The following is a 115,343-nucleotide window of genomic DNA, read 5'->3' on the forward strand; positions in this document are numbered from 1 at the left end:
CGATTATTCGTCGGACTGTTTTCGCACCGTCATCGTTGAGCCGTAAAAGCGCGGCCCAACGGGTGCGCCCGCGGGGGTAGGATGTCTGTTCAGGATCTGAGTGCGGGGCGATTGCTGGCGAAGAACGCCGTGCGTCTGCGCGCCTTTGTCCGCAGCCGGGTCCACAACGACGCCGACGCCGACGACATCAGCCAGGAGGCCTACGCCCGCGTCCTGGCCCGATCCCGGGCCACGCCGCTGAAGGATCCGGTGGCCTACGCCTTTCGGGTCGCGCTCAATCTGCTCAGCGATCAGAGGCGCCCCGGCGCCCCGGATGTGAACGAACCGATCGACGACGCGGCGGCCTCGGACGCGCCCTCCCCGTTCGAAGTTCTCGACATGAAGCAGAGAGCGGACCTTTTCACCCGCGCGCTTCAGCGCATGCCCCGGCTCAGGCGAGAAGTCTTTGTTTTGCGCCAGTCCGCCGATCTCAGCTATCCGGAGATCGCCGCACGGCTGAACATCTCGGTCGAGGCCGCCCAAAAACACTTCAGTCGCGCCGCCCGCGAAGTGCGCAAGGCGGTGGACATGGAGCGTGCGCGATGAAGAATTTTGCGCGCGTCTCCGAAGAACAGGCCGCCCTTTGGGCCGACCGTCGGCGTCACGGCGAAATGGACGACGCGGCGGACGAGGCGCTGCGCGCCTGGCTGGCCGCAGCGCCGGAGCGCGCCCGACTGCTGGAGGCTCAGGAGCGGTTGCTCGCCGATCCCGCCCTGGCGGCCGCCAGCGCAACACTGGCGGCTGAAGCGGGCCGGCGTCGGCGCGCCTGGCGGGTTCGGCCCCTTCCACTCTCGCCATCCCTCTGGGCCGGCGGCATGCTGGCCGCGGCCTCCGTGACGCTCGCCGTGCTGATATGGCCGTCCCAGCCCGCCCTGGTCGAACAGAGGCTGGAGGGAACGGCGGGACGCAGCCTTCAAGCGGCGCTGGACGACGGCTCTTCGGTCCAGCTGAACGGCGACAGCCGGGTCCGCACGGCCTTCGGCCCGGAACGGCGGGACGTCTGGCTGAGCGGGGAAGGCTTCTTCTCGGTGGCCAAGGACGCCAGACGCCCCTTCTCGGTCATCACGGCCACACATCGAATCACGGCCCTGGGAACGCGCTTCAACGTCGATGAACGCAGCGGCGGCGCGGTGGAGGTGACGGTCCTGGAAGGCCGGGTCGAGGTGGTCCCTTTGAACCACCCCGAGCGCGGCCAGGTGCTTAACGCAGGCGGTCGACTGCTGAGCGACGGCGCGACCGCCCGAGCCGGGGCGATCGAACGCCTGGACCCGGAGGTCAGGGCGCCGGACTGGACCGAGGGATGGATCGACGCGGACAATATGAGCCTGGCCGATCTGCTGATCGAGTTGAAACGCCGATCGCCCGGCCTTCAGGCCGAACTCGCCGATCCCGCCCTGAGCCGACGCCGGATCAGCGGGCGGTTCGCCGCTTCTCGACCGCAGGACGTCCTGACCGTGGTCGCGGACATGCAGGATCTGACGCTTCGCAGGGACGCCTCCGGCCGTCTGCTGATCGATCGGTGAACCCAGGATGGGAACGGGCCGCGCAAGGTTTTGGAGCGCAGCAGCGGTGACGAGCCTGTGGCTTGCGGCGGGCGGCGCCGCGGCTCAAGCCCATGCCCCGGCCCCGGCCCCGTTCGCCGCCGCCGCCGACCAGACCCCGCACAGGTTTCGGATTTCCAGCGGCCCTCTTGCCCAGGCCCTGCGTGATCTTTCCCGGCAATCGGGCATGGCCGTTCTGGCCGACGCCGATCTGATGAACGGACGTCGCACAGCGCAGTGGCAAGGCCGAACCACCGCCTGGAACGCCCTGACCCGGCTGCTGGCCCCCCATCCGGACCTGCAGGGCCGCATCGTCGGCGAGACCCTGATCATCGAGCGGGCGCAGGCTGCGCCGGCGCCGACGACCGTGACCCAGCTCGAGGAGGTGGTGGTCCTGGGCCGCAAAGGGGCCCTCCAGGAGGCTCTGGAGATTAAACGGGCCTATGACGGCGTCAGCGATGTGGTCAGCGTCGACGACCAGGGCCTGCTGCCCACCAACAATCTGGCGGAAAGCCTTGCGCGTCTGCCCGGCGTCAACGCCGTCAGAAACCACCAGACCGGCGAAGGCGATCGCCTGACGATCCGCGGCATGTCGACCGAATGGAACGCCTATCGGATCAATGGCGTGCGCCTGGGCGGCGCCGGGTCGCGGGCGGACAAATTCTATCGTGGCGTCCGCCTCAGCTATCTGCCGCCCGAAGGAATCCAGAACCTGATCGTGCGAAAGACCCTGACGCCCGATCTGGACGGAGACGCCCTGGGCGGCCTGATCGACATTCAAACCCCGACGGCCTTCGACGCCGACCACGACTATGTGCGGCTGTCGGCGGAAAACGGCTGGCTGACCCGGTTCGATCGACCGAAGTCGGGCAAGTTGGCCTTGGCCGTCTCGCGCCGTCTCTCGGATCAGCTGGGCCTCTTCGTCGCCGCCAACTGGAGCGACGCCCGCTCGCAATTCGAGATGGTCGGCGGCGAGAGCGACGACCTGCCGCCCGTCTGGTTCGACACCTTCTATTCGACCGGCTGGGATTTCGACCGTTTCATCATGAGGGGCATGGAACTGGCCGTCGGCGAGACCCAGGTGCGCCGCCTTGGGGTGAACGGGAGCCTGGATTGGCGAGGCGGGCAGCAGGAGCTTCACCTGCGGCTTCAGTACAACCGCTACGAGGGCGAGGAGTACCGGAACCGTCTGAATTTCCGGAACGACGGCCTGGCGGGAACCGAGCGGCTGGTCCAGGTGGACAGCGGTCGAACCGGTCTGGCGCAGCCGGACGCGATGGTGGTCGGTTCGGATCCGGATTTGGGGCGCATCTACGGCTACTCGACTGCGGACATGAAGGATGTGGACGGGGATGGGCGGATCACCGACGCCGACCGCGACGTCCGCTCCATCTACAGCCTGGCCGGCGCATCGGGCGTGTGGGACCCAATGGGCTTCCGACTGAGACGGTTCTGGGAAGCGACGCGGGAATCCGGCCTCTTGTCGTCCATCACCGTGGGCGGACGGCGGTGGGACGGGCCGTGGCGGATCGACTATGATGTCTCGCTGTCGCGCTCTCAGGATGATCTGGACGAGGGCGCGCTCCTGGAATTCAGGACCGACGCCGTCGAATGGCTGGGCAATCGCGGCGTCCGGGTGGTCGAGACCGACGATCCGCGCTTTCGCCTGTGGGGGCTCAATCCCGCCGGCATGGCGGCGGTTCAGGATCCGGCCGCCTATGATTTCAGACATCTGGGCGATGAGTGGGAACAGACGTCCGAGACCCTGGCCCAGGCCCAGTTCGGTCTGACCTATACGCCGACCGGCGGCTGGCTGGAGTCGGTCCAGGCCGGAGGGCGCTATATGCACTCCAACCGCCGCAGCGCGGGAGGCGCTCGCCCCGATCTGATCGGTCCGGAGACCCTGGCCGATCTGGAAGGGCTGTTCGGCGCGCCGGTCACGGACTTGTTCGACGGCCGCTATGTCGGGGACCACCGGCTGGGCGTGGTCTTGGACAGCCGACGGATGTCGGCCGAGATCGAACGGGCCTATCGCGGCGACAGCGCCTATTTCACCGTAGACCCCGCGTTCGAGCCCCAGGCCGACGCCGAGAGGTTCCGGCTGAAGGAACAGGCGGCGGCCGGCTATGTCATGGCCGCAGCCCGATGGGCCGGAACCGAGATCACGGGCGGCGTGCGGGTCGAGCACACCCGATCAAAGGTGAGTTTTCCCATTCTGGATGCGCTCCGTGGCGACGGACGGGATCAACGTCGAAACAGTTTCACCAATGTCCTGCCCTCGCTGCATCTGCGGCGCGCCCTGGAGGGCGACAAGGTCTTGCGGGCGGCGATCTGGACCAGTTTCGCCCGACCGGACATCGCCCGAATGACGTCGGCGCGGCAGTATGTCTACGATCAGGATCCCGACCGCGACGGCGAGGTCAATCCCGAGGCGGACTGGATCCTTCAGGAAATCCGCCAAGGCAATCCGGACCTGAAGCCTATGGAAGCCATCGGCTATGATCTGTCGCTCGAACACTATGGCCGATCGACAGCCTGGTCGGCGGCCCTGTTCCACAAGGACATTCATAATTTTCTCTATAGGGCCTCAACCAGTTCGATCCGCGACGGCGGACTGATTGACCGCGGGGATGAGAACGGGACGCCCGTGCGGGCCTACGCCAACGGTCGGCGGGCGCGGATCAGCGGGGTCGAACTGGCGATACGCCACGGCCTGGACTGGGCGCCCGCCCCGCTGGATGGGCTGGGCGTCACGGCCAATCTGACCTGGCAGGTCAGCCGCGCCGACGCCAACATCGTCTGGCGCGTCGGCGATCGGCTTCCCTTTACGGAGACGCCCGAGACCCTGGCGTCCGTCGAACTGTTCTGGCAGGGCGGCGGATGGGAGGCGGCGGCCGGCTGGAGCCGCCAGGGCGGCTTCCTCGAAGGTATGGATAGTTTCGCCAACGACCCCTACGAACAGGCCTACAGTTTTGTGGACATCAGCCTTCGACGACGGTTGGGCGGCGACGGCTTGGCGTCGATTCAGATCCGCAACCTGCTGAACAGCCATACCTATTGGTACACCTTCGGCTCGGGGCCGGAGGATTTGCGGGAGTACATCCGCACCGGGCCGACGGTGACCCTGGCGATCAGCCGCAGCTTCTGAGCGGATCCTGCGACGCCAGGCGGCCCGCGAACCTTCGGCTGAAGGCGCCGCCGAGGCGCGAGACGGTCAGGTCGTAGGCGCCGTCCGGCAGGACCGGAAGTCGCAGGCGCAAGGGCGCTCCAGCGCTCAGCCTGTAGCGGCGCGTGGGACACAGGCCCGTCTCGTCATTGACGCAGAACCAGGCGTCCTCGGCCGGGACGATCTCCAGGATCAGGCCCCGACCTCGGCGCGGCTCTTTCAGGCGCGCCGAGACAGGGCCGTCTTCGGCCAGACAGCCGGAGAAGCGCCTGCAGAAGCCGTCGGGTCCGAGCAGGCGCAGATCATAGGGGTCGGCCGTCCGGATCAGTTCGACCTGCTCGCCGGGCGGCAGGTTGAAGGCGTCCATGGACGCCGACGGCTGATGCGCATCGAGGATCTGAAGATGCGCCACATCGCCGCCGGCCGCGTTGCACACCGTCAGCAAAAGCTCATCCTGGGCGAAGTCAAAGCGATCCGTCACGGAGAGGCTGCACGACCCGGAAAGATCGCGCGTCTTCGTGGTCAGGCGGGGATTGAAGGCGCCGCCCGCTCGGCCCCCGCGCCTTTGCATGGCTTCGATCATGGCAGCGCCGCGAGCCCGCAGTCGCTCACGGCGCGCCGAAGGCCCCGCGGCCGATCCGTCTGAATCACATTGGCGTCCAGGACCAGCAGTCCCTCCAGCCGGGAACACAGGTCGGGCGCCCGGACCGCCAAGGCCTCATCGACATCGCCCAGACTGTTGACCCAGATCCGCGCCGGCAGGGCCCGCGCCCCGTTGCGGAGCTGCGGGGTCAGAGACTCGGGGTCGCCGTGAATGATCGTCACCGCCGGCAGCCCCTCGACGGCGGCGGCCAAGCCGTCGGGACGGCTGACGCGCGGCATGAGCAGGGCGCGCGGCGCGAGCTCACGCACCGCCCGCAACACCGCCCCGTCGGAGTCGAAGAAGACGACCTGGTCCGTCATTCCCAGCCCCTGCACCGCCGCGACCACGGGGCCGATGCGATCCGTCTTGAGGTCCAGATCAACCAGCACCCGTCCGCACGTCTTGCGAAGCGCCTCGACCAGGGTCGGGGGCGGCTCGGAACTGTCTTCCAGCCGCAGGCGACGCAGTTGGGCGTAGGTCAGGCTCTCGGCCTCGCCGGCGCCGCCGGTGGTCCGAGCCACCGTATGATCGTGCATCAGAAAGGGCACGCCGTCGGCGGAGACCTTGACGTCGATCTCCACGATGTCGGCGCCCTCGCGCACCGCTTCGTCGATGGCGGCCAGCGAGTTCTCGGGCGCGTCGAGGTGGCCGGCCCGGTGTGCGGCGATCAGCAGGGCGCCGCGCGGCTTCGCCAGTTCGGCCTGAAGGCGCGACATGACGGCGGTCTGCCCGCAGACCGGATCGGCCAGGGCCGGCGTCGCCGCCAGCCCCGCCGCCCATGCCGCGAGCAGCCCGACGATCGCGGTACGCACCGTCACTACTGGTCCTCGCGCCGCAGGATCAGCTCCGGCGTCGCCGGCTTCAGATCGGTCAGGCGCGCCGGACCCGCGCCGGGCTTGTCCAGTTGGAAGGCGTCGTACAGGGCGCCGTCCATGGTGAAGGCCCGCACCGTCAGCCGGTCGCCGGCCGCCTCGACCTGCTGGAACACCTGCACGCCGCTGGCCTTGCGCTCCGTCCAGTTCAAGTCGCCCAGCGGATACTGTTTCGGCCCGACGTTGGAGACCATATAGACTGGGCCCTGTTCGTGGGGGCGGCCGCGCCCATAGGTGTGGTCATGGCCGGCCAGCACCAGGTCGACGTGATAACGGTCGAACACCGGCTGCAGCGCGGTTTGCAACTCTTCCCCGCTGCGTCCCCGAGCGGTGGAGTAAAGGGGGTAGTGCAGGAAGACGACCGTCCAGCGCGACGGGTTGTCCGCGAGTTGGCGCTCCAGCCAGGCGAACTGATCCTGCGCAGCCTGCGGGTCTTCGTCGATCATGTCGGCGTCGAGCGAGATGATGCGCACGCCCTGATAATCGACCCGATACACGGTCTCGGTCAGCATGTCGGACGGGCCGTTCTCGGGCAGGGTGAATTGCAGCCGCCACTGGGGCGCCAGCATTTGCGGGGTCGAGCCCTGGGGCTTCATGTATTCGTGATTGCCCGGCGTCATCAGCGACGGAGTCTCGGCCAGACGGTGGGCGTCCATGTCGAACCACTCGCCCCATTCCGCGTCGTTGTCGGCCCGGTTGATCAGGTCGCCGGCGAACAGCATGAAGGCCGCGTCCGGGGTCTGGCGCAGGGCGCGGCGCACGGCCAGGCCGCCCATGGAGCGGATGTCGTTCTGGACGTCGCCCATATAGAGGAAGGTGAAGGGACGAACCTCGGCGGCGGCGGTCTTGACCTGGCGCCAGGGCGACCAGGCGCCTTCCTTGCCCACGCGATAGACGTACTGGGTGTCGGGGGTCAGGCCGGTCAGCCGCACGCTGTAATAGTCTGCGGCGACGTTCTGTTCGTCCCGCGTCGTGAAGGCGGCGGAGGTGCGTTGTGCGGGCAGGCGAACGGCCTGGGCCGGATAGGCCGGCCCCGGCGTCAGGATCGCATATTCGATGAAACTATCGCCCGCGCCCGCTTCGGCGCGCCAGTTGAAGGCCAGGCTGGTCGAGGGCGTCTCGGTCAGATTGACGATGACGCGTTCGGGCAGGGAAGCCGTCTGGGCTTGCGCCGGGACGGCCTGGAGGGCGGCGAAGGCCAGGACGCTGCAGGACAGGGTCGCGGCGAGGCGCAGGGACAGGCGCATGAGGTATCCTCGATGTCTGGAAAAGGCGCCGCTCGCGGGAGATCTCCCGCGAGCGGCAGGAACGGTCAGAGCCGCCAGTTCAGGTTCAGGCTCAGGTAACGACCGTTCTCGATGTAGTCGCGGACGCCGCCCTTTCCTTCACCGAAGGTGTAGAAGTAGGTGTAGTTGTCCAGCAGGTTCTGCACCTTGAAGGTGGCCGTCAGGTTCGGCGTGATCTGACGCCGCGCCATCAGGTCCACGAAGTGGTAGTCCTGCTCATAGGGATCGTTGCCGAAGTCCTCGATGTCTTCCAGAGACACGTCCTGATAGTTGTAGGCCACATAGGCCTCCCAGCCGTTGCGCTCCCAGAACAGTTCCAGGTTCACGATGTGGTCGGGGGTTTCCATGAAGGGCAGGGTGTAGCCTTCAGGGTGCCAGGACAGGCCGGTTTCGGCTTCCGAGCGCTGGATGGTGGCGTTCGCCGCCACGCCCAGCCCGTCGAACGGCGCCGGCAGCCAGTGGAGCTGCTGGCGGGCGTTGATCTCGACGCCGCGGATCTCGGCCTTGCGACCGTTCATCGGCATGGAGACGGGCACGCCCGACGGATCGTCGAACTCGCCCTCCGTGCCGTCCCGAATGACCGACGACGAGGAGCGGAACAGGAACTTGTCCAGATCCTTGTAGAACAGCGCGACGGAGTAGGCGCCCGTGCGTCCGTTGTAATATTCCGCCGACAGGTCGTAGTTGACCGAGGTCATCGGCTCGAGATCGGGATTGCCCTGGACGATGCCGGTCAGCACCCATTCGCTGGTCGGGTTGGTCACGCCGTCGCCGTCGGGATCGCCGTCGTAGCTGTATTCCTTGACCGAGGTCATCCGTTTGATGTCCGGACGCGAAACGCTGGTCCAGATCGCCGCCCGCAGCTTGGCGTTCCGGCTCACGTCATAGTTGACGTGGATCGAGGGCAGCCAGTTGGTGAAGCCCGAGGTGTCGGTGGTGTAGTCCTCGCCCCGCACCGGGTTTTCGGTCCAGGCGCGGATGTCGTTGCTGGTGTCCTCGACCCGCACGCCGGCGATCACTTCGGCCGCGCCGAAACGAGCCGTGCCCATCACATAGGCAGACACTACCTGTTCGTCGTAGAACCAGGTGGAGGCGTAGTCGATCGAGTCCGCCTCGTTCAGCGTCAGCAGGGTCGAATTCCCCGCCTTGGCGCGTTCGATCTCGGCCATCATCTTGTCGGTGTCGATGACGGGGCCGAGTTGGTACTGGCCGGTGTAACGGCCGTCGAACATGTCGGTGATCGCTTCGCCGAACAGGGCGGAATAGTCGGCCATGGTGCCCCGGGGCTCCAGGTCGATCAGCGAACCTTCCAGGCGTTCACGCTCGGACTTGTAGTATTTGGCGCCGGCGCGGACCTCTTGCAGCCAGGAGCCTGTCGGCTGGTAGCGCAGGTTGAACTGGGCCTGGTTCAGGGTTTCCTTGGCGCCGCCGTAGCTGCCGCTCAGGCTGGAGGCGGTGTACTGGGTCAGGTCCTGGACGCCCGCCATGCCGGCGGGGTTCAGCACCCATTTCAGGTACTGCGGATCCCCCTGGCTGACGATCTCGACGCCTTCATTGCCCTTCCACAGATAGGCGTTGCGGCCGAAATACATCTCGTAGCTGTCGACGATATTGTCCTCGGATTCCGAGTGCGACAGGTCGTAGTCGAGGGTGAACTCGCGGAAGCGGCTTTCGCCGCCGAAGTTGACCATCTGCAGCACGCCTTCGGTCGTGCCGCCTTCCCAGTAGCGACGCAGGCGGAAGCCCTTGGGATCCCATGAACCCGACGAGCCGTTCAGGCTGTAGTATCCGTTGGAGCCCTTGTCGGCGTCGGTGATCACCCCATCCTTGTCGCGGTCGACGATCTGGGCGGTGGTGTAGTTGTAGATGGCGCCCTTGGGGCCATAGCCGATGACGGCGTTCGCGGGCTGGGTCAGGTCGCCGCGCGACTTGTCGACCTGCTCCAGGCGCGCCGAGGCGCTGGTGCCGGCCTCGTTGCGGAAGTTGAGGCGGTTCCTGAACTGGGTCTCTTCATACTCATTGTACTGGCCACGCAGGTGGAAGTCGTGATTGTCGCCGCGCCAGTCCAGCGAGCCGTTGAAGCCCCAGCGCGTCACGTCCGTGTCGCCGGTGGACATTTCCAGACCGCGGGTCACGAAGGTCTGGGGATCGAAGTCCAGGCTCTGGGCCTTGCTGTACCAGTTACGGGGCATATTATCCCCAGAGTTGCCGATCTGCTCGAACTGCGAGGCGCGTTCCGAGTAGTTGCCGGTCACGAACAGGCCCAGCCGATCGGAGAACTGCTTGCCGAAGGCGACGTCGGCCGCCCACGAGGTCCGGTCGTCGCGCTGTTGCAGCAGGGTGCCCTCGATCGAACCGGCGACGTGGGTCGGATCATAGTCGAAGGCCGTCGGCGTCTTGATGTCGATGGTGCCGCCGATGGCGTCGCCGTCCATATAGGGCAGCAGGCTCTTGTAGACGGTGATCGCATCCACGCCCGACGTCGGCAGGAAGCTGAGGCGCACCCCGCGGAAGAAGTTGTCGCCCGGCGATCCGGTGCCGCCCATGCGCACGCCGTTGACGGCGTAGGCGTTGTATTCGGTCGCCATGCCCCGGATCACCACCCGGTCGCCTTCGCCGGTGAAGTGGTTGCGGACCGCCGACACGCCCGGAATGCGCGATGCGGCCTCGGTCAGGTTGGACGACGGCAGCTTGCCCATGTCGTCGGCGCTGACGCTGTCCGAGATCATGTCGCTGTTGCGCTTCTCGTCGATCGAGCGGCGCAGGCCCTGCAGATAGCCGGTGACGACGACTTCATCGAGGACGGCGGGGTTGGGTTGCGCCGCCGTTTCCGCCTCGGACGAGGTCGATTGCGACTGCGATTGGGCCGCCGCCCATTGCGGAAAGGCCGCGATCAACGCCAGGCCTCCGGCCGCCGCCAGATAGCGAGATTTGGTTTTCATGATGTAGTCCCCCGTGGTCTGCCTAGGCGCAGACGACAGAGAGACTGGACGACCCGAACAAGCTGACAGGCGTCGTCAATATTTCATACGCACGTCGTCAATCTGTACTGGACAATCAACCTCAGATATACAGATCCGCCCCGTCATTGACGAAACCGGCAGGCAGTCGAAGTTCCGACAATGCGAATTTCAAATCCCTGTTGGTCTACTCAACGACAACACCGGCTGGGCCAACGGGCCAGCAAGGCTGCCGCGCTCGGCGAAATCTGCAAAACGTGGTCAAGCCTCCGCGGCGCGAGCCAAACCCTTCAAGTTTACATCCCACGCCGAATAGCGCTCTGGGCCCGACGTCAGGCGCCAACAGGCGCTTGGGCGTCACCGGGAAACCCTCAGGGTTCGAGCTCGATGTCCCAGTACAGGATATTCGATGCCGCGAACTCTCGTTCTATCCTATTGATAAAGCTGATTTTTCTAAGACCTTAGGAAATCTCAGCGACGATTGGTCACCATATGGTCACCAGAAGAGGGGAAGAGCCAGCAATCTGGATCAATACCCACTTCCTGAAATCCCATAGCAGAAACCCGGTCGGAAATCTCCCGACCAGCGGCCGCTGAGCCGCCGAAAGCCCTAGCCCAACTTAGTGAGCCAGCAGTGGGGTGCGTGCGGGCTATCCTCGCTGTGCGACCAGCAGCCGTTTGCATCAGCAGACGCTGGAGGTGAGAACATCTAATGTCCGCCTCCGATCCGCGATCGGCCCCGAGCTCACCCTTTCGGCGTGCCGAGATCGTTGTTAGTCGGTCAGCGTGCTAGGCTTATGCATCGACCCCGAAGCCTCAATAGCAACTATCACCTCGACACGGAGACCGCCTCCTGGTGAGCGCAAGAACTGCACCTGTCCCCCATGGGCCTTCACTGTGGCGAGGACGATAGAGAGGCCCAGACCGCTCCCTCCGGAAGGTGCATTGGCCGCACGGAAGAAGCGCCTACCCAGCCGATGCAGATCCGAGAAGGCCACGCCCGGGCCGTCGTCCTCGACGATTAAACGCCCGGAAGTCGGGTCGTAACTGATCACGACTGAGGATGCCGCATGCGCCTGCGCGTTGGCGAGGAGATTGGCAGCCGCTGCCTCGAAGCGATCTGGATCCACGTTAAGCAGCGCGTCACCTTCAACGATCGACACCCGATCATCGCCTTCCGCTCCTGCAAACAGCGACCGAAGCGTCACCCAGCGGCGATCTTCGTCGCTAACCGGCATCTCGTCCTCGCGCGCCAAGACGAGAAGACCTGTGACGAGGCGGGCAGTGCGATCGACAGAGGTCTGGATCTGCTCCAGCGCGCGTCTTCGAACGGCCGTATCCGAAGACGACGCCGCAATCTGCGCCTGGACGCGCAGGCCTGCCAGAGGCGTACGCAATTCGTGCGCGGCAGCGGCCGTGAACTCGGCCTCGCGACGTCGCGCTGCGCCAAGGCGTGACATCAAGTCGTTCAGCGCCAGGGCGAAGGGACGGAGTTCGCGGGCGTCCGGCGATACGTCCAACGCCGTCAGATCTTCCGCATCCCGTACCGCAAGGCTGCGGGTCATTTGTCGAATAGGGGTCAGCCCCCGCCCTACCGACCACCAGATCAATACGCCAAGCACCAGCAGACCAAGGACCGCCGGACCGATCAAAGCGGTGACGACATTGCCGACCAGGTGCTCGCGAACGGCCAGATTGTCCCCGACCATGACCCTGAAACCGGCATCACGATCATGCACCGTGTAGACGCGCCAGCGCTCGCCCCGGATCGTGCGTTCTGAAAAACCGTCGCCCCCTTCCGACAACCGCTCCGCAGGCGCGCTTTGGGACCGACCAATCAGATCGCCTTCCAGCGACCAGATCTGGCAGGAGAGCTGACGGTCGTAGACATCGGCGGCCCCGCTTTCCGGAGCCTGCATCGCCGGGCGCACGCTGCCGGCCTGCATCAGGGACGAGACCATGCGGGCCGACTCCATCAGGCGCCGGTCCAGCACCCGTTGCACCTCGGCCCGGGTCTGGATCTCGACCCAGACGACCGCGCCGCCCCAGACGAGGGCGGTCACGAGCGCGAGGGTGGCGAACAGACGCAGGCGGATCGAGCTCATTGCAGGGTGTATCCTACGCCGCGGACGGTGCGGATGAAGCCGGCTCCCAACTTGGCCCGGAGATAGTGGATGTGCACTTCCACCGCGTTAGAGCCGATCTCCTCCTGCCAACCGTACAGGCGTTCTTCTAGCTGACTGCGCGAGAGGACCTGTGCAGGCCGTTCCATCAGGGCCTCCAGGATGGCGAACTCACGTCTCGAAAGGGGCAGGTCCCCCTCTTCACGCCAAGCCAGACGCGACTGGGGATCAAGGGTCACCCCGCCGTGGCGCAAGGCGGGCGCCGAGCGCCCAAGCAGGCGACGCCGCACCGCGCGCAGTCGCGCCGCCAGTTCGTCGAGATCGAAAGGCTTGCCGACATAGTCGTCCGCGCCGGCGTCCAGACCCACAATGCGGTCCCGACTGTCATCGCGCGCCGACAAGACCACCACGCCGACATCCATGTCGCGCTCGCGAACGAAACGCAGCACCGAAAGGCCGTCGCCATCAGGAAGACCCAAATCCAGCACGACCGCATCGAACGCCGAGCTTTCCAGCGCCGCGAGGGCGTCCTCGACCCGCCCGACGACTTCGACCGTCCAGCCGCAGGCGCTGAGCCCGACCTGGAGGCCGTCGGCGAGAACGGGATCATCTTCTATGGCGAGCAGTCTCATGCGGCGTGAGGTGGAAGTTGCGGCTTAAGCCTGACTTAAGCTCGTTTGCCGACGAGATGGCCATGAGGTTTTTCCGCCGACTGTTGCCCGCCGCTCTCGCGATCCTGTCCTTCACCCTTCCGGGTTCGGCATTGGGTCAGGCTCCGCTATCGCCTGACAAGGCCTTCTCCCTGACGGTGACGCGTGAGGCTGACGGCGACCTGGCCTTCGCCTGGGACATTGCGCCCGGCCATTATCTCTATCGTGACCACACCGTCGCCAGCACGCCGGGCGGGAAAGCATCGCTGCCTCTGGAGCTTGCGACCGGCGAAACCAAGGACGATCCGGGCTTTGGCGTCGTCGACGTCTGGCATGACGAGGGTCGCGCGACCCTATCGGCGCAGACCCTGACGCAGGTTGGCGGCCCGACGTCGGTCAACATCACCTACCAGGGGTGCCTCGAGGACTCGATCTGCTACCCGCCGATGACGCGGACAGTGGACGTGCCGACCCGGCCGCAGTCCGAGGTTGCCGCTCGGGAGGCCGATGCGCAGACCGCTCAGGCCGCCGCTCTGCTGGCGATCCAGGCGCCGGGCGCTGCACCCACACCCGCACTCGCGAGTGATGAGGGCGCGTTGGCGCCTCCGCCGGTCGCGCCATCGCCGGCGGTCATCCCGGACCCCAGCCCGGGCTTCGTCGATCGCTTGGCGCTGCAGGGCGGGGCCACCTGGGTCCTGCTCGCCTTCTTCGGTTTCGGCGTGCTTCTGGCCTTCACGCCCTGCGTCTTTCCCATGTACCCGATCCTGGCCGGCGTCATCGGACGCGGCGTGGACGGGCGCGGTACGCGCCGAGGCCTGATGCTCTCGGTCGCCTATGTGCTGGGCCTTTCCGTCGCCTTCGCCCTGCTGGGCGTCGCGGCCGCCTGGTCCGGACAGAACCTGCAGATGGCGCTCCAGTCGGTTTGGGCGATCGGCGCTCTGGTTGTCGTCTTCGTCGTTCTCGCCGCGTCCATGTTCGGCGGCTTCGAGTTGCAACTGCCCTCGGCCTGGACCAGCCGCCTGTCCCGCGACAGCGGTGACGGACGGCGGTCCCTGCCCTCAGCCGCAGGTCTGGGCTTCGTCTCCGCCCTCATCGTGGGCCCTTGCGTCACCGCGCCCTTGGCGGGTGCCCTGCTCTATATCGCACAGACCGGCGACGTTGGGCTGGGCGCGGCGGCCCTGTTCTTCCTGGGCCTGGGCAAGGGGGTGCCCTTGATCGTGTTCGGCACGGTCGGCGCGCGCTTCCTGCCCAAGGCTGGGCCGTGGATGGACCGGGTGAAGATGCTGTTCGGCTTCATCTTCCTGGGCATGGCCTGGTGGCTGGCCGGCCGCATCCTGCCGCCGAGCGCGACGCTGGCTTTCGGCGCGGCGCTGGCGCTCGGTCTGGCGGCGGCTCTCGGCCTGTTCCAGCCGCTGAGCCCGAATCTGAGAAACGGCGTCGCACGTGTCGCTGGCCTGGCGGCCGCGACCTGGGGCCTGTTGCTGCTGGTCGGCCTCAGTCTCGGGGCGGACGACCCGTGGCGTCCGCTTGAGCCCCTGGCGCGGCCCGCTGGAATCTCAGCCGCCGCGCCGGTCGAAACCGCAGCGGTCGTGCTGGATCAGACGGCGCTCGACCGCGCCGTCGCCGATGCCGCCGCGCGCGAACGTCCCGCCCTGGTCTATTTCACCGCCGACTGGTGCGTCAGCTGCAAGGTGATCGAGCGGACGGTGTTCGAGGACCCCGCGGTCATCGCCGGCCTTTCGAACACCGACCTCATCAAGGTCGACGTCACGCGCAGCACGCCCGAGGCGCGCGCGCTTCTTGAGCGGCACGGAGTGATCGGACCGCCGACGATGATCTTCCTGTCGCCCTCGGCGACCGAAGCGCCGGGCAGCCGACTGATCGGAGAGATGTCGGCCCAAGACGTCGCCTCCGCCCTGCAGAGCGCCGGAGCCGCCGCATGAACGCCATCACCCTGGGCCCGCTCGTCCTGTCGGGCGAGCGGTTCGCCATCATCGCCGGCGTGTTCGTCTTCATGATCGGCGTCGGGCTGTTGGCCAGCCGGGTCAGCCCGCGCTTCAACCTGTGGAGCACGGTCCTAGTCTTCGGCGGTCTGGCGGTCGCCCGCCTCGGTCACGTGGCGACGCACTGGGAGTATTTCGGGGCTGACCCGTGGCGGGCGCTCGCGGTCTGGCAGGGCGGATTCAGTTGGATCTGGGTCGCGCCGGTCGTGATCCTGGCCACCATTCTGCTGCTGCGCACGACGCGCGAACGCGCCTGGGCCATTGCGCCTGTGCTGGCCAGCGCCTTGGTTTGGACCACCGCCCATCAGTTGGCCTCGGCGACGCAGCCCATGGCGCCGCCCGCCCTGACGCTGGCCGCGATGGACGCACCGGCGATCGACCTTTCGGCGCCGATCGATCGGCCTACGGTGATCAATCTCTGGGCCACCTGGTGCCCGCCCTGCCGGCGCGAGATGCCGGCTTTGGCCCAGGCCGAAAAAGCCCATCCGAATGTGCGCTTCCTCTTCGTCAACCAGGGCGAGGGCGAAGCCGGCGTTCGGGCCTTTCTGCAGAGCCAGGGGCTGGCCCTCGACCATGTGCTGTTCGACGAGGCCATGGCGCTGCCCCGCCACTACGGTACGGCCGGCATTCCGGTGACCCTGTTCCTCCACGCCGACGGCCGTCTGGCCAAGGCCCACATGGGGGAAATCGCCCCCGAACAGATCGCGACCGAAATCGCGCGTCTGCACTGACCCCCTCGCCTCACGGAGCTTCCATGAACCGCACCTTCGCCCCTGCCTTCGCCGCCGTCCTGGCGCTCGCCGCCTGCGGCCCGGCCGACGCCGACAACGGCGCGGCGCCCGCCAGCCCTTCCGCCGCCTCCGGACAAGACATGCCGCCCATCGCCCAGGTCGGCTTCAATGACCTGCTGCGCGATCCCGCAGCGCCCTTCATCGGCGCCGAGAACGCCGATGTGACCATCATCGGCTTCGTCGATTACAACTGCCCCTACTGCAAGAAGATGCAGCCTGAGATCGACGGCCTGCTGAAGGCGGACACCAAGGTGCGCGTCCTGTACAAGGATTGGCCGATCTTCGGCGACGTCTCGGAGACCGCCGCCCGGACCGCCCTCGCCGCCGCCTATCAGGGCAAGTACGAGGCCGTCCATAACGCCTTCATGCTGTCGCCGTCGCGCATCGGCGACCAGGCGGACATCACCCGTCTGGTCCAGTCGGCCGGCGTGGACATGGCGCGCCTGAATCAGGACCTGGCCGAACACCGCGCAGACATCGACGCGGTGCTGGACCGAAATGGTCGAGAAGCGGCGGCCCTGGCCCTGCAGGGCACGCCCGCCTTTATCATCAACGGCAATCTGATCCCCGGCGGCATGCCCCAGGCGCAACTCGAAGCGGTGATCGGTCGTATCCGCTCCGGACAACCGCTGCGCTGAAGCCGACCATGACCACCCTGACCCTGCTCCAGCTGAACGACCTCCACGGCTATCTCGAGCCGCATCCCGAACTGGTGCGCACCGAAGGCGGCTGGCGGTTCGAACGGCTGGGCGGGGTCGCCCGCATCGCGCGCCTCTTCGAAGAGGCGCGCGCCGAAGGTGCATGCCTGACCCTGGACAACGGCGACACCTTCCATGGCACGCGGGTCGCCGTCGCCAGCCGGGGCGAGGCGCTGGTTCCGATCATGAACGCCCTGAAGATCGACGCCATGACGGCGCACTGGGAGTTCGCCTATGGCCCGGCGGGGTTCAAGGCGTTGGCGGCGGGACTGGATTATCCCGTCCTGGCCGCCAATGTCTTCCGCAAGGATGACGGCGCGCCGGAGTTCGACGGGCGGTGGGTGTTCGAGCGCGGCGGTCTGAGGATCGGCGTGATCGGCCTGGCCTGCCCCATCATCGACAAGACGATGCCCCCCGCCTTCTCTGAAGGCGTGCGGTTTGAAATGGGTGTGGCCGAAGCCCGCGAGCAGCTGCACCAGCTCCGCGAGGAAAAGGTCGATCTGGTCGTCCTGCTGTCGCACCTGGGCTTTCCGCAGGATCTGAAGCTGGCCGCCGAAACGCCGGGCATCGACGTGATCCTGAGCGGTCATACCCATAACCGCCTGCACGAACCGGCCCGCGTCGGCGACACCCTGATCATCCAGTCCGGCTGCCACGGCGCCTATATCGGCCGGCTGGATCTGGAGATTGCAGAGGGCCGCGTGTGCCTGCGGCGCCATCGGCTCATAGCCGTGGACGCTGGCCCCGAAGACGATCAAGTCGCCGGCTTGGTGGAGATGGCCCTGGCGCCCGAGCGCGAGCGTCTGGCGCGCATCGTCGGCCGCACCGCCATCCCCCTTCACCGCTACGCCATGGCCAGCGCGCCGATGGACGACGTCCTGCTGGCGGCGGCGGCGCAGGCGGCGGGCGTGGACATCGCCTTCTCCAACGGCTGGCGCTACGGCGCGCCCGTCGCGCCGGGTCCGGTCACTCTGGGCGACCTCTACAATATGGCGCCGATGAATCCGCCGATCTCACGCACGACGCTGACCGGGGCCGAGTTGCAAGCGATGCTGGAAGAAAATCTGGAGCGCACCTTCGCCGCCGACCCGTATGAGCAGATGGGCGGCTACATCAAACGTTGCCGGGGTCTCACGGCCTTCGTGAAGCTTGAGAATCCCAAGGGGCAGCGCCTCGACCGCCTGCTGGTCGGAGACCGCCCTGTCGAGCCGGAGGCGGACTATCTGGTGGCCTTCGTCACCGCCCAAGGGGTGCCCGAACATTACGGGCGAGACCGCCGGACGCTCGACATCGACACTGTGGGCGCGCTTGAATCCTGGTTCGCCGACCATACGCCTGGCGAGACCGATCTGCCCGTCAGCGTCCTCATCATCTGAAGGAACACCTTATGGACTCCGTCGCCGCCCGCGACTTCTGGAACAGCCGCTATGACCGCCAGGACTATCTGTTCGGCGAGACGCCCAACGCCTTCCTGGCCGCTCAGATCGCGCGGCTCCAGCCCGGCATGACCGCTCTGGCGGTCGCCGACGGCGAGGGCCGAAACGGCGTGTGGCTCGCCGAACAGGGCCTGGCCGTCACCACCACGGATATCGCCCCGCGCGCGGTCGAGAAGGCCCTCGCCCTGGCCGAGCGACGTGGCGTCACACTGGACGCCCAGGTGGCGGACTTCGAGACCTGGGGCTGGCCGCAGGGTGCGTTCGACGTCGTGGTCGCCGTCTTCATTCAGTTCGCCCCGCCTCCCCAGCGCGACCGACTTTTCGAGCGTATGAAGGCGGCCGTGAAGCCTGGCGGCCTGGTCCTGTTGCAGGGCTATCGGCCGGAACAGATCGCCTATGGCACCGGCGGTCCGGGGCAGGTCGAGAACCTCTACACCGAGGCGCTGCTCCGCGACGCCTTCGCCGACTTCGACATCCTGCATCTGAAAAGCCACGACAGCGACGTCTCCGAAGGCGCCGGCCACAGCGGCCGGTCCGCCCTGATCGATCTCGTCGCCCGCCGTCCCTGACCCCCAGCGCCCGCACACCGGAACCGGCCATGAAAACCCTCCTCCTCGCCCTGTCCCTGGCCGCCTCCCTGGCGGCCTCCCCGAGCTTCGCTCAAGCTGTTTCAGGCTTCGGCGGCTTCAAGCCCCTGCCCGAGGCCGGCGAACAGCCGGATCCGTCGCGCGTCTATCGGGTCATCTTCGACGTGTCCCAGGGCGGTCCGGACGACAGGCCGCTGAAGGGACTGGATCGCGTTGCGCGGCTGGCGAATATGCTGGCGGCGGGCGGCGTGGACGCCGACCATCGTCAGATCGTCGTTGTGCTACACGGCGCCGCCACCCCTGCGGTCCTCTCCGACGCCGCCTGGGCCGCGCGCGGCAAGGGCGACGCCAACCCCAACAGCGCCCTGATCCGCAGCCTCATCGCCGCCGGCGTCCAGGTTCGGCTGTGCGGCCAGGCCATGGCCGGGAACGGCATCGCGCAAGCCGACCTCGAACCGGGCGTGAGCGTTGATCTCGCCGCCCTGATGACGGTCATCCACCTTCAACAGGCCGGATATGCCCTGGTTGTGAACTGACGTCTCGGCATAGGCGGAACCTTCACTGGCCATAAGAACTATTAGTTTGGGTAAGTGTGTATGTAAGTGTTCAATGGGGCGTCTGAAGGAGACATCGACATGACCGGACTGCCCCGCCTCAACGAACCCGCCCCCGACTTTCACGCCCGCACCACGCACGGGGATCGCAGCCTGGCCGATTACCGCGGCAGATGGCTGATCCTCTTCTCCCATCCGTCGGACTTCACCCCGGTCTGCACGACCGAGTTCATCGGCTTCGCCAAGCACGCGGATGAGTTCGCCGCCATGAACTGCGAGCTCCTGGGGCTCTCCATCGACAGCATCTTCTCGCACCTGGCCTGGACCCGGAACATCAAGGAGAAGTTCGGCGTCCAAATCCCTTTCCCCATCATCGAGGATCTGAAGATGGAGGTGGCCCAGGCCTACGGGATGATCCACCCCGGGGCGGCCGACACCTCGGCTGTTCGCGCCACCTTCCTGATCGATCCGGAAGGCAAGCTGCGCGCCATGGTCTACTATCCCATGAGCAATGGCCGCAGCATCGAAGAGTTCGTTCGGCTGCTCACCGCGCTCCAGGCGTCCGACGCCAACGGGGTCGCGACGCCTGAGAACTGGCGCCCTGGCCAACCGGCTATCGTCCCTCCGCCCAAGACCGCCGAGGCGGCCGAGGCTCGCGCTTCCGAGGGTTACGTCTACACCGACTGGTATTTCTCGACGCGCGACCTCCCCGACGCCCCGAAAGCCGCCTGATCGGACGCTGGCCGGACCGCGCAAGCGGTCCGGCCCTTTTCTTCGCAAACCAAACGGAGCCATCATGCAGATCATCGACCACGGCGGAGCGCGCATCGCGGCGCTCCACGACAAGAAGACCGGCAGTTGGCAATATGTCGTCTCCGACCCGGTCAGCCGCAAATGCGCGATCATCGATCCGGTCTGGGATTTCGACGAGAAGGCGGCGGCGACCTCGACCCGCAACGCCGACGCCATCCTGGACTACGTCAAGGCGGAAGGCCTGACGGTCGAATGGCTGCTGGACACCCATCCACACGCCGATCACTTTTCGGCCGCGCCCTATCTCAACGAGAAGCTGGAGGCTCCAACCGCCATCGGCGAGAAGGTCATCGGCGTCCAGAGGTTGTGGAAGGACATTTACGGCCTGGACGACGAATTCCCGACCGACGGTCGCCAGTGGGACCGTCTCTTCCAGGCCGGTGATACGTTTGCTGTCGGCGACCTGACGGGGCGGGTCATCTTCTCCCCAGGCCACACCCTGGCGTCCATTACCTATGTGATCGGCGGCAACGCCTTCGTCCACGACACCCTGATGATGCCCTATGCCGGCACCTCGCGCGCCGACTTTCCGGGCGGCGACTCCAAGGTCCTCTACCGAAGCATCCAGGACATCCTGGCCCTGCCCGAGGAGACCGGCGTCTTCGTCGGCCACGACTACGGTCCCGATGGCCGCGAGCCCGCCTGCTTCAGCACCGTGAGAGAGCAGAAGGCGGACAACATCCATGTCGGCGGCGGACGCGGAGAGGCGGATTTCGTGCGGCTTCGCGACGGCCGGGATGCCACCCTTCCCCTGCCGAACCTGATGCTCTACGCGCTTCAGGTGAACATCCGCGGCGGGGTGCTGCCGCCACCCGCCGAGGACGGCCGCATCTATTTCAAGATCCCCGCCAATCACTTCGCCCCGCCCCAGGAGAACTCTTGATGCGTCCTTCCACCCTGGCCCTGGCCGCCCTTTTGAGCACGACGGCCCTGGCCGCCCACGCCCAGACGCCCGCCGATCCTCTTCATGTCTACGGTCCGGGCGGCCCCGCCCCCGCCATGCGCGAAGCGGCGAAGGCCTATGAAGCGCGCACCGGTCGCGCCGTGGCCGTCGTCGCCGGACCCACGCCCCAATGGCTGGACCAGGCCAAGGCGGACGGCGACCTGATCTTCTCCGGCTCCGAGACGATGATGACCGACTTCGTCAGCGCTCTGGAGGGCCGCATCCGCGCCGAGGCGGTCGAGCCGCTCTATCTGCGCACCGCCTCCATTCTCGTTCGCCCGGGAAATCCGAACGGCATCGGCGGCCTGGAAGATCTCTTCCAGCCGGGTCGCCGAGTCCTGGTCGTCAACGGCGCGGGCCAGAACGGCCTGTGGGAGGACATGGCCGGTCGCACCGGCGACATCGCCAAGGTGCGCGCGCTGCGTCGCAACATCGTCGTCTACGCCCGCAACAGCGCCGAGGCCCGACAAGCCTGGATCGACGACCCGACGCTGGACGCCTGGATCATCTGGGGCATCTGGCAGGTCGCCAATCCGGACCTCGCTGATGTGGTCGAGGTCGAAGAGCCCTACCGCATCTACCGCGACGCCGGCGCCGTTGTGACAGAGACCGGCCGCCAGGACGCCGACGCCCAGCCGTTCCTCGACTTTCTGAAGTCCGACGAGGGGGCCGCCATCTTCGCGCGGTGGGGCTGGCGGACCGGCCAACCTTAAGCCTGCCTTAAGGTGAACCCTGCGGTGTCGGCGGCATGGTTGATCGTCGCTCCTCAATCCTGAACCGCCGACACCTGCTGGCGGCCGCAGCGGCGCCGCTCTGGGTCTCTACGGCGGCGCGAGCAGCACCCGCGCCCGCCGCCTTTGACATCACTGTTCTGACTACAGCCTTCTACGCCGCCCGCGGCGGACGCCCCGCCTGGGCGGGGTCCGCGCGCCGGCAAGCCATGGACGCCCTAGCTCTGGCGGACCGCCACGGGCTGTCGGCGCCCGACGGTCTCGCCCTTAGCGAAGCAGAACTGACCCAGGCCGTCCTGATCCTGGCTGAGGCGCTCGCCCATGGCCGGGTCGATCCAGCATCCGTCGAGACGCTCTGGGAGATGGATCGCAACCAAGTCGACACGCCGCCTCTCCTCGCAAAGGCGGTCGACGACGGAACACTTGCGGCGACGATGGCCGGCCTCGCACCCCAGGACCGCGGCTATCAGGGCCTGTGCGACGGCTTCCTCCGCTATCGCGCCATCGCCGACCGCGGCGGTTGGCCGCCCTTTGCCCTGGGCGCGACGATCGAACCATTTGCGTCCGACCCGCGCCTTCCCGCCCTCCTGCCGCGCCTTCGGGTGGAAGGCGATTTAAGCGAAGCCGCCGCCGCGATGGTCGGCCCGTCTGGCGGTGAATACGGCTCCATTGTGCAAGAGGCCGTTCGGGCGTTCCAGGTGCGCCACGGTCTTGAAGCGGACGCCCGCATCGGCCCGGCGACACAGCGGGCGCTCTCGATTTCGGCCGAGGCCCGCGCTCGCCAGATCGCGCTGAATTTGGAACGCCGCCGTTGGCTGAAGAGAGACGTCGCCCCGGAACGGATCGAGGTGAACACCGCCGCCTCCATCATGGTCTACTGGAAGGACGGTCGGCCCGTGCATTCGATGCGGGTCGTGACGGGTGACGCCGACAATGCGACGCCCAGCCTCGAACGGCCCTTCGCCTCGGTCGTCGCTAATCCGCCCTGGACGGTGCCGACCTCCATCGCCCAGCGCGAGATCCTGCCGCGTGGCGCCGGCTATATGCGGGCGAACAACATGACGATCCAGAACGGCATGGTGGTTCAGCGCGCGGGTCCGAATGCCGCCCTGGGCCAGGTCAAGTTCGAGCTTCAGGACAGCTACGCCATCTTCCTGCACGACACCCCGTCTCGGGGCGCGTTCGACCACAGCTTCCGCCATCTCAGTCACGGCTGCGTGCGGGTGCAGGACGCCGTCGGCTTCGCCCGCCTTCTCCTGGCGCCCGACCCCGAGAGGCTCGCCCGCTTCGACGCCGCGCTGGACAGCGGCCAGACCGTCCGTGTGGCGACCGGTCGGCCGATCGACGTGCGCCTACTGTACTGGACCGCGTTCCTGGACGGCCAGGGCCGCGTCGCCTTTCGCGATGACATCTATCGTCGCGACACCCGTCTGGCGGAGGCGTTGGGCATCGCCCTGCACCTGCCGCGGCCCGACGACCGGCGCGCCGATGCGGACGACGTCGGCCCCTGACGGCTATTCGGTCGTGCGGCCGTCGAAGTGCTCGTGGTCGGCGGAGGCCTCTTCCACCGTCGCGTGAACCGTCCCGTCGAGATGCTCCGGCGGGCCATAGAGGGTGTAGAGCCGAAGCGGCTCGGACCCCGTGCTGACCACATTGTGCCGGGCGCCCTGAGGGACGATGACCCCGTCGTCCGCCTTCACGGCGTGACGAACGCCGTCGATCCAGATTTCGCCCTCGCCCGCCTCGATGCGGAAGAACTGGTCGCGGTCGTCGTGGACCTCTTCGCCGATCTCCTGACCGGGCGGAATGGCCATGAGGACGAGCTGCAGATTGTGGCCGGTGTAGAGAACGCGGCGAAAGTCTGTGTTCTCTTCCGTCAGACGTTCGATATTGTCGATGAAGCCCTTCACGAGAGTCTCCTGTGCGGGTTGGCCGTCAGCGACGTGCGACGGCGGTGATGCGCGCGAACTGAGCCGTGTCGCCGCGCGCCGGCGTCGATGGGCGGGGCGCCGGGGCGGCGACGCGGGCGCCGACCGCCTTCGCATCGCCGCAGAAGATTTCGTACAGCATGCCCATCACCGCCTGGGCCCGCTCGTCGGCGATCGAATAGAAGATCGAGCGCGACTGACGACGCGTCTTGACCAGACCGTACTGGCGCAGCTCAGCCAGCTGCTGGGACAGAGCCGGCTGTTTGATGCCCAGGTCCGCCTCGAGCTGCCCCACCGAACGTTCCTCCTCGGCGATATGGCACAGGATCAGCAGCCGGTTGGCGTTGGCCAGCTGGCGCAACAGCTCTGCGGCCTCCGGCGCCTTTTCCTTCAACCGCTCCATGGCGGCCGCTTGATCGTCGGTCATGCGCGGCGCTCGCGATAGTACCAGGGCGCATCGCCTTCACCGTCGGCGATGGCGGCGTCCAGGGTGGTGGCGGCCGGCTCCAGCAGAGCGTCGCCGGGCATCCAGCCCGCCGGCGTGGAGGCCGCCTCGCGGTCCGAGGTCTGCAGGGCGGTGACGAGACGTAGCAGTTCATCAACCGAGCGGCCGATGTTCATCGGGTACCAGCTGATGGCGCGCACCACGCCTTCGGGATCGATCACGAAGGTGGCGCGCACCGTCGCGCTGTCGCTCGAGCCGGCGTCCACCATGCCGAAGGCGTGGCCGATGGCCATGGAGGGATCCTCGATGATTGGGAACGGCACCTTCACGCCGAAGCGGCGGTAAATGTCCTTCAGCCAGGCCAGGTGCGAATACAGACTGTCCACCGACAGGGCCATCAGATCGCAGTCGATCGCCGCGAAGGCGTCGGCCTGCCGGGCCAGGGCCACGAACTCGCTGGTGCAGACCGGCGTGAAGTCCGCCGGATGCGAGAACAGCACCAGCCAGCGTCCACGGTAGTCGCTGAGGCGCCTTTCGCCCTGAGTCGTGCGCGCCGTGAAGTCCGGCGCCGTATCGTTGATGCGCAGGGCGCGCATTGCGGGGGGATAGACGGCTGGCCCGGTGTCGATCGTGTCCATAGCCGCAAGCTAAGCGCATCCCACCGTTTCCGCTACATTAAAATACATACTTGCACGAACTATGAATGAGTATATGTGTTGAGTCACCGAAACGGAGACACGTCATGTCCTCGCCCACACCCGACCCCGCCCGCGACGACGCCGCCGACATCGTGCGCGCCGCGCTGGGCGATCCTCGCCAACGCCCTGTCGTGAAATCGTTCTTCGACGAAGCCACCTTCACCGTCAGCCACGTCGTGCGCGATCCCGGCTCCGACGTCTGCGCCATCATTGACAGCGTGCTGGACTACGATCCGGCGTCGGGCCGCACCACGCACGCTTCGGCCGATGCGCTCATTGATTACGTGAAATCCGAAGGTCTCACGGTTCAGTGGCTGCTCGAGACGCACGCCCATGCCGATCACCTGTCGGCGGCGCCCTATCTCCAGGAAAAGCTCGGCGGTCAGCTGGCGATTGGCCATGAAATCCTCACCGTCCAGGCGGTCTTCGGCAAGATCTTCAACGAAGGGACCGACTTCCGCCGCGACGGCAGCCAGTTCGACCATCTGTTCAACGACGGCGACCGGTTTGAGATCGGTGGTCTGAAGGCCACGGTCCTGCACGTGCCCGGCCACACCCCGGCCTGTCTGGCCTATGTCATCGGCGACGCCGTCTTCCCCGGCGATACCATGTTCATGCCCGACTATGGTACGGCGCGCTGCGACTTCCCCGGCGGCGACGCCCGGACCCTGTACCGCTCGATCCATCGCCTGACCTCCCTGCCGGACGAGGCGCGGGTCTTCCTGTGTCACGACTACAAGGCGCCGCCGGGCCGGACCGAGTTCGCCTGGGAGACCACCATCGGTGCCCAGCGGACAGGCAACATCCATATTCGCGACGACGTCAGCGAGGACGAGTTCGTGGCCATGCGCACCCAGCGCGACGCCACCCTGCCCATGCCCAAGCTGATCCTGCCGTCGGTTCAGGTGAACATGAACGGCGGCCGCCCGCCCGAGCCCGAGGACAATGGGGTGCGCTACCTCAAGGTCCCGCTGAACGCGCTGTGAGGCGAGGCTCCGATGCTTGAGCCTCTTCCCTTCATCTGGCCGCTGGCCGGCGGTCTGCTGGTCGGCCTGTCGGCCGGTCTCTATCTGTTGCTGAATGGGCGCGTGGCCGGGATTTCCGGCCTGACCGCCGCAGCGACCGGCCTGTCAAAAGGCGCGCCGCGCATTCTGGGCCTGCTTTTCATCGCCGGCCTGCTGGGCGGCGCGGCCCTGGCCTCGGCCCTGATCCGCAGGCCCGAGGTGCAGATCACTTCGGAGGTCTGGCTGCTGGTGCTCGGCGGCCTGATCGTCGGCTTCGGCACCCGCTGGGGCTCGGGCTGCACCAGCGGCCACGGCGTCTGCGGCCTGGCCCGCCTGTCGCCCCGCTCCATCGTCGCCACCGGCGTCTTCATGGCCGTCGCGGCCCTGACCGTCTTCGTCACCCGCCACCTGTTGGGAGGCCTGGCGTGAGCCGGCTGATCGTCGCCGTCCTGTGCGGCTTGTTGTTCGGCGCCGGCATGGTGGTGTCCGACATGATCAACCCGGCCCGCGTCCTGGCCTTCCTGGATGTGACGGGCGCCTGGGACCCCTCTCTGGCCTTCGTCATGGGCGGGGCGCTGATCCCCTCCGCCATAGCCTGGCTGATCCGCCGGCGCATGGAGGCTCCGGTCGCGGCCGACACCTTCCATGTGCCCGAGGGCCGGACCATCGACACCCCTCTGGTCGGCGGGGCCGCCCTGTTCGGCCTTGGCTGGGGCTTGGTCGGCCTGTGCCCCGGCCCGGCGCTTGCGGCGCTGACGACCGGCGCCTGGCAGGCCTTCGTCTTCGTCGGCGCCCTCGCGGCCGGCATGGCGCTGTTCCGCCTGACCCTCGACCGAAACGCCTGAACCAGAAAAGACCCTAGGGAGACAAAGCCATGCATATTCGCCCTTTGGACGAGGCCCTGTCCGCCTCGCCCCAGATCGCCCCGGAAGACCTGCCCGACATCGCGGCCCAAGGGTTCCGGTCGGTGATCTCCAACCGACCCGACGGCGAAGAGCCCGGCCAGCCCAGCTCCGAAGATCTGCGCCAGGCCGCCGAGGCTGCGGGACTGGCTTTCGCCCATGTTCCCGTGGTCGGCGGCGCAATCTCCGACCAGGACGTGGCGGACTTCCGCGAGGCTCTGGCCAACCTGCCCCAGCCTGTGTTCGGCTTCTGCCGCACCGGCACGCGCACGACCACCCTGTGGGCGCTGGCGAACGTCGCCTCGATAAGCGCTGACGATCTGATCGCACGCGCCAAGAGCGCCGGCTACGACCTCGGCGCCCTGCGTCCCCGTCTCGAAGGAGCCGCGTCATGAGCGCCCAGTACGCCCCCCTGGAGTCCTGCGATGTCCTGATCGTCGGCGGCGGATCCGCCGGCATCGCCACAGCCGCCAGCCTCCTGCGTCGTCGCCCCGACCTTGATGTCCGCATCGTCGAGCCATCCGAACATCACTACTATCAGCCCGGCTGGACCATGGTCGGCGCCGGCGTCTTCACGCCCGAGCGGACCCGGCGCCGCACCGAGGACCTGATCCCCCAAGGCGCCCAGTGGGTGCGCGGCTCGGTCGCGGCTTTCGACCCCATCCACGATCGCGTCGAACTGACCGACGGCCGCTGGATCGGCTATCGCATGCTGGTCGCGGCGCCGGGACTGAAGCTGGACTGGGGCGCCATTCCGGGCCTGGCGGAAACGCTCGGGCGCAACAACGTCACCTCCAACTACGGCTATGAGACCGCGCCCTACACCTGGAAGCTGGTCCAGGCGATGCAGAGCGGTCGGGCGATCTTCACCCAGCCGCCCATGCCGATCAAATGCGCCGGCGCCCCGCAGAAGGCCATGTATCTGTCGGCCGATCACTGGCGCGACCACGGTCGAAACGACATCGAGATCGAATTCCACAACGCCGGCCCGGTGCTGTTCGGGGTCAAGGACTACGTTCCGGCCCTGATGGAATATGTCAGCAAATACCGCATCGACCTGAACTTCGGATCGAAACTGGTGGCGGTGGACGGCCCGGCGCGGATCGCGACCTTCGCCGTGACCGGTGCGGACGGTGAAGTTCGCCAGGTTCGGCGCGAGTTCGACTTCCTGCACGTCTGCCCGCCGCAGACGGCGCCGGACTTCATTCGCGAAAGTCCGCTGGCCGCCGAAAGCGGCTGGATCGAGGTGGATGACGCCACCTTGCGCCACAAGCGGTTCGAAAACGTCTTCGGTCTGGGCGACGCCTGTTCGGCACCCAACGCCAAGACTGCTGCGGCCGCCCGCAAACAGGCGCCCGTGGTGGCCGAGAACATCCTGTCGCTGCTGGACGGCCAGCCGATGCGGGCGGTCTATGACGGCTATGGCTCATGTCCGCTCACGGTCGAGCGCGGCAAGATCGTGCTGGCCGAGTTCGGCTATGGCGGCAAGCTCCTGCCCAGCTTCCCGAAATGGATGCTCGACGGGACCAAGCCGACCCGTCTGGCCTGGCATCTGAAGGCCCAGGCCCTGCCCGAAATCTACTGGCTTGGGATGTTGCGCGGTCGCGAATGGCTGGCCGGCCCCCACCACATCGAACCCGCCCCCCAGCTTCGCCCTGCTGTCGCCTGAGCCTGATCATGGACCTGTCTCCGCTGCAGTACGGCCTCGGCGCCGGCGCCGGCTCGCTCGTCGGCTTCACCCTGGGCCTGGTCGGCGGCGGCGGGTCCATCCTGGCCGTGCCGCTGATCGTCTATCTGGTCGGGGTCAAGGAGCCGCACCTGGCGATCGGCACCAGCGCCTTCGCCGTGGCCGCCAACGCCTTCGCCAATGTGATCAATCATGCCCGCCACGGCACGGTGAAATGGAAAATTGCCAGTCTGTTCGCGGTCGCCGGGGTGCTCGGAGCCTTTCTGGGTTCGAGCCTGGGCAAGGCCGTGGATGGTCAGAAGCTGCTGGCCCTTTTCGCCGTCCTGATGCTGGTCGTCGGCGTACTGATGTTGCGGGGCCGCTCCGCCGGCGGAGACCCGAACGTCCAGCTTGATCGGCGCAATGCACCCAAGCTCGTCGGCACGGGCCTGGCCACGGGCGTGATGTCGGGCTTCTTCGGCATCGGCGGCGGCTTCCTTATCGTGCCCAGCCTGATGTTCTCGACCCGCATGCCGATCTACTATGCCGTCGGCTCTTCCTTGGTCGGCGTCACCGCCTTCGGCCTGACCACGGCCTTCAACTACGCCCTTGATGGCTGGGTCGACTGGCCCCTGGCGGCCGTCTTCATCGGCGGCGGCGTGCTGGGCGGTCTGGTCGGCGCACGGCTCGCCAAGGCCCTGTCGGGACAGAAAGGCGTCTTGAATACCGTCTTCGCGGGGCTGATCTTCGTCGTCGCCTTATATATGCTTTACCGCAGCGCCGGCGCGCTCGGCTTGATCGGTTGAAACGCTTCCATGGAACTTGACGCCCTGATCCTGGCTCGGATGCAGTTCGCCTTCACCGTCGCCTTCCACATCGTCTTCCCGACCTTCTCTATCGGCCTGGCCAGCTATCTGGCCGTGCTGGAGGCCCTGTGGCTGAAGACAGGGCGCGAGCTCTATCTGAACCTTTTCAAATACTGGCTGAAGATCTTCGCCGTCGCCTTCGGCATGGGCGTCGTCTCGGGTCTGGTGATGTCCTATCAGTTCGGCACCAACTGGTCGGTCTTCTCCGACAAGGCCGGACCCGTCATCGGCCCCCTGATGGCCTATGAGGTGCTCAGCGCCTTCTTCCTCGAGGCGGGCTTCCTGGGCGTGATGCTGTTCGGCCTGAACCGGGTCGGCAAGAAGCTGCACTTCCTGGCCACCCTGATGGTCGCCATCGGCACCTTCGCCTCGGCCTTCTGGATCCTGTCCGTCAACAGCTGGATGCAGACGCCGCAAGGCTACGCCATCAACGAGGTCGGCCAGTTCATCCCGGCCGACTGGTTCAAGATCGTCTTCAACCCGTCCTTCCCCTATCGCCTCGCCCACATGCTGCTGGCGGCCTACCTGACGACCGGTCTGGTGGTCGGCGCGGTCGGCGCCTGGCACCTCATGAAGGAGCGGACCAACAAGGGCGCGCGCAAGATGTTCGCCATGGCCATGGGCATGATCCTGGTCGCCGCTCCGGTGCAGATCTTCATCGGCGACATGCACGGGTTGAACACCCTGGAGCACCAGCCCGCCAAGGTCATGGCGATGGAAGGCCACTTCGAAAGCCACCCGGACGGGGCGCCGCTGATCCTGTTCGGCCTGCCCGATCGCGAGGCCGCCACCGTCCATGGCGCGGTCGAGGTTCCGAAGCTGTCGTCCCTGATCCTGAAGCATGATCCAAACGCGCCTCTGGCCGGTCTCGACACCGTCGCCCGCGCCGACTGGCCGCCGGTGGAGATCGTCTTCTGGTCCTTCCGCGTCATGGTGGGACTGGGCATGGCCATGCTGCTGCTGGGGCTATGGGGGTTGTACGCCCGCCTGCGCAGCCGCCTCTATGACGCCCCCTGGCTGCACCGCTTCGCCCTGATCATGGGACCGATGGGGTTCGTCGCCGTGCTGGCGGGCTGGATCACCACGGAGGTCGGCCGCCAGCCCTGGACCGTCTACGGCCTGCTGCGCACCGCCGACAGCGCCGCGCCTCTGGCGGCGCCTGCCGTCGCGACTTCCTTGGCCGCTTTCGCCGTGGTCTATTTCACCGTCTTCGGCGCCGGGGTCTTCTACATCCTGCGTCTGATGAGCCATGCGCCTCATCGCGGCGAGCCGGGCGTGGCGGAAACGCCGATCCGCACGGCGGGCATCACGCCTGCCCCCGCCATCGACCCCGACCGTCCCATCCCGACTGGCGAGGAGACTGATCATGAGCGTTGATCTGACCCTGGTCTGGGCCGGTCTGCTGGCCTTCGCCGTCTTCGCCTACATCGTCATGGACGGGTTCGACCTGGGTGTCGGCATCCTGTTCCCGACACTGAAGGCCGGCGATCAGCGCGACAAGGCGATGAACTCGATCGCCCCGGTGTGGGACGGCAACGAGACCTGGCTGATCCTGGGCGGTGGCGGCCTGTTCGCGGCCTTCCCCCTCGCCTATGCGGTCCTGATGCCGGCGGTCTACACGCCGATCATCGCCATGCTGCTGGGGCTGGTCTTCCGGGGCGTCGCCTTTGAATACCGCTGGCGCACCGTGCGGGCCAAGCCCGTCTGGGATGTCGCCTTCTTCGGCGGCTCCCTCCTGGCCGCCTTCTCCCAGGGCGTCACCCTGGGGGCCATCCTGCAGGGGGTCGAAGTGTCCGGTCGCGCCTATGGCGGCGGCTGGTGGGACTGGCTCAGCCCCTTCAGCCTGCTGACCGGTGTGGCCGTCGTCGTCGGCTACGCCCTTCTCGGCGCCACCTGGCTGAACATGAAGACGGATGGCGCGCTCCAGACCCACGCCCGGTCCCAGGCCTGGAAGTTGGGGCCGGCGACCTTGCTGATGATCGGCGCGGTCAGCCTGGCCACCCCGTTCCTCGACGGCGAATACGCCCGCCGGTGGTTCGACTGGCCCGGCGTGCTTCTGACGGCCCAGGTGCCGTTGCTCGTCCTGATCGTCGCGGCCGCCTTCTTCTGGACCATGCGTCAGAAGCGTGAGGTCTGGCCCTTCCTGCTGTCGCTGGGCCTGTTCGCGGTGACCTTCGCCGGGCTGGGCGTCAGCGTCTTCCCTTACGCCGTACCCGACGAGATCACCCTCTGGCAGGCCGCAGCTCCCGCCTCCAGCCAGCTGTTCATGCTGGTCGGCGCCCTGATCCTGATCCCGATCATCCTAGCCTACACCGCCTACGCCTACTGGGTGTTCCGCGGCAAGGTCGGCGACGACGGTTACCACTGATGCGTCGCGGCTCCACAAACGGGCTCCGGCAGGGCCTCTGGTTCGTCGCGCTCTGGGCGCTGGGCGTGGGCGTCCTGGGCATCGTCGCCTATCTGCTGCGCGGCGTTCTCAAGCTGGCCGGGGGGTGAGCCCGCAGGCGCCGAACCGCTGGCCCTGGCCGCCGCTCATCACGGGCGGCGCCGTCCTTGTCGCGCTCATCACGGCGCGTCTGTGGTCCCCGCCCGCTCTCTTCCCCGGCGCCTTCGCCGCTGGCGGCCTCCTGGTCGGGCTCGCCCTTGGTTTGGACCTCTGGGCCATGCTGGTGATGCGGCGGTGGCGCGCCAACATCCTGCCGCACCGGGCGGCGACCGCTCTGGTCACGACCGGTCCGTTCGCCTGGAGCCGCAACCCGATCTATCTCGCCAACGGCCTGCTGCTGCTCGGCCTCGGCGGCCTGTTCGACAACGCCTGGTTCTTCGTGGCCGCCCCCGTCGCCGCCTTCGCCACCGACCGCCTCGCCATCCGGCGCGAGGAACGACACCTGACGGCCCTCTTCGGGCCAGCCTGGTCCGCCTACGCCGATCGCGTGGACCGCTGGTTTGGGCGGCGGATGCCGTCGCAATCACCTTAAGGCTGGCTTAAGCTTGGCCCGGCCTGTTGCGACAAAACGCAGCAGGAAACGACGATGGGAGACATCAAGAGGCCCGCGCCAACCACGGGAACGCTTGTCCGGTGCTGATGGGCCTCCTCATGAGCGGTGCGATCGCCGCCGCCGGGCAACCCACGGACGCCCAGGATAGCTGGCGCGTCTCCGGATCGGCGCGCGCGCGGGGAGAGACGCTGTCAGGCCAGTTTTGTCCGATGGCGGAGCCAAGCGACGCCGTCCTGACGACGCGGCTGACGCTGGCCGTCGAGCGGGATGTGGGTCACGTGACGTTCGGGCGAGGTGTTCGATTCGCGGGCGTTCGGGCAAGGTCCGCTGTCGTCGGTCGGCGTTGGCGAGGTCAATGCGCTGGAGTTGGTTCAGGCCTACGCCAAGATCCGTCTCGGCGCGCGACGTGAGCGGACACTGAAACTCGGCCGCTTCACCATGGATCTGGGTTCCAAGCGTTTCGTTTCTCGCCAGAATTTTCGCAACACCACCAACGCCTATACCGGCGCCCGTTTCGACACGCCCCTGGCCGACGGCGCGCTGACGGCCTTCTGGGTCATGCCGCAGGTGCGGTTGCCGGACGACAGGGCCGCCATCGAGGACAATCGGATCGCGTGGGATCGAGAGAGTTCCAACCTGCAGTTCGCCGGCCTGTTTTGGACTCGCGACCTCGGCCAGCGGCGGTCGCTCGACCTCTATGTCTACGGCCTGACCGAAAGCGATGACGCGGACCAGCAGACCCGAAACCGCCGGCTGGCGACGCCCGGCGTCCGTTGGCGCCATTCGCCGGCGGCCGGGGCGTGGGATGTCGAGGTCGAGGCGGCGGCCCAGGTCGGTCAGGTCCGGCGCTCGGCCTCGCCCGCAGACACCCAGGATGTGGATGTCAGGGCGGGCTTCATTCATCTGGAGGCGGGACGTACCTTCGCCCACGACTGGTCGCCGAGACTCGCCGCCCAGTTCGACAATGTCACGGGCGATGGGGGACGGGGCGACTATGGCCGGTTCGACACCCTGTACGGCGCACGCCGCTTCGAGTTCGGCCCCGCCGGTCTCTACGGCCCGGTCTCGCGCGCCAACCTCGTGTCGCCCGGCGTTCGCCTCGAGGTAAAGCCCGACCGCAAGCTGGACGGCTTCGTCGCGGTGCGGGGCCTGTGGTTGGAAGACGCGCGCGACAGTCTGGGCGCGACGGGGGTCATCGACCCGTCGAGCGACAGCGGCCGCTTTGGCGGAACTCAGATCGAGGCGCGGGTCCGCTACAAGCTGACCCCCGACGTCACTCTGGAGACCGGCGGCGCCCGGCTCTTCAAGGGCGGCGCCCTGACCGATGCCCCGAACGCGCCGGCGACCGCCGACACCACCTACGGCTATGTGGACGTGACCTATGCCTTCTGACAGAGTCCTCGCCCCATGTCGCTGACCATCGGCCTCCTGCTGGCGCTCAGCTTCCTCGTGTCCTTGCTGGCCCTCGCCTTTCTGATCTGGGCGGTGACGAACCGGCAGCTCCAACTACACCAGGGCCAGGCCTACACCGTCTTCACGCCCGGCGAGGCGGGCACGCCCGACGATGCGACGATGGCCGGCGAGGACACCCAGTCCGTCGGGCCGCATCACTATGACACCGAGCGCGAGGGCATCGATGCGGTCTCGCGCCGCCCCGTGATGATCCTGATCGGCAGCGGCATCACCTGGCTGGTCATCGGCTCCATTTTCGGCCTGATGGCCTCGCTGAAGCTGCACTGGCCGGACTGGCTGACGGACGTCGCGCCGCTGACCTTTGGCCGGGTCCGCACGCTTCATCTGAATCTCGTGATCTATGGCTGGCTGTCGATGACCGGCATCGGCGTGGCGCTCTGGATCGCCCCGCGCATCTTTCATACGGAGCTGCGACATCCCCGACTGCCTGTGATCGGGGCCGTGCTCTGGAACATCGCCGTGGCCTGCGGCGCTCTGGCGATCGCCTCGGGCTGGACGGATGGCGAGGAATGGCTGGAGATCCCCTGGCAGATCGATGGGCTGTTGGCCCTGGCCGGGGCCTTCTTCGTCTGGCCGCTTCTCCACACAGCACTACGGCGCAACGTGGACCACATCTATGTGACCGGTTGGTACTATCTCGGGGCGCTGTGCTGGTTCCCCATTCTGTTCTTCATCGCCAATCTGCCGGGCATCCATTCGGGCGTGCAGGAGGCGACGGTCAACTGGTGGTTCGCCCACAATGTCCTGGGGCTCTGGCTGACCCCGCTGGGCGTTGGCGCGGCCTATTATTTCATTCCCAAGATCATCGGCAAACCCATCTACTCCTACAGCCTGTCGCTGCTCGGCTTCTGGGCGCTCGCCTTGTTCTACAGTCAGGTCGGCATCCACCATCTGATCGGCGGTCCGGTGCCGACCTGGGTGGTGACCCTGTCGATCGTCCACAGTGTGATGATGTTCGTTCCGGTGATCGCCGTGGCCATCAACCAGCACGTCACGGTCGCCCGCAACCTGTGGGCCTTCAAGGCCTCGGTCCCTCTGCGGTTCATCTCGCTGGGGGCGGTCATGTATACCCTGGCGTCCTTCCAGGGGTCGATCGAAGCCTTGCGCACGATCAATACCGTGACCCACTTCACCCAATACACGGTCGGGCACGCCCATCTCGGCGCCTATGGTTTTGTGTCCTTCATACTGTTCGGCGCGGTCTACCACATGGGCCCGCGACTGACGGGACGGCAGTGGCCCGAACCGGCCCTGATCAAGGCCCATTTCTGGCTCGTGGTCATCGGCTTCGCCATCTACTTCTTCGCCCTGACCATCGGCGGCGTGCTGCAGGGTCTGGCCATGCTGGACGCGACGCGCCCCTTCGCCGACAGCGTCACCGTCCTGGCGCCCTATCTTGAGGCCCGGTCTGTCGGCGGCGGGCTGATGACCCTGGGTCACCTCATCTTCGCGGGCCATTTCATAGCCCTGCTGGCCAAGGGCCGCGCGCCCCAGGCCGGGGCCGTCCCCACCGACACCGTTCCGGCGACCACAGCATGAACCGCGTCATTCCTCTGGGCGTCCTCGCCCTCGCCATCCTGGCCTTCGCCACCCTGATGCTGGTCATCCTTCCCGGCATCCAGATCCGCGAGCAAGCGCCCACGCCGGGTCTGCTGCCCTACACGGAGGCGGAGCTTCGGGGACGGGCGGCCTATGTCTCCGAAGGCTGCGTCTATTGTCACAGCCAGCAGCCCCGCGCCCTGGACCAGGCGCCGGACAGCGAACGCGGCTGGGGCCGGGCCGCGGTGGCCTCCGACTATTTCTACGACCAGCCCCATCAACTGGGCACCATGCGCACCGGGCCGGATCTCCAGAATGTGGGCGCGCGACTGCCGAGCGAAGCCTGGCACATGACCCACCTCTATCAGCCGCGCGCGATCTACGACTGGAGCATCATGCCGGCCTATCCTTATCTGTTCGAGGTCAAGGACAAGGCGGCGCCGGGCGACGTTGTCGTTGCGCTGCCGGAACGCTATGCGCCCAAGGGCAAGGTCGTCGTGGCCAGACCGCAGGCGCGCGACCTCGTGGCCTATCTGCGCAGCCTGGACCGGACCTTCCCTGCCCCGCCCACGGCCGTCCGCGACGACGGATACAGCGAAAAGGGCGAGCCGAAATGATCCGCAAAAGGCCGCCTGACGCCCCTCGGCCCCGCGAACCGGACGAGGCCTTCGAACCCTACGAGGAATTCCGGCGCATTCCGCTGCCGGTCTACTGGATCGCCATCGCCCTGGCGATCTGGGGCGCGGTCACCTTGTGGGACAACGCCCAGGCGGTCAGCGTCGGGCGAGAAGAACGCGCCGAGCAGATCGAGGACATCCCCGCCCTCGCCTTGAACAGCGGCGCTCAGGTCTTCGAGGCGCGGTGTTCGACCTGCCATCAGCCCAACGCCGTGGGCGTGCGCAGCGCCATCCCGCCGCTGGCGGGATCCCGGTTCGTCGCCGCCGATCCGGCCGTCATCGTGCAGATCCTGCTGCATGGGATCGACGGCCCGATCGATGTCGGCGGCAAGGTCTTCGACGGCCATATGCCGAGCTTCGCAAGCGTGCTGTCCGACGCCCAATTGGCGCGGGTCGCCACCCATGTCCGCCAGACCTGGGGCGGCGATGACCAAGAGATCACGCCCGCCTTCGTGACGGCGCAGCGCGACCGCTTCCCCGGCCGCGGGGCCTGGCGCGGAGGCGAGGAGCTGGCTCGGGTCGTCGATCCCGGATTGGCGCCTCAACCTCCGGTCGGACCTGTCCGGATCTTCAGTTTCGACGATCCTGGCGTGATGCGTCTGGTCACAGAGGGCCGAGGCGAAGCCTGGGCCTGCGCCTCCTGTCACGGCGCCGCCGGCGAGGGCGGCGCCAACGTGCCCCGACTGGCAGGTCTGCCCGAGGGTTACATCGTCAAACAGCTGCAGGACTATGTCTCGGGCCGCCGTCGCAATGAGACCATGCAGACCGTCGCCGGCGCCCTGAGCGACGCCGACCGACGCGGCCTCGCGCGATACTATTCGGCCCTGCGCACGCCCTCCACAGCGCGGCCGGAGCTTGGCGGCGGACTGAAGCGTGGCGAGCAGCTGGCGCTGTATGGCGACTGGTCCAAGAACCTTCCCGCCTGTTTCAGTTGCCATGGCCCCTCGGGCTTCGGCGTGGCGCCGAACTTCCCCTCCCTGGCGGCCCAGCATCCCGCCTATACGGCCTCGCAGCTGGCCGCTTGGGTCGGGGGGCAGCGCGACAACTCTGACGTCCAGCTGATGAACGAGGTCGCACGCAATCTGTCCGACGCGGACCGACGCGCGATCGCCGACTATCTGGCGACCCTTCCGCCGGTGCCGGCCGCTTCCGATGATGAAAGGCGATGACCATGGATGACGACGCTCCGCCTCCCGCACCGCAGGATCGGCCCGCCAAGGGCCGGTTCGCCCGTGACGTGATCTATGCCGTCGGCGGCGGCTTCGCCCTGTTCGCCATCGCCGCCTACGCCTTTGACGCGGGCTGGCTGCGGGATCGCAAGGCTGGCGAGGCCGACGGCGACAGGAACGTCCACGCAGCCCTGTTCCAGCCGCCGCCGGACAGCGCCATCCCCGACGGGCCGGAAGGCGATGCGATCCGGCGCGGCCAGGCGATCTTCATGAACACCTCGGCCAATGCCTCGGATTTTGTCGGCAACAATCTTTCGTGCTCGAACTGCCACCTCGACGGCGGTCGACGGGCCAACTCGGCGCCCATGTGGGCCGCCTGGACCGTCTATCCCAAATACCGTTCCAAGAATAAGCAGATCAACACCATGGAAGATCGGGTGAAGGGCTGTTTCACCTATTCGATGAACGCCCAGCATTCGCCGACCGGCGGCCCGCCGCCGGCCGGTCACGACGTCTACAAGGACCTGCAAATCTATATGCACTGGCTCGCCACCGGAGCCCCGACGGGCCAAGACTTGGAGGGCGCCGGCTATCCGGAGCTTGAAAAGACCGCGGCGGGTTACGACCCGGCGCGCGGGAGCCGGGTCTACGCCGCCAACTGCGCGACCTGCCATGGTGCGGACGGCCAGGGGCAGTACGACCTGAATGGACGGCCGGTCTTCCCGGCGCTCTGGGGCCCGCGGTCCTATAACTGGGGCGCCGGCATGGCGCGGGTGAACACCGCCGCCGGCTTCATCAAGGCCAATATGCCGCTCGGCCAGAGCGATCGTCTCACAGACCAGCAGGCCTGGGACGTCGCCGCCTTCATCAACAGCCACGAGCGCCCCAAGGATCCCCGCCAGACCGGGACAGTGCAGGAGACGGCCCAAAAGAACCACAGCGGCGAGGAGACGTTTTACGGGCGCACCTACCAGGGCCGTCTGATCGGGGTGGGCACGCCTGAACCGGCCGCTCGCGCCCGGCCTTGAGCGCAGACCCCCGCCAGCAGCTGTTCGCCGTGGACGGCCTCTTCTGCGGCGGGTGCGCGCGCGGTCTAGAGCGTCGGCTTGGCGAAACCGACGGCGTCCTCCTGGCCCGGGTCCACCACCTTTCCGCCTCGGCCCTGGTGCGATGGGACACACAGCGCTGCGATACCGCTCATCTTCGCGCCGTCGTCCGTCAGGCCGGCTATCGCCTGATCGAGCGCGCCGACCCTCAGGATGCGGTGGACCGGTTCGACGGTCAAATCCGCCAGTTGACGCTCAGGCTCGCCGTGTCGGTGGCCTTCGGCATGTGGGCGATGGTCGCAGCGATCGTGATCTATGTGACTCCGAGCCTCGGCGCGAACCTCGGCTGGAGGCTGGCTATCGCCAGCGGTCTGCTGGCCTCGCCGGTGCTTCTCTATGGCGGTTGGGACATCGGCCGCATGGCGATCCGATCCCTGCGTCTCCGCGCGCCCGGGCTAGACCTCCTGGTCACGCTCGGCGTTCTGGGCGCCGTGGCGGCCTCGCTCGTTCATCTGGGGGCCGGCGATCGCCACGTCTACTTCGACACGGCGGTCATGCTGATCACCCTGCTGCTGACCGGACGTCTGATCGAGACCCATATCCGCCGCAGGGCCGCCCAGGGCGTGGTGGCGATGGGCCGTTTGTTCGACGACACGGCCCTGGTCTGGCGGGAGGCGGACGGCTGGCAGGCGGCGCCCAGCGCCAGCCTCCGTCTTGGCGATCTCGTGCGGATCCCTGCCGGCGCCGTAGCGACCGTCGATGGCCTGATCTTGACCGGTAAGAGCCGCCTGAACTCGGCCGTGCTGAACGGCGAATCCGCGCCGCGCGCCATCACTCCGGGAGACCGCATCAGCGCGGGGGCCGTCAATCTCGACCGGATGATCGAAGTCTCGGTTGATCGCGAAGCCGGAGATCGCGACGTGGATCGGATGGGGGGACGGGTGGCCCTAGAACTGGCGACGCGCGGCGGTGACGAGGACCGGATCGCGCGCCTGGCCGGCACGCTGACCCAGGGCCTGATCCTGGCGGCCGTCCTGGTGACGGCAGCGACGCTGGCGGTTATGGCCGACGGGGGCGAGGCGGTGATGCGCGGCCTGGTCGTGCTCCTGGCGGCCTGCCCCTGCGCCCTGGCCCTGGCCGCGCCCCTGGCGCAGGCGCGGCTCTCGGCCAAGGCCGCCGGGCACGGTCTGCGGTTTTCCGATCCCGGCGTCGTCGATCGCATGGCCGGGCTGCGCACCGCCTTTCTGGACAAGACCGGGACCCTGACCCTGGGCCGCCTCGAGGTGGTCGCCGTCGACCCCTGCCCCGGCTGGTCTGTGGCGCAGGTGCTGGACCTGGCGGCGCGTGCGGAGACCGGCATCGCCCATCCCCTTGCGCAGGCCGTCGTCGCCGCCGCGTCGATCGGCGACGCGGTCGTCGTCGGCGGTCAACGCCTGGATCGCGGCGCCGAGACGACGCTGGCGGACGGAACCCACGTCCATGTCGGCGGCGTCGCTAGTTTGCAGGGAGAAACCCGTCTTCGGGTCACCGTGGATGGTCTCGCGGTCGGCGACCTTCTGCTCGCCGATGCGCTGGACCCCAGCGCCGCCGACGGTGTGGCGCAGCTCAAACGGCGAGGATTGCGGGTCGCCATGGCCACCGGCGACGCCGACGGGCCGGCCCTGGCGGTCGCGCAGCGGATCGGCCTGGACGCCGCTGCGGTCCACTGGGGCTGCACCCCCGCCGACAAGGCCGACAGGATCAGGAACACGAGAGGACCTGTGCTCTTCGTCGGCGACGGCGTGAACGACGCCCCCGCCCTGACCGCCGCCGCCTGCGGGGTCTCGGTGGCCCGGGCGCATCCGGCCGCCGCGGCCACGGCGGCGATCGTCATCCTCGAAGGGGGTCTTGAACAGGTCGACGTGGCGCTAAGCCTGGCCGCCGAGACACGCCGCAAAATCCGCCAGAATGTCGTCCTCGCCCTCGCCTACAACATCATCGTCCTGCCCCTGGCGGCTTTGGGCCTGCTTTCTCCCTTGGGGGCCGCAATCGCCATGACCGCGAGTTCCCTGCTGGTGCTGCTGAATGCGTTGCGAGATTGACCGACGGGGCAGTCCGGGGGCCATCCGCCCTCGGCGCCGGACGAACACCGACACCTCATGTCTTGCGTTGAGCGCCGGTTTCGACCCAGCACGGCTGTGGGATTTCGATAGAGGGCCTTTCGCGCGGGCGCTCGGACGACGGGGAACGTCCGGCGATCCTCAGATCTGGAGCCAAGAGACGCCAATGGCTCGGCAGCGATCGCGGGGAAGATGTTGAGCGGAGCACGCTTGTTTCTAGCCCGCCGCTACGAACGATCTGATGGCGATTGCCATGGAGTTCCGCTCAGCAGCCTGCGCCAAAAGTCCGTTCTGCGAATTGGGCGCCCTAAGTCTGATCCGCACGATCCCATCCGCGCATGATGACCCCCTACTCGACGTCAAGATATGCTGATCGCGCATGCCGTCATCCTCCCGCCGAGCGCAGTCAGGAGGATGTGCCCCGGCTTCTTCGGCGCAGCGGTCAGATTCGCTCCGCCGAAAAGACATATATTCATTGGGCGTCACCCGTGGTTGTCTCGATCTGCGCCGGTTAGGGCGCCGCCTGTCGAGGCGCGACCAGCTTAGGGAAGTAGGGCGGCGGCTTGCAGGGCGCGCCGGCGATCAGCGGATGCACCTTGGCGAGTTTCACACCGAGGCATTGCGTTACGAAATCGCCCGCGTCATAGGCCCCTGGCGCGCCTTCAAATGACTGGTGGTGATAGACGGCGTTTCGCGCATCCCGGATGCGGTCGAGCCAAGTCACCGCGAGTTGCTTCGGAACCATTTGCCCCTTGAAGACGAACTTGGGCGCGAAGAGCGACCAGTGGTCCTCAATCAGGAAGACGAGGTGTCCGAAGTCGCAGGCTGTCAGGAGCTCGTTCCCGGTGCGAAAGCTGGTGACCGCGACCTTCTTGTCGATCAGGGACTGCAGGATTCGCCCCATTCGGTAGGGAATCTCGCGGTTGATGTCGACGTTGCCGATGCGCGTCACCGACCGGGGATCCCACGCGCTCGACATCAGCCCTTTGAGTACAGGGTTCCACCAACCTTGGATGCCGTAGTGGGTCTCCAGCTCGACGGCGAGGCTCGCGCGCAGGGCGGTCTCGACCGTGTGGAACATCGGGAACATCTGAGCGTGCTCAGCGACCTTGCGATTGTAGATTCGGTAGATCGCGTCGCGGATATCGCCCTCAGCCGGTTCTTCCGGCAGCTTCTTTTTCGCGGTCGCCGCGATCTCCTGGATGGCGCCGCTCAAAAGCTGCGAGCTGACGACCGACAGGTCCGTTCGGAGACGGTCGATTACGGCTTGGTCGGGTCGCTGCGGCAGGGCGTCGATGAGGGCGTTCAGGGATTCTGTGATAGACTTGGTCACGCGCCGACGCCCCCGCTCCAGCCCGGCGCATTGACGAACCGGGAAACAAACCTCATATTCACGGCACTCCAGCCACGTCGTTCCGTGGGTTCGTTACCAGCCGCAAGGCTGGCGTGGAATGAGTCTAAACAGACTTCCAAGGGCCGCCGCGAGGCGGCCCTTCTACTTTGGGCCTCGATCCGAGCGGTCAGGCCGTCGCCTTCCACCTCGTGCGTCGAGACCGGATCGGTCACGGCTCCACCAAGGGTTCAAGTCTTGAGCGAGAGCTGCAGCTTGTCCTGATAGACCCTGATGCGCTTTTTCGCCCTGGCGACGACGTCGTCGTAGAAGAGGATTTCGGAATAGGTCTCGCCCAGTTGTCGCCTGGCCACCGGGTCGCGGAGCTCACCTGAGGAAAACCAGCCCGTGCCGGTCGGAAACTGGGTCCAGGTCTCGCCGAGCCGCAGCGGGTTGAGCGTGTCGCCGATCAGATAGCAGTAGAAACGGTTGAGCTTGCCGCCGGACTTGGCCGCAAGGAGATGGGCGTACTCCCGCAGGTCGCCGGTGTGATCGTCCATCGACACGCCAGGCGCCTTGAACTCGACAATGATCGCCGACCCCTCCTTGCTGAAGAGCGCGATATCGGGGCGTTTCGCGGCATGGTCATTGGAACGCTCGACCAACAGCTTGGCGAACTCGCGATCGATATCGTCCTCGAAGACGGTCTCGTCCCCCTCCCAGACGATACTGGCCAGCGGAACATCCGACGCGATGTAGTCGTAGTACTGGTAATCCTCGCTCAGCAGCCAGATGTCGTGATCGGTGACGTCGGTGCTGTCCCGCCGCATCGGGAAGAAAATGCTGTGAATGATCCGTTCGTCCTTGCGGCGGACACCATCCGCCAACGACTGCATGGCGAGGTTCTTGCCGCAGGCCAGGGCGAGAATTTCCACGATGGCGGCGCGGCGAACGACGAGCTGGGACAGGTTCGCCATGTCGAAATTCTTGAGCGACGAGGTGTACTTCCAGGCCAGCTGGTTGATCTTCGCACGGAACTCCTCGGAATCCGGTTCGGCGCGGATGATCTCCTCCTTCAAGTCGAAGATTTCCGCCGTCTCCTCGATGACCCGCTCCTGGTACTTCTTGAGCACGCGCTCGACCACGGACTGCGCCGGCTCGCCATAGACGATGCGCGTCGAGGTGTCGGCCAACATGGCTTCGCTCACACCGAACTGGTCGGTGAGCTCCTTGATCACGACCTCCTTCGTCCAATCCGCCGGAACGACCATCTCCTCGATCACGGGATCGATGGCGGCATGGATGTCGGCGTAGGAGAGGGGGTCCGAGGCGAAGAGGTCCGTGGTCGGGATCTCGGCGGGAATGTCGTCGAAGCCGTCGCGCTGTTCGTTCACCCGTTGGTCGAGGAAGTCGCTCTCCACGAGGACGATGTGGTGAAAGCCGCCGACAGGGTTGTTCTGCTCGGTCTTCGTACGGAGGTAATAGCCTGTGATGTCCTGCACCGGAGAGGATTTGGCGCAGAAGGCGATCGCATTCCTGGGCAGGCCGAACTCGGCGGCGTCCAGCTGATAATGCGAGAGCCGGAAGGTCTGATGGACCCCGGTCCCCTCGCCCGTCGACGGATTCCGCTCCTCGACCTCTACCGACCGTGTCGCGGTCACTTTCGGAAGATCGGCCCGCTTCAGCACTTCTGTGTTGGCGTCGCCGTCGCCATGGCGGGTCACAAAGGCGATGCCGAAATCCCCCAGGCGTTCATCCAGCCCGACGAGACGCTGGAGGAAGGCCATGAGCATCTGACGCTTCAGCGCTGCAGCGGAGAAGAGCGTGCTGGGGGCCGCCCCCGCGAAGCGCGGCCGCGCCGTCTCCTTGAAGGCGCCGAGCGACAGCGCCGTGCCGATAACCGTCTCAGCGCCGGGCGTTTCCGAGAAGTCCTCGAAATCGATCTGCTTGGTCGGCTCGGCATAATCCATGCGACGATGGATCGCCTCCCCGCCCCGCCTGAACGTGCTCTCGATCGATAGCGAACCGAAGTAGTGGAAATACTGAATGCGCCCCGCGCCCTTACACTTGCCGATCCCGGCGATGTGCAGGTCGTCCTTGTATGACGTGTCCTTGGTGAGGAACGCCTTCAGCTGATCGTCACCGAGCCCGCAACCGTTGTCGCGACAGCGCACCGACATCACCTCGAGCTCGCCGAACAGATCGCTCGTCCTGAACACCACGTCCACACGGACATCGAGCGCCGGCGCCGAAGGCTCGGCATCCTTCCGGATCAGGTAGGAGTCGATGGCATTCGAGATCAGTTCCTCGAACACAACATAGGGGTTCGTACTGAGCTTCGTATTCTTGATGCTGCCCCGGATATCGAGCGTCATAGTCGTGTCGGCCCGTCTTCGAGGTGTCGCCCTTCCCTCTCCAGACCAGCGCCCAGAGGGCAAGTCAAGACGACTTTCTTCGCTCCACGAGACGTCCGCGACCGCACCTGGCGCAGGCGAACGACTCTGGAACACTCGCGCAATGCGGGTATCATCGCCCCTCGTTCAAGCCGCTGGAATCACTCCGGCGGATCGGGGGAAGTCTTGACGGCGTTCGAAATCCAGAATGAGAACCGGAACCCGGGCTCCGCTCTTCGGAACGAGGCGGCGAACTACCTCAGCGGTCTCTACGGAAACGGCCGCACCGAGATCCTGATCGCTGGAAAGAAGGTCGACGGCGTTTTCGAGCGAGACGACTTCGGAAGCCGCGAGACGATCATCCTTGAGGCGAAGGACTACGCGCGCCCCCTCCATCGGGACGACCTCAAAGCAATCTGGTCGGACTATGAGACGGTTCTGGATGAAGTGCGGCCGGCCAAGCTTCTGGTCATCTCCCGTCACGGTCTGGCTCCCGGCGCACAGGCCTATCTCGATACCCGCCCGCCGATGCGGCACCGCACGATCTGGGAGCTGGAAGACGAGGTGCTGGGCCTGCGACCTCACACCCAGGCGATGGCGGCCGCCTTTGAGGAGGGCGGGCTCAGCCGGTTCTACATCGAGGCCCGAGCCGCCGAGGTCGCGTATGATGCCGACATGGCCGAATCCGAAGGCGAGGTCGTCGGTCTGATCGACGAGGTCGTGGCATGGCTGGCTACGGAAGACCCCACGCCGCTGGCGATCCTCGGCGGTTACGGGGCCGGCAAATCGAGTTTCGCCAAACGCCTCGTGACGCAGCAGGCGGCGCAGGCTCTGACGGATCCCAGCGCTCGCCGTCCGATCCTGATCAAGCTCGGCGGGCTGTCCCGCTACAGCGATCTGGAGGGCTTCCTCGGCGCGATGCTGACGAGTCAGCACAATGTCCGGGGATACAACTTCACCCGCTTCCTGGACTTCAACAGCAAGGGCCGTTTCCTGATCGTCCTCGACGGCTTCGACGAGATGAAGCACGCGATGTCCTTCTCGGAGTTCCGCGCGCAGGTCGGTCAGTTCAATCAGCTCATCACACCGGGGGCGAAGGTGGTTCTGCTGGGCCGCCCCTCCGCATTCACCACCGACGCCGAACACCACTATGTACTGAAAGGGCGCATCCCTGCGCAGGATCGCTGGCGCAAGCTGCCGGGCTGGCCCGAGTTCAGGGAGTACCGCCTCGCCGATTTCAGCGACGCGGAGCGCGATCTCTTCATCGCCGGCTTTCTGGCCTATCAGGCCGGAACCTCGGGCGATGGGGGTGCGGATGCGGAGTGGGTCGACAAGCGTCGCCAGGAGGTGTCCGAACTCGCGGCGGCGGACCCTGCGGTTTTCGGACGCCCCGTCCATCTGAAAATCCTCGCCGAAATGGCGGCGGACCGCGAACAGGATCTGACCCGACTGCGCCGAAGCCCGTCGCGCTGGTCGCTTTATGATGAGTTCTTTCAGTCGCTGGCGCGCCGTGAGGCCGAGAAGCCCGCCCGCACCCCCATCGGCGAGAAAGATCGACTTCGTTTCCTGGCCGAACTCGCCTTTTGGCTTTGGAGAGATCGGGCCGCAGCAACGAGCTTCGTCGCGGAGGTCATTCCATCGGACCTTCTCGCGGACTTGCCGGATGGAGACGCGCACGAGGTCGAACACAAGCGTCGGGAGTATCTCGCCGGGGCCTTCCTGGAGCGGAAAGCCGGCGACATCTATTATTTCCCGCACCGGTCGTTCGCCGAATTCCTCGTGGCCTCCCGGATGTTGAGCTGCCCGCCGCAGGCAGGCGACCATGTCCTCTACGGGACCCTCGCGCAGGAGGGCGTTCTGGAGTTTCTCCAGACCCCCGAAAACCAGCCCCGCCTCCGCGCCTGGGCGGAAACCTTCGTCTCGGCGCAGGGCTCGCTCCGGCCGAGTTACATCCGCCTTTTGATCGATGCTTTCGGCGGACCAAACCCGCTCATCCAGCACATTCCTTCAACCTACTGGACATTGCCGATCCGACTGATCGGCGGATCGTTGAAGATCGATCCGTCGAACCTGGCGCCTCTGCGGACCGCGATGATGCAGGCTCGCGTTCCCGAGCTGGCGCTCGCACTGCAGTTGCTCGAGCCTCACGGCGTTCTCGCCTCTGAAGACACTGTCCGTCAGGCGCTGGAGCCGATGATCGCCGGCGTCCTGATCGAACGAACCCTGGGACACGTCCGAGAGCTGCCGCAGAATGATCGGCTCTCGGTCGATGGCGAAGAGGGCGAGCGCATGCGTGCGCTTGCGACCGCGGGGGTAAAGGAAATCGCGGCCGGCCGCACAGGGCGCGTGGTGTCCATGAACTGGCTTGGACTGCTTGAAGGGGCCTGGGCGGCGAGCCAGGCGCACGGCGTCGTCCTCAAGACCCACGCCCCTCAACAAGCCTCGGGTTACCCACCCCTCGAACTGCCTCTCGATGTCGTGCTCTCGACGATCCCGGTGGCATCCCGCCCACGGATTCAAGGGTTTCTGCATAAGCTTTCCGACCTGCGGCACATCATCGTTGTCGCGCGCCGTAACCCGCGCACGATCGCAGCGGATCGGCCAATCCGGAGGCCCTGAATTCCGCTCGCGCGAAGCCCTTCCCGGCGTCGTGCGGCGCGGTTGTGCAGGCGACGCGCGATCATCGGAGAATGGCCGACCGAGGCCGTGGGTGCGTGGTGAGGTGACGTGGGCGCCGAACGTTTGCACCTGATCGACGGACCGGGACCGCCGACAGGAGCGGCGCGCCGCCCAGCCGTCACTCAAAAGGGCGAGAGCGCCAGGTCGACCCTCTCGATCAGGGCCCGAAAGAGTTCAGCCGTTTCGGTCACATAGGCTTTGGTGAAGACCGTCAGCTTCTCGTTGTTCTTGTCGCGGCCGTTTCGATGGACGCAGTCGTGACGATGCTGAATCGCGACAAACAGCTTCTCCCTCTGTGTTTGCTCCTTGAGGAGTTCGACCTCCAGAGCGATCCGGTACAGCGTGTCGACCTTCGCGAGGTTGTGGTAGCGGATGTCGGCCAGATAGGCCCCGACCCTGTCTCGGATCAGGCCGGGATTTTCCTGGATCTCCGCCAGGGTGAACCTTTCCTTCGCCAGTTCCTTGTCGCCGGCGAGAAGCCGCCCCAGACGCTTCTCGTCGCCCAGCACTTCCTTGAGAAGCGTGTCGCCGAGGAAGGCTTCGAGAGCCGCAACGTGCTGAGAGAAGACCATCCGATTGATCAGGGCGCCGCCGTCGTCCGAGCCGTGGGCATCGAGATAGGCCTGCGCCTGCTCGAACGACTCCGCCCAGATTGAGAGCGGGTTTTCCGGGAGAGCGTAGTCGGACCAATCCTCCTCGGGAGAGTAGAAGGCGACATCCGCCGAAACCGCCGTCTCAGGATGGGCGTTGAGCCTGACCTCGCAACTGCCTGCGCTGTTCACGACATAGGCCTCAAAGACGGTTTCGCAGTGGGGGCATTCGACCTCGGTTTCGCCCTCGGAGTTCAGGTCCGACATGCTTTCGGCTGCGCTCCAGTCCGGCTCGGGCACCTCCGCGCTCGTGACCGCCAGGGCGTGGCAATCCGGGCATGTGAACTGGATCTGCGTCTCGAAACGTTGGGTCATGCGGGCGCGGTCCTCTTGAATGGGCGGGGGTCGGCATTGGGCCGACCGCGCGAACGCCAGATATCGCGGAACAGGACCGACTTCGCCCCCCAGTTGCTGTCTCTGGACAGACTATCACACGACCGGAGTAGAACGACGCCCTCCGAAGCTCCCAATACGCAAGAAGTTCGGTGATCGTCCGCAAAAAAGTTGCGGGTCACACGCAATCTATTGGCGGTCAAAATATAACCTTGCATTGCATCAAATATATCTGCACTAACTTGTGTAATCGGATCGGCCTCCCCCCGTTTCCCGGTCCGCCCATTGTTCAGTCGAGGGCGTCATGCAGACTTCCGAACCACGAGACCCCTATGGAGCGGCTCTGGGTGCTCTAAAGCGGTTCGCCGAGGCGGGCCGGTTTGTTCCGGGCGAGCCGATCGTGGTGACGGAGCTGGCGGCGGAGGTGGGATTGAGCGCCACGCCGGTCCGGGAAGCCCTGGCCTGTCTCGCGGGACAAGGGCTCATCGAGCGCAGACGCGGACGCGGCTACTTCTACCCGTCGCTGAGCCCGGCGGAGATCATCGACCTGTTCGAACTCCAGCTCGCCTATCTCCACGCCGCGCTGACCCTCTACCCCCGCGGGCTCACACCTTTGCGCAAGGCGGCCGTTGCGGTCGATCCGCTCGACGGCGTTCAGGCCCTTTTCGACGCGATCATCAACCAGTCGACCAACGCCGCGCTTGTGCTGGCCCATCAACGTGTCGTCGACCGGCTCAAGGCCGTTCTCAAGGCCGAGCGCATCCATGAAGAAACTGACGGCGCGACCGTAAGGACCATGGTGGAGGTGATCGTCGACGGGCGGATCCCGGCGCTCCTGGGTCTGCTGGAATCCTATCACGAGCGCCGCTGCTCACGCACAACGATCCTGGTGATCGAGGCCGCCTGATCCCCTCACTCCGTCCCACTTCGCGCCACCTCTTCCCGAGGCCCGACGCCGGCGAAGACCAGAGCGGCCAGTGCGCCAGCCGCCCCGATGCGCCGGTCATGGTAGCGCCCGACGGTCGCAGCGAACGCGGGCGCGGCCTCCTCATTGTAGGCGGTATAGAGCCCTATCGCCTCGTCACAGAGATCGTCAAACAGGGTCGCCTCATGGCGGCGCACCAGATCGAGCTGTCCGCTCACCTTCTGAAATCCGTCCCACAAGGCCTGATTGCCGGCGCTGCAGACGATGGTCGCGAACAGCCGGTTCACGGCCGCTATGGGACGACCGTGTTCGTAAGCGGGCGCCGGCGGACGCACGGCTCCGAGGGCGCGCAGGTTCACCTCGACGGCGATGCGGACGTAGTGGCCATGCATCGCCCAACGGTCACGGGCTGCGGTGGCGTCCAGCCGCAGGGTGACATAACCGCCGGTCGACGCACGCTCGACCAGTCCTTCTCCGCTCAGCCGAGCAAGAGCCTCTCGGATCGGCGTGGTCGACAGGCGCAGCCGCCGGGCCTCGTCCTGAACAATGACCGGCGACCCGCCGGCCAGGGCTCCCGAATGAATACGCTCACGCAAAGACGACAGCGCCTGGGTGAACGGGTCGCGATTACGCGCCATGTTCAGATTCCGATCTGCTCGGACCCCGGTCCGCCCCCTGATCGTCCACCCAAGCATCGTTCCCCAGACCGGCGAGTTCGTCTGCGAAAATCTTCTTCGGACAGGCCGCCATGCTCTGGCGCGCGCCCCGCCGATTTCTTGCGGGTTCTTCGTCTCGCTCCGGAACCATTCAAAAAAGTCGCACACGCCTGCATTGATTCGACACACCCAACACAGCACCTTCAGTGGTGAAAGGTCGAATCGCCTATGCTTTCCGATCCACCAGAAAAGTTGAGTGATGCACGGCTGATCGGTCTGGCGGCGCGGACGGTGCGGCGTGCCCGAAACATGACCGCCCAGCAGGTGGCGACCGCCATGAACCTGCCGCTTCGCACCTACGAATACTTTGAAGCCGGCGCTGGCCGGGTGAACCTCGACTACGTTCACCGGTTCGCCGTCGCGACGAACTGCGACCCGTGGTCGCTCTTGCTCGGCCCTTCGCTCGGCTCGATCGAGTTCGCGCGTCAGACGGCTGACAGCAAGCTCATGCTGATCTTCCTCATCGCCCTGGGCGAGTTCGTCCGGAAGATGGGAGACCGGCTTTTGACGCTCGATCCCCGCGCCCTGATCGAGGCCTTCACCGAGACCTTCCGCAAGCTGGAGGAAGAGAACCGGGCCAAGAGCGAGGAAACCGAGTCCTGGCTCGACGCGGGCCGCGACCGTCTGGCGGGCAAACCGCCGGAAGATGAGGTCTGAGCCGCAGCAGTTGAAATACACGACAGATATAGATTGCCGCTGGGGTCACCGCGGGCGCTCCATGACCTGCCGCAATCCGCGGCGACTTGCGAATGGAGGCTACCATGACCAGCACCGTTCAGATCCGACTGATCGGCTTCGGACCCGTCACCGCCCTCACCCGGGGCGCCATCGTCGGGCCGCCGCTGGAGATCGAAGAGACGCCGTTCGACGGCGTGGCCTGATCGCCCGGGACGAGCGTCGTTCGCGGCGCTCGTCTTGCCCCACATTGAGGATGACCGGTCGCCCGACAGCCGTCGCGGCGACGTTTGTGCATTCGCTCCTGTCCGATCGACAAGGCTCAAATACACGACAGATATAGATTGCGACCGCCGGCTTCGGAGCGGCTCCATAGGCTGCCGCAATCCTGCGGCCTCACAACCTGGAGGCTCTCATGACTGGCATCGCTCAGATCCGACTGATCGACCTCGGTCCCGTCACTGTTCTGACGAGGGGCGCGGTGATCGGCCCGCCCCTCGAACACGAGGAAATGCCGTACGACGGCGGGGCCTGACGGCCTCGGGGACGAACGCCTTTTGCGGCGCTCGTCCCCAGCCGCCGCGCGCGTGCCTCATGGAGAACCAGACCTTCGATTCCCCCACGCCCTTCGTCGCCGAGCCGGGGAGCGCTCTCGCCCACCTTTGGGAGCATCTGCATTTTGCTGTCGTCGATGAAGACGTCATTGTGCTCGATGAACGGACGGACGCTTACAGCTGCCTGCCCGGCGCCGGAACGGTGATACAAGTCCGTGGCGACCTTATCGTCGCCCCCGAACCCGTGCTGGAGCAACTTCGGGACGGCGGGTTTCTCGGCCCCTCGGGTGAGACCCGGGCCGTCGCGCCGCCGGCGCCGACCCGAGCCCTTCCCCTGCCGCCGTCGCCTGCGATCGATGTGGTTGCGACCACGCGGTTCTGGTGGTCCTGGTGGCGCGAGGGACGGAATTTCGAATCCCGATCCCTCGCGAGTCTGCTCGCCACGCACCGCCGGCGCTCCCCCTCCTCGAGCCTGTCCGAAGAGGAGGTCGCCCGTCTGACGGCGGCCTTCGTGCGCCTCCTGCCTTGGGCGCCGGGACAGGGCGCCTGCCTCTACCGGGCGCACCTGCTGAGGACCTTGATCCGGGACGCAGGCGGAGACGTGCGATGGGTGTTCGGGGTTCGCACCTGGCCATTTTCCGCCCACTGCTGGCTGCAGGTCGGCGACGCGGTGCTCGACGACGAGCCGGACCGGGTCGCCGTCTACACCCCGATCATGGTCGTCTGAGGTGGGGCATTTTCTGCATCTCGCCTGGTCCGACACCAGCAACCTTGCTCTCGCCGAAGGCCTTGTGGCTGAAGCCCAGGCCCGAGGGTTTGTCCCGGTCCAGGTCATGGAGCAGGCGTGGCTCGGCACGAAGGGGCCGAGGCCCCTGGCGGTCCACCATCCCGCCGGCGAGCATCTGCTCGTCCTCGGCGACCTGTTCGATGCCCTCGACGGGGATCGAACCCCTATCCCGACGCACGGCGACGACGCCGACCGCGCACGCGCCCTGATCCGGCGGTACTGGGGGCGGTACATCGGGATGTTCAGGACGCCGCGAGGCCAGGTCCGCCAGATCCTGCGGGACCCTTCCGGCGCCCATGAATGCGCGGCCTGGCGGTACGAAGGTGTCCAGGTCGTCACCTCCGAACTCTCCGACTGGCTGCTGGAAAGCGCCGCGCCGCCGGTCCAGATCGACTGGGACGTGGTGGGCGGTCTGCTGCGCGACCCCATCAATGCGACCGCGGCCAGTCCGTTGATCGGGATCAGGGTCGCCGAGGCCGGCGACCTGACCGATCTCAACGCCCGGCGAACGACTCCGCTGTGGCGTCCGGTAGACTTCACCGCCTCGGTCACCTCCGATCCCCGCGAAGCCGCAGCCTGGCTGAGAGGCCGGATCGACGGCTGCCTCGCCGCCTTCGCCAAGGTCATCGAACGGCCGGGCGTCGAAGTGTCCGGCGGGCTCGATTCTGCGATTGTCGCCGGCGGCTTTCAGGCTGGGGGAGCGACCCCGCACCTCTGGTTCAACATGTTCGGCCCGTTCGCCGAAGGCGACGAGCGTCGGTTCGTTCGAACCCTCGGAGATCGCCTCGGCTTCGAACCGCACTGCGTTCAACGCGCGATCAGGCCGATGACGACGGAAGGGTTCGAGGTCACCGCTCGAGGTCCCAGACCCGGAGTGAATGGAAGAGATTACTCGTTCGACACGGCCGTCGCGGAAGCCTGCCGGGAGGCCGGCGTCGACGCCCTCCTGACCGGGAAGGGTGGCGACGGGGTCTTCTTCCAGATGGGGGTTCCGGACATCTTCACCGACGTCCTTCGCGAGCGGGGTCTCGGCGCTGTGTTCAGCCCCGCACTACCGCAACTGGCGCGGTGGACACGCCGATCGACCTGGTCCCTTCTGCGCACCGCCCTGAGCACACCGCGACGCGCTCCGCTCGACCGGTCGGCACGCAGACTGTCCATCTTCAATCCGGAGAGCGTTTCGCACGATGCAGAAAGGGATCTGCATCCGTGGCTACGCGGGCTGGAAACGGTCCCGCCGGCCAAACGTCTCCAGATCGAATCCGTGGCGGCGGGCCTGGCCTATCAGAGCCAGTGCCGCCGAACGGAGGCTGCCGACCTGATCCATCCGCTTCTGGCTCAGCCCGTTGTCGAACTGGCGCTCGGACTGTCCGTTCCCCTCCTCACCGACGACGGTCGGGCCGATCGAAGGCTGGCGCGCGCGGCCTTCGCCGACAGACTGCCGCCCGAAATCCTGCACAGGCGATCCAAGGGTGAGATGACCGCCTACTTCGGGCGCCAGGCGGCCGCGAGCATTCCGTTCCTGAGAGACCACCTGCTCGGGGGTCGCCTCGCTGCGCGCGGACTTATCGACCGGGGTCGTACGGAAGCCCTCCTCGACCCTGACCGTCTGCTCTGGAAAGGCAGCGTCCCGGACTTCACGATGGCGGCAGTGATGGAGAGCTGGGTCCGGCGCTGGGAGGCGATCGGGGCTGGGGTCTGAGTACCGGCGGGACCTCGCCCGAGCTGAGGGTGCGGTCGAGGAAGGCCACGATCTCCGTGTAAAGATCCCGGATATTGTCCGGGCTCCAGAGGTGATGGCCCTCGCCCCAGTAGGTGAGAAGCCGTGCATCCTTGTTCTGTCGCCAGAGCGCCGAGAACATGATCTCGGACTGGGTGCTCGGCAGAAGATCGCGGTCACCGTGGACGAGAAGAACCGGTGCCGAGATCCGGTCCGCGCCGAACAGGGGACTGTTCCGGACATAGAGGTCAGGCGCGGTCCAGGGCGGCGCGCGCATTCGCCCCTGGCTTTCCTCGGCCCATCCGATGCGCTGGCGCAAGGAGAGTCCGAACTCCGGATTGTCCCGGTTGGCGGGAGAAAACTCGCCCCAGGCGGTCGCAAGATCTGACAGGCCCGCAACGGAGATGATGGCCTTGAACCGGTCCGTCTGCGTGGCGGCGACCAACCCAGCATAGCCGCCGAAACTGTGTCCCCAGTGCGCGACGCGGTCCGGATCCAGATCCGGGTACTGCGCGAGGGCGGCGTCGACCACCGCCAGGACATCCTCAGCGTAGTCCTCCGCGGGCTCCTTCTCCCGGTCGAGAGGCACGATCGGGATCAGCACTGCATATCCGCCGGAGACGACAAGCTGGGGGTTGGCCCAGGCGTTGAGCGCGGCGGGTTCCGACGGCGCGGCCGCAGGGCCGCCTGGGTAGGAGAGAACGACCAGAGGCGTCTTCTCCCCCCGCCACTGCCGGGGGCGATAGAGCCAACTGAACCGCTCTACGCCGTCCGCCCCCCGATGGCGGACCCGTTCGGGCTCGGGGAAGTCGATCTCTCCCATCCATGCGTTGATCATCGACAGTGTCCGGTCGGGGCGACCCGGCTGCTGAAGGCGCAAGGTCTGGACCCCGTTTTCCACGGTGCGGACGATGACGCCGTCGGCGCCGGCGTAGACGCCGGAGACGAAGGCGTCGCCCGTCGCCATCACGTCAGGATCGAGGTCCGGGCGGGCGATCGCACCATCGGACAGGCGCACCGCCATCCAGCCCCGCCGGGGTGGAGAGTTCCGCTGGCGTCGCTGCGACTCCAGATAGCCTGCGCCGTCGAAGCCGGTCACGACGCCGGTCGGAGCGACCATCGGCGCGGCTTCGCCAGAGACGGTCACGGCCCAAGGGCGGCCTCCGGCGACCAGCAATAGCCGCTCCCCGTCGATGGCCCCGATGTCGACGGACGGCGGACTGAGCGCCGCCGTCAGGTTGACGGCGCCCTGGCGTCCGAGCCGGTGCCAGTCGTTGCGCTCGCCCGTCGCGGTGTGGGCGAAGAGGACAGGCCAGTCTCCCAGCCAGTCCGCATAGACGCTGTTGAATGTGGCCACCCCGCCGCCGGTGTAGGGCCTGAGACCGCCGAGATCGTAGCGCTGCACGGCGTCACCGTCCGGGTCGACGCCGAGAAGGTCGCCGGCCTCCCATCCTTCGGCGCCGCGCGCCCACACCAGCAGACGATCCGAGGCCGGCGACCAGGCCAGCAGGCTCGGGGCGATATCGGCGTCGCCCAGCGGCGAGGTCACGGCGCCCGTCCGCAGGTCGGCAATGCGAAGCCTTCGCTCCCGATCAATGGCCTGCGGCTCGAACGCTGTTGTCGGGTCGAAGGTCGCCGCCGTGGCGGTCTCGACCAGCGCCAGGCGATCTCCGTCCGGGGAGAGTTCGAGGTCGTAGAACCAGCCTGCGGCGAGCGGGGTGGCGATGCCTGAACGAACGTCGAGTCTGACCGCCTGGTTCTGCGGAGGCTGGGGCATGTCGCCGGCGAAGGCGCCGCTGCCGAGGGAGGTCCGCTGCGCCGGTCCACCGGCGTCCGTCGCACGCCAGCGCGCCTCGAGCGCTCGCCTGCCTCGCGCACCGCTGGCCAACCATTGCGGCAACGATCCATCGGGTCTCACCAGCAGCAGGAGCTCGTCGTCCGAACGCCATTGCGCCGCCTCCCCGAAGACAGAGAGCTCCGGCGACAGGGAAAACCAGTGGACCGTCCGATCCGACATTTCCACGACCCCGGCCTGCCACCGGTGATCTCTGAGACGGAAGATCAGGAGTCTGCGCCCGGACGGCGACCAGGGCCCCAGGACGTGGCCGTCTCTCTCCTCCGGCCGAAGGAGGCTCTCAGCAGGCCGGCCCGAGGCCAGATCCACCACTTTCAGACGGCTCACGGTCCATGGGTTGCGGAGACCGAACTCGAACGACGTCGCCTGGTCGTAGGGCGCGCGTTGTTCAAACACCGCCCACCGCCCCGTCGGATCGATGGTGGCGTTGCCGAAGGACTCCGCCGCGAGCATGTCATCCGTGCGATAGGGACGACCCGGTGTTGCGGGCGAGGGAGATCCGGTGGCGACCTCAACTCCCGCCGGAGCGTTCTGTGGGATCTGCGCGGCAGCACCCCATCCCGCGCCCGACAGTAGGATGAAGGCCGAGGCGGCGACAAATGCGCGCGAACGCGCGCGGCGTCCTGCGGACGCCGTCTGGCGTACGCTCGAAGCAGCTCGGGGCATGACGGCCTACCAGCGCTTGATCAGCTGGAACGCCGCGACCCGGCCAAGCGGACCCGCCTGCCCCGGATCGAAGCCGAAGCCTTGCGGGGAGTCATAGAAGGGCGGGTCCGCGTCGAAGACGTTCTGGATCGTCAGGGCCACCTCGACGCCCTCGGCCAATCCGGTTCCGACCCCCGCCCAGCGCAGCTGAAGATCGGCGGTCGTGAAGGCGTCGATGGTCCGCCCCGCCGCGTCGCGGTAGTCGGCGGCATGGTTGACGCCGATCCGCGTCGACCAGTCCCCGCGCGTCCAGGTTGCGGCGGCCTGGGCGCGGAGATCGACGGGGAAGCCCACCAACCCGAGAACGTCCTCGCGAACGGCCACCGGGGTCACCCGACGGCTGTAGTCCAGCAGGTAGGATGCCGAGAGGGAGAGACCGAAAGCGTTGTCTCCTACGTCGAAGTCGTAGCTGCCCGCCAGATCGATCCCCTCGACGTTCAGTTCGCCGGTGTTGGCCCATCGGCCGTCGAGGATCACCGAGTAGGACGACGCCGGATAAAGGGTTGGCGAGACGAAGCGCGGGTCGGCGAGGAAAGCCTGGACGCGAGCCAGATCGGCCGCATTCCCGGGCGTGAGACGGGTGACGAACGGCGACAGGCTCGGATCGACGAGGATGCTGGTGATGTTCTCCAGCGCCGGTCGACCGATCTTGTTCTCGAAACGGATGTCAAAATAGCCCGCGCTGAACCGCATGCCGGGCCGGGGCGCCCATTCGACCCCGAGGGTGAGGCTATCGGCCGTTTCCGGTTCGAGGTCGGTATTCCCGCCGGACTGCAGGATCGCCACGCGGCTGACCCCGGAGTCGGACACGGTCAGGGGACCGAGCTGGACCCGATCGAAGACTTCGGTGAGGGCGGGGGCGCGAAAGGACGTCCCCCAGCTGGCGCGAACCGTGAACGGGTCCGAGGGCTGCCAGATCAGGCCGATCTTGGGATTGGAGGTCGTGCCGACGTCGTCATAGTCCTCGGCGCGCCCCGCCAGGGTAAGCTCCAGACGCTTGATCCCGGGCATTGCATTGGCCTCGCCCACCAGCGGCGCCCGCACCTCCATGAAGACGGCGCCGATGTCGCGGACCTGGGGGTCGCCGATGGTGATGACCGGAGCCACGCCCGAAGCGAAGTTCTGGCTGCGACGGTTGAACTCCTCGCGCCGGAACGACGCGCCGATCGCAATCCGGAGGTCCCCGCCCGGCAGTCTCAGGGGTGAGCCGTCCAGCATCAGATTGGCGGAGCTGATACGGCTGCGGTAGCGGGACCAGGTGTAGCCCTGCGAGATAAAATCCAGAACCGCGTCGCCGTTGGCCCCGCCCGACCCGAAGGGATTGAAGTATCCGTCCCGGGCTGCGTTGTAGGAGGTCGCCGGATTGTCGACGGCGTTGCCCAGCGCTTCGGCGAGGAAGGTGCTGTTAAGCTGGTTGTTCGTGCCGCCTTCGCTGAGCTCCTCGGCGAAGGCGCCGTAGGCTTCCAGCGTCCAGTCCCTCGGCAGCGCGATCTCGATCCCGGCGGTCCCGCCGAGGCTGCGCGACATGCCGTAGCTCTCGGTCGGACCGAGGTCGCCGATGAAATTGTAGGCGATCAGGTGGGAGGCCGAACCGGTCGGCGATACGAAGAAGGGGTTGTTGCGTCCGATGGTGAGAATGCTCACGGGCGCGAGGTTGGCGTATTCGAACGTCCGCCGGCTGAAGCGGGCGTCGGCGGACACTTCGATGTGCGAACCGAGGTCTTGGCGGACGCTCGCATAAGCGCTGTGGCGCTCCTGGAGCGGGAGGATGTCGACGTCGGCCCGCCGGTTGCCGAGGTTGGCGCCGCCTGCCTCGAAGTCCGACGGCGTGCGCGCCGTGCCGTCGGGACCGGGTCGGATCGCATAGGTGCTGCGATAGGCGCCGCGAGACGCGTCGAACACAACGATGCTGCCGGGCGGCCCGTAGAAGCTGCGGCGATCCGTGCCGCCCCAGGGCCTCAGATCGCCGGTGGCGGTGTAGTCGCGGTCCGCCGAGTTGAGCGCCGATTGATGCTGATACTCGTAGGACAGGAGCGCCGAGCCGGTCTCCCACCGCGTCCCGAACAGGTGGGACGCCAGCAGGTCCTCGCCCCCGCCTTGCGCCGCAGAGGCGCGCAGCCGGGTTTCCTGACCCTCATAGCTCCGCCGCAGGATGACGTTCACCACGCCGGCCACCGCGTCAGATCCATACAGGGCCGAGGCGCCGTCGAGCAGCACGTCCACGCGCTCGACCGCTCCACCCGGGATCGCCGAGACATCGGCGAACTCCCCCTTCATTCCGGTCCCCGCCAGGCGCCGCCCATTGACCAGAACGAGCGTCGCGTCCGCCCCGAGCCCTCGGAGGTTCACGCCCGTCGCCGTCGAGGTGTTGCTTCCTAGCGAGTCGGCGCCCAGCAGCAGGCTGTTGGGTGTCGCGTTGCCCGAATAGGACTGAGGCAGCCGAACGAGGGCGTCGGCGACCGTGGCGTCGCCGCGCCGGTCGAGGTCCGAGCGCGAGATCACGGTCACGGGGGACGGCGATTCCCCGGGGCCTCTCAAAAGCGTCCCAGTGACGACAACCTCGTCGATGACGGTGGCGTCGTCGGTCGCCGCCTGCTGCGCCGAAGCCCGGCGCAGAACTATCACGCCCGGCCGACTGCGCGACCAGACGACGCCGCTTCCGGCGAGCAGGCGATCCAGCGCCGTGTCCGGCGCATGCCGTCCGCTCAGTCCCGGTGTCCGAAGGCCGGCCACGAGGTCGGCGGTATAGAGCATCTGCACATTGGCCTGCCGGGCGTAGGCGATGAGCGCCGCGTCCAGCGAGCCGCTGGAAATATTGAACTCGCGGGCCTCTTGGGCCTGCACGTCGGTGGCGAAGGCCACGGCGGCGATGGGCACGAGCGCGACGCCGGCAAGCAGGCTTCGGGTGCAGATGGTCATGAGTTAGGTCCTCTCTGACGCAACGGCGCGTCGAACAGGAGACGCAGGGCCGTCATCTCATCTGAGTTGGAGCCTGAAATTTTTATCCGCCGACGGATCGCGCGGTGAGGCGGACGCCGCCGTCGGCCTGCGGCTGGGCGGTCAGACCGAAGAGATCCGAGACGGCCGCGACGAAGGCGTCCCTGTCACCCGTGGCGAAGGAGCCGTTGACCGCGACCTCCGATGCAGGCCCGGCCGCCAGGACAATCTTGTCCGGAAGGTAGCGATTGACCTCGGCGACGGCGTCGCGCAGCGGCGTGCCCCGGAAGACCAGGTGACCCTGCGACCAACTCGTCTCGACCGTCGCATCGACAGCAACCGGCGCAGGGTCACGACGCGATGTCTGGACCTGTTGCCCCGGGGTCAGGCGCCAGTTGCGGGTCTCGGCCTGGACATCGGTGACCGCGACCGATCCCTCGACGAGGGTCACACGCGCCCCGGTGGATTCGCGCCGGACGTCGAAGACGGTGCCCAGGGCCGTGACCTCCGTGCCCCCGGCCTCGACCCTGAAGGGGCGGGTCGCATCGTGGGCGACGGTGAACAACGCCTGACCCTGTTCGAGCACGATCCGCCGTTCGCCAGAGGCGAACCGCACCCTGATCCGCGTGTCCGTATCCAGCCGGACCTGGGTCCCGTCGTCGAGCGCGACGACCCGTTGGCCGCCGATCTCCGTTTCGTACAGGCCTCGCGTGGGCAACCAGAAGACCAGCGCTAGCGCCAGGGCGGCCACGGGGACGAGGACGACCGCGACCGGGAAGAGCCGTCTGGACCATTCGCGTTTCGTCCTTGGCCTTGAGGTCCGCAAGGTGGCCTGGGTCAGGTTCTGGATGTCGCCATCCGACGAGAGGGATCCCGTGCTCCGCCAAAGACGCTCGACCTTGTGATAGGCCTCCACGTTGCCAGCGGTCTCGCGCCACGTCTTGAACGCATGGAGCGTGTCGGCGGACACGGGGCGTTCCCCGAGTCGGACATGCCACTCGACCGCTTCACGGTCCGCAACGCCTGTCGCGCTCTGCGGGTCGCTCATGGCGTTCCCCATCGGCTACAGCCGCAACTGGGCTGCGCAGTACTCGAGCGCCTTGATCATCCGCCATTGGACCGTGGTCACGGGGATGTTCAGCCGCTCGCCTATCTCTTGATACTCCAGATGCGCGAAACGGCTCAAGACGAACACGTCCCTTAGTCGGGGCGGCATCGTCATAACGATCTGCTTGAGAAGGACCATGTCGATCTGAGAGGCGGGATCCACGAGCGGATCAGGGTCCAGCCGATCGTTGGCCCCGAGAGGCGCTGGCCCCCGCCGCCTGGCCTTATCAATGATCAGGTTGTCGACGATCTTCAAAAGCAGCGCCTTGGGATGCTCGATCAGACCCTTGCGACTGTATGGCGCGGCCCGGATCCAGGCCTCCTGGGCGAGGTCCTCGGTTTCGTCGCCGAAGCGCTGCCTCAGCCGCGCCGTGAGCCAACCGGAATAGGCGCGATAGAGATCGTGAAGGCCGTGATCGGCCTCCTTGTCTCCCACACCTCCAGTTCGATCCGACACGGGCTCGCCTCCAGATGATGAGGCGAGCCCGGCCGAAGCACCGGGTGTTGAGACCATGCTTGAGGCATGCGCCGACGCCTTTAGCCCCCAAGTCGTTGTCCGAGGGGCCTGGACATACGCGCCAGCCACACCGCTGCCGCGGAGCGAAGATGTAGAATGATCGTCTCAAGCGAGGTTCTCACGCCTCGGCGCCGCCCGAAGGCGACGCACTCAAAGCTTGAATCATGGCGGCGGGGTTTGCAAGCGGTGGCGCATTGGGTGCGCATGTCATCCACGACAAGCCAGCCGCGCGAGCCTCACCGCGCCTAAGCGCCCCATCGGGACACGCGCGTCTTGTCTGAATTCGCTGTCGCGGTCTTCAGGCGGTGAACGGTCTCATCGATGCGACCTTGCGTATCCGATCGACGACCTCCTTCGCCGCTCGCTTGGCCTCCCCTCGTTTCATGCCCTTTCGGCGCAGCTTCAGGGCGGTGTGGGCGAGGAAGAGCCGGTCCCAGGTCGCCTTGAAGCCCGTGTCCGCCACCTCGACGATGATCTTCGGCTTCTGTGGATCGTCCTTGAGACGATCCCCTGGCCGGCCAGGTTGCACATAGAGGCCGCGATTCTGGAGGATCTGCTCCACGATGACCCCATGGTTCTTGTTGAGATCGAATTCCACCATCACCACTGCTTCCACCGGGCGAAGAAGGGTCAGGATGAGGGTCACCGTCTCCTCACGGTGCGGAAGCCTACCCCACTGGACCCGGACGTCTCCCGGCGGCCCATGGTCGTGAGCTGCGATCGCCGCGTCGATATCGGGACGCTCCGTGGTGTCGAGGATGACCAGGGGAAACATCCGACCGTCGCCCACCCCCACGGTGGCGAGCGATCCGTCGGCGATGATCGGCGCGATCAGCTTCTCGTGGCTATGGTTCAGGGCGATCATCGCCTTGCGGAACGCTCCGATCATCGGAGACTCCAGGTCAGCATGTGGGTCTCGAGCGTCGTCTTCTCCTGATGCGTATCGGTCGCGACCAGCTCGTAGCCCTCGATGGTCGAGCCCTTCAAAAGGTCGGCGGCGACCGCGAACCGCACCCAACCTTCGACGGTGTGATGGGCGTCGATGCGCAACGGCATCAGGAGCATCGGCACGCTCTCGTCGGCATTGGGGATCGCCGGCGCCAACAAGGTCAACGGAATCTCGCGGCGGTGGCGGATGCACAGTTCCAGCCCGGCGACACTGTTGGCTGTGTCGGTTGGGTTGGCGATCTGGAGGTGGATGGCGAACGATCTCTTCCCGTCGATGTCGGAGACCTTGGAGTCGATGAGGCGGAGATCCAGCCGGGGCGCGCGACGGGCTTCCTGCCGCTCCGCCAGTCGCTGAGCGCGGTGCGCAGTGATCCAGCTCATGATCGCAACGACAAAGGCGGCGAGGGAGACGAGACCGGTCGCGATGGCGATCACGTCAGACGAGGTGAGACCTTTCATCCGATCGCCTCGCGCTTGCGGGCGATGCGCACTTCGGCAGCCGCATCCTGTGACGCCCTGAAAGGCCCATAGTCGGCCGAGATTTCCCCGAGGCGAGTGTTGTTCTCCTCATCGCCGACGATCTGGGTGAAGGCGACTCCCAGGGCGATCCCGATCATCAGGATGCGATCGAGCGTGTCGGCGATCCGCTCGGGATCCTCGGGACCGACCAGATAGCCGTTCCAGCTCTCACCGTCGTCAGCCATCCTCATGTGCCGCTGCAGGGACTTGCCGGAGGGGTGAACGGCATCGTCCGACATCACGCGATAAAGGAGGTACAGGTGTCCCAGAGGGCCGAGCTCCGCGAGCTTCGAGATGTTCAGGTTCGACACGGATCCGATGCTGTCCACAACATCCTGAAGCATCGCGGCGTCCGCGGACATACCGCTGCGGAGGATCGTTTTCGCCTGCCCCTTCTTGGCGGCGGCGGCATCCTCGATCATCACCGCGCGCGCCTTGTCCGGATTGTCGTGAAGCGCGGCCATCAGCAGGGTGTTCTCCAGCAGTCCGCGCGCCAGTGTCCGCGCCTCAACATCCATGCCGCGTTCGGCCATCAGCACCGCTCCCTGCAACTGGGCGCAGGACCGATGCAGGAGAAGCAGGGCCATCGGCTCGCGGTCGAACGGCATGCCCCGCACGGTTTCGCAGGCCGCGGTGGCGGCCTTCTGAAGGCAGGCATTGAGGGCTTCGACGAGTTCGAACCCGAGGGCGTTGCCGTTCCGCCTGGCCTGGATGCGGTCCGAGATCGCCGTCGACAGAAAGCCTGCTTCGTTGAAAGTCGTCATGCTGCGGATAACACGGTCGTCCCGTCTTGAAGGCAAGGGTCGTCTCTCCCTACCTAGGATTCACGCCCAGGGCGCACGGGGAGGGACTATTCGGCGGGATGACGCAGCAAGGGTTCAGCGCGAAGGACATGGTCGGGGCCCGCGCCTTGTTGGCGTGGTCGCAAGCTGACCTGGCCAAGGCGGCGAATATTCACCCCAGCGAGGTCGCTGACTTCGAGCTCGATCGGCGTGAGGTCAGGCCTGCCGCCATCGAGGCCATGACTGAGGCGATCGCAGACGCCGGCGTCCGGAACGACGATCAAGGCCTCAGCCTCATTGAAGATCCCGCTGCGCCGACCCCCTTCTCCGGCGGGAACCCGACCCGCTTGATCGAGGCTTCCGACCTCGTCGTCTGGGCCGACAGCCGCGACGGCCAGGCTGGCATGCCCGAGCTTCTGAGCCGTTTGATCCGCGCCGAGCGCGGGGTCGCCGCCAGAGTTCGATTCCCGTCCGGCGACAGCGTCGCTCAACATGGCTGGGACGGCGAGGTCCGCGTTGTCGGCGCGTCGGTCAGGATTCCGGATGGCCAGTCGGGGTGGGAAACCGGGACCGACCAGAACAAGAAGTCAAAAGCCGATGGAGACATAGAGGCCCGAACGACGGATCACGGCGACCTCGACCCGGCGGATACGACGTTCGTCTTCGTAACGCCCCGTCGTTGGGCAAAGCAGAAGGACGTCTGGGCCAAGGCGCAGCGCGCCAAGCGCATCTGGAAGAACGTCCTGGCCTATGACGCCGACGACCTGGTGGACTGGATCGAGTGCCATCCCGGCGTCGGCCAGTGGCTCGCAGTCCGCCTTGGCAAGCGCCCTAGAGATCTGAAGTCACTCGCGGACCTCTGGGCGGACTGGTCGGGCGCGACCCAGGTTCCGTTGAGCGGAGAGCTTACATGCATCGGACGCGACGAGGATGCTGCGGTCGTCCTGCGGTGGCTTTCGGCCCCCGCCTCAGAGCCGCTGTTCGTTCAGGCCGAGTCCGTCGAAGAGGCGGCGGCCTTTTTCCATGCGACGATCGAGATGTTGCCTGATCGGTACTATCGCGCCGTGGAAACCCGCGTCCTGGCGCCGGAAACATCGGCAGCGGCGGCGGAGCTTGCCGACGGCCTGACGCCGCTCATCCTCATCCTCAACGAGACGGAAGCCGGCGTCGCTCAGCGGCTCTCTCGAAAGGGCCATTATATCTACGTCGCCCTGGGCCCGAACTCGGAGGCGCCTGACTCAGCGCGTCGGTTGGCGAAGCCGACCCGGAACCAGCTGCAGCAAGTGTTGGAGCGGATGGGCCTCGAGTACGGCCAGGCGCAGAATCTCTCGCTCGACGCCGGCCGTAGCCTCGCCGTCCTTCGCCGTCTCATGCCTGCGGCACCGGGCAGCCGTCCATCCTGGTCGATCCCGCAGCCGCCTCGTCCGATGCTGGGTGCGCTTCTCGCCGGCGGATGGCTCGAGACGCTGGACGGCGACAAGGCCGTCATCGAACAGCTGGCCGGCGTCCCGTACGAAGAGGCCGTCAGAGCGCTCGGGCCATACGCGACCGCTCTGGACGGGCCTCTGCGCAAGCGCGAAGACGCGTGGCGACTGAAATCGCCTCGCGACGCCTGGACCCTCCTCGCGCATAGTCTGACGGCTCCGGACATCGACCGCTTCCTGTCCGTCTATTGCGAAGTCTGCGCCGAGATCGATCCGACATGGGACATGGCGCCGGACGAGCGCTGGCTGGCTCCCATTCGGAACATCCACCCGCGTTTCTCGTCATTCCTGAAACAGTCGATGACGGAAACGATGGCGCTTCTGTCGTTGTACGGCGACCGGGCGGGTCTGGTGGACGGCGTCGAGGCGAAAGTCGCCAGGTCCCTCACCACAATTCTGGACGGCGCCACGGAGGCGATCTGGTGGTCCCTCGGACCCGTCCTGCCGAAGCTGGCGGAGGTCGCGCCTTCGGCCTTCCTTGGCGGCATCGAACGTGCGCTCGGCCCGACGCCCAGCCCACTGATCGCCTTCTTCGAGCCCGAGACGTCGACCCACACCGTCACGCGGCTTCCCCAGCTGATGTGGGCCTTGGAAAGACTGGCCTGGGATCCGGCTCTTCTGCCTCGGGTCGCCGACGTCCTGGCGCGGCTCGATGCGCTGGATGGGGGCGGCAACAACGTCGCCCGTCCGAAGCAGGTTCTCACCACGATCTTCCTGTCGTGGTCTCCTCAAACCCACGCGACGCTGAAGCAGCGGCTGGCCGTCATCGACGGCCTGCGCAAACGACATGGAGACATCGCCTGGGATCTCATGATCTCACTCCTGCCGCGCTCGCACGCGATCACGATGCCGACGTCGTCTCCGCATTGGCGCAAGGCCGCGCCAACCGACCGCGAGGCGTCGCCTGAGACGGTCGTCCACGACTGCGTCGTAGAGGTCTCAGACCGGCTGATCGAGGATGTCGGCAATCGGCCAAAGCGTTGGAAGGCTCTGCTCAAGGCCATGGAGCTCCTTCTGCCCGACGCTCGGGCTGGGATCGGCCAGAAGTTGCTGGAGGCGGAGCCGACGATCATCGGCGAAGAGGATCGCGACTTCACGCGCACGGCCCTTCGGAAGGTCCTGGCTCGCCACCTGGAATTCCAGGACGCGGACTGGTCGATCCCGGCGGATGAATTGACGGTCTTCCAGACCACCCTCGAGCGGTTCAAACCCGAGGATGTCCTCTGGAGGCATGCCTGGCTGTTTTCCAACGGCACCGGCTGGATGGGTTCCGTGCGCGAGTGGCGTCAGTCGCTGGACGAAGCGACCGCCGCCCGTGCGGCGGCCTTCGAGGAGATCGTCGAGGTGCGCGGAATCGACGGCGCGCTGGCCCTCCTCGACCGATGCGATCAACCCCGGTGGGTGGGAGAGGCGGTAGCGCACTCGCCCGCCGCAGCGTCCTGGCGGTCAGACTTCATCGAACGCGGACTGGCCTCCGATGACGGGCCGCTCTGGCAGGCCGCAGCCGAAGCGATCGGCCTTCTACGCGAGAAGGAAGGCGGCGCCGATTTCGTCACCCGCCTGCTGCCGGCGCCGGCCCCCCAACTGGACGAACGCGTGGTCGGACGCCTGCTCCACTTCCTCCCGGCGCGCCCCGAGACCTGGTCGGCGGTCGCGGCCTACGGCCTCTCGTCAGAAGATCGCTACTGGCGTACTCTCGCGGGGTGGGCGGTGGCTGAGACCAAAGAGGAAACCGAGCACGCGATCCGGCGCTTCAACGTCGTCGATCGCGCTCGTGACTCTCTCCATCTGATCGGAAGCCGCCTTGAAGTCGACCTCGATCCAAAGCTGATCGTCGAGACGCTCCACTTGGCGCTGAAGACGATGAACCAGGCGAGCGAGGACACGAACGAGCCGGTGATGCGGCTCCACTACCTCACGCGGATCCTCGCCCACCTCGAAAACCATCCCGAGGTGTCGGACGAAACCTTGGTCCTGCTCGAGTGGTACTACTTCCACATGCTGCGGTACTCCGAGCGACCCAGCCCGGCTTTACACCGCGAACTGGCGAGGAACCCGGACTTCTTCCTCCAGGTGCTGACCATGGTCTTCCTGCGGGACGACGACGGCGGCGGCGCAGACGAGGACCTCCCGGGCGGACCCGCGACGCCGGAACAGCGGGCCGCCATGGCCCGGCACGGCTACGATGTGCTGGATGCTTGGAACCGCATCCCCGGCGCAGACGACAAGGGGCGGATCGACGGCGCCGAACTCGAGCGGTGGGTCACGGAAGTGCGCCGCCGCGCGTCGGAACTGGGACGCAGCCTGCCGGCTGACCTCCGGATCGGCCGCATCCTCGGGATGAGCGCAAAACCAGCCGGCGAGGTTTGGCCTCCCATCGCCATCCGCGAGATTCTCGAGAGCGCAGGATCAGAGACCCTGGAGGATGCTTTCGTCTCGGGTGCGTATTCATCGCGCGGAGTGATCACCCGTGACCTGAGGGAAGGCGGTCGCAAGGAGCGGACGCTGTCTGACCGCTACAGAGATCACTCGTCGGCGATGGCGTCAGACTACCCCGTCACCGCCCGGCTACTGAATGACATCGCCGATATCTACGACGGGCGGGCGAAGCGCGAAGATGACGAGGTCGAGGAGCGGAGCTGGCACTGAGATGCCAGCCGAGCGTGATCAGCTTGCTGCGCCTCGAAGCTGATTGAGGCGCTCGCGGCAGACTTCGGCGACGACGGCCCCGAGGCGGCGGGCCGAAATCGCCAGCATTTCGAGGTCTTCCCGGCTGACATCGTACTGGTCCGAATAGCGGGCCTCGACATAGGCGCGCTTCAGCGTCTCGAACCGCCGCCGTTCGGCCCGCTGCTCACGCGGCCACGCCTCGACAAGGCGCTTGTCGATGTCCTCGGCCAGCGACCTCAGGAACTTGATGTTGTGGGACCGCGGGAAATAGAACGTGTGGACGAGCAGGAAACAGATGTAAGCCGCCTCCACAGTCTGGTGGAGTTGGAACGCTGCGTTCTTACGCCTCGAAAGCGTCGACTCCTGCGCCAGCAGGTGCGCGACGGTGTCGAGCCAGACTTCAATGTCCGCCTGCTTCGTATCGAAGTACCGCTGCGCCATCTCCAAGGCGTCAGCCGGCGTCATCGGCTTGGGAGTCGCCAACGGATGGCCCGGCAGCTCGTAGAGCATGACCCCGTCGCGGGCGATGTCGGTCCAGAAGTATTCGCCGCGTCCGAGAGCCTGGTTCACCTCGGCGAGGTCGTGCACGATGATGTTGACGATCCGGCCAACCGACGGGTCGTGGAGGATCTTATTCTCGGCCTCCCACCAGTAGTCGGCGATGTCGGTCAGCTTGGGGTGGCTGACGATGACCAGCAGATCAAAGTCCGAGAGGTAGCCGTTGTCCGGTTCGTCCACCCAGTCGGTGCGGGCGTAGCTGCCGAACAGGATGATCTTGAGGACCTTGCCGCCCTTGCGCCAATCCGACGTGCCGCCCGCGCCTTTCCGGAGCGCCGCTTCGAACTCCGTCAGCAGGGTCGCGCGGACGTGCGCCAGCTCCTGCTGCTGACGTTCGGGGAGATGGTCGAGGGTCGTTTTCATCGCGATGACTCTAGCGAGAAATTCGCGTTCTGCCGGATATATTTTGGCCGACCGGCACAGATACCCACGAAGCTAGGCTGGAGGCCGCACAACCGTTAGTCTCACTCCGAGAGCGGCGGTCACGCCGGTGGGATCATCGCTGAAAACCACCCTAGAACCTGCCCCTCGCGCCACAGAGGCCGTCGCCAGGGAGCCGCGCATTCTTCGAGTCTTCGCCCACCTCGCCAACCTCACCCAAGGACTGGCCGCACTTCGAAAGCCGTCGCTCCAGCGGATCACGACACGGCTCCACCGCGAGCATCTCCGGCGGAACGTCGCGTCCGCCGGGCTGCGGCATGGATCGGGCCGTCGCATGCTCGCGTTCGTCCGTCGACACTGGCGGGTGTCGCTCCTTGTGGCGATCGCCCTCTACGGCGTTGTCGGCACGATCACCGCCCTTGTGCCGCCCACCGATTACGGACCGCAAATACCGGGCGATCTGGCCGACTATTTCCGCGATCTCCAGACCATCAACCTGGCCCTGCTGGGCGCGCAGGCGACCTTGCTGGGCCTGGTCTATCCCCTGGTGATCGCCTTGGTCGGAATGCTGTTTGAGACGCGGTCCTCGACCGGCCACCGGCTTCAGATCTATTTCTCCGAGACCGAGGCGGCTTCCGTAGGCGGCCTGGCGCTGACCTACATCGCCTTCGTGGCCCTGCAGTCGCTCCTCTACGCCCAGCTCGAGCTCAAGGTCGTCGGCGCGATCACCGTGCTCAACGTGATCTGGTTCGCCATCAATCTCCTGGGCCTGGCCTTCTTTGTTCTGAGAAGCCTGGATTTCATCCAGCCGACCCGCCGCGTTCGACTGACGCGGAGCTACATCGCCAACATCGCCTGGCGCGATCAGTTGCGCGGCCTGATGCTCGCGAACCGCTGGGTGAACGCCGCGAGGTACAAATATCTGCCCGAGGACGCGGCCGAGTCCGAGTTCACCATCACGCCTTTCATCAGCGACGCCGACCTCGTCGCCCGCGAATTCTCCAGCCCACGCCGGCTGCGTGACATCCGCTTCGGCGTACTGTCCGTGGCCCTCAAAGCCAGAACGAAGCGCGCTTCGGCCGAGGACAAGGAAATCCGCACGACGTTAGCGGGATGGCCCGGTCAGGACTACGCCAGCCGCGCGGTCCTGGTTCGAGGCGTGGGTGAAGCGAGCTGGTCCGAACGCCGGCTATTCCTCGCCGCCTTCCGGTTCGGTCCCGTCTCACACGCGGACCCAATCCCGACGACCGAGGGCCTTCTGGCGGAGGGCGCCGCCGATCTCGTCTCGCTGTTCGATGCTGGTCGGCTCGATGATTTCAAGGCGCGCCTGAGGGAACTGCTCGAACAGCACGCGCTCTACTATCAGCTGGCGCAAACGCCCCAGAACCCCGGCGACCCACCCTTCAACTACGGCGCCATGGACGCCGGTTTCCAATCGCTCGCGATGGAATGGGTGCGCGCCTACATCCCCTTGCTGGACCGTCTTGCGGAACGGCTGAGCAGCGACCCCAAGTTTCTGGAGAGCGCGGCCTCGCTTGCCGCCCGGCTTCAGCACCGTGTTGGGAGCGCTCCGCACGAAGCGACCCGCGCATTGTTCTTCCCGACCATGTATCTGGTGCGCGGCCTGCTCCTCACCGCGACGCGCAGTCGAACCCTGTCGCCAGGGACGACGCCCGAGCCGACCTTCGCGTTCTCGGGTCCGAAGGCGGACGCCTATACCCGCGCCTGGCAAGATGTTGTCGGGGGCTGGGAGACCTTCGCCGAAGCTCTCGCTCCGCTCGGGACCAGCAAGCCGGCGCCAGGATGGCCCCAGATCCGGGCCCTGGCGCCGGGTTTGGCGCGACATCTGCGCGACACGGCGATGATGGTCGCCGTGGCGGCTCAATCCGGCGAGACCATCGCCATCCGCTGGACCATCGATCTCATGCTCAAATGGGACGAGCGCAATCGGCGGATCTGGCCGACGTCAAGCCAGGGTTGGGCCGTCGGGCGCGCACTGCCTACTCTGGAGCTGACGTCCCGGGAATGGGAGGCCGTGCCCGCCTCTCTCTACCGTCACGACGATCGCCCCGCAGAACCGATCGATGTCTTCGACGCGGCGATCGAGAACGCCTGGCGAGACACCCTTCTGGTGCTCGTCTGCAGCCTGATCGGACGCTCCGTTTCTCCCGCTCCCGGCGTGGTGAATGACGGCGCGGCCATGGCCGCCTGCGCCCTGTTCCAGAATCGGGAGTTCGACGCCGGCGCCTCCTATCACCCGCGTTCCGCCCCGCTGGTCACGGAGGAAATCCTGCGCTCGATCCTCCGCCTCGTCGGCGAGTCCGGTCGTGACGACGCAGCCTACGGGCGGTCCATCGAGGAGCTCGCCGAGCAAATCAGCCGCCTGGAGGGGCCGAACTACATCTCCGGTCGGGTCTATGGGTGGTCGGGAGAGGCGTCTCTCTGGGGTCAGAACACGACCCATGGCCTGCTGATCGCCGCCAGCCTGAATACACTGCCCGCCGGAAGAACGGGCAAGATCGGCGTGTCGGGCACGATCAGAACCCTTCTTCTGCCAGCCTCCGATGAAGCGCGACGAGCGATCATCCGGCATCTGGAGGGAATCCGCGATGCATTGCCCGGGATCGATCGTGTCCACGGAGCGGGGATAGCGTCCGCACTGACCGCATCCGTGATCGATGTGCCCGAGCTCGAGACACGTCTGGACCGGGTGCGGGAGTGGTTGGAGGAATGCCTTTCGCTCATCCACGTCGCGCGTGAGCAGGTCCTGTTGTCCGCTCCAGTCGACACCGCCGCGCTGAGGGCGATTTCCGACGCCGCCCAAACCAAGGGCTTCTCCAAGGCAGAAGGGGCCTTCCCGGTATCGGCCTTCGCCGTGATCGATCAATCCTCCGACGCTCTGAAGCCTAGGGTCTATCGCCAGACGCACGTCCGCCGAGGAAGCTACGTCTTGCCCCCGATGGACGACCGGATGGGCAGCGAGGGAGAGTGGTGGGCGCACGAACTCGTGGGTCGCGTGGGCGAGATCGTGCTTCTCGATGTGCTCGAGGCCTCCACCCCGTCGCGACGATCCCCGCGCAGCGCAGCGACCTATTGGAAGGCTCTGTCCGAAGCGCTCGAGGCCGTGCGCGCGACCGGGCAATCACCCGTGGTGATCCGGCCTCATCGGCAGGACCCTAAATGTCTCTGGGACTGGACCCACGGCAGCGGCGATCGCCCATCGGACTTCGCCTTCGTGCGCCAGCCGAATGAAGACGACAGCTACGACTTCCATCTCAACGGTACGCCCGTCTACTCGTCGAGAGCCGCGAACGGAGCCACATGGGTGTTCGGCGTGGAGCGGCTGGATCGGCTGACGTTCCAATCCTTCGGCGAAGAGGGTCTGACGAAACTGACGCTGGAGCCGGATGCGGCGAATCCGTGGTCGGCCTCCCTGCGTCTTGAGTGGGCACGCAGGGTCCGCCTGTCCGACGGCCCGGCGTTCCGCATCTCGCACCCCAAGCCATCGTCGTGACAGCCCGGCGATCGCGTTCCCGCCATGGACGGCGCTCGGCCGTGTTCCTACAGTTGCCCCACCTGAATGTTCGGAAGGTCACGCAGTGACAGAGGCGCTCCTCAATCAACTGGTCGAAACGGTAGAGGCGCACTACGCCGCCCCCGAGGCGCCGCCGCTGCTCGCATCGCGCTTTGGGCATAGCAACAAGGCCCTCCTGAACGACCTGAAGGGCGCCTATGGCGGACTGCTGGCTGCCGTCCGGGCCGCCGGCGAGGACCGCCTCAGGATCGCCGACACCCGCCCCGGGCGGGAGGTCATCGCGCCGGCGGACCGGGCCGCCGATATCGGCAATGAGGTGCAGCAACTGTCTGCGACGGCGCGGGCGGCCGGCTCCAGTTTCGACAGTCTTCCGAAGTCCGTTCAGATCGCCTTCTGTGTTCGGACCGAGGCCGGGGAAGTCGTCACCCTTCGTGTGACCTCGCCCTACGACTACAAACGCATCAAGGCCGGTGAAATGGTTCGGCCCGGCTTCCGCATCATCGCGGAAGAATATCGCAAGCCCGGTCTCGCCCTCGCTTCAGCCACCGTCCAGGACAAGCAGGCTTTGTGGCGACAGTTCCTCGCCTGGGCCCAGCAGGAGCAGCTCGACCCTGCGACCTTCCAGGCCGCCAAGAAAGACAGCAACGCCCTGGCCCGGTTCCTCGCCGCCCAGCCTTCGGACATTATCGGCCGCATCGTCATTCCGGCCGATATCGCAGAGATGCTTCTTCGGCGGAGCTAGGCGTGGCGGGGAAGGTCAAGACCAAGGCGAAGCCTGTTTCGCGAGCGAAGACACGCGGCGTCGCCGGCCGAGCGCCGCTGCTTGTGCTCGCGGGCTTGCCGCAAGCCAGCGCCGCCGCCGCCGCGAACACGATCAACAACGACGGAAGGACGCCGTGGCGGGCGACTACGGTCGCCTTCCCGGATCGCGACCCCGTTTACGACGTCGCAGCCGTCGAGGAGCTCGCTGCTCAGGTTCTCGCCTATGCCAGGGAGAACTATCAGGGCGAAGAGAACCCGGTGAACCCGACCCGCATCGTTCTCGCCTATGTCGACGATGAGTGGACCCAACCGTTATGGGAGGTCTTCGGCAGCGCCGTCTTCCCGATACGCATGGCGGACCCTGGCTGGGAGTGGCCGGACGGTCGCCCATGGCGTTTTGACGCTGATGCCGTGCATGCAGCCGTGAACCGCGCACGCGTCACCGCCGAAAGTGAGGAGGTGAACGGCACCCGGCGAAGGCTCGAAGCCCATCGTCGCGACGATCCGTTGCTTCTGCCGGCCCGAAACTTCGAGCTGGCCCGAAATGCGGTGTTTCATGACCGCTTCCTCGCCCTGCTGGAGAGCGGGATCGCACCTGCGGACATCGCCGCGATCGACGAGGACGTCGAGCGCCGCAAGTTCCCGTTCAAGCATCTGCCGAAATTCTACGCCAAGACAGGCGGGCAGAATAAGAGCTTCGCAATCGACCGACGCGACCTCGTCTTTGCGAAGGCTCATGTGGGCCAGGACGGAGGGGTCCACGATATCCCTGCGGACGCCGAAGAGGACCTGACCGCGGCCAGGCTGCGTCGGGAACTTGAAAGCCGCTTCCGGTTCGGGACCCCGCTTCAGCCCCCCGGCTTTCAGCACGATGTTCAGAGGGAGTTCGGCACCCCTCTGGTCCGGGAGCGCATGTTCTGCATCGATCGCGGCCCGGTGCATGTGTTTGGGGATCACGCCAACGTCTTCGGCAGCGACATGATCACCGCACACCGGATCGAAGACGCCCAGAATGAGTAAAGGGCGGGTGCTGGTGCACCCGCCCGATACATAGTCGCGTTATCTTCGTTTACCGCCGATTCAGTTGAGGTCTCAACTGCGTCGGCCCCAAAGCTCCAAGGCCCTATGTCCCCAGTGCCCGGTTTCAACGGATCCAAGATCCTCGGCGACGGCGAGAGAGGTGTTATCCCCTCGTCAGTCCCGTGCACTTCCACCAAAAATGGCTCAGGTGCGAATTAGGATAACGCAAAAACCTGCGTACTATTTAGGCGCAAACCGCCTTCACGACAAGCCGCACGCTTTAAAGCGCGCTGTGGAGGTGCGCCGGGCGTTGAGAACATGTGAGATTCGCATGCGCTCACGCCTTTAGCCGAAGCCTGTACATACGCGTGAGCCGCACCGGGCGGCGCCATTCTAACGTAGAGACAGGCCGACAGGTAGGTCGCGGCGATCGTGAACCGTCGTCAGGCCAAGAGCACAGCGGCAGCCTCGGCCGGCGTATGGACCATGTAGTCCGGCACGGCGGCGCTGAGAGCCGAGGCCGCTCCGTATCCCCAGGACACGGCCATGGCGGCCACATGAACGTGGTGCGCCGCTTCGATGTCCCGCACCTCGTCGCCGACGGCGCAGACGCGGGCCGGTTCGACATCCAGTTTACGGATCAGGGAAGAGAAGCGCGCCCCCTTGCCGAACAGCGACGCGCCGCAGCTAAAGGCGGAGATCAACGCCGCCGATGGCCCGAGCACCGCGCGGACGTTCTCTTCGCTGTTGGAGCTGACCACGGCAGACCGGACGCCGCCGTCATGCAGCCGCCGCAGAAGATCGGGGACGCCTTCGAACAGCGCGATCTGGTGCGCCTCATCGGCCATTCGCTTGCGCAAATCGGCGGCGATCCCCGGCAGGCGGAGCGGCGACACGCCCAACGCCTTGACGACGTCTCGGGTCGGCAGGCCCCGAAGACGTTCGATCTCCGCCACATCGGGAGACCGGAAACGATGAGCCTCGGCGAGGCTCGGCAGCTGGGCGATGAACCATGCCGCGCTGTCGGCGAGCACGCCGTCGAAGTCGAACAGGACGAGTTTGTATTGGGCCATTCGGATCGCCATAGCGGGAATACGGTCGGCGGGCACGGGGTCCCGCCCCGCTACGTCCCGCTGGCGATAAGAAACAGGGTGAATGGGGCCGTTAACGGCGACGCTTAAACGAGCCTTCAGCGCCTCGCACTAGGTGTCGGGAATGAGCTTCCCCGTCGCCAGACCCGATCGCCGCATTCTCGCGCGCCGCCGGTGCGCCGAACAGTGCGTCATCGAGTACGGCCAGGGAGAGACAGCGCCCGGGGTGCTGCGCCAGCTCGATCTGCACGGCGCTCGCGTCAGATTGCTCCAACGGGGCGCCTCGCTCTCGGGCGATGTCCGCATCCTCACGCAGGCCGGCGACGAGGTTTTCGGCGCGACGGCCTGGCGCATCGGCGACGTGCTCGGCGTGCGGCGGCACTCCCGATCCGAAGCCAGGATCAGGGCGCTCGGGGCAAGCTGAACCCCGCACTAGACCCAAGGCGCTAGAAGTCGAAGCCAAGCTGACCCTCTGCAATGACAGGGCCGCTCCGACGCCGGGGGCGCGACTTCGGCTTGCTTCCTCGCGGTGACGGCGACGGGTTCGGCTTTGCCGTCGGCGTCGCGATGACGCGGTCTTCGCGAGGACGGGGCGGCGTCGGCCTGATCGGTCGTGTCGCCGGCTGGGGTTCCGGTGCCGTGGAACCGCGGCTCTCGTTCCAGCGGGCGATATCGCGCTCGCGCCAGGCCACCCGTCCGGGCGAGATCGACACCGGCTCCGGAAAGTCTCCGGCCTGACGCATGCGCCAGGCGGTCGTGCGGCCGAGGCCCGTCAGGTCCCGGACCTGCCGCCAGCCCAGGAACCGCTCGAGCCCGTCGTCATGGGCCATGACGCTGCTCCAGAAGCGCCGTCGCGCGATCCCCCATGACCGAGGCGAGCGCCGCCGCATCGTTGGCCGCGTCCAGGGGATCCCGGCTCCACCAGACCAGCAGCACGGCCTTGAGCGGATAGCTGACCGTCGGATCGTTCATCAGGGTCTCGAGACTGGGGCGGGTGGTCGTCATGGGGTCGCCTCCCGACGCCGGGCCTCCCGCCGCAGCCGCTGGCGCTCGCTGGATGAGGCGGCGGGCGCCGTGATCTGGGCCTCGGCCCAGGTCTCCAGCAAGTCCAGCGGGTAGTAGGGCTTGTTTCGGATGTGCCGGCACGGCGGGCCGCCCGACCCGGTCGAATAGGCGCGCGCCAGGGTCGTCGGCTTCATCCGGATGCCTTTGCCCTCCAGGAATACGGACGCCTCCGCGCGGGTCAGGAGCGTCTCCCGGGGCGACGACGCGGCCGCCTCCGCGCCGTCATGAGGGGCCGTCGCGAAGGTCACAGCCCGGCCTCCGCCGGGACGCATTCCCGCGACGATCGCACCCCGCGCCCCGCCGTGAGCGCCAGGTAGCAGTTGATCACCGAGACGACGTAATTCTGGGTCTCGGTGATGTTCGGGATCCGGCCCAGCCGGGCGACCCGATCCGGTCCCGAATTATAGGCCGCGAGGGCAAGGCGGAGGTCGCCGAAGCGGAGGATCTGCCGGGCCAGATAGTCGGCCCCTCCCCGCAGATTCTCATAGGGATCGAAACGGTCGCGCACGTCGAGATCCGCGGCGGTGCCCGGCATCAGCTGGGTCAGGCCGCAGGCGCCGGCGTGAGAGCAGGCCTGGGCGCGATAGGCGCTTTCCACCACGACCAGGGCATGGAGCAGCTTGCGATCCAGACCATGCCGGTCGGCCGCTTCGGCGATGGCGTCGGCGAAGGGCTGGTCAAGGTCCGCCAGACGAACGGCCTCGAGGCCAGCGGCCTCCGGTGCGGGTGCTTCCGGAACGACGCCCACGAACAGGTCGCCGCCGGCCGGACGCCAGTCGACGCGGGTCTGGGCCGCGACCGGCGTCGCCGCCATGGCGATGACGGCGGCAAGAGGAAGAAGGTGGCTCACCATGTCAGGGTCTCCCGATAGACGCCCTCGATCTGGGCGGTCCTCACCGGCCCGAAGTACCGGCTGTCCAGGCTGGACGGCGTATCGCCGAGCAGAAGTCGTTCGTCGGCGGCGAGCCTGCGACAGCCTCGCCAGGCCGGAAGCGCGACGCCCGCGCTATCCCGGGCGTGGATGCGGACGGTGCGCATCGGCGCGATCAGCCACCGGCCGTCCGAACACACCATCTCGCCGCCCGTCGCCGCCACCCGTTTGATCAGCCGCACCTCGCCGGGCATCCCCTGGCGCGAGAGATAGGGCCGCACGATCTCGGGCTGACGAATGGCGACCACCGCGCCGCGCTCGATGTCCCGGGCGTCGGCGCGGACATAGACGCCCCGAGGCAGGCTCGGGCTCTCATTGATCAGGGCGACGGCGGGCCGCTGCGCCGCGACCCCGCCGACGGCGAAGAGGCCGACGGCGGGCGCGACGGCCGCCACGAGAAGACAACGAAGACGGGTCATCGGCGGTACGGCTCCAGAATGAGGTCGCGGGTGATCATCACCCGAACCGGAGCCCCCGCCCGGACCCTTATGGACGGCTGGACGCCGAGCTCGCGATCGACGAGCCGTCCGCCGACCTGGGAGGCCTCGATCGAGGCTGCGCTCCCCGCACTGGCGGCGAACGAGCGGTCCTCGGATCCGCCGCGCGCCAGTTCGCCCAGGGTCGTGATGGCGCCCGCGAACAGGGTCGCCACGCCGAGCGGCAGAAGCCTTCGATCCACCTCTCCCCGCACGCCGACCGCGCCCTGCGCGTCCACGCCCGGTTCTTCGGACAGGATCAGGCTCTTGCCGTTGGGAAGGATCAGCCGATCCCAGACCAGGAAGGCCCGACGGTCGCCGTGGGCGCTCTCGCCTTCGTGGCGTCCGATCAGGCGCGTCCCCTGCGGGACGACGAGATGGCGACCGGTGATGGAGTCGAACACATTCTGGCTGACCGTGGCCACGACCGGGCCGGGACGCGAGGTGTCCACGGCCGTCAGCAGCACGCCCGGGATGATGGCGCCGGCCTTCAGCTCATAGGGGGAAACCGGCGCCAGGAGGCCGTGGGGACTGTAGATCGCGCCATAGTCCCGCATCGCCGGGGACGGCGGCGCATCCGATCGCCCGCCTCCGGCCGGAGCGGCGGCCCCGCTCGACGGGCCTCCGAAGAACAGCCCGGACGCCGCCGCCTGCTCCACCGGTCGCGGCCCTCTGGGCGTCGCGGCGTATGAGGGCGCCGGCACGCGAGCGGGCGGCGGCGAGGCGACGGGAGGTTCATCTTCCGGCGTGGCGCCCCGGCGCTCCGGCAAGGCGTCCGCCCGGGCGAGCCGGTCATAGCTCGCGGGCTGGTCGGTCACCCGCTCCGAGGGTCGAACGCTGCCCCGGGCCTCGCCCGCGCCACCGGCCTCGGCGGCGTCCCGGGCCTGACGCGTCATCTGCGGCTGGACGACGAAGGCCCAGGCGAGCGAGCCGGACACAAGCAGGGCGGCGACCATCACCGCGCCCTGGACGACGAGCTTGCGGATGCGGACGGCGCCCGGCCGCGGCGCCCGGCCCATCAGGGGCGGCGGAGGCGCCTTGGGCGTCGCTGTCGGGGTGGACGGAGGCGGGGCGACGTCGTCGCGAGGGGTGTCTGGAGAGAGATTGGGATCGGTCATCGGGCGGCTCCCGGAATGCGACGGATGCGGACGATTTGCGGACGACGGTCTCCGAGCCGGAGCTCGGCTTCGTCGAACAGCCTGTCGACGATCAGGACGCCGTCTGCCTGCCGGTAGTTGACCAGCTGGAGTTCCTCGCCGGCCCGGACGAAGAGGGCCGGCGCCTCATCGATCGAGGCTCCCGGCGACAGGGTGATGAAGGTCCGTGCGCCGTCATTGAAGACGGCGGTCGGAGCCCAGCGCGGGGAGCGGCCTCGCGCCTCGATCCTGTAGCGGGCGTCGAGGGGCCCCTGAGGCGTCGCCGCCTGCACATCGACCGGCGGCAGGCCCGACAGCGGGTCGGCGACCGGGCGGCTCGAGGCGGCGAAGCCATAATCCCAGGCGATGGCGGCGTTGAAGGCGTCGGCGGCGCCGCTGCGCAAGGTCAGGAGATAGACCCGCTGGCTGGTGGTCAGGACGAGGTTGGTCTCCAGACCCGCCTGCAGGGGTTTGATCAGGACATGGGTCCGGGCGGAGGCGCCGGCGCCCGACTGGCTCTCGCCGATCTGCCAGCGCACCGTATCCCCGGCCGCCTTGGCCGTGACCGTCTCGCCCGGCGCCAGGGTGAGGGTCGTGACCCGCAGGGGGGCGGTCCAGACCTCGTAGACCCGACCGTCGGACCAGCCGAACACCTGGACTCCGCCCACGAAGCCGTCGGCGCTGGAGGCGGCGCGAGCGGATCGATTGGCTTGTGCGATCGCGGCGCGTCCGGACGGCGTCTCCGGCGGCGGCGTCTCGGCACGACGTCGACGCGGCGGCTCCGCCTGGGCGACCGCCTCGAGGTAGGGTCGTGCGGTGGAGTCCGGCTCTACGGGAGGCGGAGCCGGGTCCGCCTCAGACGAAAGGACGGGCTCGGGCGCGACTTCGGGGGTCGGGACCTCGGGCGTGATCGCCTCGGCCAAAATGACGGGGTCGGCGTCCGGCCCTCGCAGCAGGGCGCAGCCGGAGAGCGCGATAGCGGCGAACGCCGAAAGGGCGGTCACGCTCAGGAAGCGTCGGGGGTCCATGAGACATCCTCGATCTTGAGGCCAAGGGGATTGCGCATCAGCTCGGCCTCGTTGCGCGGCGGCTGATGGGCGACGGTGATCAGGGCGCGCCAACGCTCGGCCCCGGCCTGCTGGCCGTTCACGAACCGGGTCTCACGCCATTGCAGGTCGAAGGTGCGGTCGCTGCGGCGGACCACGTTCAGCACCTCGACATTGACCGCCTCGCGGCCGGCCTCCGCGAACGGATCATTGGCCTGGGCCCAGTCGTTCAGAAAGGCCGAGGCCTTCGGCGTGAGGAGGTCGTAGGCGCGCAGCCAGTTCTGCCGGATCACGATCGGATCGATCGATTTCGACCGAACGTCCCGGATCCATTGCGCGAGGGCATAACCGGTCTGGGCCTCGGTCGGTTCGTACCGGCCGTCCAGGGCCGTGATCCTCTGGGTCTGCCCCCAGTCGGACACCTCCACGACGAAGGGCCGCACCACCGCCCGATCGGCCTGGACCCACCAGCCGGCGCCGAGAAAGGCCGCCAGCGCGAGGTTGGCCAGGGCGATACGGCGCCAGTTGCGGGCATGGGCGATGGAGAGCCCCATCCGGTCGTCCCAGACCTGGCCTGCCCTCTGGTAGGGAGTGGCCTCGGGCGACGCAGTCAGGGCGCGCTTGGGCTTGAAGAAGGGATGCATGCTCAATCCTCGGATCTGACGGTGGGCTTGAGGGCGCCGCTGTTCTCGCCGGCCGGCATCAGGGCGCGACCGGAGTTGGCGATAAAGAAGGCCTGGAGGGCGGCGGATCGGCCGGCGGCGCGTCCCCCCTTCGCGCCCCCGCCCAACGACCGGTCCTCGGACAGGGACGGCCGGGAACGGGTCTCAGCCTGGGGCCCGGCCTGGCCCGGAGGCGGCCCGGACGAATCCGGCTGAGGGGGCGGCGCCTCCGACGGCGCCGGGGTGGGAGAACTCGGGGCCGCCGCAGCGCCCGAGGTCGGCGCGGCGCCGCCGGTGGAGGGCGCCGGATCTCGCGTGCGCCCGGCGGGCCCCAATCCGGGTCCAGGGCCCGGTGATGGCCGCGGTCCGCCGCCCGAGGGCGCGCCTCCCGAGGAAGGGCCGGGTCCCGATGGTCGCGCCGCGGACGCGGCCCCGGCGGCGGATCGCGACGACCCGCCGATCGCCGCGGCCCGTCCGGCCATGGCGCCGACGCCCGCGACCCCGCCGGCGACGAGGGCTCCCGCCCCGGCGACGGCGAGCCCGCTGGTCAGGGCCGCGCCCGCCCCGAGGGCGGGGCCGCCGGTCACCAGGGCCGAGGCCAGGTTGGGGATGAAGATCGCCAACATCGCCAGCAGCAGGGCAGCGACCAGGATCGTGAGGGCTTCATAGATGTCGGGATTGGCGGAGGGCTGAAGCTGGTCGAAGATCGTCCGCGCGCCGGAGACGACGATGGCCAGGGCCAGCACCTTGAGCCCCGAGGAGACGACATAGCCGAGCGGTCGTTCGGCCAGGAAGGCGGTCTTGTTCCAGATGCCGAACGGCAGGAGGACGAAGCCGCCCAGGGTGACGATCTTGAACTCGAGCAGGGAGACGATGATCTGCAGGGCCAGGATGGCGAAGGCCAGCATGATGCCGATCATCGCCAGACCGAGAATCAGGGCGTCGGCCATATTGCCCATGACGTCGAGCGGGTTCTCGACCGGGGCCGGCGTCTCTCCCAGGGCCTTCACGATCTCCCAGCCCTGCTGAAGGATGGCTCCAGGGTTGAGGAACTCCTCGCGCGACAGCGAGCCTCCCCCGGCCGTCAGACCCAGCTCCAGAAACCCGGCGTAGAGGGTCTCGGACAGGGCCTGCCAGTCGTTGATGATCCAGGCGAAGGCGCCGATCAGCAGGACCTTTCCGAAGCCGGACGCCAGGACCTCCCTGTTGGGCGAGAGCGCCCACTGGATCCCTGTCAGGGCCACGACGAGCGCGATCAGCAGACCGAAGACACCGTTGACCGACCCGGACAGGGCGTCGAAGCCGGCGGTGACGGTGTTGGAAAACACCACCATCAGCTCGTTCGGGGTCTCCATTCCGGGGCCGGCCATGACAGCGCTCCTCAGTCCCGGGCGTGGGGCAAGGGGTTGAAGGACGGAGCGGCCGGCGTGGCGGTCCCCCGTTCCCAGAAGCGGCGGCGCGCCTCGATCGCGGCTTCGCGGTCGGCGGCCTGACGCGCCGCGCCCTCGGCCATCAGCCGGGACTGGGCCAGAAGCACGGTCCGCATGCTGGCCAGATCCTCGGCCAGAACGGACAGCATCTGGGTCGAGGACTGGATCGCGGCCGTCTCGCCCTCCGCCGCCTCGCTCGCGGCCATGGCCCCGCGCAGGCGGCCGTCGCGGCTCTGGGCCAGTCGCTCCAGCTCGGCCGCCGTGCGCGCCAGGTCCTCGGCGGTCCGGCGCGCGGTCGTGGACCGATCGGCGCCGAGGGCCGTGAGGTCCGAGAGGGAGAGATCGTCCGGATACAGATCCGCGAACTGCCGCTGAACGCCATCGAGGGTCGAGGCCGTCCCCCGGACCGTGCGCGCCAGCTCGCCGATGTCGCGCAGGGTCTCAGACGATCCCGCGAGATGGCTGTAGGGCGAAGCGGCGAGGCTGCGGGCCTGATTGGCCAGAGTGCGAGCCTCATTGGCGAGGCTCTCGATCTGCCTGGCGGCCGAGAGCATCGCCTCGACATCGGCCTTGGCGTCATACACCGCCCATTGCGCGCTCGCCGGCTGGGGCGCCGCCGCAAGGGTCAGCGAAAGCGCTGCAAGCCCGCAGAGCCAGCGTCGGCTATTCGGCCGCGAGACGATGGGCGACGGCCGGATCGAAGCTGTCGAAGACGTTGTCGACATGATGGACTCCCTTGGCTTTGAGGAATTCGCGGGCGAAGCGGTCAGGCCGCGGATCGGCCGGATCGAGAGCCGCCAGCACGCTCTCGATGAGAGTCTGGTCCTCGGGAGACGAGGCGCCGCAGAGGGCGAGCCCGGCTCCGCTGAGCTTGAGGTCGAAAAGCCGCCGCCCTTCGGGCTGACGCAGGTAGTAGGTGCGCTTGGGGGTGGCCCAGGCGATCAGCTCCAGCTGGCGGCGGTTGAGACCGAACATCCGGTAGAGGTCCGCCGAGGCCGGCTCGAGCGCGCGGGGGTTGGGCAGGAAGATCTGGGTCGGGCAGCTTTCGATCAGGGCCGAGGCGATCGACGAGCGCACGACGTCGTCGAGCGACTGGGTGGCGAAGACCACCGCCACGCCCTTCTTGCGGAGCGTCTTCAGCCACTCGCGGATACGGGCGGCGAACGCCGTCTCGCCGAGGAACAGCCAGGCCTCGTCGAGGATCAACAGGGTCGGCCGGCCGTCGAAGCCGCGCTCGATCTCGTGGAACAGCGCCGCGAGTACAGGCGCGACCGCCGACGGGGTCGCCATCAGGCTCTCGAGCTCGAAGCATTCGAAGGCGGCGAGCGTCTCGTCTTCCGGAGCGACGCCGTCGATCAGGGCGCCATGAGGCCCCTTGAGCGTCAGGGGCTCGAGAGCCGCGGCCACGGCCTTGTCCTGGACCAGGGCCGTGAAGACGGTCAGCGTCCGCTGCGCCACGGGGGCCTGGGCCAGGGCGCCGAGCGCGGCCCAGATCTCCTCGCGAATGCGCGGCGTCGGCTCGAGGCCCGCGAGCCGGACGGCATCCGCCAGCCACTCCGAGGCCCAGGCCCGTTCGCCGTCATCCTCGATGCGCGCCAGGGGCTGGAGGGTGAACGCGCCGCCGGGCTGGAGCGGATGCCAGCGCCCGCCGACCGCCAGGGCCGCGGCCCGCGCGCTGCGGCCCTTGTCGAAAACCACGACCCGCCCCTCGGGATAGCGGAACCATTGAAGGGCGAGGAAGGCGAGCAGCGCGCTCTTGCCCGAGCCGGTCGGCCCAACGACCATCGCATGGCCGACGTCGCCCACATGCAGGGCCAGCCGGAACGGCGTCGATCCACTGGTCCTCGCGACCGCGAGCGGCGGCCCCTGCAGGCGCGGGTCCGATGTCGGTCCGGCCCAGACCGCCGAGACCGGCAGGAGGTCGGCGAGGTTCAGGGTGGAGACCAGAGGCCGACGCACATCCGCATAGGGCTCGCCCGGCAGGGAGCCCAGCCAGGCCTCCACGGCGTTCAGGTCCTCGGTGCGGGCGACGAAACCCTGGGCGTTGAGCGTCGCCTCGATCGCCCGGGCCTGTTCCGCCGCCCGTTCGGGATCGCGCGCCATCACCGTGATCGTCGTGGTCAGATAGCCGTAGGCGCAGGCGTCCGAGCCGAGGGCTTCGAGCGCGCCGTCGCACTCGTCGGTCTTGGCCGCCGCATCCGTATCGAGGAGCGGGACCTCCTCCTTGGTGATGGCCTCGCGCAGGAGAACCCCGACCCCCTTGCGCTTGGCGAACCAGCGCTTGCGCAACTTGACGAGCTCCACCTCGGCGTCCGCCTTGTCCAGACCGATCCAGCGCGCGCTCCAGCGATAGGGGAAGGGCAAGGCCCCGAGGGCGTCGAGCAGTCCCGGCCGCGTGCTCGCCGGAAGCCCCCGCACCGAGACCACCTTGAGCGTCTGGCCGTCCAGTGTCGGAGACACGCCGCCGAGCAGGGGCGCGTCCGCCAGCCAGGCGTCGAGGAACATCGGCGTCGCGGGCAGCGCGAGCCGGACCGACCTCGGAGACACGCAGTCGTGCAGCCAGGTCAGGATCTCCACGTCGTCGAGCATCGCGACTTCCGGAAGGGCGTCGGCCAGAAGGTCGACGATCTGCGCGGTCTCGCGGGCGAAGGCGTCCAGGGCGGTGCGCCAGTCCCGGCTCGCCGGATCTGCGCCGTCGAACAGGACGCGCTCCACCCGGCGGGTCTGGTCCGCCGGCGGAAGCCAGGTCAGGGCCGCCCGATAGTCGGTCTCGTAGGCCGGCTCGCTGGTCTCGAAGAGGGAGCGGCGCTCGGCGTCGACCAGCCAGGCCGCGGCGATCTCGAACTCACTCGTGGGATAGGGCTGGGCGGGGCGGCGACGGGCCTCGACATGGAGGCACCATCCGCTGCCCAGACGCTTCAGGGCGTTGTTGAGCCGCGCTCGAACCGACATCAGCTCCAGGTCGGAGGCTGACTCCAGATCCGGCCCCCGGAACCGCAGGCCGCAGGTGAAGGAGCCGTCCTTGTTCAGCACCACCCCGGGAGCGACCATGGCCGCCCAGGGCAGATGATCGGCCAGAAGCGCGGGCCGGCGGCGATGTTCATCCAGAAAGCGCATGCTCAGGTCTCACGCATCGAGATGGCCCGGCAGGGCCAGATGGCGGCGAAGGACGTCGAAGAACCGCTTGTCAGCCCGTGCGGCGTAGAGTCCGATCGCGTGGGCGACCGCCCACCACAGGAGGCCCAGCCACCAGATCCGCAGCGCCAGCCCCAACACAACCGCCACGGTGCCCATCAGGATGGCGTAGTCGCGAGGCATCCCCGCCAGGGTGACCGGCTCGGTCAGGGCTGCCGCGACCGGAAGATCCCAGCCTGGCGGGCGGTGATCGGACGACGTCTCGGACATCAGGCGATCTCCGCCCCGCCGGCGAAGCCGAAGAACTGCAGGAAGAAGGTCGAGGCGGCGAAGGCGATCGAGAGGCCGAAGAGTATCCCGAGCCCTCGCCGCATGGACGATCCGTTCTCGCTCATGGCGACCCCGGCGCCGAACAACACCACCGCCACGACGGCGGCGGCCTGGACGACCGGCCCGGTGATCGATTCCACGATCTGCTGGAGCGGTCCCTCCCAGGGCATCCCGGATCCGCCCGCCAGGGCCTGTCCGGCAAAGAACAGGCCGCAAGTCACCGTCGCGGCCGAAAGGCCACGTTGAAGTAAACGTCGCATGGTTTGAGTTCCTGTGGTCGGGCCGGAAGGTCGGCGTTGACGATCCACAGCAAGCAAAACCATCCACAGCCTGTCAACGCGGCCTGTGAATATATTTTTACGGCGGAGTCTTGCTTCTAGATCGCCCTCGAAATCCAGCGACCGTTCATCAAAGTCTTGCAACGGCGCAAGTCGTCCGCGACTTTCTTCGATTCACCCGGAGGGCCCGTCATCATTGACTTCAGACCTCAATGCGTCCGGATTTCGCCGGAATGCGCGACAGGGCGCCGACGAGAGAATCGGATCGACGCCAGGCCTCCCGAAAGCGCGAAGCGCATGACGTCAGAAGCTTGTCGGACCGCCGAATATTGTCGGGCGTGGCCTGCGACGGATCAGCATGGGACCGGCGGATGCCGGCGGCCCCTTAAACAGGGGCCCGCCAAGACGTCCGCGACCGCCTGGAAGACGGCGGACACGCGGTCGAGGCGGTCGTCCATCGATGTCGACGATCGCGCCGACAGTCTCTGAGCCGAGTCAGGCGGTCTCGCGCAGGAAGTCGTCCTCGTCCTCGACCTGCGCCTCCTCCCCCTGTCGGTTGGGACGGAACTGACGCCCCATGCTTCGACGGGCGCTCTGGATGGAGTCGTAGAAATCGTCGGCCGCCAGGCTCAGGCTTTCCGGCGCGAGGGCGTGACGCACGGCGTCGGGATCCCATTCCTTGTTGAGCTGCTTGGCCAGGGCGAACACCACCGCCCGACCGACGCGCAGGACCATGCTCTTCTCCGCCTGTCTAACGGCGGCTTCACGCATGGTGTCGAGGTCGGCGACGGTCGCATAGGAGGCCTCGAGCGCATCCTTCATCTCGCCGATCGACGGATAGAGCATGTTGAGAAACAGCTGGCCGTTCTCATAATACCGACCGGCCCGCCCCTTCAGCTGCTTCTCCTCGATCTCCTCGGCTGTCCTCAGCAGGACGATCTCGGGCGCGCGTTCGCGGTCTTTCCAGAGATCGGCCGCCTTCGACCCCTGCGGGGCAAGGTTCAGATCGATATGCTTTGTCTTCGGCCTGGAGGCCCCGCCGGCTCCGCCCTCGCCGTCACGCTGGGGTTGGGCGCCCACGCCGCTCGCTGTATCGACCAGACGGATTCCCGTGGTCGTCGGCCTCGGGGAGACCCGGCGAACCCGCAGGTCGTCGAGCAGCTTCTGAAGTTCGTCACGGATGTCGTCGCTGGAGGTGCTCTCCGGCGCGAACGACCGAATGACGTCGATGAGCCACTGGGGGCGATGCTGGGCGACGAGGTCGCCGAAATGGGCGGCTTGAACGGTGTCCTGCTCACCAGCCTGGTATCGCAGGAACTGACGGTAGGCCTCCGGCAGCACGTCTGCGTCGTCCGGCAGTTCGATATGGACAGAGATGTGCTTCGATCCGAAGGGGATGCCGAACAGGGGGGCGTTGATGGACCAGCCGCGCCCGGTTTTCACATCATAAAGCTCGTCGCGATAGACGACGCCGGCGAGACTCAGGGCCGACTGGATGGCGCCGCTGATCGAGCGGTTATGGCTCGGCGACTTCTCATAGGGCGGGTCGTAGAAATAGTGAATCTTCACGCCGCCCGGCGCCTCGACCGTCTCGGTCCGCTCAAAGGCTCCGGCGGCGGCGCGTCGCGGCAGGGGCTCGAAAGCCCGGGTCCCGTCTCCGAGCTTGTGCGTTCCAGCCAGCAGGGTCACGCGCACGCCTTCAGGCAGGCGGTAGAACCGGTGATACAAGTAGGTGGCCAGCCACTGCGCATCGACCACCGGATCGCCGTTGTAAGGCGCACGGGCGGTCTCCTGATCCGCCTCGTTCCCCAGCAGGCGAACTTCCGTCCAGTCCTCCGTCAGGTCGTATCCTTCCTCGGCGGCCAGCTCGGTCACATCGATGACCTCGACGAGGTCGCCGTTCTCCAGCGTTCGCCGAAGACGCCCGTACCGCCCGTCGCGCTCGCAGAGGATCACCTCATTGACCGCGCCGGATTTGCAGGAGCGATAGACCATCCCCAGTCGGTTGGACGGCAGGGACGCCACCTTCGCGCCCATCCCGAAGTTCGCGTCCAGGCCCTTCTGCTTGCGGATGGACGAGGCTAGATCGCACATCCGGTAGAGCTCGGCGGCGTCCATCCCCGGTCCGGTGTTCCAGATCGCAAGCTTGGGCGTGTCGTTGAACGTCACAGTGCGGAAGATGACCTGACGACTGCCTTCGGGCGCGAGGGACGCGGCCTCCATTGCGTTCTTGGCCAACTCCCGCACCATCATGGTGCGCGGGCAACGCTCGATGGTGGTCGAGACGAGGAAATCGACATCGTCGATAAGGATCGGGGTGATGCTGGACTGGGTCATGGCGGCCTACAGCTTGAAGCCGGACTTGCGGGTCCGGGGAGCCTCGAAGCGGGCCTCGACCTCCGCGACGGCGTCACGCAGCGCCCGCATGATCTTCTTCACCTCCACGTCCTCGTACTCATAGACCTGCCGGTTCGACAGGTTGCCGATCCGGGCGATCGCATCGAGCGCCTTGGTGGTGCGACCTTCCGCCAGTTCACGGAATTTTTCGCGTTTCTGAGTCACGAATGAGCATCCTTGTGATCGTATTCGTCGATATTTTCGTCGAATACGAACCACACATCCGCACGATTTGCAATCACGCGGATATTTCAGGCCTATGGGGGAGCTGCCTCTCAGCTCCAGCGCGCGGTACCCTCGTCAGCTTTCAAGGGGCAGCAGGTCATCGACGACCCGGCCCGTCCGGGTCCGGCGGATGTGGACGATGATGTCGATGGACTGGGTGATCATACGGTGCGGGATCGCTGGCCCGACCTCGGCGATCAGATCCTCGATCCGGGACACAGCCTCGCGGGCGGAATTCGCGTGGATCGTCGAAAGGCCGCCCGGATGCCCGGTGTTCCAGGCCTTGAGGGTTTCGAGCGCCGCCGACCCTTCGCGCATTTCTCCAACGACGATCCGATCAGGTCGCATGCGCAAAGCGTCACGGACCAGGTCGACGACCCCGATCGGCACAGGGTGGCGGCGTGTGAGGGTGGCGACGAGATCCCACGCGGAACATTGAAGTTCGGGCGTATCTTCAATCAGGAAGACACGGTCGTTCGCAAACGCCGGCTCTGCGAGCAGCGCATTGGCCAGCGTCGTCTTCCCCGAACCCGTACCGCCCGAGATCAGCAGATTCCGGCGATCCCGCACCGCGGCGCGCAGGACCTCGGCCTGCCCCTCCGTCACCACGCCGTCACGGACATAGTCATCCAGGGTCCAGATCACGGCGGGTCGTTTCCGGATCGAAAAGGCAGGCGCGGCGGTTACCGGCGGGAGAAACCCCTGGAACCGCTCCCCGGTGACCGGAAGTACCCCTGCCAGACGTGGATTCTCCCGGGTGACCGGATCCCCGACATAGTCCGCGATCAACCGGATGACCCGTTCCCGGGCTTCTGACTCCAACTCGTGGCCGGTATCGGCGCGCCCGGTCCCGACGCGATCCAGGACCAGGCGCCCATCCGGGTTGACGAGGACTTCGACCACAAGCGGATCGGTGAGCGCCTCCAGGATGTCGGGCCCCAGCGCGTGGCGAAGCGCCTCCAGCTTCCGTTCGCCGACGATAGGATGGACGCTCATTCGGCCGTCCCGCGCTGCGGCCTGCCGCCCGAGATCAACCGGGCGGCCGTGTCATCGAGAAGCTGTTCGATCCGGCGGTCCACTGCGGCGCGGGCGACAGGATCCTGATCCGTGACGGCGTCCGGCAAACGCATGAAGAAGGCGCGGGCGACCTCGATGACCAGCTCCTGGATGATTTGCACGTCTCGCGCCGTCGACCGCATGTGGTCTCTTAGCGCGCGGTCGAGCTGAAGCAGACGGTCGTCCGGATCGGCGGGGAGGCTTCTGGCCAGGCCCTTCGCAAGCGAGCGTCCGGCGGCCTGGCTGATCGGAATATTGGCCGAGCGCGCTTCCCGCTGCAGGGCGGCGACCACGCGGGGGTCGGTGAGATAGACCTGAACCCGCGTCGCCCCGGTCTCACGCCCGCCCATCCCCGCCTCCCTGCAACCCGTCAAGCACCGCCTGTTCCGCCGCGAAGGCGGTCGAAATCCGCTCGTAGGTCTCGGCCGCCCTGGCGGCGACGCGTCGGTCATGGATCGCCGCCTCCACCTCTTTGAACAGCGGCAGGGCCGCCTCCGGATCCTCGCCCAGCCCCCGTCGTCCCGCCCATGGGTGAACCGGTGCGCCAGGCGTGTCGACGCCAGCCGCCTGATCCGGCGGCGGCAGGTCCGCGCGCGTCCGGAAGGGCCGCTCCCTGTCGTAGAGGACCTTGCGTGTCCGCAGCGGTCTGTGCCCTGCCGCAAAGGTCAGCTGCACCTCGTCCGGCAGCGCCCGGACTTCGCCCGGCTCCAGCAGGGGCCGTTCGATCTCGGAGCGGGACACCGAGCTCCGGCCGGCGCCCAGCCCCGCCGGACCGCTGCGGCTGGTCTTCCGCTCCAGCACGGTGCCGGTGAGCTTGGACACCTTGTCCTGTGTTAGCGGATCGAGAGCGCTGAAGGCGGTGTAGACATGGCAGTTGTCGAGGATGGTGTTGTTGGCCCCATAGGTCTCGACGATGTCGTTCAGGGACTGGGCGACGAACATTGTCTTGATGCCGTAGCCGCTCATCAGGCGCAGGGACTTCTCGAAGAAGGCCAGTCGGCCCAGCAGCGGGAACTCGTCCATGAGCATCAAAAGGCGCCGGCGCTTCTCGCGGCCCGCGTCGTCGGCGTGCTCTGCGGCGGTCAGGGCCTGGGCCGCCGCGTAGAAGAGAAGCCGGATCACCGGTCGCAAGGCGACGGCGTCGGCCGGAGCGACCTGCACATAGAGGGAGACCGGCGCCTCGGCGCACATCAGATCGCCGAGCGCGAAATCCGATGCCGACATCGCCCGAACCAGATCGTCGCCGGCCAGCCATTTGAGATAGCTGCGCGCCGTGCCCTGCACCGAGGTGCGAAAGCGGTCGTGCATCGCCGCGTAGCCCTTCACCGCCGTGGAGATGAACGGATGGACCTCGGGGACGCCCTCGGGACCCAGACGATGAAGGGTCCGGACCATGACGTCGGCGGCGGCGTCCAGATCGGCGAGGATCGTTCTCACCGTCAACAACGTCTTGTCCGCGTCCGGCGCCGTGTAGAGGACGTGCAGGATCACGGCTTCGAGAATCTCGGACGCCGCCTTGTCCCAGATGGCCTCGTCGTCCCGTGCGCCTCCCGGATCGCTGAGGATGGCGACCAGCCGCTGGACCTGCGCCAGTTCCTGGGGCCCCGGTCTGATCTCCGCCAGAGGATTGAAGCGCGCGGACGCCGGGTCTCGCGGGTTGAAGTAGAGCGCATGACTGTGCTGGGCGCGCCAACCGGCGGTCACCCGCCACAGCTCCCCCTTGGGATCATGGACCAGGACGCTGTCGGTCCAGCTCAACAGGGTGGGGACGACATGGCCCCGTCCCTTCCCCGCGCGGGTCCCGCCCGTCACGAGCGTCGGGCGCAGGTCGGTCGTCGCCAGAAGACGGCCCTGCAACCGCCCGAGGACGCACCCCGCGTCGTGCCTCAGGCCCGCACGGCGAGCCTCCGCCAGGCCGCCCCACCCGCGCGTTCGCTTCACGGCGCCGCCGTCGAACAGAAGCAGGCCCCCGGCGCCCGCGGCCATCACGAGCATGAAGACCGAGAGCGGCAGGGCGAAGGCGTCCCCCTCCGCCGCCCCGAACCTCTGGCGCCAGACGAGGATCATCCAGGGCCAGTAGACGCCTGTCTCGTCCAGCCGGAGCGCCGGCCCCAGCGTCACATGATAGCGATAAAGCCAGGCGAAGGTCTGGGTGGACGCCTGAAGCGCGACTAGTAGTGCGGCGACAAGACCGGCGAGGCGTGCTGGCGGCATGACGACCATCCGTTCGAAGACCATCGAGACTTCGAGGGAGAGGGCCGTTTGAGGCGACTTTCTGGCCGCAAATCCGGTCCTCGGGCGCCGTCGACGCCGATATAGAGGCGTGTCACGCGGGTGAGCCGTTTTGCCCGATCCGGCCGGACCGCAATATATTCTCGCTGTCGGCTCGTCTCCGAGCCGTGACGGGTCAGTTGCCGCCTTCGCGCACCCCGGCGGCCCTCAGGAGGTCGCCGACACGACGACCGTCGAGCCGGCAGGTCGCGATCACCCGATCATAGACGATCACCCGGCCGCTACGTCCTCGCGTCGCCACGCATTCGAGGCGTCGGCCCATCACCAGACGGCGCAACTGGTCCCGGGCGGCGCGTCCGCCCGGTGCGTTGAGCTCCGGGGCATTGAAGTCCGCGAGCCTCACCTCGATCCAGGTGGAGGGGTTCGTGCTGTCGCCGACGCAGAGCCCGTCGCCATCGCCGACATAGCGGGTTTGCCCCGAGAAAACCTGTCCGGCGCGATCTGGCAGTCGCCCCTCGCACGGATCGGCATGGGCGATCGCGGGCGCGGCGAGGAGCGGGAGGATGAGCCACCATTTCATCGGATCAACCTGGGCCGATCCGGTCGGATCGAAAAGCGCGATCGGGAAGAAAGGAAGGGCGGCCGGGAATGCTCCGCTTGGGAGCCTTGCTGGAGACCGCCATGCGCCCGCTTCCTGACCTCGAACCCGCGATCGCCGCGGCTGGGCGTTCGCCCGACACGAGTTCCCTCGCCAACCTCGACGACCGCGCCCTCCTCGCGCTTCTGCTGGGCCGCAGCATGCGACAGACATCAATGCCCGCCGTGGACGCCCTGTTCGACCGGTTCGGCGACATCGCCGCCATTGCTTCCGCCGATGTGCCGGAACTGGCGCGCGCCAGCGGACTGGGACCAGCGGCTCTCACCGACCTGAAACTGCTTCGTGTGCTCAGCGAACGGCTGGTCCGCGCCGAGGCTTCGAGACGGCCCGTCATCACCAGCTGGACGGCCTTGCTCGCCTATGTTCGGGTCGCATTGGCCGAGGAACCCCGCGAGCAGTTCCGGGCCCTGTTCCTCGACAAGCGCAACCGGCTCCTGAGCGACGAACTGGTCGCCCAGGGCACGATCGACCATGCCCCCGTCTATCCGCGCGAGGTCGTGCGGCGGGCGCTGGAGGGGTCGGCCGCGTCCATCATCCTCGTGCACAATCACCCTTCGGGCGATCCCGAGCCGTCCCGCGCCGACATCGAGATGACGCGGAAGATCGTCGACGCCGCCAAGGTCTTCGACATCCAGGTTCACGATCATCTGGTCGTCGGGAGGGACGGTACGGCCAGCCTGCGCACCCTCGGGCACTTCCGGTGAGCCTGCGCCAGATCGTGGCGATCCTCGGCGGAGACCTCTACCAGAACGGCTTGCGCGCCAATGTGCCGGCGCCCGGCCATGGGAAGGCGGACCGTTCCGTCTCGCTCCTGCTCGATGGCGGCCGTGTCGTCATCCACACCTTCGGCGCGGCCGATTGGCGGGAGGTGCGCGACGACCTGCGGCGTCGCGGACTGGTCGATCACGGCGGTCGGCTCATGGGTGTCGCGGACACGCCGGACAGGCCCGTGATCGACCACCCCCGACGGCGGGCGGTCGCGGGTGCGCTCTGGCAGGATGGGGTAAGGCCCGCCCGGACCGGCGTGGTCGCACGTCACCTCGCCGTGCGCGGCGTCGCTTGGCGGGAAGACCTCGACGACCTGCTCGAACATCCCCGCGCGCCCCTCTCGGTCTACCGGCCGGGGCGGCGCGTCGGACGCGCGATGATGACCGGGATCCGGTCGCCCTCGGGGGATCTCACGGCCGTCGAGCTCACCTATCTCGCGACCAACGGGCAGGTCGCATCGGGTCTGAGCGTTCCCCGCAAGACCGTGGGCCAAGTCCCGCCGGGATCGGCCGTACGGCTGCGTCCCGCGGCGGCGCGGATGCTGGTGGCCGAAGGCGTCGTCACCACCCTGTCCGCCATGGTCCGCTTCGACCTGCCGGGCTGGGCGCTCATGTCAGCCGGAAACCTCTCGCGGTGGCATGCACCCCACCATGTTTCGACGGTTCTAATCGCCGGAGACCGGGGCGAAGCCGGGGAGATCGCCGCGATGCGGCTGGCCAGGCGGCTCGAGCGCGATGGCGTGGAAGCGATCGTCGCCTTTCCCCCAGCCCCGTTCGGCGACTGGAACGAGGCCGCTCGAGACCATCAGAAAGCGGGAAAGGAAGGGCGCGGACGGGCGCCGTAAAGGCGGGGATGGACCTCGCCTACGGCAGGAGAGCCCTCATGTCCCGTTCCACCGCCGTCGCCGTCGTCGCCACCCCCTTCCAGGTCGCGTCGACCCGTAACCGCCCGCTGGTCCATCTCCGTGATCTCGACATCGCCCCGGAGAACCTTCGCTTCGGCGAGCCCTCCGACGATGACATTCCGCTGCTTGCCGAGACTCTGTTCGCCGCCGGTCAGCTGCAGCCCCTGACCGTCCGGCCCGGTCGAAAGAAGGAAGCCGCCAACATGGCGCTCGACGGCAGGCGGCGCTTGCTGGCGCTTCGTCTTCTGGTCGAACAGGGACGTATCGACGACAGCTTCCTCGTCGATGTCTTCGTCGAGACGGATCCCGCCCGCCAGGCCGCGGCCGTCCTGCTCACCAACACGGCCGTGCCGGTCCATGTCGCCGACATCATCGCGGCGATCGGCCGGATGCTGAAACGCAAGCTCGGCGTGCCCACGATCGCCAAGGCGCTGGGATACGCGGAAATCGACATCAAACGTCTCGCGGCCCTTGCCGCCCTGCCGGATGTCGCGCTGCAGGCGCTGCGGCTCGGCCGGCTGAACCTGCGCCAGGCGCGCCTGCTCGCCAGGCTCTCCGACCCCGACGAGCAGGCGGAGCTGGCCCGGATGACCCTCGACGGTCACGGTTTCCAGGATTGGCGCGTGACCGAAAAGCTCGACGAGGCTCGCGTCACCGCGCGCGACCCTCGCTGCGCCCTCATCGGCCCGGAGCGATACGCCGAGGCCGGCGGCCGCTCCGAGACCGATCTGTTCGGCGAGCTGCCGCCGGTGCTGCTGGACCCGGCCATTCTCACGGAGGCCTGGACCCGACGTGCACGGGAGATCGCCCTGATCTACGAGGCCGAGGGCCTGGCGGTCCACGTCACGGCGGGCCCCGAACCGGACCTGCCGGACGATCTGGAAGCCGCCGGTTACGTCTACGGCGGCATGCTTCCGGCCACGGAGATGGCGGCCTACCGCGACAAGCGAGACGCCTTCAACGCCGCCGTCGAAGGGGTCGAGGCGGTCCTGACGGAGACGACCGACGCCGAGGCGGTGGACGCCGCGCTCGACGTCATGATCCGCGACCGCCTGGCCATGGATCAGGCGGGATGGAGCGGCCGGGCAGCCACGACCCTGGTCCTGCGTCCTGCACTACGCACCGGGATCGAAGTCCGGTGCTTCACGCCCGTGGAACCGGAAGTCGAGGACGAGACCGACGATGAGGCGCCCGCCTCCGCGGGGGGCATCGCTGCCGCTCCCGTCTACCGGCCGCCCGAGGTCGATACGCCGGAACCCGAGACCGAGGGCGTCAACCACGCCCTTCACGCCGTGCGCACCGACGTGGCCACCCGCGGTCTGATCCGCGCCCTCGCCGACGATCCCGGCGTCGCCTTCACGGCGCTGATCGCCCGCCTGTTCAATCAGCTGGCCGTCAGGACCTCCGGCCAGAGGTCCGAGTCCGCCCTCGCCCTGACCGCGTCCGCCTTCAAGCCGACCGGCGGTCGCGTCATCGAGGCGTTGGACGGCGAGGTCCGCCAGAGGCTCGACGATCGACGCGCCGCGTGGGAGGCGTCGGGCCAGACGGTGATCGCCTGGGTGCATGGTCTCGCCCATGGCGACAAGATGGGTTTGCTGGCCGAGCTCACCGCCCTCTCCCTGGATGTTCGGGAGGAGCGGACCACACTGATCCGCAAGTCGGCCCGGGCCGAAGCCGCTGAACTCGCCGAGCTTTGCGGCGCGGACATCAGTCTGCACTGGACCCCGGACGCCGAGTTCCTGAAGCCGCATTCCAAAACCCTGCTGCTGAAGATGCTGGAAGAGATGGACCGGGCCGATGTGAGAGCGGCCCTGCTGAAGAAGGCCGATCTGATCCCCTGGGTCGAGGAGAATGCGGCCGAGAAGGGATGGGCGCCGGCCAGCCTGTCCTGGACCACACCGCCCGACGTCGACGAGGTCGCGGCGTCGGACGCTGACGGTCCGGAGAGCGATACGGCGGAAGAGAGCGAAGGCGATGCTGACGACGGCGTCGGCGCCTTCGAGGTCACCGCTGAAGGCGAGGCGGCGCTCGACGACGCCGCCTGATCCAGGCGTGAAGACGACGAGGCCCGTCGCGACATCGTCGCGGCGGGCCTTCGTCATGGAAGGCGGGAGGAAGGGCGGCTGGGCGCGAGCCTGGAGGACCGGAGGGATGAGCCCGCCGCTCCAGGCGACGGAGCCCTTCCCATGACCGCCGCGCAGACACCGCCTCAGACCGCCAGCCTCTCGCTCTTCAGCGCACCACGCCCGTGCGACCGCGCCGCCAACCTCATGGCCGCAGCCCGGGTGCTCGCCACCCACCTGGCCCGGTCCCGCCCGCTGCACCGCAAACTGGTCTCCAGCGTCATGACCACCGGCTTCGGCGGGTCGGACGCCGAGGGCTTGTGGAACTGGCGGGACGCCTATGAGGCCATCGAGGCGGCGACCGTTTTGCAGATCCGCCGGCTGGCGCCCCAGGTGTCGCGGCTCGAGGACGCGCCGGCCGCCATCGCCGTCCTTCTGGCGACGGTCGGCGCCCTGGGTCTGACCCACAGCCGACGCAGCGAAGATCAGATCGCGCTGGACCAGTTCTCCACGCCGCCGGAACTGGCGGCGCTCGTGGTGCTGGCCGGTCAGGTTCGCCCGGGTGACCAAGTGCTGGAGCCTTCGGCGGGCACCGGGCTGATCGCTATCGTGGCCGAGGCCTGCGGCGGAGTTCTGACGCTGAACGAACTGGCCGAGGGTCGCGCCGTCCTGCTCGACGGCCTCTTCGTTTCGGCGACGCGGTCACGTCTTGATGGACGACGCGTCCAGAACCTGTTGCCGGGCGCGGGCGGGTTCGACGTCGCGGTCTGCAATCCGCCCTTCACCGATCTGGAGGCGCATCTGACCGGGGCCTTCTCGGCCCTGGCCGATGGCGGGCGCCTGGCCGCCGTCGTGCCGATCACCGCCCTCATCGACGAGGGTCTGATGCGTCGGTTGAGCGCCAGGGGGCGTGTCGTCGCCCGGATCGGCTTTCCGCCACGCGCCTTCTCCAGGCACGGCACCAGCGTGGAGACCGGGTTGCTGGTTCTGGACCGGCTCGAGGGCGGCGCCGCGGTCGCTGCGCTCGCGAACGGTGAAGATCTCGCCGCCTGTGCCGCCCTGGCCTCGGCTGTGCCCGAGCGCGTCAAGGCGAGGCCGAGGGTTCGCCTCGAACTCGGGGCGCAGACCTTGCTGGCGCCCCGGGACCGGTCACTCGCCCTGCCGTCCGGGCGTCTCGGCTTCCTCGCGGGAGCGTCCCCCATCACCTATCAGACCCTCGCCTGGACGGGCGAGGGCCGCGATGTCGGCCTCTACCAGGCGCACCGGCTGGCGCGGATCGCCCTGACGGCGCAGACGCCCCACCCGTCAGCCCTGGTCGAGTCCGGTCCGATGGCCTCGGTCGCCCCGCCCGCCCCGTCATACCGGCCGGTCCTTCCGGCGGCGGTGCGTCTCGACGGCCGGATCTCCGACGCCCAGCTGGAGACGGTCATCTACGCCGGCGAGGCTCACGCCGGCATGCTGCCCGCCTGGTGGACGCCGGGAGAGTCGGCTCGTCAGCTCAGGTTGTCGCGGGAGGAGGATGAGGGTTCCGTCCAGCTCCGGCGCGGCTTCTTCCTTGGCGACGGCACCGGCTGCGGCAAGGGCCGGGAGATCGCCGCCGTCATCGCCGACAACATGGCCCAGGGGCGGACCAAGGCCCTGTGGTTGTCGAAGAACGACTCCCTGCTGGACGACGCCCGGCGCGATTGGGCCGCCATCGGCGGCGGGGCCCACGACATCGTGCCGCTCAACAGCTGGAAGTTGGGAGATGGCGTGCGGCTGGATCGCGGGATTGTCTTCACCACCTACGCCACCCTGCGTCAGCCTGCGCGCGGCCAGAAGATGTCGCGGCTCGACCAGATCGTCGCCTGGCTGGGCGAGGATTTCGACGGGGTCATCGCCTTCGACGAGGCCCACGCCATGGCCAACGCCGCGGGGGGCGGCAAGGGGGCGCGGGGAACGAAGAAGGCCTCCCTGCAGGGGATGGCCGGCCTGGCGCTTCAGAACCGGCTGCCGAACGCCCGGGTGCTCTATGTCTCGGCGACCGGCGCCACCACCGCGGAGAATCTGGCTTACGCGGCCCGTCTGGGTCTTTGGGGCGGGCCGGAGGCGCCCTTCGTCACCCGCGACGACTTCCTCGACGCCATGGACAAGGGCGGGGTCGCCGCCATGGAGCTCGTCGCGCGCGAGCTCAAGGCGCTCGGCCTCTATGTGGCGCGGTCGTTGTCGTTCGAGGGCGTCGAGTACGAGCCGCTCTTCCACGCCCTGACCGAGGACGACATCAGCATCTGGGACGCCTGGGCCGACGCCTTCCAGCTGATCCACGCCAATCTGGGCGAGGCGCTGAAAGCGACCGGCTTCAATGATGAGGAAGGCAAGGCCAAGAGCGGCCTGGCCGCCTCAGCCGTCCATTCCGCGTTTGAAGGCGCCAAGCTGCGCTTCTTCGGCCACCTCCTCGCGGGATTGAAGGCGCCGACGCTTGCGGCGTCGATCCGGGCGGACCTGACCGAAGGGCGTTCCGCCGTGATCCAGATCGTTTCGACGAACGAGGCGGTGATGGAGCGAAGACTGGCGTCCATCCCGCCGGAGGAATGGAACAACCTCTCCATTGACCTGACGCCGCGCGAATATGTCCTCGACTATCTGCGCGAGGCTTTCCCGGTGAATCTCATGGAGGCGATCGAGGGTGACGACGGCTCGGTGACGCTGGTCCCGGTCATGGTCGACGGCCGGCCCGCCGTGAGCCAGGAGGCGTTGCGCCGGCGCGAAGACCTGATCGAGAAGATGGCGCTCCTGCCCGCCGTGCCCGGCGTTCTGGACGCCCTTCTGGACACCTTCGGAACAGAGGCGGTCGCAGAGATCACGGGACGGTCGCGTCGCGTCGTCGCGCGCGACGGACGCCGGCTCGTCGAGCGCCGCGGCGCCTCGGCCGCGCGGTCGGAGACCGACGCCTTCATGTCCGGCCGCAAGCGTATCCTGGTCTTCTCGGACGCAGGCGGCACAGGACGCAGCTACCACTCCGACCTCTCGGCGCCGAACCAGCAGCGCCGCTCGCACTACCTGGTCGAACCGGGCTGGCGGGCGGATGCCGCCATCCAGGGTCTGGGGCGCAGTCATCGCACCCATCAGGCCTGTCCGCCGCTGTTCCGCCCGGTCACCACCGACATCCACGGCGAGAAGCGGTTCACCTCGACCATCGCTCGACGGCTGGATTCGCTGGGAGCCCTGACGCGCGGCGAACGCCGAACGGCCGGGGCCGGTCTGTTCCGGGCCGAGGACAATCTGGAAAGCCCGTGGGCGCGACGCGCCTTGCTCGTCTTCTATGGCGCGCTCGGCTTTGGCGAGCTGTCGTCCATGACGCTGGAGGACTTCGAGACCAGGACCGGCCTGAAGCTGCGCGACGCCGACGGGGGGCTCAAGCTCTCCGACGACCTGCCGCCGATCCACACCTTCCTGAACCGGCTGCTGGCGTTGCGCATCGCCGACCAGAACGCCCTGTTCGCCGACTTCGACGGCATCCTTTCAGGCATTCTCGAAAGGGCCGCCGCCTCGGCCGACCTGGACCGCGGGCTGGAGGACATCGAGGCTGAGGAGTTGGCCGTGGTGGAGGAGGAGACCATCCGGACCGACGTCTCGACCGGGGCGGAAACCGCACTCGTCACCTTCGAACTCAAGGTGCGGCGTGAACTCGTCAGCTCGGACGCGGCGTTGGCAGGCGCTGAAGGCTCGGCCTTCCGCCTGGTCGTCAACGACCGTTCCGGCCGCGCCGCCCTGGCCGAGTTCGGGTTGACCACCACGACCGATGACGACCGGCTTGTTCCGGCGGTGCGCCTCTTGCGGCCTGACCAGCATCAGGTCACGCCGGAGAAGACGTTCGAGGAGTCGGCCTGGGCCCAGACCGATGAGGCGGCGTGGCGGGCGGTCTGGGACGCCGAAGTCGCCGCGACCGATCCGTGGCGGACGCGCCGCCTGACCCTGGCGACCGGCCTTCTGTTGCCAATCTGGGGAAGGCTGCCGTCCAAGGGCTGTTCGGTTCGCCGCGTACGCGCGCCGGACGGTCGGCGTTGGCTGGGCCGCGTGCTGGACGAGGTTCAGGCCGCCAGCCTGAAGACGGCGCTGGGCCTGACCGAGGTCGGCGACGCCTGGGCCGATGGCGGGCGCACCGCTGCGGCCGTACTCGACCGCAATGTCCAGCTCGCCCTTTCGGGCGGCCTGTGGCTCAAGCGATCGCGGGTCATGGACCGCTGGCGGCTGGAAGTGGTCGGGGGCCGCACCGACCGTGACGCCCTGGTCTCGCTCGGCTGCTTCGTCGAGATCATCGCCTATGCCCCACGGGTCTTCGTTCCGGTGGACCGGCCCGATGTCGTGGAGGGGGTGCTGCGCCGCCATCCGGTCCAGTCGATCCTGGAGGGTGCCGCAGCCTAGCGAAACAGCGACTTACGCTTGCCGGCTCACTGCGGGTCGCCGGGCGCGATACCGACAAGTCCGGCGACTGGAATCAACAGCGGCAGCGCGCCGACGATTACCAAATGGGAAGAGCGACACCGTCCCGCGAAACCCAGACCGGCTGCGGCCTGGCGGTCTGCGCTGCAGTCTCAAGGCCGTGCCGCTTCGGCCACTCCGGGGTGATCGTGATGACGCGGACCGAACTGCAACTGATCTCGCGTCAGAACAAGAAGGCCGAACCCCAAGAGACATACAGTCGCCATGGCGGCGGTCATGACCCGTCCAGCCTGCCCCTTCCGCCCGAGACGATAGGTCATGATCGCCAGGAGCGACATGAGAACGCCGAAGGACACGAACACCGGGATGCGGTAGGTCGCCGCCAGCGGTACGGCGAGACAGACGACGATCGCGCCGGCGACGAGGCTCGCGCCAATCGCGATCAGTGTGTCCTGCACCGGCCGGAACGGCTCTGGCCTCCCGTATAGCTTGGACCGGCCGCGCCCCTTGTAGCGCCCTGGACGCCATCGAGGAGCCTTGCTCCGGATCGGGGATCGCTTGCCCCCCATGGCTTCAGCCCTGCGCGTCCGCCGGGCGAGCCGCGCGGTTGGCCAGCCACACCCGCATACGGACAATTTCAGCTTCCTGAGTCCGAATGATCTCCTCCGCGAGGCCCTTGACCTCGGGATCCGAACCTTGGTCGAGCGCAATCCTTGCCATGGCGACCGCCCCCTCGTGGTGGGCGATCATCCCGCGCATGAAGTCGACATCGGCGTCGCCGCTGTAGTCGATGTTCATAGCGGCGTGCATCCGCTCGTTCGCCTCCTTGTAGGAACGGGTGGCGGGATTATCCGAGGCGGCATCGCCGTGCCCGGCATGCTGGTCGATCGGGCGTGCATCGACTGCCGTCGGCTCCGGCGCCGGGCGACCCTGCCGCGAGAGCATCCCGAAGCCGAAGACCGAGATCAGGAGAAAGGCGGCGATGACGCCAACCCAGCCGAGACGTTTCATTGGACTATCCTTTGCTTTCCTGAAGGCGGGTCATTCGACGCCGCGCGGACCGCGCCACGCCAGAAGGCGAAGCGCGTTGAAGACGACCAGCAGGGTGGAACCCTCGTGGAGGGCGACGGCAGGGCCGATGCCGAGACCGAGGATCGTCGCCGGGACGAGGAACGCCACGACCCCGAGGCTGACGAACAGGTTCTGGCGGATGATGCGGCGGGTTTGACGGCTGAGACCCACGGTGAAGGGCAACTTCGACAAATCATCCGCCATCAAGGCTACGTCGGCGGTCTCCAGGGCGACGTCCGATCCCGCCGCACCCATGGCGACGCCGACCGTCGCGGTGGCCATCGCCGGAGCATCGTTGACGCCATCGCCGACCATGGCGACCTTGGTCTCCGCCCGGAGTTTCTTGATGGCGTCGACCTTGTCCTCCGGCATCAGGTCGCCCCACGCCTCGGTCAGCCCGACCTGACCGGCCACCGCCTGGGCCGCCTTCTGGTGGTCGCCCGAGATCATGATCATGCGGCGAATGCCGAGCGCGCGGAGCGCGGTAAGGGTCTCGCGCGCCTTGGCCCGAGGCGTGTCGAGAAGGCCGATGACCCCGAGATCCTTTGTCCCGCGGCGAACCACCATGAGCGTCCGTCCCTGGTTTCGAAGGCCCGCGACGGCGATCTCGGTGTCCGGTGCGAGCGGAGCGATGGCGTCCGAACCGAACATCTCCGGTTTGCCGATCCAAACATCCTGGTCGTCCAGGCGTGCCGTGACGCCCTTGCCAGTCAGGCTACGCAAATCCGTTGCGGTTCGAACGGGGGCGGCGACCAACCGCTGGCTTCCGTCGCGGACGATCGCTTCCGCCAAGGGGTGATCGCTGAGCCGTTCGACCGCGACAGCAATCTCCAGGAGCTCGCTCTCTGTCGTCTGGCCGAACGGAACGACATCGGTGATCCGCGGCCGCCCCTCGGTCAGCGTCCCGGTCTTGTCAAACGCGATGGCGTCGAGCGCTCCCAGGTTTTCGAGCGGCGCGCCACCCTTGACGAGAACCCCGGCGCGGGCCGCCCGGGCGACCCCGGACAACACCGCGCTCGGCGTGGCGATCGCGAGAGCGCACGGACTGGCGGCCACCAGCACGGCCATCGCCCGATAGAAGCTGTCGCGGAACGGCTCGTCGACGACAACCCATGCAAACAGGAGGACGAAGGCCAGACCGAGCACGAGGGGCACGAAGACGCGCTCGAAGCGATCGGTGAAGCGCTGGGTCGGCGACTTTTGGGTCTCGGCCTCACTCACCATCCGGACGACCTTGGCCAAGGTGGTGTCGTTGGATCGACGCGTCGTTTCGATCTCGATGGCGCCGCCGCCGTTAATGGTGCCGGCGAAGACCACCGACGCCGCCGAGACATTCGCCGGCTTGGCGCGGGCCTCCTCGGGGTTCAGGACAGGCTGCTTGTCCACCGGAATGCTCTCCCCTGTCACGGGAGCCTGGTTCACGCTGGATGTTCCCTTCACGACGAAGCCGTCGGCCGGGAGACGCTCGTTCGGCCGGACGACGACGAGGTCGCCGACTTCCAGCTCTTCGACCGGAAGTTCGACGACGGCCTCTCCTCGCCGCACATGAGCGGTGCGCGGGGCCAAGGCGGCCAGAGCCTCGATCGCCTTCTTGGCGCGACCCATCGCGAAGTGTTCGAGGGCGTGCCCGAGGCTGAACAGGAACAGTAGCAGCGCCCCTTCCGCCCAGGCTCCGAGCGCCGCGGCGCCGGCTGCGGCCACCAGCATCAGGGTGTCGATCTCGAAACGCTTGCGCCGCAGATTCCCGACAGCCTCGCCGACCGTGAACCAGCCGCCCAAGGCATAGGCGATCAGGAAAAGGCCGAAGGGCAGCCATCCCGGCACGCCCGGAATGAATTTCTCGATCAGCCAACCAATCGTGAGCGCGACACCGCTGCCGACCGCGAAAATGAGCTCCGTGTTGGGTCCGAGGAAGCCGCCATGACCATGGTCGTGCCCGTCGCCTTCGGAATGTCCGTGGTCATGGCCATCGCCATCGAAGTGGCCATGGCCGTGACCGTCATCGGGCGTATGACTGGCCTCGTCATCGGATGGCGCAGTCGGCTGCGCATCAGGGCGCTTTGCAGTGGCTGAAGCAGCGTCCTCCGTCGCTCCGACCAGTGCGAGGCCGTGGCTCGCAAGGCGATCGACAAGCGTCTCACGGTTCGTGATCTGCCGGTCGAACTCCAGGCGCAGAGCGCCAGCCGGATCCAGCACCGCCTCGATCACGCCGGCTTCTTCGCCGAGCGCGGCCGCGAGCGTGCGGGCGTGCCGGGCGTGGCGGACACCCTCCACTCGCCCGACGAGATGCCCGAAACGCTCACTGACCTCGGCTCCGGCCTGACGCGCACGGCGACGGACCTGAGCCAGCGACAGCTGGTCGGGGTCGTAATGGATGCAAAGCTCTGGGCCTCCCTCGCCTTCGGCGACATGCGCCTCAGAGACGCCGGGTTCGGCCCGCAACAGCGCGATCAGCCGTCCAACGCAGCCGTCCTGCACATCGGGCGCATGAGGCAGGAGGACGGGAATGTTGAGGCGGAGGGTCTTGGGCATGATCGGGCTCCTCAGGAGACATCACGGGTAGGGATCGAGCGGTCAGGCACGAACATCCCGGCGCGCTGGGCGACGGCTCCAGCGACGAAGGCGGCGATCGCCAAAGCCGCACTCAGGAGGATGACCAGTCGCTTGCGGTTCATCTCGACCTCACGGTAGGGCGATGAGAGCGTCGAGCCAGCCGAGGTTCTGGAGGTGCTCCAGTCCCTCGAACACGGGCAACGCCAGAAGGAAGACAAGGCCGTCGCGGACAGTCCGGAGGAAGAAGGCCGGCCGGACGGACAGTTCCGCCTCATCACGCCAGAGGCGCAGGTTCGGAACGAAGCGGGGGGTGCGCACGACGTAGCTGCGGTAGGTGTCGCCGAAGGCCGACGTCAGGAAGCTTTCCTCTCGGCTCGCGACGATGCGGAACACGATCCAGCAGGCGACGGCGAAGGTGGCGCCGACGGTCAGGCTGCCCGTCTGTGCGCCGATCCCGAATGCGCCGATGAAGCTGAAAACATAAAGCGGGTTTCGACACAGCGAATAAGGCCCGCTGGTGACGATCTCCTGCTTCTTTCGGCCGCCGATGTAGAGCGAGCACCAGGCGCGCCCCAAGACGCAAACCATGATGGCGATCAGCCCGAGATGTTCGACGGGATGCTCGAGCTGTGGCTGGGCCTTCACGAGAGCGGTCCAGGCCAGCAGGGCGAACAACCCGGCGGCGATGAAGAGTTTGCGCCAGCGCTGGACGGAGGCGATGTCGATCAACGGCGGGCTCATGTCACCGAGCTCTCCGCGTCGCGTCGCGCAAGGCGCGCATCGCGTAGAATGTCGAAGCCGCCCTTGGCGGCTATGGCGGCGACCAGCACCCCCACCAGCAGGTCGGGCCACGACTGGTCCAACCACATCACCAGGCCGCCTGCGACGAGGATGCCGCCGTTCGAGGCGAAATCGTTCAGGCTGAATGTCTCGGCCGCCTTCATGTTGACGTCGCTGCTCTGCTGACGACGGATCAACAGCAGGCAGATCAGATTGATAACCGCCGCTACGACAGCGAGCACCATCATGGTCGGTCCGACCGGCTCGGTTCCCGTCAGCGTCCGGCGCAGGGCGTCGAGCAGGACGAGGACCGAGAAGATCAGCAGCATCACGCCGGAGACCTGAGCCGCCCGCGTCTTCCAGATCAGCGCGCGCCCGACGGCGAGGAAGCTGATCAGATAGACGGCCGCGTCGGAGCCGTTGTCGACGGCGTTCGCGAGCAGAGCGCTGGAGTCGGCGGCGAGGCCGCCGACTCCCAGGCCCACGAACAGCAGAGCGTTCAGGAACAGCACCACCAGGAGGGTGCGGCGCTGGACCTGCTCTGTTTCGTGGGCCCCGCTCATTCCTCGATCCCTTCCGCCTTCCGGTGTTTCACGGCCTTGGCCGCGAAGGTCGGAAGGACAAGGAGCGTCAGCGCGGTGGCCGTGAGCAGGCCTCCGATGACCACGGTGGCCAGCGGCTTCTGCACTTCGGCGCCGGCGCCGTGAGCGAATGCCATCGGGATAAACCCGACGATGGCGACGAGAGCCGTCGTCAGGACGGCGCGAAGCCGGCTTGTCGCGCCTTCGATGGCGGCAAGACGCGGCGCCGCTCCGCCCGTGAGACGCTCCCGAATGGCCTGCATCAGCACGAGACCGTTCAAGGTCGCGACGCCGGACACGGCGATGAAGCCGACCGCTGCGGAAACCGAGAACGGCATCCCCCTGAGGACAAGCGCCAGGGCGCCGCCGACCAGAGCCAACGGAACGCACGCGAACACCAGGCCCGCCTCGGCGAAGGATCCCAGAGCCATGAAAAGCAAGACCCCGATCAGGATGAAGACGATCGGAATGACCAGCCCCAGACGCTGTTCGGCCCGCTTCAGGTTCTCGAACTGGCCACCCCAGGTCAGGGAGTAGCCGGTCGGAAGATCGACGTCGGCCTCCACCTTGGCCTGGGCCTCGGTGACGAAGCCGCCCAGGTCGCGCCCGCGAACGTTGGCCTGCACCACCATCCGCCGGCTGCCGTCATTGCGGCTGATCTGGTTCTGTCCTTCCGCGACCTGAATCCGGGCGACGGAGGAGAGCGGCACGGTCACGCCTGTGGCGGTCGTTACCGGCAGAGCCGCAAGGGCCGCCGGATCATTCCGTGCATCATCCGCGAGACGGACGACGACGCTGAAGCGACGATCGCCTTCGAAGATTTGCCCGGCCTCGGCGCCGCCGACCGCGGCCGAAACCGCCTCGGAGACATCGGCGGCCGACAAGCCGTAGTTGGCGGCCGCGAAACGATCCACGCTGACGGTCAGGGTGGGCAGCCCGGACGCCTGTTCGACGCGAACGTCGGCAGATCCGGGCGTTGCGCGCAGGGCGGCGGCGACCCGGTCCGCAGTGGCCTGCAGCTGGGTGAAGTCGTCGCCATAGACCATCACGGCGAGGTCGGTCCGAACCCCCGAGATCAGCTCGTTGAAGCGCAGCTCGATGGGCTGGCTGAACTCGAAGCTGTTGCCGAGTTGTCCGGCGGCGAGCTCTTCGAACCGTTCGATCAGCTCCTCTTTCGGAAGGTTCGGATCGGGCCACTCCTTGCGGTCTTTCAGGACGATGACCGCGTCCGAAATGTTCGGCGGCATCGGGTCCACCGCCGCCTCCGCCGTCCCGGTCCGGGCGAAGACAGTCTTCACCTCGGGCTGGGCCTTGATGACGCGTTCGAGGGCCATCTGCATCGCCAGCGATTGTTCCAGCGAGGCGGACGGCACGCGCAACGCCTGCATGGCGATATCGCCTTCATCCAGGGTCGGAATGAACTCCCGCCCCAAAGAACTGAAGGCGATGCCGCCAATGACGAGGGCGCCGAGCGCGGACGCCAGGACGACTTTGGGCCGGTCGACGGCGGCGCGGATCGCCGGTTCGATCCAGCGCCGCGCGTATCGGAGGATGAAGGTCTCGTGCTCGTGGGCGTGGCCGTGCTCATCGACCTCGACCTTCTTCGGATCCCGGACCAGCAGGGCCGTCATCGCCGGCACGAAGGTGAAGGAGAAGATGAAGGCGCCGACGAGGGCCAGCATCACCGTTGCGCCCATGGGGATGAAGGTCTTGCCCTCCACGCCCTCAAGCATCAGCAGCGGCGTGAAGACCAGGAGGATGATCAGCTGGCCAAAAGCAGCCGGTTTGACCATCTGACGCGCCGCGGCTCCAGCAACCTCGAGCCGCTCCCGGCGTGTCAGCATTCGACCGGCTTCGGCCCGCCGCTGGCTGAGCATCAGCAGGGTATTCTCGACCACCACGACCGCGCCGTCGACCAGAAGGCCGAAGTCCAGCGCGCCGAGGCTCATCAGGTTTCCGCTGATGCCAAAGCGGTTCATGCCGATGACCGCGAACAGGAAGCTGATCGGGATCATCAGGGCGGTGATCGAGGCCGCACGGATGTTGCCGAGCAGCAGGAACAGCACCACGATCACCAGCAGAGCGCCTTCGATCAGGTTCTTGGCGACGGTTGAGATGGTCTTGTTGACCAGCGAGCTGCGGTTCAGGACCGGTTCGGCGACAACGCTCGGCGGCAGGCTCGCGGAAACCTCCTCGAGACGTTCGGCTGCGGCTTGGGCCACCGTCCGGCTGTTGCCGCCGGCCAGCATCAGCGCCGTACCAACCACGGCCTCGTGGCCGTCGCGGCTGGCGCCGCCGAGACGCGGCGCCTGGCCAATCTCGACGGTGGCGACGTCGGCGACCCGGACGACCAGTCCGTTGCGGTTGACGACGGGGGCCTGGGCGAGATCCGGGATGGTCTGCGCCAAGGCGTCGGTCCGCACGGTCAAGGCTTCGCCGGACCGCTGGACATAGCCAGCGCCAGCCTGGGTGTTAGCCCGTTCCAGCGCGACGACGAGATCGTTCAGGCTCAGACCGTAACCCGCCAGACGCGCGGCGTCGGGTCGGACCGCATACTCCTTCACATAGCCGCCGTTCACATCAACGCCGGCCAGTCCCTTCGCGGTCCGCATGCGCGGGGCGATGATCCAGTCCTGAACCGTGCGGAGATAGGTTGCGCGGGCCTGGGGCGTGGTCAGGAGTTCGCCTTCGGGCGTCAGATAGGCGCCGCCCGCCTGCCAGCCGGGCTCACCCGGTTTGGCGAGGTTGGCGCTGTTGAACGGCTTGAAGTCGACCGTCCACATCAGCACCTCGCCCAGTCCCGTGGTGATGGGCGCAAGCGCCGGCTCCACGCCTTCGGGCAACCGTTCGCGCGCCTGGGCCATCCGTTCGGCCACCTGCTGGCGGGCGAAGTAGATGTCCGTGTTGTCGGAGAAGATGACCGTGACCTGGCTGAAGCCGTTTCGGCTCAGCGACCGCGTGGTCTGGATGCCAGGAATACCCGCCATCGCGGTTTCGAGCGGATAGGTGACCTGACGTTCCATCTGCTCGGGCGCGAGCGCTGGCGCGATGGTGTTGATCTGAACCTGCCGGTTGGTGATGTCCGGCACGGCGTCGATGGGTAGCTGCGTCAGGTTGTAGAGGCCGAAGGCGGCGACGATCGCCGTCGCCAGGACCACGAACCATCGGAAGCGGACCGAGGCTTCGATAAGTGCTTTGAACATGACGCCCCCTAGTGCCCGTGCTCGGCTTCGCCCTTGGCCATTTCGGCCTTGAGCAGGAAGGCGTTGGCGGACGCCACGCGTTCAGATCCGGTGAGCCCGCGCAGGATCTCGGTGCGGCCCGCGGCCTGGCGGCCTGCGAGCACTTGCACGGCTTGGAAGCCGCCCTCGACCTGCACGAAGACCACGGTGTTTCCATCGACGGTCTGGACCGCCTCGGTGGGCACGGTCATCCCGCCAGTCGCCTCGCCGGTCACGATGGCGCCAGTGACGGCCGAACCGGCTGGCGGCAGAGACGCGCCAGAGGGTCGGGCCCGGATCACGGTCGCGCCGCTTTCGCTGAGACCGGCGTCGGCGGCGACGCCGGTGACGACGGCGTCGAACTCGCCGTTCGGCCCGGTCACGCGCATTGGCGCACCGGCACGCACATTGGCCGCAAGGGCAGGCGGTGCGTTGAAGACCATCTCGACACGAGCAGGATTGCTGACTTCCGCCACCACGCCGCCCTGGGCGACGAACCCGCCCGGACCGACCTGGACGCTGCTGACCACGCCCGAGATCGGACTGGTCACGCTGAGCCTGCCCGAAGCGTTCGGAGAGCCAGCGGCCGCCGAGCGGGCGCGAGCGGCGCGGGTCGCCGCCTCGGCGCTCAGGAACTGGGCGCGTGACGCTTCGACCTCCTGCCGCGCGACGATGCCCTGATCCGCCAGACTGCGATTTCGCTCATAGGCCTGGCGCGCCGCTTCAGCGGATGCCCCGGCCGCGTCGGCGTCCGCGCGGAAGGTCGCCGCCTCGCCGCTGACAAGGCTCACAAGCGGCTGACCGGCGCGGACCGACTGACCCGGCGCGACGAGAACGCGCTCGACGCGACCTCCGACGGCAGCGCCCACGGCAGCGCGAGAATCGACCATCGGCTCTACGCGGCCGGCGAGCCGGGTCTCCCCTCCTCCTCCGCCGCCGACGCCGACGACCGTGATGCCCGCTGCCTGGATCTCTGCTGTGGTGAGTTCAATCCGACCTTCGGTCTCTGCCCCGGCGGCCTCCCCCTCGGCGTGTCCCCCCTCTTCCTCGGCATGGCCGGCTTCGCCTTCGGCGGCAGCCGGCGCGGCGGGTTCGGAGGACCGGGTGGCCAACCAGAGGCCGCCGCCTCCGAGAATGACCAGGGCGGCGACGCCGCCGATCAGCAGGGTCTTGTTCGATGTGCGCTTGCGCATCACTGGGCTCCTTCGAAGGGGGCGCGGCCATCAAGGCGCGCGAGATCGATCTCGGCTCGGACGCGCGCGAGACGCGCGTCGACCGCTGCAGACCGGGCGTTGACGAGGGCGGTGCGGGTCACCCGCAGTTCGACCTGGGAAATGCGGCCGGACTCAAAGCCGATGCGGGACAGGCGATAGGCTTCCTCTGCGGCGGTGACGCCGCCGTCAGCAGCGTTGACGCGACTGACCGAGGCCGAAAGGCGAGCGACCGCGGCAGCGCGGTCCGCCTGGGCTTCCTGCCGCGCACTCATCAGCCGGGCGTCGGCAGCGCGAAACTCGGCTTGCGCCGCTTCGATGTTTCCCCGGTTCCGGTCGAACAACGGCAGCGGCATGCTGACGCCGAAAGTCAGCGCCGTCGCATCTTCCGCCTCGAAGCGGCGGATGCCGATACTGGCGTTGATGTCGGGGCGGGCCTGAACCCGTTGAACATCGATGCGTCGTTCGGCGGCGGACCGTTGGGCTTCGGCGACGCGGACCGTCGGCGCATCCTCGATCACGGATCCGATCGTCGTCGGCGCCTCGTCGAGAAGGCTGTCTTCGATCTGCGTGACCGGAACCGGGATCATGGCGACAGCCGTGAGACGGGCATAGGCCGCGTCGCGTTCCGCGACAGCTTCATCCCGCGTCGCGCGCGCCGAGGCAGCCTCGGCCTCCCCCTGAATGCCGCGGAGGAGAGGTTCGCGACCTTCCTCCACGAGGGTCAGGGCCGCGCGGGCATCCGCGACGGTCAGCGTGAGGGTTTCTTCCGCGAGCGTGGCTCGCCTCTGCGCGGCCTCCGCTTCGGCATAGATCAGGGCCAGGCGGCCTGCGGCGTCGATGACCGCAAGGTCTCGTTGAAGGCCCACTGCGCCGGCCTCGGCGCGAGCGGCGGCGATGCGCGTCGAACGACGTCCCCACAGCTCGAGATCCTGACTGATCGCCAGGGTCATGTCCGCGTTGTTCAGACCCGAATAGGGGCCTGAGCCATAGGCGTTCTCGACATCGAAGCCGAGGACAGGGTTGGGACGCACCCGTGCCTGACGGACACGGGCTTCCGCTGCGTCGTAGTTGGCGCCCGCCTCAAGGGTCGCAGGCGCATTCCCGAGTTGAGCGAGGAGTTGGGCATAGGTCGGAGCTGGGTCAGCCCATACGGGACTGGCCAGGGTCGCCGCGATCGCAGCGAGGGCGCAGCCGACCGCGTAACGCGGCCGCCTGCGAGATGTGGGAGACATGATTCATTTCCAGAGTTTCTGAGGACGAAGAGGCGCGCTAAGGCGCAGGTCTTCGGTCAGACTCTGGGAGGACGCTTCAGGCCGTCAGGCGTGATGGACGCCCGGAAGTCATCCTGTCGGCCGCTTTGCAGAGGAGGCTCGCCGAACGACGGAGCAAAGGCGTCCACGGCAGGACCGCGCGCCGTTGAGGTGTGGTGGCAGTGGCCGTGCGAGCAGATCCCGTGACCGCCGCTCTTGCCGCTGTGGTCGCCCTCGCTTTGATCATGATCGACGACCGCGTGAGCCGCAGGCGGTTCCGGCAGACAGGTCGCGGCGTCGACGGCGGGCGCAAAGAAGAAGGCGGCGAAGACAAGAGTCATCGCCACGATCAGCTTCGCCCATGTCGTCATCGACCAGGTCATCGCGCGCTGCATACTTTCGTTCTCGAAGTTAGGCAATGCGTTACAAAGTCCGAGCAGCGGCGTGGGCTGCGCGGCTCTCCGCCCTAGCCTGCACCAAGATCGAAATGGCGGACTGGAGGAAGACGCCGCCCAGCAGAAGGCCCGCCAGCAAGTCCGGCCACCGGGATCCAGTCAGCCAGACCAGCCCGCCGGCCGCGGCGACGCCCAGGCTGTGGATCAGATCGTTCCGTGTGCAAAGCCAGACGGAGCGCACGTTGGCGTCACCGTCACGGAAACGCACGAGCAGCAGGGCGGCGATTAGATTCGCGGCGAAGCCGACCAGTCCCAGACCGGTGATGACGACGCCTTCGGGCGGCTGCCCCGTGACCGCTCTCCAGACGGCGTAGCCGAGAATGCTCACGGCCATGACGAGGAGGCTTGCGCTTTTGAAGACTGCGGCACCGGACCGCACCCGCACGGACTTGCCGATGGCCCAGAGGCTGACGGCGTAGGTGGCGCTGTCGGCCAGGAAGTCCATCGCATTGGCGGCGAGAGCCGCCGATCCCTGCATGAGACCGCCCGCGGCGACCGCGAAGAACCCACCCAGATTAAGGGCGATGACGGCCATCAGCACGCGCCGATAGGCGGGCGAGGCCCCGTCGAACCGGACCTGATGGCCGCAGCAGCCTCGGGCCGGGGCGCAGGATTCTGTCGGAGCGGGCGTCGTCATGCACCCTTCATGCATCCTCTAGCCACTAGAGGATCAAGCCCTATATTTCGAGCATGGCCAGAGACCCATCCCCTCCCCCGCTCCGGACGATCGGGCGCCTTTCGGCCGAGACCGGCGTGAAGGTTCCGACGATCCGGTTCTACGAGAAGATCGGACTGCTGGAGGAGCCGCCCCGCACCGCGAGCGACCGACGCCTTTACGACGGCGCTGCGACGCGGCGGCTCGCCTTCATTCGCCACGCGCGGCAGCTGGGGTTCGAGATCGACGACATCCGCGCCCTGCTGGCGCTGTCCGACGAACCCGACCAGCCCTGCACGGAGGTCAACCGGATCGCCGAACGCCAGCTTGCGGCGGTTGAGACTCGCATCGCCGGGCTTCAGGCGCTGCACGCCGAACTCACCCGTATTCAGGCGGCGAGTTGCTCAGGTGGGCGGATTTCCGACTGCCGAGTGATTGAGGCGCTTGGAAACCATGCGCACTGTGACGGTCTCCACGCATGACGACGGCCCTTCGCGTTCCGTCACTCCAAACAACCTTGGCCGTATCGGTCAGGTGAACGACCCGGCGGAGCACCAGTGGTTCCGAAAGTCGAGCGTACTCTTCGTCGCGGTTGCCGGCCGCCACGAGCGGCCAGTCCGGGTGGATATCCCAGGCGAGGGTGAGAACGCACATGCCCCAGCATCGCGCGAAAGCGGATCGATAGCGACAGTCCAGGCGGTCACGCCCGGGGCGAAAGCGCCCGGCCGGGAGCTGAGGAGGAAGGGAGGTCTCGGGCGAAGCGGGATTGGGGAGATCGGCTCCCCGGCGGCTTCGCATCAACAGGAGACTGATATGCAGACCATGGTGTTCACGGGCCGCCTCGCGGCCGACCCCCAGATCAGCGACGACTTCGGCAAGGCGGTCTTCCGCCTGCTCGAACAGCGCGGGACCGACAATGCCGGCAAGGCCCGGCTGGTCGGCGTCAACTGCGTCAGCTGGTCGAAGGGCCTCAACGAGAAGGTCATCGCGCGCGGGCTGGCGCAAGGGTGCGAGGCCGTCGTGATCGGCGCCTTCATCGACACCGCCTACACCGCCCGCGACGGGTCGGAGCGGACGGCCAAGGAGCTGGTGATCAATCGGCTCACCGTCCTCGACTGGGCGGAAGACCGCCAGGCCGATGCGAGCGCAGACGCGGCGGACGACCGCGCCGCCGCCTGATCCTCAACCGCTCATCCTGATTTCAAGGAGACTGACCATGCAAACCCTGACCCTCGAAGGCTACCTGGCCGCAGACCCTTCCATCCTGTCGGCGCAAGGCTCCGGCAAGAAGCGCGCGAGCTTCCGCGTGGTGGAAACCACCCGCTTCCGGCGCGCCAACGGTGAACCCGGCGAGCGGACCACCGGCTTCAACTGTATCTGCTTCAACGAGGCGACGGCTGAAAACTACATCCAGCCCTATGCCCGAAAGGGCAGCCGCGTCGTGATCCAGGGCCATGTCGAAAACGACACCTGGACCGGCAAGGACGGGGTGGAGCACTACGACCTTCGCCTCGTCGTCAGCGACATCCGGTTGAAGAACCGGCGCGTCGTCGGCGAACCGTCCGAAGACCGCTCCGGCGTCGCCGATCGCGGCGTCGAGGCGGGCGGCGGCTACGATCTCAACGACGACATCCCGTTCTGATCCGAAGGGGAGATTTGAAGGGCCCGGGCGCGCTGCGCCTCGGGCCCTTCTTCGTGCTGGCGACGGAAAGGCCGGAGGAAGGGCGCGGTCGGACGAGCCATCGGGGCTCGCCGAAGGAGACCGCCATGTCCGCATGGACCCAAGCCCGTATCAATCTGCTGAAGCGCCTGTGGCCCGAAGGGCGGAGCGCCGAGACCATCGCCCTGGAACTCGGCGGCGGCCTCACCCGCAACGCCGTCCTCGGCAAGGTCGCTCGCCTCGGCCTCTCGGAGGGGCGCACAGGCGCCCGGACTCGTCGCGAGGCGGCGCATCACGTGGCGCCCGAGCCGCCGCCCGATGGCGTTGCGACCATTCTGTCGGTGAGGCGGATGGATTGCCGTTGGCCGTATGGCGAACCGGGCGACGCCGCCTTCAGCCTCTGCGGTCGTCCGTCTGAACGCGGCGCCTTCTGCGCCGCCCATGCAGCGATCGCCTATCGGCCCACACCGCTGTCGGTGGAGGGCCTTATGCGCCTCGCGGGCGTGGCGCCTTGAGGACGGCTCGCTCGCCTGGGGATGCGCCGCCGGCCCGCCGGCGTCGAGGGACGAGAAGATCGACGCCTTCTCGTCCGTATCGGCGCGACGGCGCCGAATGGAGTCGTCGTCGCGAAGGGCGACGACGACTTGCCCCCACACAACGCCCTCCGACTTTGTCACGGCACCCCGGAAGTCAACGGCTGCGCCGTTCCCCTCCACGGAGGGCAAGCGGCCCTCCGCTCCGGTGACTGCCGAGGACCCCGCCGTGGCCAAAGCCGGGGTCGTTGCGCATGGGGCGCTTCGACAGTCTCTTTTCAAAGGAATGGTTCGATGACCCACTTCAACACCGCCTTCTCCGCCTCTTCGAAGACCGACTCCGCCTTCGACGACCTGACCGCGTCCTTGGGGGATGCGCGTCCGCACCCCACCGAGGACGCCCTGATCCAGCTGGGGCGCGCGCTCATGACCGAGCTCGTGGACGTGATCTCCGACACCGCTCTGGAGGACTATCAGACGATCCTCGGCGAAGCGCTTATCGGCGCCTTCCACTCGGCCGCGGGACGGATTGAACGGGACGCCGACCGCGCCCGTGACGCGATGCGCGCCCTGGATCGGGATTTCGACGGATCGGAAGCGGCCGATGTCGAACTTCAGGACGCAACGGCGAAAGCGAGATCCGGAGATGCGGCGACGCAGGCCTGCGAACTGATCCGGGATGCGGCCTCCGAAACCTGGACGATCGCGACCGGGGAGGTCTGGACCGCCTGGCGGGGATCACGGCGCGGCACCCATCTGACGGCGGCGCAGCTGGAGGCGAAACAGGCGATCCGGGCGATCCGGAATCGTCGGTCCGGAGAGGCCGATCCGGGCGGTCCGGTCGTCGCCTTCCGGGGCGCGCCGATGGCGGACACGGCCGAGGACGCCGGGCGGATCTTCGACGCCCTCAACTGGGCTAAGGGGGAGTGGCCGGACATGGCTCTGGCGACGACCGGGGCGAAAGGCTCCGAGAAGCTGGCGATCAAATGGGCCCAGCAGAAGGGGGTGAAGCTGATCCTCGCCCGGGCGGATTTCGACAGGAACGGAAAGGCGGCTCCCTTCCGGGCGAACGACGAGTTGATCGCGCTGGAGCCGGAGGTCTGCCTGACCCTGGTCCATTCGCTGGCCGGGGTGCGGGAGGATCAGCGGCCGTTCGGACCGGCGCTCAACCTCGGCCAGAAGGCGATGGAGAACGGGCTGCGGCACGTGCCCATCAAGGCCCGGGCCGCCTGAGACATCACGATCTGGATCAATGACCCGCTCGGCTTCGGCCGGGCGGGATTTTTCTTGTCATCCGGCGGACCCGAAGCGGTCTGAACGCCGGGGTCGCCTGGGTCTTGCCGAGGTTTGATCGGCTGTGTTCACTGTTGGAGAGGCTGGTTGGAAATCGTCAGATTGAGGGCTTAGGGCAAGATAAAAGAGGGGTTTTGGCCTTCTGTTTTCCTGAGCCCGGGCAGACACTTGCGAGGATTGCGGAGACCGACGTCGACTTGCGCTGAGTTGACGCCTGATTCCGCGACGACGACAGGCCGGAGCCCCGATCATGCAGGTCCGAACCGCCATTGAGGTACGCCTCGCCCAAGCGTCAAAGGATGACGTCTCGACCTTGAAAGTGCGCCTTCCGCAGAGGTTGAAGTCGGACAAGACCAGCGTCCGGATCGCCATGTTCCAGAGGCTCGCGGCCTCGCGCCTGTTCGCCTACGGGGACCGCGCCGGGTGTCTGCGCGCGGCCCAGAACCGCTCGGGTCGTCCCTTCCGTCTCGACGTCCGGCAGCGCGTCACGGTCAAGGCGCTGGTGTCCCGGCACATGGGCAAGGGGTTCGCCCGGGGCGCGGCGCTCGCCGCCCATATCGCCTATCTCGGCCGCATGGGCGCGGGCGAGGACGGCGAGCGCGCGGCCTTTTTCGGACCGGTGCGTGAGAGGGTCGATCCGACCGGCGCCACGGAGTGCTGGGCGAAGGACAGGCACCATTTTCGCTTCATCATTTCACCCGAGCACGGCGATCGGATTTCGGACCTCCAGGGCTTCGCCAGGGAGGTCATGTCGAGGGTCGCCGACGACTGATCTGCTCCCCGAAAACTGGATCACCGGACGTTAGAGTTTTTCGCTGAGATTTCCCTGGCTGGGAAGGAGCGAAAACCATGAAGGCATCGGCTTTCTCGGACGCCCAAAAGG

At 67.4% G+C, this 115,343-nt stretch carries 104 protein-coding genes; 49 read left to right on the plus strand and 55 right to left on the minus strand.

The window, feature by feature from the left end:
• Positions 1-81 precede the first annotated feature (81 nt).
• From WC585_RS13390 to WC585_RS13400, 3 genes are read left to right on the plus strand one after another with little or no spacing between them, the layout of a single operon-like run.
• Positions 82-585 carry a sigma-70 family RNA polymerase sigma factor gene (locus WC585_RS13390; protein WP_291751705.1) on the plus strand — a complete coding sequence of 168 codons (504 nt, stop codon included), beginning with the start codon at positions 82-84 and terminating at the stop codon, positions 583-585.
• A complete protein-coding gene (locus WC585_RS13395; RefSeq protein WP_373258506.1) occupies positions 582-1,562 on the plus strand; it encodes a FecR domain-containing protein in 981 nt (326 codons plus the stop codon). The genes WC585_RS13390 and WC585_RS13395 overlap by 4 nt, the downstream gene beginning before the upstream one ends.
• 46 nt (positions 1,563-1,608) lie before the next feature.
• Positions 1,609-4,728 (plus strand): TonB-dependent receptor, encoded by a 3,120-nt coding sequence (locus WC585_RS13400; RefSeq protein ID WP_373258507.1) that lies wholly within the window; start codon positions 1,609-1,611, stop codon positions 4,726-4,728.
• On the opposite strand, the gene WC585_RS13405 is transcribed toward WC585_RS13400, so the two are convergent.
• The 6 genes from WC585_RS13405 to WC585_RS13430 form a co-directional block, all read right to left on the minus strand.
• Positions 4,712-5,329, minus strand: coding sequence for a phospholipase domain-containing protein (locus tag WC585_RS13405; protein WP_373258508.1), 618 nt, complete (start codon positions 5,327-5,329; stop codon positions 4,712-4,714). The genes WC585_RS13400 and WC585_RS13405 overlap by 17 nt on opposite strands.
• Positions 5,326-6,207: a glycerophosphodiester phosphodiesterase family protein gene (locus WC585_RS13410; protein WP_292149128.1), complete on the minus strand. Its 882-nt coding sequence runs from the start codon at positions 6,205-6,207 to the stop codon at positions 5,326-5,328. The genes WC585_RS13405 and WC585_RS13410 overlap by 4 nt, the downstream gene beginning before the upstream one ends.
• The gene (locus WC585_RS13415; RefSeq protein ID WP_292149130.1) at positions 6,207-7,508 is read right to left on the minus strand and encodes a metallophosphoesterase family protein; all 1,302 of its coding nucleotides are present in this window, start codon (positions 7,506-7,508) and stop codon (positions 6,207-6,209) included. Before WC585_RS13415 ends, WC585_RS13410 begins: the two co-directional genes overlap by 1 nt.
• Positions 7,509-7,573: 65 nt before the next feature.
• Positions 7,574-10,489 (minus strand): TonB-dependent receptor, encoded by a 2,916-nt coding sequence (locus WC585_RS13420; protein ID WP_292149132.1) that lies wholly within the window; start codon positions 10,487-10,489, stop codon positions 7,574-7,576.
• A gap of 791 nt (positions 10,490-11,280) precedes the next feature.
• Positions 11,281-12,612, minus strand: coding sequence for an ATP-binding protein (locus WC585_RS13425; RefSeq protein WP_035308677.1), 1,332 nt, complete (start codon positions 12,610-12,612; stop codon positions 11,281-11,283).
• Positions 12,609-13,262, minus strand: a complete 654-nt coding sequence (locus WC585_RS13430) for a response regulator transcription factor (RefSeq protein ID WP_035308676.1) — start codon at positions 13,260-13,262, stop codon at positions 12,609-12,611. The genes WC585_RS13425 and WC585_RS13430 overlap by 4 nt, the downstream gene beginning before the upstream one ends.
• Positions 13,263-13,324: 62 nt before the next feature.
• Between WC585_RS13430 and dsbD the strand changes: the two genes are divergently transcribed.
• From dsbD to WC585_RS13480, 10 genes are all read left to right on the plus strand, one after another.
• Positions 13,325-15,223 (plus strand): protein-disulfide reductase DsbD, encoded by a 1,899-nt coding sequence (gene dsbD, locus WC585_RS13435; RefSeq protein WP_224764426.1) that lies wholly within the window; start codon positions 13,325-13,327, stop codon positions 15,221-15,223.
• Complete coding sequence (locus WC585_RS13440) at positions 15,220-16,014, plus strand: TlpA disulfide reductase family protein (RefSeq protein ID WP_035308673.1); 795 nt, start codon at positions 15,220-15,222, stop codon at positions 16,012-16,014. Before dsbD ends, WC585_RS13440 begins: the two co-directional genes overlap by 4 nt.
• A 23-nt stretch (positions 16,015-16,037) precedes the next feature.
• The gene (locus tag WC585_RS13445) at positions 16,038-16,712 is read left to right on the plus strand and encodes a DsbA family protein (RefSeq protein WP_035308672.1); all 675 of its coding nucleotides are present in this window, start codon (positions 16,038-16,040) and stop codon (positions 16,710-16,712) included.
• A gap of 8 nt (positions 16,713-16,720) precedes the next feature.
• On the plus strand, positions 16,721-18,148 hold the full coding sequence (locus WC585_RS13450) for a bifunctional UDP-sugar hydrolase/5'-nucleotidase (RefSeq protein WP_035308671.1): 1,428 nt from the start codon (positions 16,721-16,723) through the stop codon (positions 18,146-18,148).
• Positions 18,149-18,159: 11 nt separating this feature from the next.
• Entirely contained in the window at positions 18,160-18,777 is a 618-nt protein-coding gene (locus tag WC585_RS13455) for a cyclopropane-fatty-acyl-phospholipid synthase family protein (RefSeq protein WP_373258509.1), read from the plus strand.
• A gap of 29 nt (positions 18,778-18,806) precedes the next feature.
• The gene (locus WC585_RS13460) at positions 18,807-19,331 is read left to right on the plus strand and encodes a DsrE family protein (RefSeq protein WP_219354421.1); all 525 of its coding nucleotides are present in this window, start codon (positions 18,807-18,809) and stop codon (positions 19,329-19,331) included.
• 99 nt (positions 19,332-19,430) lie between these two features.
• Positions 19,431-20,081 (plus strand): peroxiredoxin, encoded by a 651-nt coding sequence (locus tag WC585_RS13465; RefSeq protein ID WP_040349365.1) that lies wholly within the window; start codon positions 19,431-19,433, stop codon positions 20,079-20,081.
• Between the two features lie 64 nt (positions 20,082-20,145).
• Positions 20,146-21,045: an MBL fold metallo-hydrolase gene (locus WC585_RS13470; protein ID WP_372695128.1), complete on the plus strand. Its 900-nt coding sequence runs from the start codon at positions 20,146-20,148 to the stop codon at positions 21,043-21,045.
• Positions 21,045-21,818: a substrate-binding domain-containing protein gene (locus tag WC585_RS13475; protein WP_373258510.1), complete on the plus strand. Its 774-nt coding sequence runs from the start codon at positions 21,045-21,047 to the stop codon at positions 21,816-21,818. Before WC585_RS13470 ends, WC585_RS13475 begins: the two co-directional genes overlap by 1 nt.
• Positions 21,819-21,853: 35 nt before the next feature.
• On the plus strand, positions 21,854-23,347 hold the full coding sequence (locus WC585_RS13480) for a murein L,D-transpeptidase (RefSeq protein ID WP_373258511.1): 1,494 nt from the start codon (positions 21,854-21,856) through the stop codon (positions 23,345-23,347).
• Between the two features lie 3 nt (positions 23,348-23,350).
• On the opposite strand, the gene WC585_RS13485 is transcribed toward WC585_RS13480, so the two are convergent.
• From WC585_RS13485 to WC585_RS13495, 3 genes are read right to left on the minus strand one after another with little or no spacing between them, the layout of a single operon-like run.
• Entirely contained in the window at positions 23,351-23,746 is a 396-nt protein-coding gene (locus tag WC585_RS13485) for a cupin domain-containing protein (protein WP_219354426.1), read from the minus strand.
• Between the two features lie 25 nt (positions 23,747-23,771).
• Positions 23,772-24,191: a metalloregulator ArsR/SmtB family transcription factor gene (locus WC585_RS13490; protein ID WP_008259045.1), complete on the minus strand. Its 420-nt coding sequence runs from the start codon at positions 24,189-24,191 to the stop codon at positions 23,772-23,774.
• Positions 24,188-24,847 carry a peroxiredoxin gene (locus tag WC585_RS13495; RefSeq protein WP_373258512.1) on the minus strand — a complete coding sequence of 220 codons (660 nt, stop codon included), beginning with the start codon at positions 24,845-24,847 and terminating at the stop codon, positions 24,188-24,190. Before WC585_RS13495 ends, WC585_RS13490 begins: the two co-directional genes overlap by 4 nt.
• Before the next feature lie 104 nt (positions 24,848-24,951).
• Between WC585_RS13495 and WC585_RS13500 the strand changes: the two genes are divergently transcribed.
• From WC585_RS13500 to WC585_RS13575, 16 genes are all read left to right on the plus strand, one after another.
• Positions 24,952-25,893: an MBL fold metallo-hydrolase gene (locus WC585_RS13500; protein ID WP_035308659.1), complete on the plus strand. Its 942-nt coding sequence runs from the start codon at positions 24,952-24,954 to the stop codon at positions 25,891-25,893.
• A 12-nt stretch (positions 25,894-25,905) separates the two neighbouring features.
• Positions 25,906-26,340, plus strand: a complete 435-nt coding sequence (locus WC585_RS13505) for a YeeE/YedE family protein (protein WP_035308657.1) — start codon at positions 25,906-25,908, stop codon at positions 26,338-26,340.
• Positions 26,337-26,756 carry a DUF6691 family protein gene (locus WC585_RS13510; protein WP_035308654.1) on the plus strand — a complete coding sequence of 140 codons (420 nt, stop codon included), beginning with the start codon at positions 26,337-26,339 and terminating at the stop codon, positions 26,754-26,756. The genes WC585_RS13505 and WC585_RS13510 overlap by 4 nt, the downstream gene beginning before the upstream one ends.
• A gap of 29 nt (positions 26,757-26,785) precedes the next feature.
• The gene (locus WC585_RS13515; RefSeq protein WP_035308653.1) at positions 26,786-27,208 is read left to right on the plus strand and encodes a TIGR01244 family sulfur transferase; all 423 of its coding nucleotides are present in this window, start codon (positions 26,786-26,788) and stop codon (positions 27,206-27,208) included.
• Positions 27,205-28,482, plus strand: coding sequence for an FAD/NAD(P)-binding oxidoreductase (locus tag WC585_RS13520; RefSeq protein ID WP_035308651.1), 1,278 nt, complete (start codon positions 27,205-27,207; stop codon positions 28,480-28,482). The genes WC585_RS13515 and WC585_RS13520 overlap by 4 nt, the downstream gene beginning before the upstream one ends.
• A gap of 8 nt (positions 28,483-28,490) precedes the next feature.
• On the plus strand, positions 28,491-29,285 hold the full coding sequence (locus WC585_RS13525) for a sulfite exporter TauE/SafE family protein (RefSeq protein ID WP_035308649.1): 795 nt from the start codon (positions 28,491-28,493) through the stop codon (positions 29,283-29,285).
• A 9-nt stretch (positions 29,286-29,294) separates the two neighbouring features.
• Positions 29,295-30,722, plus strand: a complete 1,428-nt coding sequence (locus tag WC585_RS13530) for a cytochrome ubiquinol oxidase subunit I (RefSeq protein ID WP_373258513.1) — start codon at positions 29,295-29,297, stop codon at positions 30,720-30,722.
• Positions 30,712-31,713 (plus strand): cytochrome d ubiquinol oxidase subunit II, encoded by a 1,002-nt coding sequence (gene cydB / locus WC585_RS13535; protein WP_035308644.1) that lies wholly within the window; start codon positions 30,712-30,714, stop codon positions 31,711-31,713. Before WC585_RS13530 ends, cydB begins: the two co-directional genes overlap by 11 nt.
• Positions 31,713-31,841 carry a DUF2474 family protein gene (locus WC585_RS13540; protein WP_137721941.1) on the plus strand — a complete coding sequence of 43 codons (129 nt, stop codon included), beginning with the start codon at positions 31,713-31,715 and terminating at the stop codon, positions 31,839-31,841. Before cydB ends, WC585_RS13540 begins: the two co-directional genes overlap by 1 nt.
• Positions 31,838-32,323: an isoprenylcysteine carboxylmethyltransferase family protein gene (locus WC585_RS13545; RefSeq protein ID WP_054764186.1), complete on the plus strand. Its 486-nt coding sequence runs from the start codon at positions 31,838-31,840 to the stop codon at positions 32,321-32,323. Before WC585_RS13540 ends, WC585_RS13545 begins: the two co-directional genes overlap by 4 nt.
• Before the next feature lie 315 nt (positions 32,324-32,638).
• Positions 32,639-33,736 (plus strand): alginate export family protein, encoded by a 1,098-nt coding sequence (locus WC585_RS13550; protein WP_052004684.1) that lies wholly within the window; start codon positions 32,639-32,641, stop codon positions 33,734-33,736.
• Between the two features lie 15 nt (positions 33,737-33,751).
• Positions 33,752-35,356 carry a cbb3-type cytochrome c oxidase subunit I gene (locus WC585_RS13555; protein ID WP_201463312.1) on the plus strand — a complete coding sequence of 535 codons (1,605 nt, stop codon included), beginning with the start codon at positions 33,752-33,754 and terminating at the stop codon, positions 35,354-35,356.
• The gene (locus tag WC585_RS13560) at positions 35,353-35,973 is read left to right on the plus strand and encodes a cbb3-type cytochrome c oxidase subunit II (protein ID WP_035305693.1); all 621 of its coding nucleotides are present in this window, start codon (positions 35,353-35,355) and stop codon (positions 35,971-35,973) included. Before WC585_RS13555 ends, WC585_RS13560 begins: the two co-directional genes overlap by 4 nt.
• Complete coding sequence (locus tag WC585_RS13565) at positions 35,970-37,202, plus strand: c-type cytochrome (protein ID WP_052004686.1); 1,233 nt, start codon at positions 35,970-35,972, stop codon at positions 37,200-37,202. Before WC585_RS13560 ends, WC585_RS13565 begins: the two co-directional genes overlap by 4 nt.
• A 2-nt stretch (positions 37,203-37,204) precedes the next feature.
• On the plus strand, positions 37,205-38,230 hold the full coding sequence (locus WC585_RS13570) for a c-type cytochrome (protein WP_052004688.1): 1,026 nt from the start codon (positions 37,205-37,207) through the stop codon (positions 38,228-38,230).
• Positions 38,227-40,329, plus strand: coding sequence for a cation-translocating P-type ATPase (locus WC585_RS13575; RefSeq protein ID WP_035305696.1), 2,103 nt, complete (start codon positions 38,227-38,229; stop codon positions 40,327-40,329). The genes WC585_RS13570 and WC585_RS13575 overlap by 4 nt, the downstream gene beginning before the upstream one ends.
• Positions 40,330-40,858: 529 nt before the next feature.
• Here the strand turns inward: WC585_RS13575 and WC585_RS13580 are convergent.
• Positions 40,859-41,680 (minus strand): hypothetical protein, encoded by an 822-nt coding sequence (locus tag WC585_RS13580; protein WP_035305698.1) that lies wholly within the window; start codon positions 41,678-41,680, stop codon positions 40,859-40,861.
• A gap of 248 nt (positions 41,681-41,928) precedes the next feature.
• Positions 41,929-44,052 (minus strand): ATP-binding protein, encoded by a 2,124-nt coding sequence (locus WC585_RS13585; RefSeq protein WP_035305702.1) that lies wholly within the window; start codon positions 44,050-44,052, stop codon positions 41,929-41,931.
• A 465-nt stretch (positions 44,053-44,517) separates the two neighbouring features.
• On the opposite strand from WC585_RS13585, the gene WC585_RS13590 reads away from it, so the two are divergent.
• Complete coding sequence (locus WC585_RS13590) at positions 44,518-46,689, plus strand: NACHT domain-containing NTPase (RefSeq protein WP_373258514.1); 2,172 nt, start codon at positions 44,518-44,520, stop codon at positions 46,687-46,689.
• 182 nt (positions 46,690-46,871) lie between these two features.
• Here the strand turns inward: WC585_RS13590 and WC585_RS13595 are convergent, their stop codons facing one another.
• A complete protein-coding gene (locus tag WC585_RS13595; protein ID WP_052004690.1) occupies positions 46,872-47,714 on the minus strand; it encodes a hypothetical protein in 843 nt (280 codons plus the stop codon).
• Between the two features lie 322 nt (positions 47,715-48,036).
• Between WC585_RS13595 and WC585_RS13600 the strand changes: the two genes are divergently transcribed.
• Positions 48,037-48,639: a GntR family transcriptional regulator gene (locus WC585_RS13600; RefSeq protein ID WP_081836073.1), complete on the plus strand. Its 603-nt coding sequence runs from the start codon at positions 48,037-48,039 to the stop codon at positions 48,637-48,639.
• Positions 48,640-48,644: 5 nt separating this feature from the next.
• On the opposite strand, the gene WC585_RS13605 is transcribed toward WC585_RS13600, so the two are convergent.
• Positions 48,645-49,295, minus strand: coding sequence for a GntR family transcriptional regulator (locus tag WC585_RS13605; protein WP_052004693.1), 651 nt, complete (start codon positions 49,293-49,295; stop codon positions 48,645-48,647).
• Positions 49,296-49,541: 246 nt separating this feature from the next.
• On the opposite strand from WC585_RS13605, the gene WC585_RS13610 reads away from it, so the two are divergent.
• From WC585_RS13610 to WC585_RS13620, 3 genes are all read left to right on the plus strand, one after another.
• A complete protein-coding gene (locus WC585_RS13610) occupies positions 49,542-50,030 on the plus strand; it encodes a helix-turn-helix domain-containing protein (protein ID WP_147399891.1) in 489 nt (162 codons plus the stop codon).
• A 612-nt stretch (positions 50,031-50,642) separates the two neighbouring features.
• The gene (locus WC585_RS13615; RefSeq protein ID WP_052004694.1) at positions 50,643-51,329 is read left to right on the plus strand and encodes a lasso peptide biosynthesis B2 protein; all 687 of its coding nucleotides are present in this window, start codon (positions 50,643-50,645) and stop codon (positions 51,327-51,329) included.
• A gap of 64 nt (positions 51,330-51,393) precedes the next feature.
• On the plus strand, positions 51,394-53,091 hold the full coding sequence (locus WC585_RS13620) for an asparagine synthase-related protein (RefSeq protein ID WP_183218350.1): 1,698 nt from the start codon (positions 51,394-51,396) through the stop codon (positions 53,089-53,091).
• On the opposite strand, the gene WC585_RS13625 is transcribed toward WC585_RS13620, so the two are convergent.
• From WC585_RS13625 to WC585_RS13665, 9 genes are all read right to left on the minus strand, one after another.
• Positions 53,027-55,630 carry a prolyl oligopeptidase family serine peptidase gene (locus tag WC585_RS13625; protein ID WP_373258515.1) on the minus strand — a complete coding sequence of 868 codons (2,604 nt, stop codon included), beginning with the start codon at positions 55,628-55,630 and terminating at the stop codon, positions 53,027-53,029. The two genes, WC585_RS13620 and WC585_RS13625, sit on opposite strands and share 65 nt — an antisense overlap.
• 6 nt (positions 55,631-55,636) lie before the next feature.
• The gene (locus tag WC585_RS13630) at positions 55,637-58,588 is read right to left on the minus strand and encodes a TonB-dependent receptor (protein ID WP_035305712.1); all 2,952 of its coding nucleotides are present in this window, start codon (positions 58,586-58,588) and stop codon (positions 55,637-55,639) included.
• A gap of 82 nt (positions 58,589-58,670) precedes the next feature.
• Complete coding sequence (locus WC585_RS13635; protein ID WP_035305714.1) at positions 58,671-59,654, minus strand: FecR domain-containing protein; 984 nt, start codon at positions 59,652-59,654, stop codon at positions 58,671-58,673.
• A 15-nt stretch (positions 59,655-59,669) separates the two neighbouring features.
• Positions 59,670-60,170, minus strand: a complete 501-nt coding sequence (locus WC585_RS13640) for an RNA polymerase sigma factor (RefSeq protein WP_197019695.1) — start codon at positions 60,168-60,170, stop codon at positions 59,670-59,672.
• Between the two features lie 358 nt (positions 60,171-60,528).
• Complete coding sequence (locus tag WC585_RS13645; protein ID WP_035305720.1) at positions 60,529-61,119, minus strand: hypothetical protein; 591 nt, start codon at positions 61,117-61,119, stop codon at positions 60,529-60,531.
• Positions 61,116-61,613: a hypothetical protein gene (locus tag WC585_RS13650; RefSeq protein ID WP_155988050.1), complete on the minus strand. Its 498-nt coding sequence runs from the start codon at positions 61,611-61,613 to the stop codon at positions 61,116-61,118. The genes WC585_RS13645 and WC585_RS13650 overlap by 4 nt, the downstream gene beginning before the upstream one ends.
• Positions 61,614-61,633: 20 nt before the next feature.
• On the minus strand, positions 61,634-62,461 hold the full coding sequence (locus WC585_RS13655) for a DUF5677 domain-containing protein (protein ID WP_035305726.1): 828 nt from the start codon (positions 62,459-62,461) through the stop codon (positions 61,634-61,636).
• Positions 62,462-62,547: 86 nt separating this feature from the next.
• Complete coding sequence (locus tag WC585_RS13660; protein ID WP_373258516.1) at positions 62,548-62,973, minus strand: hypothetical protein; 426 nt, start codon at positions 62,971-62,973, stop codon at positions 62,548-62,550.
• Between the two features lie 93 nt (positions 62,974-63,066).
• Positions 63,067-63,267 (minus strand): hypothetical protein, encoded by a 201-nt coding sequence (locus WC585_RS13665; protein WP_373258517.1) that lies wholly within the window; start codon positions 63,265-63,267, stop codon positions 63,067-63,069.
• Positions 63,268-63,543: 276 nt separating this feature from the next.
• Between WC585_RS13665 and WC585_RS13670 the strand changes: the two genes are divergently transcribed.
• Positions 63,544-66,612, plus strand: a complete 3,069-nt coding sequence (locus WC585_RS13670; RefSeq protein WP_373258518.1) for a hypothetical protein — start codon at positions 63,544-63,546, stop codon at positions 66,610-66,612.
• A gap of 18 nt (positions 66,613-66,630) precedes the next feature.
• On the opposite strand, the gene WC585_RS13675 is transcribed toward WC585_RS13670, so the two are convergent.
• Complete coding sequence (locus tag WC585_RS13675; RefSeq protein WP_054764189.1) at positions 66,631-67,554, minus strand: HEPN domain-containing protein; 924 nt, start codon at positions 67,552-67,554, stop codon at positions 66,631-66,633.
• A gap of 352 nt (positions 67,555-67,906) precedes the next feature.
• Here WC585_RS13675 and WC585_RS13680 point away from each other — a divergent pair, with 352 nt between their 5' ends.
• From WC585_RS13680 to WC585_RS13690, 3 genes are all read left to right on the plus strand, one after another.
• Entirely contained in the window at positions 67,907-71,086 is a 3,180-nt protein-coding gene (locus tag WC585_RS13680; protein ID WP_054764190.1) for a hypothetical protein, read from the plus strand.
• A gap of 85 nt (positions 71,087-71,171) precedes the next feature.
• Entirely contained in the window at positions 71,172-71,849 is a 678-nt protein-coding gene (locus tag WC585_RS13685) for a hypothetical protein (RefSeq protein WP_054764191.1), read from the plus strand.
• A 2-nt stretch (positions 71,850-71,851) separates the two neighbouring features.
• Entirely contained in the window at positions 71,852-72,889 is a 1,038-nt protein-coding gene (locus WC585_RS13690; RefSeq protein WP_054764192.1) for a hypothetical protein, read from the plus strand.
• Positions 72,890-73,332: 443 nt separating this feature from the next.
• Here WC585_RS13690 and WC585_RS13695 read toward each other — a convergent pair whose 3' ends face one another.
• Complete coding sequence (locus tag WC585_RS13695; RefSeq protein ID WP_197273335.1) at positions 73,333-73,962, minus strand: HAD hydrolase-like protein; 630 nt, start codon at positions 73,960-73,962, stop codon at positions 73,333-73,335.
• 142 nt (positions 73,963-74,104) lie between these two features.
• On the opposite strand from WC585_RS13695, the gene WC585_RS13700 reads away from it, so the two are divergent.
• A complete protein-coding gene (locus WC585_RS13700) occupies positions 74,105-74,404 on the plus strand; it encodes a hypothetical protein (protein WP_054764194.1) in 300 nt (99 codons plus the stop codon).
• A 22-nt stretch (positions 74,405-74,426) separates the two neighbouring features.
• Here the strand turns inward: WC585_RS13700 and WC585_RS13705 are convergent, their stop codons facing one another.
• The 19 genes from WC585_RS13705 to WC585_RS13795 all read right to left on the minus strand — a co-directional run bounded on the left by WC585_RS13705 (position 74,427) and on the right by WC585_RS13795 (position 90,959).
• Positions 74,427-74,810 carry an AlpA family transcriptional regulator gene (locus WC585_RS13705; protein ID WP_082382559.1) on the minus strand — a complete coding sequence of 128 codons (384 nt, stop codon included), beginning with the start codon at positions 74,808-74,810 and terminating at the stop codon, positions 74,427-74,429.
• A complete protein-coding gene (locus tag WC585_RS13710; RefSeq protein WP_054764195.1) occupies positions 74,800-74,985 on the minus strand; it encodes a hypothetical protein in 186 nt (61 codons plus the stop codon). The genes WC585_RS13705 and WC585_RS13710 overlap by 11 nt, the downstream gene beginning before the upstream one ends.
• Positions 74,982-75,179 carry a hypothetical protein gene (locus tag WC585_RS13715; RefSeq protein WP_231681368.1) on the minus strand — a complete coding sequence of 66 codons (198 nt, stop codon included), beginning with the start codon at positions 75,177-75,179 and terminating at the stop codon, positions 74,982-74,984. Before WC585_RS13715 ends, WC585_RS13710 begins: the two co-directional genes overlap by 4 nt.
• A gap of 110 nt (positions 75,180-75,289) precedes the next feature.
• Complete coding sequence (locus WC585_RS13720; RefSeq protein ID WP_054764196.1) at positions 75,290-75,898, minus strand: lytic transglycosylase domain-containing protein; 609 nt, start codon at positions 75,896-75,898, stop codon at positions 75,290-75,292.
• A complete protein-coding gene (locus WC585_RS13725) occupies positions 75,892-76,395 on the minus strand; it encodes a S26 family signal peptidase (RefSeq protein WP_082382560.1) in 504 nt (167 codons plus the stop codon). Before WC585_RS13725 ends, WC585_RS13720 begins: the two co-directional genes overlap by 7 nt.
• The gene (locus WC585_RS13730; protein WP_082382561.1) at positions 76,392-77,570 is read right to left on the minus strand and encodes a TrbI/VirB10 family protein; all 1,179 of its coding nucleotides are present in this window, start codon (positions 77,568-77,570) and stop codon (positions 76,392-76,394) included. The genes WC585_RS13725 and WC585_RS13730 overlap by 4 nt, the downstream gene beginning before the upstream one ends.
• Entirely contained in the window at positions 77,567-78,616 is a 1,050-nt protein-coding gene (locus WC585_RS13735; protein ID WP_054764198.1) for a TrbG/VirB9 family P-type conjugative transfer protein, read from the minus strand. The genes WC585_RS13730 and WC585_RS13735 overlap by 4 nt, the downstream gene beginning before the upstream one ends.
• Entirely contained in the window at positions 78,595-79,278 is a 684-nt protein-coding gene (trbF, locus tag WC585_RS13740) for a conjugal transfer protein TrbF (RefSeq protein ID WP_054764199.1), read from the minus strand. Before trbF ends, WC585_RS13735 begins: the two co-directional genes overlap by 22 nt.
• 2 nt (positions 79,279-79,280) lie before the next feature.
• Entirely contained in the window at positions 79,281-80,666 is a 1,386-nt protein-coding gene (trbL, locus tag WC585_RS13745) for a P-type conjugative transfer protein TrbL (protein ID WP_261339035.1), read from the minus strand.
• An 11-nt stretch (positions 80,667-80,677) separates the two neighbouring features.
• The gene (locus WC585_RS13750) at positions 80,678-81,451 is read right to left on the minus strand and encodes a conjugal transfer protein TrbJ (protein WP_156314136.1); all 774 of its coding nucleotides are present in this window, start codon (positions 81,449-81,451) and stop codon (positions 80,678-80,680) included.
• Positions 81,390-83,843 (minus strand): conjugal transfer protein TrbE, encoded by a 2,454-nt coding sequence (gene trbE, locus WC585_RS13755; protein ID WP_119412793.1) that lies wholly within the window; start codon positions 83,841-83,843, stop codon positions 81,390-81,392. Before trbE ends, WC585_RS13750 begins: the two co-directional genes overlap by 62 nt.
• A 9-nt stretch (positions 83,844-83,852) precedes the next feature.
• A complete protein-coding gene (locus tag WC585_RS13760) occupies positions 83,853-84,131 on the minus strand; it encodes a VirB3 family type IV secretion system protein (RefSeq protein WP_054764202.1) in 279 nt (92 codons plus the stop codon).
• On the minus strand, positions 84,131-84,451 hold the full coding sequence (locus tag WC585_RS13765) for a TrbC/VirB2 family protein (protein WP_054764203.1): 321 nt from the start codon (positions 84,449-84,451) through the stop codon (positions 84,131-84,133). The genes WC585_RS13760 and WC585_RS13765 overlap by 1 nt, the downstream gene beginning before the upstream one ends.
• A 513-nt stretch (positions 84,452-84,964) precedes the next feature.
• On the minus strand, positions 84,965-86,806 hold the full coding sequence (locus tag WC585_RS13770; protein WP_119412792.1) for an ATP-binding protein: 1,842 nt from the start codon (positions 86,804-86,806) through the stop codon (positions 84,965-84,967).
• A 6-nt stretch (positions 86,807-86,812) separates the two neighbouring features.
• Positions 86,813-87,031 (minus strand): hypothetical protein, encoded by a 219-nt coding sequence (locus WC585_RS13775; RefSeq protein WP_054764205.1) that lies wholly within the window; start codon positions 87,029-87,031, stop codon positions 86,813-86,815.
• A 135-nt stretch (positions 87,032-87,166) separates the two neighbouring features.
• Positions 87,167-88,087 carry a P-type conjugative transfer ATPase TrbB gene (gene trbB, locus WC585_RS13780; protein WP_054764206.1) on the minus strand — a complete coding sequence of 307 codons (921 nt, stop codon included), beginning with the start codon at positions 88,085-88,087 and terminating at the stop codon, positions 87,167-87,169.
• Positions 88,084-88,497, minus strand: a complete 414-nt coding sequence (locus tag WC585_RS13785; RefSeq protein ID WP_054764207.1) for a hypothetical protein — start codon at positions 88,495-88,497, stop codon at positions 88,084-88,086. The genes trbB and WC585_RS13785 overlap by 4 nt, the downstream gene beginning before the upstream one ends.
• Entirely contained in the window at positions 88,484-90,361 is a 1,878-nt protein-coding gene (locus tag WC585_RS13790; protein WP_082382754.1) for a type IV secretory system conjugative DNA transfer family protein, read from the minus strand. Before WC585_RS13790 ends, WC585_RS13785 begins: the two co-directional genes overlap by 14 nt.
• A 193-nt stretch (positions 90,362-90,554) precedes the next feature.
• Complete coding sequence (locus tag WC585_RS13795) at positions 90,555-90,959, minus strand: thermonuclease family protein (protein WP_035306061.1); 405 nt, start codon at positions 90,957-90,959, stop codon at positions 90,555-90,557.
• 68 nt (positions 90,960-91,027) lie between these two features.
• On the opposite strand from WC585_RS13795, the gene radC reads away from it, so the two are divergent.
• The 4 genes from radC (at position 91,028) to WC585_RS13815 (ending at position 99,176) form a co-directional block, all read left to right on the plus strand.
• Entirely contained in the window at positions 91,028-91,741 is a 714-nt protein-coding gene (radC, locus tag WC585_RS13800; protein WP_373258519.1) for a DNA repair protein RadC, read from the plus strand.
• On the plus strand, positions 91,738-92,649 hold the full coding sequence (locus tag WC585_RS13805) for a toprim domain-containing protein (RefSeq protein ID WP_035306060.1): 912 nt from the start codon (positions 91,738-91,740) through the stop codon (positions 92,647-92,649). The genes radC and WC585_RS13805 overlap by 4 nt, the downstream gene beginning before the upstream one ends.
• Positions 92,650-92,687: 38 nt before the next feature.
• Positions 92,688-94,754: a ParB N-terminal domain-containing protein gene (locus tag WC585_RS13810; protein WP_052004749.1), complete on the plus strand. Its 2,067-nt coding sequence runs from the start codon at positions 92,688-92,690 to the stop codon at positions 94,752-94,754.
• Positions 94,755-94,895: 141 nt separating this feature from the next.
• Positions 94,896-99,176: a strawberry notch-like NTP hydrolase domain-containing protein gene (locus WC585_RS13815; RefSeq protein ID WP_035307822.1), complete on the plus strand. Its 4,281-nt coding sequence runs from the start codon at positions 94,896-94,898 to the stop codon at positions 99,174-99,176.
• A gap of 170 nt (positions 99,177-99,346) precedes the next feature.
• Here the strand turns inward: WC585_RS13815 and WC585_RS13820 are convergent, their stop codons facing one another.
• The 11 genes from WC585_RS13820 to WC585_RS13870 all read right to left on the minus strand — a co-directional run bounded on the left by WC585_RS13820 (position 99,347) and on the right by WC585_RS13870 (position 110,956).
• Positions 99,347-99,652 carry a hypothetical protein gene (locus WC585_RS13820; RefSeq protein WP_035307824.1) on the minus strand — a complete coding sequence of 102 codons (306 nt, stop codon included), beginning with the start codon at positions 99,650-99,652 and terminating at the stop codon, positions 99,347-99,349.
• A gap of 115 nt (positions 99,653-99,767) precedes the next feature.
• Positions 99,768-100,205 (minus strand): DUF305 domain-containing protein, encoded by a 438-nt coding sequence (locus tag WC585_RS13825; protein WP_035307825.1) that lies wholly within the window; start codon positions 100,203-100,205, stop codon positions 99,768-99,770.
• Between the two features lie 30 nt (positions 100,206-100,235).
• Positions 100,236-102,797, minus strand: a complete 2,562-nt coding sequence (locus tag WC585_RS13830) for a heavy metal translocating P-type ATPase (RefSeq protein WP_035307827.1) — start codon at positions 102,795-102,797, stop codon at positions 100,236-100,238.
• A gap of 11 nt (positions 102,798-102,808) precedes the next feature.
• On the minus strand, positions 102,809-102,940 hold the full coding sequence (locus WC585_RS13835; protein ID WP_255347087.1) for a hypothetical protein: 132 nt from the start codon (positions 102,938-102,940) through the stop codon (positions 102,809-102,811).
• A gap of 7 nt (positions 102,941-102,947) precedes the next feature.
• Positions 102,948-103,547 (minus strand): isoprenylcysteine carboxylmethyltransferase family protein, encoded by a 600-nt coding sequence (locus WC585_RS13840; RefSeq protein WP_224764254.1) that lies wholly within the window; start codon positions 103,545-103,547, stop codon positions 102,948-102,950.
• A gap of 8 nt (positions 103,548-103,555) precedes the next feature.
• Positions 103,556-104,161 (minus strand): cation transporter, encoded by a 606-nt coding sequence (locus WC585_RS13845; RefSeq protein WP_035307831.1) that lies wholly within the window; start codon positions 104,159-104,161, stop codon positions 103,556-103,558.
• A complete protein-coding gene (locus tag WC585_RS13850) occupies positions 104,158-107,382 on the minus strand; it encodes an efflux RND transporter permease subunit (protein ID WP_035307833.1) in 3,225 nt (1,074 codons plus the stop codon). The genes WC585_RS13845 and WC585_RS13850 overlap by 4 nt, the downstream gene beginning before the upstream one ends.
• Before the next feature lie 8 nt (positions 107,383-107,390).
• On the minus strand, positions 107,391-108,593 hold the full coding sequence (locus WC585_RS13855; RefSeq protein ID WP_035307835.1) for an efflux RND transporter periplasmic adaptor subunit: 1,203 nt from the start codon (positions 108,591-108,593) through the stop codon (positions 107,391-107,393).
• Entirely contained in the window at positions 108,593-109,846 is a 1,254-nt protein-coding gene (locus tag WC585_RS13860) for a TolC family protein (protein WP_035307836.1), read from the minus strand. The genes WC585_RS13855 and WC585_RS13860 overlap by 1 nt, the downstream gene beginning before the upstream one ends.
• A 56-nt stretch (positions 109,847-109,902) precedes the next feature.
• Positions 109,903-110,259: a hypothetical protein gene (locus WC585_RS13865; RefSeq protein WP_197019742.1), complete on the minus strand. Its 357-nt coding sequence runs from the start codon at positions 110,257-110,259 to the stop codon at positions 109,903-109,905.
• A 28-nt stretch (positions 110,260-110,287) separates the two neighbouring features.
• Complete coding sequence (locus WC585_RS13870) at positions 110,288-110,956, minus strand: cation transporter (RefSeq protein ID WP_119412790.1); 669 nt, start codon at positions 110,954-110,956, stop codon at positions 110,288-110,290.
• Between the two features lie 53 nt (positions 110,957-111,009).
• Here WC585_RS13870 and WC585_RS13875 point away from each other — a divergent pair, with 53 nt between their 5' ends.
• A complete protein-coding gene (locus WC585_RS13875) occupies positions 111,010-111,456 on the plus strand; it encodes a helix-turn-helix domain-containing protein (RefSeq protein ID WP_035307839.1) in 447 nt (148 codons plus the stop codon).
• Here WC585_RS13875 and WC585_RS13880 read toward each other — a convergent pair.
• Positions 111,353-111,772, minus strand: a complete 420-nt coding sequence (locus WC585_RS13880; protein WP_368664386.1) for an NRDE family protein — start codon at positions 111,770-111,772, stop codon at positions 111,353-111,355. The genes WC585_RS13875 and WC585_RS13880 overlap by 104 nt on opposite strands.
• Before the next feature lie 15 nt (positions 111,773-111,787).
• Here WC585_RS13880 and WC585_RS13885 point away from each other — a divergent pair, with 15 nt between their 5' ends.
• The 5 genes from WC585_RS13885 to WC585_RS13905 all read left to right on the plus strand — a co-directional run bounded on the left by WC585_RS13885 (position 111,788) and on the right by WC585_RS13905 (position 115,232).
• Complete coding sequence (locus WC585_RS13885; RefSeq protein ID WP_035307841.1) at positions 111,788-112,153, plus strand: hypothetical protein; 366 nt, start codon at positions 111,788-111,790, stop codon at positions 112,151-112,153.
• 37 nt (positions 112,154-112,190) lie between these two features.
• On the plus strand, positions 112,191-112,616 hold the full coding sequence (locus WC585_RS13890) for a single-stranded DNA-binding protein (protein WP_035307844.1): 426 nt from the start codon (positions 112,191-112,193) through the stop codon (positions 112,614-112,616).
• Between the two features lie 125 nt (positions 112,617-112,741).
• On the plus strand, positions 112,742-113,149 hold the full coding sequence (locus WC585_RS13895) for a GcrA family cell cycle regulator (protein ID WP_066555132.1): 408 nt from the start codon (positions 112,742-112,744) through the stop codon (positions 113,147-113,149).
• A 312-nt stretch (positions 113,150-113,461) separates the two neighbouring features.
• Positions 113,462-114,400, plus strand: a complete 939-nt coding sequence (locus WC585_RS13900) for a DUF2493 domain-containing protein (protein WP_035307847.1) — start codon at positions 113,462-113,464, stop codon at positions 114,398-114,400.
• A gap of 310 nt (positions 114,401-114,710) precedes the next feature.
• Positions 114,711-115,232, plus strand: coding sequence for a hypothetical protein (locus tag WC585_RS13905; protein WP_373258520.1), 522 nt, complete (start codon positions 114,711-114,713; stop codon positions 115,230-115,232).
• Positions 115,233-115,343: the final 111 nt, after the last annotated feature.

Origin of the sequence: Brevundimonas sp. (assembly GCF_041648055.1) — a bacterium.
Classification (GTDB): domain Bacteria; phylum Pseudomonadota; class Alphaproteobacteria; order Caulobacterales; family Caulobacteraceae; genus Brevundimonas.

Bases quoted from the DNA above. Each gene is read 5' to 3' on its own strand.
- WC585_RS13585 (WP_035305702.1), bottom strand. From the start codon at position 44,052: ATGACGCTCGATATCCGGGGCAGCATCAAGAATACGAAGCTCAGTACG.
- WC585_RS13600 (WP_081836073.1), top strand. From the start codon at position 48,037: ATGCAGACTTCCGAACCACGAGACCCCTATGGAGCGGCTCTGGGTGCT.
- WC585_RS13895 (WP_066555132.1), top strand. From the start codon at position 112,742: ATGTCCGCATGGACCCAAGCCCGTATCAATCTGCTGAAGCGCCTGTGG.
- WC585_RS13420 (WP_292149132.1), bottom strand. From the start codon at position 10,489: ATGAAAACCAAATCTCGCTATCTGGCGGCGGCCGGAGGCCTGGCGTTG.
- WC585_RS13475 (WP_373258510.1), top strand. From the start codon at position 21,045: ATGCGTCCTTCCACCCTGGCCCTGGCCGCCCTTTTGAGCACGACGGCC.
- trbB (WP_054764206.1), bottom strand. From the start codon at position 88,087: ATGAGCGTCCATCCTATCGTCGGCGAACGGAAGCTGGAGGCGCTTCGC.
- trbF (WP_054764199.1), bottom strand. From the start codon at position 79,278: ATGCATCCCTTCTTCAAGCCCAAGCGCGCCCTGACTGCGTCGCCCGAG.
- WC585_RS13645 (WP_035305720.1), bottom strand. From the start codon at position 61,119: ATGATCGGAGCGTTCCGCAAGGCGATGATCGCCCTGAACCATAGCCAC.
- WC585_RS13680 (WP_054764190.1), top strand. From the start codon at position 67,907: ATGCTCGCGTTCGTCCGTCGACACTGGCGGGTGTCGCTCCTTGTGGCG.
- WC585_RS13885 (WP_035307841.1), top strand. From the start codon at position 111,788: ATGCAGACCATGGTGTTCACGGGCCGCCTCGCGGCCGACCCCCAGATC.
- WC585_RS13700 (WP_054764194.1), top strand. From the start codon at position 74,105: ATGAGCTTCCCCGTCGCCAGACCCGATCGCCGCATTCTCGCGCGCCGC.
- WC585_RS13495 (WP_373258512.1), bottom strand. From the start codon at position 24,847: ATGGACACGATCGACACCGGGCCAGCCGTCTATCCCCCCGCAATGCGC.
- WC585_RS13825 (WP_035307825.1), bottom strand. From the start codon at position 100,205: ATGAAACGTCTCGGCTGGGTTGGCGTCATCGCCGCCTTTCTCCTGATC.
- WC585_RS13415 (WP_292149130.1), bottom strand. From the start codon at position 7,508: ATGCGCCTGTCCCTGCGCCTCGCCGCGACCCTGTCCTGCAGCGTCCTG.
- WC585_RS13515 (WP_035308653.1), top strand. From the start codon at position 26,786: ATGCATATTCGCCCTTTGGACGAGGCCCTGTCCGCCTCGCCCCAGATC.
- WC585_RS13725 (WP_082382560.1), bottom strand. From the start codon at position 76,395: ATGACCCGTCTTCGTTGTCTTCTCGTGGCGGCCGTCGCGCCCGCCGTC.
- WC585_RS13855 (WP_035307835.1), bottom strand. From the start codon at position 108,593: ATGCGCAAGCGCACATCGAACAAGACCCTGCTGATCGGCGGCGTCGCC.
- WC585_RS13430 (WP_035308676.1), bottom strand. From the start codon at position 13,262: ATGAGACTGCTCGCCATAGAAGATGATCCCGTTCTCGCCGACGGCCTC.
- WC585_RS13675 (WP_054764189.1), bottom strand. From the start codon at position 67,554: ATGAAAACGACCCTCGACCATCTCCCCGAACGTCAGCAGCAGGAGCTG.
- WC585_RS13815 (WP_035307822.1), top strand. From the start codon at position 94,896: ATGACCGCCGCGCAGACACCGCCTCAGACCGCCAGCCTCTCGCTCTTC.
- cydB (WP_035308644.1), top strand. From the start codon at position 30,712: ATGAGCGTTGATCTGACCCTGGTCTGGGCCGGTCTGCTGGCCTTCGCC.
- WC585_RS13395 (WP_373258506.1), top strand. From the start codon at position 582: ATGAAGAATTTTGCGCGCGTCTCCGAAGAACAGGCCGCCCTTTGGGCC.
- dsbD (WP_224764426.1), top strand. From the start codon at position 13,325: ATGAGGTTTTTCCGCCGACTGTTGCCCGCCGCTCTCGCGATCCTGTCC.
- WC585_RS13440 (WP_035308673.1), top strand. From the start codon at position 15,220: ATGAACGCCATCACCCTGGGCCCGCTCGTCCTGTCGGGCGAGCGGTTC.
- WC585_RS13810 (WP_052004749.1), top strand. From the start codon at position 92,688: ATGTCCCGTTCCACCGCCGTCGCCGTCGTCGCCACCCCCTTCCAGGTC.
- WC585_RS13880 (WP_368664386.1), bottom strand. From the start codon at position 111,772: ATGCGAAGCCGCCGGGGAGCCGATCTCCCCAATCCCGCTTCGCCCGAG.
- WC585_RS13890 (WP_035307844.1), top strand. From the start codon at position 112,191: ATGCAAACCCTGACCCTCGAAGGCTACCTGGCCGCAGACCCTTCCATC.
- trbE (WP_119412793.1), bottom strand. From the start codon at position 83,843: ATGCGCTTTCTGGATGAACATCGCCGCCGGCCCGCGCTTCTGGCCGAT.
- WC585_RS13480 (WP_373258511.1), top strand. From the start codon at position 21,854: ATGGTTGATCGTCGCTCCTCAATCCTGAACCGCCGACACCTGCTGGCG.
- WC585_RS13715 (WP_231681368.1), bottom strand. From the start codon at position 75,179: ATGAAGCCGACGACCCTGGCGCGCGCCTATTCGACCGGGTCGGGCGGC.
- WC585_RS13490 (WP_008259045.1), bottom strand. From the start codon at position 24,191: ATGACCGACGATCAAGCGGCCGCCATGGAGCGGTTGAAGGAAAAGGCG.
- trbL (WP_261339035.1), bottom strand. From the start codon at position 80,666: ATGGCCGGCCCCGGAATGGAGACCCCGAACGAGCTGATGGTGGTGTTT.
- WC585_RS13615 (WP_052004694.1), top strand. From the start codon at position 50,643: ATGGAGAACCAGACCTTCGATTCCCCCACGCCCTTCGTCGCCGAGCCG.
- WC585_RS13900 (WP_035307847.1), top strand. From the start codon at position 113,462: ATGACCCACTTCAACACCGCCTTCTCCGCCTCTTCGAAGACCGACTCC.
- WC585_RS13630 (WP_035305712.1), bottom strand. From the start codon at position 58,588: ATGACCATCTGCACCCGAAGCCTGCTTGCCGGCGTCGCGCTCGTGCCC.
- WC585_RS13570 (WP_052004688.1), top strand. From the start codon at position 37,205: ATGGATGACGACGCTCCGCCTCCCGCACCGCAGGATCGGCCCGCCAAG.
- WC585_RS13850 (WP_035307833.1), bottom strand. From the start codon at position 107,382: ATGTTCAAAGCACTTATCGAAGCCTCGGTCCGCTTCCGATGGTTCGTG.
- WC585_RS13565 (WP_052004686.1), top strand. From the start codon at position 35,970: ATGATCCGCAAAAGGCCGCCTGACGCCCCTCGGCCCCGCGAACCGGAC.
- WC585_RS13905 (WP_373258520.1), top strand. From the start codon at position 114,711: ATGCAGGTCCGAACCGCCATTGAGGTACGCCTCGCCCAAGCGTCAAAG.
- WC585_RS13730 (WP_082382561.1), bottom strand. From the start codon at position 77,570: ATGACCGATCCCAATCTCTCTCCAGACACCCCTCGCGACGACGTCGCC.
- WC585_RS13705 (WP_082382559.1), bottom strand. From the start codon at position 74,810: ATGGCCCATGACGACGGGCTCGAGCGGTTCCTGGGCTGGCGGCAGGTC.
- WC585_RS13665 (WP_373258517.1), bottom strand. From the start codon at position 63,267: ATGGCACTCGATCCAGTCCACCAGGTCGTCGGCGTCATAGGCCAGGAC.
- WC585_RS13635 (WP_035305714.1), bottom strand. From the start codon at position 59,654: ATGAGCGACCCGCAGAGCGCGACAGGCGTTGCGGACCGTGAAGCGGTC.
- WC585_RS13500 (WP_035308659.1), top strand. From the start codon at position 24,952: ATGTCCTCGCCCACACCCGACCCCGCCCGCGACGACGCCGCCGACATC.
- WC585_RS13695 (WP_197273335.1), bottom strand. From the start codon at position 73,962: ATGGCCCAATACAAACTCGTCCTGTTCGACTTCGACGGCGTGCTCGCC.
- WC585_RS13865 (WP_197019742.1), bottom strand. From the start codon at position 110,259: ATGCAGCGCGCGATGACCTGGTCGATGACGACATGGGCGAAGCTGATC.
- radC (WP_373258519.1), top strand. From the start codon at position 91,028: ATGCTCCGCTTGGGAGCCTTGCTGGAGACCGCCATGCGCCCGCTTCCT.
- WC585_RS13560 (WP_035305693.1), top strand. From the start codon at position 35,353: ATGAACCGCGTCATTCCTCTGGGCGTCCTCGCCCTCGCCATCCTGGCC.
- WC585_RS13610 (WP_147399891.1), top strand. From the start codon at position 49,542: ATGCTTTCCGATCCACCAGAAAAGTTGAGTGATGCACGGCTGATCGGT.
- WC585_RS13785 (WP_054764207.1), bottom strand. From the start codon at position 88,497: ATGGGCGGGCGTGAGACCGGGGCGACGCGGGTTCAGGTCTATCTCACC.
- WC585_RS13425 (WP_035308677.1), bottom strand. From the start codon at position 12,612: ATGAGCTCGATCCGCCTGCGTCTGTTCGCCACCCTCGCGCTCGTGACC.
- WC585_RS13845 (WP_035307831.1), bottom strand. From the start codon at position 104,161: ATGAGCGGGGCCCACGAAACAGAGCAGGTCCAGCGCCGCACCCTCCTG.
- WC585_RS13790 (WP_082382754.1), bottom strand. From the start codon at position 90,361: ATGCCGCCAGCACGCCTCGCCGGTCTTGTCGCCGCACTACTAGTCGCG.
- WC585_RS13720 (WP_054764196.1), bottom strand. From the start codon at position 75,898: ATGGTGAGCCACCTTCTTCCTCTTGCCGCCGTCATCGCCATGGCGGCG.
- WC585_RS13735 (WP_054764198.1), bottom strand. From the start codon at position 78,616: ATGGACCCCCGACGCTTCCTGAGCGTGACCGCCCTTTCGGCGTTCGCC.
- WC585_RS13875 (WP_035307839.1), top strand. From the start codon at position 111,010: ATGGCCAGAGACCCATCCCCTCCCCCGCTCCGGACGATCGGGCGCCTT.
- WC585_RS13655 (WP_035305726.1), bottom strand. From the start codon at position 62,461: ATGACGACTTTCAACGAAGCAGGCTTTCTGTCGACGGCGATCTCGGAC.
- WC585_RS13660 (WP_373258516.1), bottom strand. From the start codon at position 62,973: ATGTTGAGCGACGCTGTCGCCGGACGGGAATCGAACTCTGGCGGCGAC.
- WC585_RS13455 (WP_373258509.1), top strand. From the start codon at position 18,160: ATGGACTCCGTCGCCGCCCGCGACTTCTGGAACAGCCGCTATGACCGC.
- WC585_RS13390 (WP_291751705.1), top strand. From the start codon at position 82: ATGTCTGTTCAGGATCTGAGTGCGGGGCGATTGCTGGCGAAGAACGCC.
- WC585_RS13870 (WP_119412790.1), bottom strand. From the start codon at position 110,956: ATGACGACGCCCGCTCCGACAGAATCCTGCGCCCCGGCCCGAGGCTGC.
- WC585_RS13835 (WP_255347087.1), bottom strand. From the start codon at position 102,940: ATGAACCGCAAGCGACTGGTCATCCTCCTGAGTGCGGCTTTGGCGATC.
- WC585_RS13595 (WP_052004690.1), bottom strand. From the start codon at position 47,714: ATGACCCAACGTTTCGAGACGCAGATCCAGTTCACATGCCCGGATTGC.
- WC585_RS13860 (WP_035307836.1), bottom strand. From the start codon at position 109,846: ATGTCTCCCACATCTCGCAGGCGGCCGCGTTACGCGGTCGGCTGCGCC.
- WC585_RS13760 (WP_054764202.1), bottom strand. From the start codon at position 84,131: ATGTCCGAGACGTCGTCCGATCACCGCCCGCCAGGCTGGGATCTTCCG.
- WC585_RS13465 (WP_040349365.1), top strand. From the start codon at position 19,431: ATGACCGGACTGCCCCGCCTCAACGAACCCGCCCCCGACTTTCACGCC.
- WC585_RS13605 (WP_052004693.1), bottom strand. From the start codon at position 49,295: ATGGCGCGTAATCGCGACCCGTTCACCCAGGCGCTGTCGTCTTTGCGT.
- WC585_RS13750 (WP_156314136.1), bottom strand. From the start codon at position 81,451: ATGTCGACAACGTCTTCGACAGCTTCGATCCGGCCGTCGCCCATCGTC.
- WC585_RS13710 (WP_054764195.1), bottom strand. From the start codon at position 74,985: ATGACGACCACCCGCCCCAGTCTCGAGACCCTGATGAACGATCCGACG.
- WC585_RS13795 (WP_035306061.1), bottom strand. From the start codon at position 90,959: ATGAAATGGTGGCTCATCCTCCCGCTCCTCGCCGCGCCCGCGATCGCC.
- WC585_RS13405 (WP_373258508.1), bottom strand. From the start codon at position 5,329: ATGATCGAAGCCATGCAAAGGCGCGGGGGCCGAGCGGGCGGCGCCTTC.
- WC585_RS13450 (WP_035308671.1), top strand. From the start codon at position 16,721: ATGACCACCCTGACCCTGCTCCAGCTGAACGACCTCCACGGCTATCTC.
- WC585_RS13505 (WP_035308657.1), top strand. From the start codon at position 25,906: ATGCTTGAGCCTCTTCCCTTCATCTGGCCGCTGGCCGGCGGTCTGCTG.
- WC585_RS13525 (WP_035308649.1), top strand. From the start codon at position 28,491: ATGGACCTGTCTCCGCTGCAGTACGGCCTCGGCGCCGGCGCCGGCTCG.
- WC585_RS13460 (WP_219354421.1), top strand. From the start codon at position 18,807: ATGAAAACCCTCCTCCTCGCCCTGTCCCTGGCCGCCTCCCTGGCGGCC.
- WC585_RS13555 (WP_201463312.1), top strand. From the start codon at position 33,752: ATGTCGCTGACCATCGGCCTCCTGCTGGCGCTCAGCTTCCTCGTGTCC.
- WC585_RS13770 (WP_119412792.1), bottom strand. From the start codon at position 86,806: ATGACCCAGTCCAGCATCACCCCGATCCTTATCGACGATGTCGATTTC.
- WC585_RS13830 (WP_035307827.1), bottom strand. From the start codon at position 102,797: ATGCCCAAGACCCTCCGCCTCAACATTCCCGTCCTCCTGCCTCATGCG.
- WC585_RS13470 (WP_372695128.1), top strand. From the start codon at position 20,146: ATGCAGATCATCGACCACGGCGGAGCGCGCATCGCGGCGCTCCACGAC.
- WC585_RS13520 (WP_035308651.1), top strand. From the start codon at position 27,205: ATGAGCGCCCAGTACGCCCCCCTGGAGTCCTGCGATGTCCTGATCGTC.
- WC585_RS13625 (WP_373258515.1), bottom strand. From the start codon at position 55,630: ATGCCCCGAGCTGCTTCGAGCGTACGCCAGACGGCGTCCGCAGGACGC.
- WC585_RS13765 (WP_054764203.1), bottom strand. From the start codon at position 84,451: ATGCGACGTTTACTTCAACGTGGCCTTTCGGCCGCGACGGTGACTTGC.
- WC585_RS13540 (WP_137721941.1), top strand. From the start codon at position 31,713: ATGCGTCGCGGCTCCACAAACGGGCTCCGGCAGGGCCTCTGGTTCGTC.
- WC585_RS13445 (WP_035308672.1), top strand. From the start codon at position 16,038: ATGAACCGCACCTTCGCCCCTGCCTTCGCCGCCGTCCTGGCGCTCGCC.
- WC585_RS13530 (WP_373258513.1), top strand. From the start codon at position 29,295: ATGGAACTTGACGCCCTGATCCTGGCTCGGATGCAGTTCGCCTTCACC.